The organism is Bradyrhizobium sp. WSM2793, assembly GCF_000379585.1.
Classification (GTDB): domain Bacteria; phylum Pseudomonadota; class Alphaproteobacteria; order Rhizobiales; family Xanthobacteraceae; genus Bradyrhizobium.
This window is the reverse complement of record NZ_KB902772.1, coordinates 111,855-208,106: the sequence shown is the minus strand read 5'-3', so window position 1 is coordinate 208,106 and position 96,252 is coordinate 111,855. Positions and strand designations below refer to the sequence as shown.

Here is a 96,252-nt window from a genome sequence, read left to right as displayed (position 1 = left end):
TCTGTGGCTCCGACCGAGGTGGTGACCGGGCCGCCATGATATACAGCCTGATCGTCACGGCCAAGATGAACGACCTCGATCCACAAGCTTGGCTCGCCGACGTCCTGGCGCGCATCGCTGCACATCCGGCCCACCGGCTCGACGAACTCTTGCCCTGGAATTGGCGCGACCGGAACAAGCAAGCCAATCAGGCTGCCTGAGTGACCGCTGCGCGGTACTCACCGGATGCTTACGATATAGCTCGCCCGCAAACGACCGATGCGTTGGAGCGAGAATTCCAGAACGAAGCAAATTATGTGCATCACTCTCTGCCGAGGCGCAGCGATCGGAGCGTCCGCTTCTGCTCCACCAAAGCAGCCCGCTCGTAGCGCTCTAGCCCTGGAAGCCCTTTCAGATCTGCCGGCAGTGGACCGGTCAGTAGCGCGGCCAACATTGCCTGCCGTAAGCTGCGGATCCGCAGCCGCGCGAGCTTGGACCACGCAAGCGCCATCGCCGCCTCGGGCGCGACCGCACGCCCTAGCCCGGAAGCAATCGCGACAGCAAGATTCGCCGCCTCGGCAGGATCGCTGATATCGCTGCGAGGCCCTCGGCTGATGCTGATCGCGGCGGCCGGAAGCTCGCTCCAATACATTGAAAACTCAACGGTTTTTCGATCAAATAACCGCAAATTTGCTGCAGAAAGGACTGGCATTCCCGCGCAAAAGGAGCGTTAATCATCGCAACCGGCCCGCGGGCCCTTGGCCCCGGTCTCTCCCCTCGCAGTGGCGGGGCTTTTGGTGGTGCGGCGGCAAGCCGCTTTAACCCAGGAGAGACCGGTGACCACGATTGCAACCGACGGCGCCGCGGCGCCCCGCTCTGTCATCACATTCAACCGCCACGACCGCCGCGACTTCATCGGCGGCTCGGACGCCCGCATCATCATGGGCGACGATCAGGACGCGCTCTTGCGCCTGTGGCACGAAAAACGCGGCGAGATCGCGCCGCAAGATTTGTCCCGCAATCTAATCGTCCAACTCGGCAATGCCACCGAGGCGCTCAACCGCGCCTGGTACCAGAGCGCCACCGGACAAGTGATCACCGACGTCCAAAAGCGGGTGCGGCATCCCGTCCATTCCTGGATGACGGCCACGCTGGACGGCATCGTCGCCCCGACCGGCGCGGTGTTCGAGGCCAAGTTCATGCTGCCTTGGGCCTTTACCGAAGAGGCGGCGGCGGACAAGCACATGGCGCAGCTGCAGCACAACATGTGGGTGGTGGCGGCGCGCGCGGCCGTGCTCTCGATCATCACCGGCGGCGGCAAATGGGTCGAGATCACCGTGCATGCCGACCCGCTCTATCAGCACCTGCTGCTGACGGCCGAGAAGAAGTTTTGGCGCTGCGTGCAGAGCGGCGAGCCGCCGCTGCTGTTTGGCATCGAGACCCCACGGCCGCGGCTTGCCGCAGTCAAGGTCGTCGACATGAGCGCCTCCAACGTCTGGGCCGAATGTGCCGCGATCTATCTGCGCACCCGCGACGCCCATGCCGAGCACGAACTGGCCAAGGCCGAGCTCAAGAAGCTCGTGCCAGAGGATGCCAAGGAGGCGTTTGGCCACGGCGTGCGCGCCAAGCGCTCCAAGGCCGGCGCCGTCAGCTTTGATCCGGTTGAGATGGAGGCCGTCCATGCACCAGGCCAGTGAGCACATCGGGGCGATCGCCGCGGCGCTGGCCCGCGCGCAAGCCGAGCTGACCAACCCGGAAAAGACACTGACGGCTCAGATCCGCTCGCCGTTCCTGCGCGATGACGACCGCACCTTCCGCTACGCCTCGCTGGCGAGCGGCCTCGACATCGTGCGCAAGACCCTGAGCCAGCAGGAGATCGCCACCATCCAGACCACCCGGGTCGAACAGACCACCGGCCACATCCACCTCACCACCCTGCTCGCCCATTCCTCCGGCGAGTGGATCTCCTCGGACTGGCCGGTCTGCGCCGCACGGGACATCGAGGCGCCGCATCGCATGGGTGCGGCGCTCACCTACGCCCGACGCTATGCCCTGTTCGCGCTGGTTGGGATTGCCGGCGAGGATGATCTGGATGCCCCGGATACGGCCGCCGGTTCCTCCGCACCGCCTAACCTCAAGGCCTCGCCCGGCAAGGGCGCTCTCAACCGGGCCCCGGTGCTGCGGCCGGGGGAGTCCGCCGCGCTCCGGGAGCAGCTGTTGCGCCAGCTCGAAGCGCTGCCTGCCAGCACCGATCTGCTCAGCTGGGCCATGGCGAGCCTCCCGCTCAAGAATAGCCTGCAGGAGCCGGATGCCCGGCACGTCGAGGCAGCTTATCAGGCCAAGCTTGAGGACGCTGGCCGTGCTCAAGCCGAGCAGACCGCCGACTTGAACGGCACGCCAAGCCTGCCAGCAGCGCCTGCTGCTGACGCCGAGGCCGCGCTGCAGCCAGCGCTCCCCGAGGCCGGGCTCGCCTATCCCAAGGAGCCGTCCCGCAAACGCAGCAAGACGCACCTGTCGTTTGTTAGGGGGCAGCCCTGCCTGGTGTGCCGGCAAACCCCGTGCGATGCCCATCATCTGAAATTCGCTCAAGCCCGGGCGCTCGGCCGCAAGGTCAGCGATGAGTTCACTGTCCCCCTGTGCCGCGAGCATCACCAGGAGCTGCATCAGCATGGCAATGAACGGGCGTGGTGGGCGAACCTGCAGATCGCGCCGCTGCCGGTAGCGCAGGAGCTATGGACGGCGAGCCCCGTCCACGACCCCGCCAACGTCGCCGTCGGCGCCGCGTCGCTTGCGGCAAACTTGGATTCGGAGGCCGCCGGATGAACGGTCTGTTCCAAACCGCGCGCGAGCTCACCGCCACGGCGCTGCCGGTCGAGTTTGCGTCCTTGGCGCCGCCGCCCCTGCTGCTGCCGGGCGAACAGCTCGAACACTACCAGGCGCTCCAGCAAACGATCTTTGCCGACCTCGCGCCGCGGTCCGCCATCGAGTGGCTGCTCGCCATCGACGTCGCGGAGCTGTCCTGGGACATCCAGCGCTACCGCATGTTGCGGCATAAATTGCTCGAGAGCTATCGCCAAAAGGCGGTTGAGGCGGCGCTGCGGCGCATCGATATATTCGGAATCGATCCCAACTTCGAAGATCAAGCCGAATACTACACCCAGCAAAACGCCTTGAGTTGGCGCATTGATCCGGTCGCCGCGACCGAGATCGACGCCCGCCTTGCTGCCTATGGCTTCGATCAAGACGCGATCACTACCGAAGTCTACGTTCAGGCGCGTGAGGTCTTGGCTCTGTTCGAGGGCTTGCTCAATGCCGCACAAACCAAAAGAATGTTGCTGCTTCGTGAGATCAGGAATCAGCGCTTCTTAAGTGGACCGATGCGCCGGCTGCGCTGAACGATTCATCAGCCTAAGGGGCCCGCCGTCGGTCGGCATCCGCCTGGCAGGTGTTCGACAGCGGCTATGTCGTTATTGGCGTGGCATACGGACAGCATAAAAACAGAACGCGTTTGCCGCTTAGCAGCACTGACGTTTCCCGATATCAACAAGTCAGGCAGGTTCCCAACCGATCTTGTGTCCGCAACGCCGGCGGGAGAAAACGTTGCCCAACACTACAAAGCTACCACCCGATCAGGATTTCAGCCACTAAACTAGAGCGGCTGTCACAAAACAATTTTTTGCTCTGATCAATATGAACTGCGGGGGTGAGACATGTTTGATGTCTATTGCAACGGTAAGCGGGACTTTCTCGTCATAAGCAATGGCTCCCCAATGCCCCAGCCCTACTCTTCCAAAAAATGGCGGAGGAGCAGAAGCAGAGTTCACAAGGTCAGCGACGAAATCAAGAAGGCCGTTCAGAGGCAGGGCTATTATCTTCGCAGCTTCGGAAGACTGAGAAGACTCAGGCGAATACGCATCGCTGATCTGGAGCTCCTCTAGAATAACGCGCCTCCGGAAGCAGCAGCCGTCAGATGAGATCCCATCATCAGGCCGAGCCACTTTAACTTCAAGAGAGCGATCGGATCGGGGCAATGCCAGCAAGATCGACGCGGCGAAGTGTCATCTCGCCGGCCTTTTTGCGATAGGTGCTCAGGGGCCTATGCCGCAGAACCCGGTGGCGTTGCATCTCCCAGGAGAGTTCTACAACGTCTATAGCGAGCAGCCATTCGATGGCAGACTGGGGATCGGGGTCGCGGAAGATGACAGCCTGAAGAGTCTGATAGTTGTCGATGTTCTCTCCGGGAAGAAGTTGCGGCGGAGGACACAACGCCTCGAACCGAGGCGGCAAGACGCTGACCGACTGTGGTTGAGGAAGGTTGACAGGTCCATTCATTGACCTTGCGGGCGCGAAGGCGGTGCAGCAACTGTTGCTCCGTTCGCCAGATCGACGGGGCTGCCATCCCAACGCTGCTTTGCGATTGGCCTCGGCGAAATTTGCAGGTTGGTCCACCAGGCTCTTTCGTCTCCGTGTCGGTGCAGGGATTGATGATGCGATCGGCAGAGCGGCTCCGTGCACTCGTCGCTGACTTTGCGACCCAAGGTGCGTGGTTGAGCGAACTTCAGGTGATGCGCATCAGCAGGTGTCTTCTGACAAACCAGACAGACTTGGCTGCGTATAAAAGGGAGATGATCCTTGCTCCATCGTCGCGGCCGCTCTTTGGGGAAGGTAAGACTCGTCTGCTCTCCAGGAGAGGCGTTGGCAGGCGCGTGAACATCGCAGGAGATCTGCGAAGGACGTTGACAAGTGGAAACCGTCCAATCGCTGACACAGGCTGCTATACTGATATCATCACCGATTTCCATCCAGGAAGTGCCATTGATCATGACGAAGTCAAGCTGGATGGCTTTAGCTTCACTTCGTTTGGCGAAATCACGGCAGCAATGGCAGGTCGGATCCGACGTCGAAGTTGACGTCTTGTAAGATACTGGTCTTCGGGACAGCGATCTCCGATTTCGTGAGTGATAATTTCCACCTTCCAGGAGCTCTGCCCGACCAGCAGCACCGCTCTCAGATATTGGAGTGGCACCGCCGCTGATCAGTACGTCGCCATGAACGACAATCTCAAGGCGGGCGGGACGGGTAACACCCTTGTCGGCGGCGCCGGGGACGACAGCTATGTCGTCGGTGCTGCAAGTACCGCTATCATGGGGAAGGAGGCGACGATTGGTTGTTTGGAGGCGGAGGAAACGACACCTTCGTCTGTGGCAAGGGAAGCAGACACGATACGATCGCTGACTTCCCCATGTGTATCCAACTTCAACAGCTGAGCACGCCAAGTTGCTTTTCAAGGGTTATGGCGCAAGCGCGTATCTGACGATTAAGGCAGACGATTGGTCCGTCCACTATGCCGGCGGAGTCGATAAGCTTACGATCGAGAGTGTGACACATGCCTGGATTATTCATTTGTTGCATGGCTTTGACCTCAATTGGGCTTAACGAGGAAGCCTGAAGGTTAGCGGCAAGGGCGCACGCTCGACGACTAGGCGGGTCAGTTGTCAGGGCTTTTGTCGAAATGTCGTTCTTCGGTTTGTCGGCCCCCGAGTGGGATCGCTCGAGCAGGCCGAATTGGCAGCGTGCCGCCTCACTTGGTCGATTGTTGTTTGGAAATAGATCCAGTTGAATCGGATGGCGGATGAGTAAGACAGCCATGACAGATCACCAACTTCCTGCTGAGCTGCCGATCGTTTTCCCCTTCAATCTCGTCGTGTACGGCCCACCACGCCTCTGAATATGGACGAAGGGCAAGTAATACTCTCTCTCGTTCCTTGTTGTGTTCGTATGCAATCGGCGAACTGGTCACGCGCCTCGTCGTGTGAGGTAGATTGGGATTGCGGCCCAATCCATCCCAGGCAATCGCACAGCTCGGCGCTAATGGCGCAGTTGCGCAGCCTGTGAGCAAACAGGCGGCACTTATGGCTGTCATGAGAAATCGTCGAGACATTCGGGGTCCCAATGCAAGCGGCACAAGGCACCCGGTTCCGCTGGGGGAACTTGATGGAAATTGGTTAATGGATGGTTAAATCAACGGGTGATCAGCACCAAAACTCCGTGCTGGCTGCGATCCGATGTATCCCCGTAGTCCCGCCAGCACATCCCGAGGATCGCAGCTGTGCAATGGTCGGCCGTCCGGCTTGATGTCATCCGAAGTTTTGCTGAACTCGTTTCGTTCGTGGCGGCACGCCTTATTGAAAGTCCGCAACGTTCCGCGTCCAACGACGCAAATCTGCTCCAGACTGCGCACGCAGGACAGTATATCAGTCTAAGGCGTCCGTCAGTGACATGACGACTGGGCTCAGGTAGCTCTTGCCTCGCGCACCAGGAGTACAAGGTGGTGCTCTGCAGTCGATCGGATGACGACTTCCGCCAGGAGCAAAGCTGAGCTGGGCCAACCGGCCCGGAGCAACAGATGGTGTTTGGTAACAGCATAATCGCCGCAGTTGCCGTCGTAAGGAAATATCTCCCATTGCAGGTCTCGTTGACTTGCGGGCGGACTTTTGGCGACGATACCGAAGTTGACCGTCGAATTAATGAGGACCCAGCTCGAAACGTTCAAACGAAATGTAACGCTCTTGCCAACCAGCGGGATTTTAATCGTCCCAAATACGGTCGCCGCATTCGCATTCGAATGAGCGTACGGTTTTTTCCCGATCTGGGAAATGCACTACCTTCAGTAGGCGGAGCGTTCTTCCGCAAAATCTACACTTTCTATTTGGCCGGCTTTCGATCTCGCCAATCTTTTCGGCTCTAAACAACTCCATCGTGCCCCCCCGAGGTGTTTATGAGTAAGAGTTAGGCAAATATCTGAGCTCTGTCACTTTAAAAATCAACTTGGCCCAGAGCAGCCCTCCAAACTGCGACGTTCACTGTAAAACGCGGGCGTCCCCGCCGGGTCAGCCGTGTCTACCGTCGTCGCGATCGACTACGAAGGCCACGGCGGCCCGCAAACGGCGCTCAGCCGGAATCTGCTTAGGGACTGCCTCGGACCGCTCGAACTGCTCTGTTCGAGTCACCTACATGAAGCAGACTTCGTGGCGCTCTGCGCTAAGGCCGGGCACGGGCCATAAAGGACCGAGCCTTTGAACTTCAAGGGACTGCCGACGAAGCAGCATGACTTGACGAACGTTCGCCGCGGACCGGCACTCTGTCACTTCCCCTTCCACTTCCAACAAACGGGAGGTCGGAGGCCAAACCCGGCGATTAGCGCATCCCTAATTGCGCCCTAGGATTCGAGTGGGACTTTCCGCGCCAACTTTCAACAACTTCTCATACGTGTCGCGCAGTCTCGCGGTCATGGAAAAGCGCAAAGTACGCCGGCGGCGCGTCTTCAAAGCCGCTATGATCGAATTTCCCGGCGGCGCGTTCAGCTGCGTCGTACGTGATCTGTCGGAGAGCGGGGCACATTTGGAGGTGCCGAGCCAGATTGGAATTCCGCACGAGTTCATGCTGAGCATTCCGACGGCGGAATTGCAGCGGCCGTGCCGAGCGGTGTGGCGCTCCAACAGACGGATTGGGATCGCTTTTGGGTCAGCTTGAGACGTTGTCGTAAAGTTCAGTCTGACTTCTCGCGCACCAGAGGCGTAACTCTGTGTGGACCCTGCCACACCTCAACTAAAGTGTACGCTTCAGAAAAACTTCGGCGCGTACCTCAGTCTTCGTAGTCGGGAAATCAATCTCGTAAGCTGCGCGTTAGACGCCCGGCTAACGGGCGAAGATCGACAATCGTATTCTATCAGGCGCCGTTTCGGTTCGAATGAAATGCTACTCCCGAACCTCGATGACCCCAGGCATTCGGCCACTTGCCAGTTCTCACGCCTACATCGCTGAATCTCTGGCTATGAACACGGACGGCGCGGTCGCCGGTTCGAGACAAAGGTAACAGGATGCATCCAGGATAAAGCCAGTGGGTGCGCCTCTTCGTAATATTTTGGCAGGGTCGGTCAGGTAGGATGTAGTTTTACTTTACCGACAGATCATCAGGCCCTGGGATTACTGTGACCTCAGACTGTAACCATGAACTAGCAGTTATTTCACGCGAAATTGCGGCGAAGCAACTAAGCGTTGAAAACCAAGCGATCTTGATTGAGGTGCTTGAACGTGATGGACACGACATGAATGAGCAAAGAAGACTCCTGGCCAGAGAGCGATCAGCTTTGGCAACGCAGATCGCTCGACAATTTCAGTTGCTAGACAAAAGATGCACGTCGGGCGAATGAGCTTCATTGGCGTGCAACATAAACGACAGAACGTCGGAAGCTTGAGCGCATTGATGTTGACGAGATCGCCTACATGCTTGGCAACGGCGCCAGTTCACGCTGCCGCGTGGTCAACAAGGGGCGGCAATCGAGCTTCCATGGAAGCGTTTCGTGAATCCCACATTCAAATTAATGCTCGAAAAGATCGCGCCGTATATAGTTGCCGACTAATTTGGGCGAATGACAATCGCATTAGGTATCGTTCGAACAGTCTTGACGACAAACTAATCAAGAATGGTTTTCACGGTGCTATCCCCGGCATGGGATCGACGATGTCCAACAATAGACTTGAAACACGCCCGTGGTCACCCGAGGAAGAAGCGCAGCTTCTGAAGCTCATCGAAAGTGGCATGACCGCAAGCGAGGTTGGCCAGGAACTGGGACGCACTCGCTTGGCGGTCTACGGTCGATTGCTGCGCTTCCGCAAACAGCAAGGCCGAGTAAGCCGCACTAGCGGACGTTTGTTCCCGCAATGGGCCGATTAGCTAATTTCATGGCGATCTAACTCCCGTCCGCGTCGCACCATGCTCTTTCGATGGAGGAGCTGCCTGGGATGGTGGGAGCGATCCATGGCGGCGCCTTAGATGAGGCCAACGGCTCGGGGCTTGAACAGCAATGAGCGAAAGAATTCATTAGCTTAGCTAACGGCAGCGTGCCGATTACCGCTGATTACGGCACATGGAATGGGAATGTCGGCCCCGGCTGTTCTCCCAACGTGCGACTGCGGCCGTTTTGAACCTTTCGCTGTATCGTTCAACCCGGTCCACAGCCATGCCTCGAGGCCTTGCCGTCGCGCTATTTGGAATGGGCATCTTTTCGCAGCTCGATCGAGCGTTTTTCTATGGCCGCAATACCGACGCGGCGTTCAGGCTTGCTCGAGAGATTGGCCGCGGATTTGGGCTGTAGAACGGCGCCCTACGTTCATGGGGCTGGCGCATACTCCGCGGCAGCTACTTCTTCAGCAGTATCCCGACGGTCCGCGACGTTCGTCTGACGAACTTTCGGCTGCGATCCTCGATACACCAGCTCCCTTGCGGGCGAGTTTGATCAATCGACACTTTGAGTAGCACAGCGCAACTGGATCGGTATTTAACCAACGATCGGTACATTGAGGCCCCCCGCGGATATGCTGTGGCAAATCATGCACCCATTTGTTCTAGCCCCCTTTGACAAACTTCTGAGGTCGCGTGATGGAAGGCACCTCCTGGGCTGATCTCGACGCAGAGGAGCAACGCGCGATTGCAATACTGGGAGCCGGACTTTCTATCAAGCTTTGTGGACTTTCAGGATGTCGCCGAAATCTAAACGCCTTGCACTGGGAACGGGACGCTTCTGCTGCGCTCGATATTGAAGCCCGCCTTCGCTCGCACGTTCGATCAACACGCCATCAGTATGAAAGTGTACGTTCAAGCACGCGAGATTCCCGTCCTGTTTGAATCGCTCCTGAACGGAGCACAGCTTCGACCCTGACGCTACTCAAGGAGATCAGCAACGTCCGATGTTCAAGAGCTGGCAATATTGCTGGGCGCACAAATCGGCCAAGCGACAGTCATCTTTCCGCGAACAGTCTTGGGGAATAGATCTCGCAAAAACTAAAGGCCACGGAGACTCAAGCGGCCCATCGAGATCGAACGTATCCCTGCTCCACGATTGTGCATCGATTGCCTCACAATCATCATGGCACTTCCATTGCATCGCAATATACTTCGCTTAACAATCAAGAAATTTCAGGCGAACTTTCGATGATCAGGCATGCGGCCCGCATGCTGGCCATGTTGTATTGCGTTTGCGGCCAGCCCGCCTATTCGAACTACGAATCCCAAGCGGTGACGCCACCGCTGTCATTTTCACAGTTCTGCATTCAGTATCCTGAGGATTGCCAGCATCGCGATGATCGCAGGATCCGAGATTTCCGCTCCTCAATTCAACGTTGGCGAGAACTTGCTCATATCAATTCAATGGTCAATTTCGGCATAGCGCCGAAAGATCCGGTCGCAAGCCGGCGTGACACGGAGTGGCAGATATTCCCTTACGAAGGCAATTGCGGCGACTACGGCGTCACCAAGCGCCATCTGCTGCTACGGTCCGGCTGGCCCAGCTCGGCCCTCCTTCTTTCAGAAGTCATCATCCGAGCAACCGGAGAACACCACCTTGTGCTGCTTGTGCGGGAGGGCAGGGCGGTTCTCGTGCTCGACAATCTGAGCCCGGTGGTGGCATCGCTTGTCGATGCCTTGGATCGATTCAGAATCGTGCGGGCGGAGTCAGGCACGGATCCGCAGCGGTGGACGCGGGAAGTCACCGCCTTTTAGCTCTGAGTGCATGCTCATCGGCAGTTGATTGGGTAAAGATACCCGCGGGTGTGATGCGGCGCCTGCGGACACGAAATTCAACAAAATCAGCTAGTTAAAGCTCGATTGCCGCGCTATTGTTAATTCTCTATACCGCTCAACTTGAGGCGCCAGACCGGCAAGTCCAGGAACGGCGAAGGACTTTTTATTCCCATTCTGAGGCCAAATTGACAAGCCATCGACTTAAGCAGCGGATCGCCCTGATAACGGGCGTAACGGGCCAGGACGGAGCTTATCTGGCCGAGCATTTGCTTTCGCTTGGCTACATCGTTCACGGGATCAAGCGGCGCTCGTCCTCGTTCAACACCGCGCGTGTCGATCATCTGTACCAGGACCCGCATCTCGGGAACGTGCCGTTCCTGATGCACTATGGCGACATGACGGATTCGACCAACCTGATCCGCCTAGTGCAGCAGATCCGACCGACGGAGATCTATAATCTCGCCGCTCAAAGCCATGTCGCGGTCAGCTTCGAGAGCCCGGAATACACCGCCAACGCCGACGCGATCGGCGTGCTGCGCCTCCTGGAAGCAATCCGAGTTCTCGGCATGGAGAAGGAGACGCGGTTCTACCAAGCCTCGACATCCGAGCTCTACGGACTGGTGCAGGAGATCCCGCAAAAGGAGACCACGCCGTTCTACCCTCGCTCGCCCTACGGCGTCGCCAAGCTCTACGGCTATTGGATCACGGTAAACTATCGCGAAGCCTACGGCATGTTCGCGAGCAACGGCATCCTTTTCAACCATGAGAGTCCGATCCGCGGCGAGACCTTTGTAACTCGCAAGATCACCCGTGGCGTCGCTCGCATCGAGGTCGGGCTTGAGGATACGCTCTATCTCGGCAATCTTTCGGCGAAACGCGACTGGGGCCACGCCCGGGACTACGTTGAGGGTATGCACATGATCCTCCAGGCGGACAAGCCTGGCGATTTCGTGCTCGCCACCGGCGAGACCCGCTCGGTCCGAGAGATGGTCGAACTCGCCTTCGCGCAAGTTGGGAGACGCATCGAATGGCGCGGCCAAGGAGTCGACGAAACGGGCGTTGATAGCAAAAACGGCAAGACTCTGGTGCGGATCGACCCCACCTATTTTCGGCCAACCGAGGTCGATTTGCTAATCGGCGACGCCAGCAAGGCACGGCAGGTGCTAGGCTGGAGGCCAAAGCGAACCTTTGCCCAGCTCGTAGAAGAAATGGTAGCGAGCGATCTAGCTGAAGCAATGCGGGACGCCGGAAGTGGCAAGCATACCGTTTGAACTCAAAGGTAAGAGCGTTTATGTCGCTGGCCATCATGGCATGGTTGGCAGCGCGATCATACGCCGCTTGGCGCGTGAGGACGTGAAGATCGTCACGGTGGAGCGGAATCAGGTCGATCTCTGCAACCAGGCCGCCGTATTCGACTGGTTCTCCAGAACACGACCGCAAGTCGTATTTCTCGCCGCTGCAAAAGTCGGCGGCATCGTCGCGAACAACACGTTGCGCGCTGAGTTCATCTACGACAACATCGCGATAGCCAGTAATGTGATCCATGCTGCGCACCTAAGCGGCGCAGAGAAACTGATGTTTCTAGGCTCCTCCTGCATCTATCCGAAGCTGGCGCCTCAGCCGCTCCGCGAGGATGCAGTGTTATCTGGTCCGCTGGAACCCACCAATGAGCCGTACGCGATCGCCAAGATCGCGGGCATCAAGATGGCGGAGGCCTATCGCAGCCAGCACGGATGCGACTTCATCAGCGTGATGCCGACCAATCTCTACGGCCCGGGCGACAACTATCATCCCGAGCACAGTCATGTGGTTGCCGCCCTAATCCGCCGCTTCCACGAGGCGAAGATCACAGGCGCAACGAGCGTGGCGGTTTGGGGCACCGGCGCACCGCGGCGCGAATTCCTTTATGTCGACGACATGGCGGATGCTTGCGTGCATCTGATGAGGACATATTCAAGTTCGGAACTGATCAACATCGGAACCGGCGAGGACATCACTATTGCCGAATTTGCACAGCTTGTGGCCGACATCGTCGGATACGTTGGAAGAATCACTTTCGACACTTCCCGTCCGGATGGAACGCCCCGCAAGCTGCTCGACGTCAGCCGACTTGCTCGACTGGGCTGGCGCGCGGCAACGCCACTCAGCGATGGAATGAGGTTAGCCTATAAGAGTTACTTAGCAGGCGCATGAGACGTGAAAAATACAGGCCGCTCCTGGCCAAAGATAAGCCTGATGGGCGAGAAGCCTACGAAAGCAGCAGCCTCCAGCAACGCGATGCGAACCCTCCTCAGCGAGGATATATTGAGTACGTTTGCACTTATAGAGCAGTCGCATAAACCGCACGACCGTCCCAGGAAGTTTCGAAGAAACGACTATCGACGGCAGCTCAGTACGCGCGGCGCAGGACCGGGCCGACAGGCGCGCAAACCCGGTCCATGTACCAGCCATAGGGCGTCTCGACCCGCACCAACGGGCAGCGGCGCCACGGCACATACCGGTAGGGATACGACTGCGCCCAGAACGTAACAGGCGTCACTTGGCTCTGGCCCGTGAGCAGGGCGGCCGGCGCTGGCATTTGCATCGCAGCGCTTGCTCCGCTCGCTGCGCATAGGGAAACGGTCGCGGCCAATAGTCCAGCTCGCATCGATGTCTTAAGCATCCCAAAAGCTCCTCGCCCCGGCAGATTTCAGCCGTCGCCAAATCCCACAGCCCCAACGTCACGGAGCCACGCCGCGACTGGCCGAAAGAGTGAACCAGATGTACCAAGGCCACGGGCCGAAAAGCAACCGATGCCCGGGGGGGAAGCCCATTCTTAGTCAATATGGCGCAGAAGTGTGGCTTCTCGGTCCTATTTCTCAACGCCCAAGACGCCGGGGGCGGCTAGGTCAGGTGAACGGCGGTACGCATCCCGCAAGAACCGGTAGTTGACCGTCTGAGCCATAGGCACATCTTCCTCGCCGAGCTTCGCAAAAATGAGGATATCCCGCAGCGTCCGCCAGCGACTTTCGTCGTAATCGCCAATGCGGCCGCCCGTCGGCAACACTAGCTCGCGCTGCAGCTGTAGGTCGTATCTCAGCCGCTCGGAGTTCAGGCCGGCCGGGCCGGTGCCAGCGAGAACGGGCACGCTCTTTGCATAGTCGGCATAAACGAATTGCCAACCTCGAATGAGGCCCTGGAGGACATCGGCAATCACGGACGGCTGGTCGAGGATGAGATCATTGCTCGCGAAATAGACTTGGCCGGGGACATGGATGCCGTAGTCCTGCGGTTTGATGACGTTCAGCTTCACGAAGGTCGAGCTGGAGGGATCGGGCTGCTCGTCAATAGCAGCAACGATCGCGTCCACCTCCCCGGCCCGCAGTGCTTCGAAGCTATCGCGGTCTCGGACCTCGGTTATATGGCTTCGGGGAAGCCCGAGCTGCGCCAGCATGGCGTCGAAAACGACGCCACCCTCACTCGCTCTACGGTATCCAATTCTTTTTCCGATCAGATCCCCCGGCTGCCGCAAGCCTGAGCTTTCGAGCGTGAAGATCGCGGCCGAGGTATCAAGCAAGCTTGCAGCGAAGGCAGTTACGGGCACGCCGCGCCAGCTTGCCAGTAGGAAGTTCTGACCGCTCGTCACGCCGATGGCACTTTGGCGTGCAATGGTTTGGACGAAGTCAGGGTCTTCGGGCTGAGCCAAGACCTCAACGCGGGAGGAAAAATAGCCCCCCCTCGATGCAGCGAGTTCGCCGGCAAACCGAGCACTATATCGCCCGTCAAGGAGGAGCTTGACTGGCACAGCTTTAGAAGCTGTCGGCGTTCGTATGGGGGTCGCTTCAGGACGAAGAAGGAGAAGCAGGATACCCACCAAAGCGATGGCCGCAAGACCAGTAGCAAGGTACCGCCTCCCTCTCCGTCGGGTCCGCTTCCGGTCCTGGGTTGGCAACAAGAACTCCTAACGGTCTATAAATTTGACATATCACTTGAGGCGAGATGAGCTACAATCCGCCTTGGGGGTAAGGTTAATTTTTCCTTCACCTTGTTTTAACAGCGCTTTTGACCGATAGCACGGCTTATTCGGGTAATAAATTTCGCGTCAATGGATTTCGCAGGATGACAATTATTACTACTCGACCACTGCCCGTTCCTGATTCTGCGACGGGAATTCCCGTGGCCGAGCAAGCTGCTTCAACATCTACAAGCTTTTCGCCAAGCTGGCTGCGCCCTGAGGTTGTTGAACGCTCAATGGCCGTAGTTGATGCAGCGTTGATCGTGGTCAGTGGGATTGGCTGCGCGGTCGGCTATCTGTTGTCGACCGCGGGCCTCGTCGGCAAAGCAGACGTGTATGCGGCGGCTAGTGTCTTGGTTGCAGTCAATTTTGTTCTTCTGAACGTAGTGCAGCAGGGCTATCGACTCCGAACCATCACGGACCTGCCACGCACATTGCGAATGACAACCGCGACGTGGACCGCTCTGTTCGGTGCGCTGCTAGCGATCGCCTTCACAATGAAGGTCAGCGAGGAGTTCTCCCGAGGAAGCACGATCTCGTTCTACCTGGTCGGCCTTGCCGCCCTGGTCGCCTGGAAGACCGTGGCGGCGCGGTGGACTGCGAATTCCTTGCGCACCGGCGCCTTCGCCAACGGGAGGGCGATTATGATCGCCGAGTTCGGCCTTGCCACCTCGTCCAACGCGATCGACGACCTCGGCCAGCACGGCTATCGCTTGATGCGAATCATGGAGATTCCTGCAAGGCAGCTGGCGTCGCCGCTATTGCTCTCCTCGCTCGCACCGCGCTTCGAAGAGCTCATCGCCTATGCGCGTGAGAACCGGATCGAGCACATCTTCCTGCTGATGAACTGGAGCCGGCAGCATGCGATCGACAGCATTCTGGACGCACTGAAGATCCTGCCGCTCCCGGTGCATCTGGTGCCGGACGCGACCACGGCGCGCTTTTTGCGCTATCCGCTCTTCGGCACCGGCAACACCTTCACCGCTGAACTGCGTCGCGCCCCGCTGGCCCCTAGCGAGCGCGCGCTCAAGCGCACGCTCGACGTCATCGGCGCGAGCCTTGGGTTGCTGGTGTTCGCGCCGGTGATGCTGGTGACCGCGATCTTGATCAAGCTGACCTCGAAGGGCTCCGTGTTCTTCCGCCAGACCCGCCACGGCTTCGGCGGGCGCGCGTTCAGGATATTCAAATTCCGCACCATGCGCGTGCTCGAGGACGGCCCGACCATCACGCAGGCGCAGAAGAACGACCCTCGTGTCACGCTGATTGGCAAATGGCTACGTAAGACCTCGATCGATGAGCTGCCGCAGCTCTTCAACGTGCTCAAGGGCGACATGTCGCTGGTCGGCCCCCGCCCGCACGCGGCCGCCCACAACACCGAATATGAGCAGATCATCGGCAACTACGCCTTCCGCCACCACGTCAAGCCTGGCATCACCGGTTGGGCGCAAGTTAATGGTTACCGCGGAGAAATCCGCGCGATCGAGCTTATGCAGAAGAGAGTCGAGCTCGACATCTGGTATATCAATAACTGGACCGTCAGACTTGATCTTAAGATCCTACTTCTGACTGTAGCCACAAGTTTGCGCGATCCGAATGCATATTGAAAACAAGAGATTTCGAGGCTGAGGGACTAATGGAAAAAAGCATTTTGATCTTTGGCGGCTCCGGTTTCGTCGGAACCCATCTGCTGCGTCGGTTACGACAGACCTCCACAGCCACAATTGTGAGCGTCGACTTGCGAGCGCCTGCTGCGCCTGTCTCTGGCGTCGAGTACAAGATCGGCGATGTACGCAACCTCAGCAACTTTGACACGTCCGGCGAGATAACAACCATCTACAACCTTGCCGCAATACACCGTACGCCTGGGCACCCCGACCACGAATATTATGAGACAAACGTCGGCGGAGCTGTAGAGATCGCTGCACTGGCCAGACGCAATCACGTGCCGCAGATCGTCTTCACAAGTTCGATCTCCGTGTACGGCCCTGGTGAAGATACCAAGCTGGAAGACACTCCCCCTGCGCCGAGCTCCAGTTACGGCAGGTCGAAATTCCTAGCTGAACAGGTGTTTCGAGGATGGATGACAGAACGCGATGATCGAAAGCTAGTCATCACTCGACCAGCAGTCGTTTTCGGAGTAGGAGAAAACGGGAATTTTACTCGGCTCGCTACTCTACTGCAGAAGGGCTTTTTTGTTTATCCGGGCCGGCGCGACACAATCAAGGGCTGCTTCTATGTCGAAGACCTGATCAATGCCATCGAATTTGCTCGTTCGTGCCCGGAGCGTTTCGTCTTGTTCAATGCGTGCTACCCAGATCGCTATACGATTGAGGACATCGTTACAGCATTCCGGACTACTCACTTTCCGAATGCGCGAGAGCTTCTGCTTCCCGAAGCTGCGGTGAAAGCTGCGGCGGCGATTCTCAAGCCGTTCTCGGCGGTCGGCGTTGGCATTCATCCTGATCGCGTGATAAAGCTCGTCAAGTCTACCAATGTCGTTCCTGGTTGGCTGCAATCCAAGGGTCAAGCGCCACTCGGGCAACTCCAATCAGCCCTCTTGCGTTGGCGAAACGATTCGTCTGGATGCTTCACCTAGTGCCGCGACATGGGTCTGTGTGAATTGTTCGGACAGGTGAACAGCGCGGTCAAGCTTTTGATGATCGAGAGGTCGGTTGATGGGGGGCGCATCTTTTGTGTTTAGCGCGTTCGGTGTTTACGTTTGCGACTAGTAATTTGACAGAGGCAGGTGTTTGAGCGTTGCTGACGCACTCTCGTCGTTACGCGCAGCGGCTCTTTGAAAGCGGCGCGGGAGCAAGCTATTCATGGATGAATTGCGGTCGGTCGACCCGGAATTCACTTATCCATGGGCCGAAGGCCATGCTTCACGATGACAAAAACATTCACTCTGCCACTTCACATGCTTGGAACATCGCAACACAAAGAGCAAAGACACTTAGCCTGCGAAACCCGATTATACGGTGAGTTGCGCCTCTGATATCGACCGAAGGTTACCGCTTCCTCTCTTCTCGCATGAGTAACGAAGCATGAGTAACGAGCTTTGTTCAGACGAGCGAATTCATCACGGTCCAACTTGTTTGAGGCGAGCCGCAGCGATGGCCTCCTCCGGCTGCTGTAGAACAAAAAACTCGGGTAATCATTTGCAAATCGACGACAGTTTTTTTGCGGACGTTGTCCAGGCCGGCGGGTGGGACTGCTCATCTGTTTGTTGCCACGACGAGCATCTCACTCGTTTCGAACGTCTGCTTGCCCAGGCAGATTCTATCAAACCGAAGATCGTGCGATCTGCCTTGGCCGAGAGTGCGCGCGCAGCCAGAGCAAGGAGCGACCCCGTCACTTCGCAACAACGTACTATTGCCGAAGTATCCGCGGGTGTTAGCGCCGTGATGCTTCTCGCATACGTGGTTTGGATATTAGCGCGTGCACAAGCGAGCGGCGTCAAAAGACTGTATTTTCTTGCGCGTGACGGCCAGATCTTACTGAAGATGGCTCGTAAGATCATAAGACACTCTGGATTGGACCTAGACGCAAGATATTTGTTTGTTTCTCGTCAAAGCTTGCACCTTCCCGGAATCCAGGACCTTTCCGAGGACGACATCAAGTCACTGGGGTTTCACACCGATCAAACCGTCGGCGAAATTTTATCGAGGCTTGGTCTGAGCGGTGATCCTTCTGCTCTGAAGCTGCTGGCCGATGCTGGCTTCAAATCTCCCTTGGCCAAGCTAACGGCTCAACAAATCTCCGATCTTGCATCCACATTGCGATCCGGCCATCTGGAACATGTGATCAGGAACGCAACACGTCAACGAGCGGTGCTCGTCGATTATCTAAGGCAGGAAGGATTCTTCACCGAGGAAAAGATCGGCATCGTCGATTTGGGCTGGAAAGGCGGTCTACAGCGGTCTCTATACGCTGCAGTACAGTCGCATGATCCAACTTTCGTCAACCGCGTTCACGGGTTTTATTTCCGGCTGCTCAGCCGCCCCGCCGGCGTGGGCACTCTTGAGTCCTATGTCAACGAGGGGCGCGCAGCATCGCTGGCTCCCTTTATACGCGCCTCACTGTTCGAAGCGATCTGCGCCGCGCAGCACGGGACGACCATTTCCCATGAGAGAGAAGCAAATGGCACCGCCCGGCCAGTCCGTGCTCCGTACGCGGAGAATGATCCGGCGAGCGTCTGGGGAGTTGGGCTACAGCACGATATCATTAAGGCATTCACAGACGAAGTATTGGCTAATTTGGGCATAGCGGGTCAGAACATCTTGGAATTGGGCTCAGACCTGACAGAAGCCTCCTTTCTCGTTCTTCGTGCCTTCATTAGTCACCCGACTCGGAAAGAAGCTGAGGCGATGGGCTCGTTCCCCCACGCACCCAGCCAGTTTCATCGTGAGTTTTCGGAAATCGCTCCTCGCCTTCGACTCGACCAGTTGCCCTTGGCCCTCACAAGCAAGAATAACACAGTTGTATCTGAGTGGATCGAAGGATCGATAGCCCGCAGCTTTCCGGGCCCGATTGCTTCGCTTCTACTTGCGGTTCTTGCACCGATCAGGCGATCGCCCCTTTATCCAAGCAACAAACGCCTTTGAACGAACCTAGCAGTCCCTCAGCCAAAAATGTTAGCTCTGAAGAGTAGATGGCCTTGGCTTGGCCTCCGTTCGCCCCACCAGATCTAGCCGTTGGCGCACCGCCGATCACCGAAAGCGTCAGATGAAGCTGAAGTCGGACGCATGAAGGTTCGACAGCGCGACGTGATTCAAGGTCAGGACGTCCGACTTGTCGATGGTAATGACCACGCTGCTTCCCACCTGTTGGGCGTCGGCTAGCAAGTGGGCGAAATCCGGAACCATCGCGCGGCTGATGTCGATGTGGTCACCCTGCATTGTGGCGGTGCTTGGAGTGAAGTCGTTGATAACCTGCTTACCAAAACCCGGGTTGAAGACGAAAGTGTCTGCCCCGGCGCCGCCGGTCAGTTTGTCCCCGCCACGGCCGATTAGCACGTCGGCGCCCGCTCCGCCAGTTAGAGTCTGGTTGGCCTGGTTAGAGTAAAGAGTAACGCCAGGAGCGCTCCCTGTGTTTCCGGCTGCGTCTGTCGCGGTCTCTGTCAAGCTGTGTACAGCCGACTTGGACAGCTGGCTTGTCAAGCTCCACGAGCCATTCGAGGAGAAGGTCGTCCCTATCAGCTTCCCGTTGTCGTACAGCGAAATGGTCGAGTCGGTTGTGCTGATGCCGCTGATCGTGACCGAGTTTGACCCGGTCGGCACAACGTTGACGATACCCGGGACCGGTGCAATGGTGTCAACTATGAAGTTGAGAGCGGCGCTGGCCGCGCTCATTTGGCCGGATCCATTCGAGGCGACGGCCGTCATTTGGTGAGAACCGTCCGGCAATGCGCCCAAGACAAAGCTCCAGGCACCATTGGCATCCGCAGCGATAGAACCCATGGCGAGCGAATTGTCGTAAACTGTCACCACGGCGCCAGCTTGGGCGATCCCGGTAATAGCCTGTTGCGCCGTGTTGTGCACCGCATTGACGTATCCGTTCACGATGCTGGCATCACTCAGAGCCTCGGGCGCAGCCGGCGGAGCGGGCGGTACCGTGGTAGATTGCTCGATCTCGATGATGATCGGATCGGCCGATAAGCCAACGGTTATGCTGCTCACGTTGGAAACGGTCTGAATGGCGGTAGTCCCTTTAATGGGGTCGAAAATCTTGATGCTTGAGACCGCGCTAGGCAAGCTGATCGTTACTTCCGATGTTGGCGGCGTCACGACGCTGGTGCCGTTGTAAAGTGTGGCATTGCCATTCCAGAGAACGATGTCGAAAGCACCGCTCGACTTTTCCAACAGCATCGACGACGCAGTGCTCGGCAGACCGTAGATGTTATAGGCAAGAGTTCCAGGCGATGTGAGCGGCGGACCTTTGTCTTCGAGAATATGCGTCAGGTTGCTAATGTCTACGGCGGCGGGTTTCGGAGTCCCGTCAGCGTTGAAGAGGCCGAAGTGCTGCTCTTGGTCACTCGACGCGTTAGGCTCATCCATTAGCTCATACAGGAAGGTGATGGCGGCTCCCGCCTTGTAACCGTCCAGCAGCGCGTTGGTGTCGATGATGCCCTGGGTGTAGGCATCAGCCACGCCTCCGCCCCAGGTCGATGTGTTGAAGCCCGAACTGGAGACGCCGGTTTCAGTGATGTAGACGGGTTTGCCGGGATTGGACGCCTGAGCGGCTGCGACCCAGGCATTGATACCGTCCTGCAACTGCTGGCCGATGCCTCCATAGACATGGACGTTGGAGGCGTCTGCAAATGTCCCAAAGGAAGGGATCGCGAGTGTGCTGCACTCGGAGGCGGCGATCACGCTGACGCCGGCCATCAGCGGATCTGCTCGCATCGCCGCCTGCAACGCGGCGTCGTCGGCCGCGCCCCAGCTCAGATTCCCGTGAGAGGAAATTCCGTTGAGATAGTAGGTGTTGGTCGTGTATTCATTCGACCCTTCCAGCGCAATGATGCTGCCGGGCACGGCCATTTCGAGAGCATCTGCGCGTACAAGGTCGGCTGCCGCATTCACCTGGCTCGCCTGATCCGCGTAGAAGGAATTTGACTCGAGAAGAACAAAACGGACTCCGGTCTCGGCCAGCGCGATATACGTCGAAAGCGCGGTGGCGGGCGGGATGCCGTCACGGACATTCGAAATGCCAAGATAGGATAACTCGCTCAGGATGTGAGTCGGATCGTACGACGCAAGGTGAGTGGCGATGCCGATCGAATCGATAAAGCTTGTCACGCTCGTTGCGGAATTGACTGCATAATCCGCAGTGGAAGCTGAACTGGACATCTCTGGCGCTCCTCAAACTGGACGCGCCCACCGTAGATGGCCGAAGCGCATTTTAGTTTAAGGAAACCGAGCGCTCTTTAACTGATGTGCTTAATGGACGTTTCGCAATCATTCGCCCGCGGCTTCTCGATTTGCTCTGCTCGCGCGCGCCGGCTCGCTCCTTAATGAAATCAGAAGGCATTGCGCGCTCGCAAGGGTCCGGAGTTTTTTCGTTAACCTTGCTCTGGGCTTAATCCAGTTTGAGGTTCGGTCTGCGTCGGACGAGTAGCGCGGCCTGGGCGCGCGCGAGCTTGAGCTTTCTACGGGCTGCGGTCCGTTCCATCGAGGGAGCGATGCAGGATGCTTCCCGAGCCTTCTGCCTTACTTCGAGATGTAGTCACGGCTTCTTGCGAGTAAAAATCACGAGCTCCCAGGAGATCCAAATAGAGTTGCTTTGTCCGGTCAGCCATTGATCTGGCCGTGTAGTGCATTCTAAACCGATGATGAGCGTTTTGAGCGAAGCTTCGCAATTCCTCAGCACTAGTGGCACGTATCGCATTCGCGATATCCAGCGGTCGCAAGCTCTTCAGGAGCCGTCCGGTCGCTCCATCCTCAACAAGCTCCGGAAGTCCTCCTACTGAGGAGGAGAATATCGGAAGGCCCGCTCGCATCGCTTCGATCGCGATCATGGGCAATCCCTCCCAGCGAGAAGGCATCAGGAGCAGGTCAGCCGTTGCCAAACTCTCCTCGACCTGTGACCGAGTTCTCCAACCGAGGAGTTCGACATTCTCGGGAATTTCTAGAACGGTAGTGGCATCGGTAACAAAGTCACCGATCGCAAAGCCCTGAGCCAAGTTGCCAAGCTCGGACATGACGTCGAGAAACACGTCAAATCCCTTTTGTCGATCGAAACGACCCACGAAAAGAATTTTGACCGGCCTCTCAAGGCCTGACGCCGAGTTCGCTGACGGCATCGCCTCGTCCGCGATGCCATTTAGAATCACAACACATTTTGAAACAGGAATGCCGGCTGAAGCAGCCGCTTCGCGCTCGGAGGAAGATACGCATACGACACCGTCGCACAAGCGCGACAATGCCGCCTCAAGCCACGCATATAGCCGGTTCGCCTTTGTGTCCCGCAGGAACGCCCAACCATGAGGACAATACACAATGATTGGACGGCGCTTCGGCAGGAAAGCAACTGGACGCACAAGAAGTCCAGCAAACGTAGAGTGGACATGAACGACATCGGGCTTAAAGCGTTGGATCAGCGCCCCGGCGGCAAAGGGGACTCTGATCAGAGACCGTATCGATCGCCCAACGTATGGATACGACTTGATGACAAGCTTTGGATGAGCCAGCTTTGATAGAGCCTCGTCATTTATATCGGGACCGAAGACCACAATTTGAGAGATTGCAGAATCTCTGATTTGCTCCGCAATCAATTCCTGCAAATGCGCAAGAACCCCTCCCAACGGCGCTTCGGTGAAGTGCGCGACCTTCAAGTTAAGATTGTCTGATTTTGACACTTTAACCGCCTTTACGCCGTTGCATCCTGAGAAGGTCGCGCGCGATAACAAAAGAAGCAGGAACTATAAAGAAGGCACACAGGCCGAAGCTATTTCCCCAGAACAGCCCAACTCCCCCCAACGTTTTTGCCAAAGCGACCTTAGCTACAAAACAGCTTATCCCAGACAAACTCGCCAGTTTCAGTTGCATAGGCAGCAGCGATGGCACGCTCATGAGTGACGTGAGCACCGCGTTAACGGCGAAAACCGGAATCCAGATCGCAACACCAATGATCAGGTCATTTGGAAGCGATATCCTGCCACGCGTCCAAAAACGCGTGACATCATCTCCAAACAGGAGGGTCACCGTCGAGACAGAACCCGCTATAAGCAAGGCCAATGAAAAAGCGGAGACCAAAAGTCCACACGCGCCGCGCGCATTTTGCTCCGCGGTTGCAGCTCGGAACTGAGGCCAAAACGGAGTCAGGCCAATCGAAAGCAACGTCTGGACCGCGATCGCCATTTTCTGCGCAACCCCGAATCGCGCCGCCTGTTCGGCATCCAAGAGATGTAATGCCAAGACAGAATCGAAGGAAAAGCTGATGGCGTTGATCGCGTTTACGAGCAGGAACGGAGCGCCGGATTTCAGCACTGTTGCCAGCTTCCCCGCACTTGCCAGCGAAAGACGCGGCTTCAGGTCGGGGCGCCGCCGAAGCAATAGAGTGCCGTTAAGGCAATGAACGACTAGAGGCACCGCGCAGAAAGAAGCCACTACGGCGACGATACCTGCATTGAACTGGAGGCTGACAACGATCGCGCAAAACGTGGCAAGGGAGGCAAATGCGTCCCAAATGCTTTGAATTGCGGTTTCACCTAGACCAAGTCTGGTTTTCCAAACAAGGCTCAGCGGCGACACGATACAAAGTGTCAGACACGTCACAAAGAATGCTTCCCAAGCTCCAGTACCTTGAAAATGAACGAAGCTACTACCCGTCCGATTCGAAAAGAACGTCAGACATACCACCGTCGTACTGACGACTGAGAACAACGTAAGAGCCACAAGCGCATTTGAAAGGTATGTTCGCGCGGTATTGTAGGCTCCCTTCGAGACTGCGATGTGATTGACTAGACCCGATCCAATTCCCAAATCGATAAAGGAAAAAGCGCCCATCAAGGAACTCGCGGCGAGCCACACGGCGAATTGCTCGGAGCCCAGGTGACTCAGCAGGATCGGCACGAGAGCCAGCGTGGATCCCATTTGAATGACCCGCGCTGCCAACCCAGCCGCGGCGCCAAACAATGGATGCGATCGCAATCTGCTCCAAACTTCCGCGCGCTCATTCACGGGAGTTGCAACCGAATACAAGGCATAATCCGACTACTGCCCTGAGCCAGCTTACCCGCATCAGGTTCAGACCATGCGTCAGCCAATGAGTCTCAGATCCTCTACGGAATCGGTTACTGTGATAGGCTAGTGCCATCCCATTTTCCCGATCAGCTGCGCGAGGACGTGAGATAGGTCTGGCTCGGAATTGGACGTGTGGATGGTCGGAGGGGGGCGCCAGCAAGTTGCCCCACCCGTGCACTAAAGGCTGCGCCTGCGCCCAGGGTGATCCAGATCATCGGGGTTCGAAAGGTATCCGTGGTGAGCCCGGTTACGATAACATCGGCACAGCTCATGATGATCGGGTATGCAACCACCGGCACATTCCGACCCAAATTCGCGTAGATCAACCCCGCCCCGCGCACCGAAACGATGAGCGCGATCCAGATTGACATCCATCCGAAAAGGCCGATCAAGCCGAGTTCAGCGGCAAGCCTGGCGTAAAGCGAGTACGTGTTAGGCCAGGGCGCGTCGGTAAATCGGAGGGACGCCTTGACCTCGGAACTTAGGAACCCCCAGTCCGGCATATACGAGCTAGCCTTGAAGGCGAACTGACCCAACCCAACCCCCAATATCGGGTACTCAGAAAACATTCTAATCGACGTAACTTGATAGGCCAAACGCGACAGATCGGAAACAGAAGTCCCCACAACGGCCTCGCGAATCACCTCGTCGAAGCTCGCCGCGTAAAATATGATCACTGCAACCACTGCAAACAGCAGTAGTGCCCCAATGAAGGTCGCCGACTTCGGTACGCGTCCATCCGGGGGCAGGAACAGAAATTTCAGGAGACCGAAAGCGACAACGTTGGTTGCCAAGAGCAACCATCCCGTCCGGGCCTGAGAACCAACAATCAAGGCTGTGAAAGCCAAGAGCAAGAAAATATGGAGGGCCTTCCTAATGCCCCGAGTTATGAATATTGCAGCGAAAAGCCAAGGCCATGCAAGTCCGGAAAAGTTCCCGAATGATGGAGGCTCGAACGAAACGGTACGAAGGCGTTTATCCCATCCCTCGATAAGCCTCAAATTCAAGGTGCCGTCCCACGATTGAACAGTATGATCCGAGCCCGCGTGGAGCAAGGAGTTCACAGTTTGATAGAGTGGAAGACTCATCCCAACTCGATCGAGAGCCTCGAGCAAGCCGAAGCCGACGCATAGTGCCGCGCTGATACAAATGGGCAGTATCAGGCGCACATACCATCGCCCCAAAACCACTGCACGAGTCAACAATGCGAGGGCTAAGCCGTAGATTACCACGGTCGCGGAGGTGACCAATTTCGCAAGCCCATCGCGACCATGAAACCTCGCCGCGCTGATTTCAGTCGCATTCCAGAGGGCCGAAATCGCTATTACGATTACGATGGCGGCACCGGTTCGCCAGAAAAGGGGCCCGCCTGGCCGCTCGACAAGCTCACCAGCTACGCTAGCGCCGGCAGCGTTGATCCCATACAGCCCCATGGCCAACGCAAAGAAATAGAAAGAACTCTCGTTGCCGAGTTCTCCGAAGGATTTAAATCCTGCGATCGCGTCGAAGGGAATCGCGATCACGGCCAACGCGAATATCGAGTCAGCCAGTTTAACGCGCATGACCATGTCCGTCATCTTCGGCCCGGTCGCCAGGGACGATCACAGGGTAGTTGCTTAGGACGACCGCCTTTCCGGCTATTTTGGCAACGGCGGTTCGAGCAGAGTCGGACCTTAGCCAGGCAACGATCTGACTTGTTTTCCCTTCCTCGAACAAAAGGAGCTGCACCTGAGGGTCCACGGCTTGCAGTCGGCGAACGAACCTCATACTCGTTAATCGCCGAACTAATCCGTCATCCGGCTCAACCTTGAAAATACCCTGCGCCGTCTGAAGTCCAAAATGAGACTCGGGATTGGCAGGGTCGTCCCTTGAGTCCTTCCATTCGTACCATACGGTTGCCTGAACGCCACTGGCGACGTTCGCAAGATAGGCGCGAGCCAAATATGCTCGCTGGGTTGCACGGCCAACGGCCGAAGCGGGATAACCCCATTCAGTGCACAGCATGGGCACGTCACGCCATCGACCGGACAGGCGCTCAAGTAGTGCGCGACTGGCCAGGTTCTCAGCTTCCACGCTCTCCGGATCCGGCCGTCGCCCGCCGCTTATGCGATAACTATGCATACTCAAGCCATCGAGACACCCTGCCGCCTCGGTCTTCGCCAGAGTCCCATAGAGTGCGGGCGCCCGGATCGGCAGGCTGGCAGTTGCCGGCGCAAGCACCATTGCCTTTGGAGCAGCCATCTTGATTGCGCTGCAAGTCATTGCGGCGAGTTGCGCGTAGGCATCTGGCTTTGGTTTGGGCGGCCAGAATACGGGCAAGTCCGGCTCATTCCAGACCTCCCACGTAACCGACTCGTCAGCGTACCGCTTCGCGGCAGCGGCAGCGAAGCGGCTGAAGGCCGCCATCGCAGCCTCACTCTCTGGTGGTGCCGCAACTTTCCTCTCTCGCACGCCCGGATCTGCCGGCAGTTCTAGCCAGCGGCTATAAAAATGGTTTCCAGTCGCCAGAATCACAATGGAGGAAAGACCCGAGTGTCTGACCTTCTTGAAAAATGCGTCTGTCGTTGCCCAGTCGAACTCTCCTGGATCTTTCTCGATTGCTTCCCACGACATACCCCATCGTACAAAGCTGAAACCAAAATTTCGGATTCGTTCCAAGTCGGCAGTGTCAATCTGCCATACCTGCACGTGAACACCCAAGCCTGAGGGAAGGCCATTGGCCATCACACCCCGATTCGACGCCACTAACTGAACGAGCAGCAGAAAAAGCTGCAGCAGCCATCTGCTTCTGCGCAACAACCTCTTGCGCGGGGCGAAGCGGCTTTTGTGAGGAGTTTCGACCATTATCGGATGCTCGGCTAGCGACGAATGCTGACAACCTCAAACGATCGACATCCAACGACTGTCTGTTCGGATCAAGCCGCTGTCAACCAACTCGCGACTTGAGGTGTAACGAACACTTTCCGGGCCTAGGAGCGACAAATTAGGATTTGCTGCCAGGAGTTCACCGTACCGGCGGTATTCTATTGCGCCGCCGTAGTGTTCTCCGTGTGCAAGAGAATCTTCGATGCGTTTGCCGAAGTCCTGAAAATACTTGAAGTGCAGCAGAGCGCCTGTAACGGGCGAAAGCTTAACGGCGTTAAGCCGATGGCTATTAACAAACGCGTTTCCGCTTCGCCATTTGACCAACGGAACCTTATATGCCTGCGTTGCGACGACCTGAGCTCGTTTTTGACGGAAAAATCCAGCCTTGTGCGCGATCGCTAAGGCTCGCCTCGCCAATTTTGGCTTCAGACGAGGCCAGATCGCAGGCGTATTCTGATCTCCAAAACAAAGGCGCAGACGCGGCCCACCAATGTGCTCGAAGGGCGGGAAAGCAGACGCGAAGCCGTATCGGCGCACGACAACATAGCTGCTGTCATGGTAAGGGCATGTCGCTCTAAAGTCTTCGCTTTGCCGATAGTTGACCTCTCGGATAGGGAGCGAGCTGTACATGTCGAGGAGAAGTGCGTACACCGCCTCATAACCGAGCTGATCCAGCCAGTTGCAAAATTTCGGCAGTTCTACATTTTCACAAGCGGGAAAGACAAACAATTCGTCGGCGTCAGCGAGAAGAATCCAGTGTGATGTGCCATAAGCATCCAGCAACGAGTTCAGCCAATTAACACCTGCGCGACTCTTTCCGTACGACCCTTCCGTGAAAAACACGTGACAATCTGATTGATCGAGCAAAAACTGCCCCGACCCATCGTTGGATCCATTGTCGATTACAAAGAATCGGGATACCCCGAGTTGGCGATAATAGTTTAGAAAGTAGGGCAGGCGTAACATTTCATCGCGCAGCACCGCGAAGAGGCGGATTTCACTTCTATCGTCGGGGATGTCTCTTCGATCTTGCCGAACGAGTTCAGGATGGAGCTTATTCATATGATCCCGTTAAAATCGGTAAACTGTAGGCGTGAGGGCCCGCTAGGCAAATTATCTGCTGGCCAATTACGATTTTACAAGCACTACCCGACGGTTGAGCACGCGCTCAGGGTGACGAGAATACCCGAACTTCCCTCTGATCACGAAGCATGTGATATCAATTGACCTTCCAGTATTCGCCGCGTTGCCTATCCCGCCTCGCCGGTAGTTGTCCATAGGTCGACCTAGGTGCATTCGTTTAATCATTAATGCTGGCGCACTGGACCAGACCATTCGGCAAGTGCGCGTGAATGAATGTCGCAACGCACTGATCCTTAGCGCAAGTATCTCTCGTCCTGCTCAATCCCAGGTATACTCACCCTCACTCCGTCGCGCGCCAATCTCTTGGCGAAGATTTCGCGTGACGCAACATCCAATTTCTTCAGGTTCTCCAACAAGCGCTCGCGTTCAACCCAACCTACGCCGGTCAAATTGATGGCGGCTTCCTCAATGAAACCGCTATTGATGAGAGCTGCAAATTCAGCGACGACCTCTTGTTGACGAGATTTGCTTAGCACCGAGAAGACCGCAAGCGCCAACTGATTGCGCCGGAGCACGACCCAGCCTTCGTTCGGTCCCGACGCATAGGACCGTTCCAGATACCTGATGTTGTCAAAGTCGAATCCACTGCGCCTCGTCACAACCGAATAGAGCATCAGCCAAAGAAATGAGTCAGTTGGGGTGACCTGTAGCGCCGACCGCAATTCGCCCTCGCTCGCTTCCATTGCGCGATCGCCCTCGTCGGGTTTCTTTCGGTGCATCGCTTCTTCGGCGGTTCGCAGCGTTACCAGTGCGAGTGCAGATCGAAGCTCAGGTTGCACTACAACCGGTCGGGAATTCGCATTCAAGCGGATCAGCATGTCCGCCAAAACACCAGGCCTGAACCGGCCGTCGGCCATGATCTGTAGCGACGCCTCGCGGATAGGTGCCGTCAACCAGAAGGAAGGAACGGCTGCCATCGGCCAGAGCGTACCGAAAAGCGCCACAAACAGCAGCATCACACGCACGAATGCCTTCGGCACTGCGCGACAGTTAGTCCACGTACCCATACCTTGCGTAGTATTTCTGGTAGTATTGGCGACCATAATAGGCTTCGTAGCGCGCAAGTAGCCTTGTCTCGGCCTTGTTCAGGACGGCTCCCAACAGCTTGCCGTGGATTTCCGGCGCCGCGCGCAGATTGTGGCGCGCCACGTCTGTATTCGTCTTTCCCCACTCTACCACATATAAGTAAGAATCGACGAAGGTCGAGGTGACACGCGCGTCGACCACAGGCGCCATTGGCGGCATGTCCAGCACAACGTACTCGAATTTCGAGCGCAACAACGTGACAAGATTGTGCATCGCTTTAGACGCGAGGATCTCGTTTGTGTGTAGGAGCTTCGAGGGCGTAGCCGCCGGCAGTATCGAGAGCTTGGTCTCAGGATCGATTACTAACGTATCCTCCAGCCGCGCACTCTGCGCGACAACATCGACCAAGCCGACGCGCGCGTACGGCACCAGCGCGCGCGACAGTGAGGGGTTGCGCAGGTCAGCATCGATCAGAATCACTCGGGCGCCACCGTGTGCCATGAGCTGGGCGAGGTTCGCGGAAAGCGTGCTCTTTCCCTCGTTCGGAAGAGTTGAGGTGACTGCCAGCACACGATTCTCTCGCAACATTGAGTTGAGATCCATGGCTACCTTGAGGGTTCGCACGGCCTCGGAGTAGCGGGACAGAGGATTTTCGACGACATAGCGCAAGAGGTCCGGATCGGGGCTGCCTGACTTGTCGGTAAACCTGTCCGCAAGCGAGCCAGGAAGCAGCGACAGCGGCCGTGCGGCGGAGCTGCCCACCGTGGGGAGGATCGCGAGGCAGCTTGTGCCCAGGATTTCTTCGACTTGCTGGGTCGTACGGAAGACGCGGTCGGTGAGCTCGCGAGCCATGGCGACGCCAAAGCTCAGCATGAGGCCACTGAAGAGCCCTACCGCCAAAACGACCAGAGGCTTCGGATAGCTCTTCTTCAACGGCATCGTCGCCGCGCTGATAACACGCGCTTCAGTGATCGGGAAGGACTGCTGCTGCACGCTTTCCATATAGCGCTGCAGAAAATTGTCGTACATCGCTTGGTAGGATTGGGCGGTGCTCTCGAGCTCGCGCAACTGGATCTGCGCCTGGTTAGTGAGCTGTGATTCAGAGACAGCCGCATTCAGGCTCGTCTTGATGCTCTCCTCACGGGTGGCTGCGATATCATAGTCGCTCTTGTACGATTCCTGGATGCGCTTGAGCTCGTCGGTGATGTTCTTTCTGATCTCGTCCATCTGCCGCCGAAGGTTTACAGCGGCGAGATGGTCGTAGCCATACTTCGACGCCCAAATGGCCTCTTTGGAGGCCATGTCGACATATTGAGCGCGCAACTTTACGATCGTCTCGTTCTTCAGCGCATCGGCAACAGAGGCATCCGGGATCTCCTGCTTGAGGATGCTGGTCATGCGGTCAAGCCGCGCCTTAGTTTCTGCGGTCGCCGCATGCGCCAGCACGAGCTGGCTGTTCACTTCGGCGAGTTGCTGCTCGTTCATCAGTCGTCCGCCGGTATTGACGATGTGGTTCGCAATCTTGAAATCGACCACCGCCTTCTGCGCACCGGTCGCCTGGGCACGCAGCTCCTTTATGCGATCCTGCAGCCAGACACTGGCGCGGCGGGTCGCCTGGTACTTCGCCTCGAGCTGGTCCACGATATAGGCGTCCGCGATAGCATTGGCGATCCTCGCCGCTTTCGCTGGATCGCGCGAGGTGAAGCCAATCTCCATCACGTAGGTGGTGCCAAGACGCTTGATGACTCGATTCCTAGCGAACTCCTCCAGTGCCTTTCGGGTCAATTCGAATTCGGAAGCTGGGCTGCTCGAGGAAACCAGCCTAGCAACGGCGCCAAGCAGGGCGCCACCAGTACCGGTGAATTCGGGATCGTCGATCAGGTGAAGGTCGCGGATGACCGCAAGGCTGATGTTTTCGGATTTCAGGATTTCGACCTGCGTTTCCACGGTCGCGGAATCGACTGCGACGTCCCCAAGCACCGACTGCTGCTGGAACAGCTGCACCTTCCGCGTGTCGATCACCATCGACGCGGTCGAGGTGTATTGCGGGGCAGCAGTAAAGAGATACAACAGCGCAACGATCACGCAGGCCGACAGGATTGCGATTATCGTCGGGAACTGCCGGCGGATAATGCTGAGATACGAGGCGAGCGATTCGGACTGTGAACCTTGCATCTCAACGAATTCGCGATTGATCTCCGCGGCCGGCTTGTTCACCTGTAACATCTATAGATTCCTGAAAATGGATCGAATGTGTGTTCTTGGGATCAATGCTGGCCAAAAGCCTAATGGCATCCGGAGCAAACCCGATGCCAAAACCCGCGCTGCCCTGAAAACTAACACAAACCCGCCTGCAATTGAACGCAGTGAATGCCGTGCACAGCGCGCCTTGCGCGACTTTTTGCAGAAAGCTTAACGGCGCAAACGCAAAGCGGCGCCCGGTGGCGCCGCTGCCGTGAGGCCTCATGGGCCCGGCCGAAGGGCCGATTTCGGTCAGCGCGCGCTGACGCTGTTGCCGGCGCTGCCGACGCCGGCGTTGCCGCCGTTGGGCGCGTTGTTGTTCGTGGTGTTGTTGCCGAACCTGACGGCCCCCCCGCCACCGCCGCCGTTGGCAAAGCCGCTATTACTCGTCGGCCCGCCTGCGCCGGTGCCGCCGCCACCCGCGCCGCCGCCGGTCGCGGCGATTGCGACGTCGCCGGTGGCGGCCTGATAGGCGACGATCACATCGGGATTGCCGGTGCCGGCGATCGCGCTCTGGATCTCATTGCCATAGGCCTGATCCTGCTGCGCGGCCATGCGAGCGACTTGGGCGAGGCCGGCGACGATGGCGCGCATCTGGTCCTTCGTGGTCGCGGGATCCTTTAGAAGCGCGATCAGGCCGGGAAGCGTGGTCGGGTCGGAGGCGCCGAGATCGCGCACGCGCGAGATCAGCTGCGGGCCGCCGGTCGGGTATTGCTGCAGCAGACTGTTGGGCGCCGCCTTGAACTCGGAAATGACGGTGGCCGGCAGCTGGCGCTGCGGCGGGTAAATGGCGGCGCTGGCAACCGACGAGATCGTCGCGGCGAGGGCCGCGGCGGCAGCCAAGCGAAGCGCAATCCTGATAACGTTCATAAATCAACCTCCAAAAAATCAGCTGCCCCGATGTGCTTCCTCGCCGGGCAAATGGCTGTGCAGTGCAGGAACCTATCCGAAGTGAAAAGGGCTGTCCATTTATTCTAAAGACTTCGTAAACGGCGCAACTGCTTCAAATCTAGATACTTTTGTGAAGCTGCGGCACCCGGTCCGGGGCCGCGTCAGCAGTTGTCGGACGCCCTCGGCTCGCCGCCTGGTAGCGCCCGTCTCCGCCTCCCGCCGAGCCTCCTTGGTGCGGAAGGATTGCGCCAGGCCGGCGCCGAAAAGCGCAAAGAATGGAATGCTGTAGCCGGGCACCTGCAGCGTGAAGTCGAGGCACGAATGCAGCAGCGACAGCGTCGCGGTCGCCACCGCCGCCAGTGGGATGATGGCATCGCGCCGGCGGGTGAACACGCCCCTGGCCAAAACGAGCAGCATGATGGCCCAGCCGAGCGCCACCAGCAGCGCCATGGGAATGCCCACCTCGGAGGCAAGCTCCAGTGGCGTCGAATGCGCGGCGTCCCAGATTCCGCGAATCGAAATGTTAGGACTTCGATACGGCGGGAAGGCCCATTGGAAGGTGCCCATGCCGGTGCCGAACCAGGGATTGTCGCCGATGATCCGCAGCGTCGATTTCCAGGCCTCGATGCGGCCTTCGTCAACGAGGCCCTGACTGTCGAAGCGACTGGAGACGCGGCCGCCGAGCAGCTGTAAGAGGCCAAGCGCGACAGCAAGGCCCGAGCCGAGCGAGATCCAGACGCCGGTGCGCGGCGGCAGGTCTTTCCTGAGAAAGAGCGTGAACGCGACGATCATCGCGAGCAGCGACAGCCCGACGCCGGCACGCGAGGTCGTCATGAACATCGCCATCAGGCAGATCAGCAGACATGTGAGCTGCGGCAGGATCTCTTTGGGAGGGATCGTACGCACGTCGAGCGACAGCCGTTTCCATTCGATGTGCCGTTCAGGGAGCCGGCGGCGGACATCCTCCAGAATCAGCAGCATCCAGATCACCGCGCAGGAGCCGAAATAGGCCGCCGCCGTGTTGCGGTTGATGAAGGTACCGGTGACGCTGCCGAGATAGGCCGTCTTGTCCCGCCACAGGATCATGGTGGGCTCGATCAGGAACGAGAGCACGCCGTAGAGGGCGTAGGCCGCACCGGAGATCGCGATCACCCACAGTAGGCGGCGGGCGCGGTCGCGGTTCGCTCCGACGGTGATGCCGAGAACGATGGCGAGGATGTTGGCGAGCGGCGCGCCGAGCGCGAAGAACGCTTCGTTCTTCACGATGGAAGCCGAAGGAGCGACCGGCACGCCCAGCAGATCCGAGGCCTGCTTCCAGATCGGCTGGAATGGCGCAATCCAGGGATGGTCGGAGAGCTGCTCATGCAGCACGAACGCGTAGGCCGCAACGATCACCCCGAGGCCGGCGAGCAGCCAAAGATGCGGCCGACGCAGATCGCGCGTCGGCGCGAAGATCACCGCTACCCCGAGGCACAGGCACCAGAATGCGATCGACAGATCATTGGTCGAGCCGAACGGAAACGGCGCGCCGGCTACCACAAAGAGCAGGATGAAGGTCGCGGGCAGGCTCCATGACCAACGAATCCTGAACCAGCTCATATTGGGAGGCCAAAGGCGCATCGTGCTTTCTTAAGGCGAGCTTTGCTTTAGGCTTAGAGGAAGCAATCGATCGGATAGATCTTCAGATCCACATTGAGGCGGCTGTTCCGGGTCTGCGCCCGGAACGCCAAGAATACTCCAAAGCTATCACTGCCCGGATCGAGTTTTATTCCAGGGGTTAATTCGTCGGGCGGGACCAGGACGCCGATGTGCCGGTTGATAGCCGAAATCTCGATCCGCCCCTCCCCCTCGCCGAAATGCCCGCCGAGTTGCGTCACCGTGACTTTGGGCAGGCCGCGGCGCTGATGACAGACCTCCTCCTCCCATAGCTTGGTCTGCTGGACCAGCGGTTTGCCCGCGCTATCGGGGACGAGGATATCCGGGAAGGACGGGCGCAGCATTCCGAAGAACTTGCTCTCCTTGGAGTTCGCCGACAGCCGGACCGTGAACGACAGCTCGCCCTTGGCGCCCTTGAGGCGCGACAGGACCGGAGCATCAGGCTCCGCGGAGACCATCACGTCGATGCGGTGGCGGACGCCTAGCTCTGCAGCAGCGCCGAGAGCTTGCCCGAGCGGTGCAAGCCCGAAGCCGACGGGGACGAGAGCCAAAAGACGGCAAAGTGTCCGAAAGCGCATGAAGCCCCTTGCAACAGTGCGGGGTGCCCGATGACCGGCGCCCTGCCCAGTGGCGCCTTGATCTTTCCCGAACTCGTAGCCGCAGCAGAACCGCTTCGATCTAAACGAAAATGGCACCGGGACAAAGCCCCGGTGCCATCGGTTTCGCTGGATCAAGTTGGCGTCTTACGGCGCCAGCTTGACGTTGTTGCGGAAGATCAGGGCGTCGTTGGAGAGATTCACCGCATCCGAGCCGGTGGCCATGATCACGCGCAGGAACTGCAGGAATTTCGTAACTTCGACGTTGCGGGAGTTCGAGACGTAGATCACGTCGCCGTTCTTCATCATGACCTTGGTGGTAAGGAAGAAGCCACCGGGATCGCGGAGGTTCACGTTGAAGATGACCGGAACGGTCTCTGAAGTGTACTTGCTGACGTCGATGCCGAGCTGGGCCGCAACCTCGCGCGGCTCGCGGCGATAGAGATAGACGGCGGCCGGATCGGCCTGACCATCGAGGAGACCACCAGCCTTGCCGACGGCTTCGCCGAGATTGATGCGCCAGGCATCGAAGTTGAACTCGCCGCTCTGGCCGCTGGCGCCGAACGCCAGGAACTTCTGCTGCTCGCGATAGACGTAGATGCTGTCGTCGGGGCGAACATAGACGTTGTTCTCGGGCGCCATCACGAGATTTTCGAACGGCACGGTGGCCCGCCGTCCGCCACGCTCCAGCATGACCCAGGTCTCGAAGCCCTGGCCCTTGATGCCGCCCGCGCGGGTGATCGCATCGAGCACGCGATCCTTGGCGCCCGCCGCGCTGGCGGGATAACGCGCCGGCGAATTGACCTCGCCGAGCACGCTGATGAGCTGGGTGCGTTGCGAGGACATCGCCACGACCGCCTGCGGCTCGATCGCACGGTTGCCGATCTTGTCGACGATCGCGCGCTGAATTTGGACCGCCGTAAGCCCCGCAGCCTTGATCTGGCCGGCATAGGGCACGGTGATGAAGCCGTCATTGTCGACCGACTGATCGGGGATCGTCACATAGTTACCCGGACGGACGCCGGCTTCCGCCGGGATGAACAGACCGCCTGCCGCGGCTTCGAAGATGGTGACGCTGACGACGTCGCCGATGCCGAATACGATGCTGGCCGGCGGCCGCCGATCAGTGAACACGCCGGCGAGCCCTTTGGGCTCATGGGTGTGCAGGATCTTCACCGTCGCGGGATTGAGTGGCACCAGCTCGTAGGCCGGAGCGTTTTCAGTCTGAATCTTGTTGTTGACGTCGTCCGTCAGCGGTCCCGAGCCGGGATTGGTCGAGCACGCTCCGAGCGCCAAAGCGGCGGCCAGCAACGCTGGCTTCAACATATAGGTCTTGGCAATAGATGACATGAATCGCGCCCGAGGCTCCCCAAGTGACGTAAATTGGTACGGCCTAGGGGGTGGTGCGACAAGTGTTCCCGGTGGTTAACGGTGCGATCGGTCGGCTACTGTGGCGCCCGGGCCACTCTTTGGGGCTTGGTTTAACCCTTTGTGACTATTTGTTGTATTTCGTGTGCTCCGTTGGCGCGCAAACCGCCCAAGCCGAGGACTCAGTGTGTCGAGCGTGAGGCTTCTTGACCTCGCCGCCCTCTGCTAAGGCTGGAACCATTAAGATAGGATTCCCCGTGTCTGGCCTCCTTTTGATCACGCTGCTGGCAGGTTCGCTCCTTGGCGGCGTGGATCTCCCCTCGCAATGGACGAGCCCCTGCCCGGACAACACAACGTGTCGCGGGAGGCCTATCGTTGAAGCCGCCAACCCCGCCCCCTCCTCCGTCTGGAAGTTCAGCCGCACGCAAGGGGGTAAGGACGGCGAAAGCTTCGCGGCCATCACGAAGACCGCGGATACCACCCAATCCGACCCGGACTTTGCCGGCCTCATCGTTCGCTGCGCGCCGAAGGGCAAGGTTGACGTGCTGGTGGCCCTGATCAGGCCCTTTCCGCCGCGGAGCCACCCCAAGGTCACCATCGCCGCGAGCGGCGGTGGCACCCTGACCTTTGACGCCAGCATGGCGGCCGCAGGCGCCGCGGTGCTGCTGCCCGACGAGGTCTCGGCCTTTGCCGCCGGCAAGTGGCAGTCAACGGCCTCGCTGTCGGTGGTGGTCAGGGAAAGCGACAGCGAGATCAAGGGCGTGGTGGCCCTGAACGGCTTGCGTGAGGCCTATCATTCGCTGCTGGCAAATTGCAGCCAATAGGCCAAATTTAGCCATACAGATTAAGGGTCTTTTTAGGGTGGGGAACCTAGGGTCCGAAGCACGGAGAGTGTTTCGGATGACCGCGTTTTTGATTTTCAGCTTTTTGGTAGGTGCCGTGCTGGGCCAACGCTTTCGCGTCCTGGTCCTGCTGCCGTTGACCTTCGTCATGGTGCTCGCCGCCATCCCGGTCGGCTTGGTGCTCGATCTCACCGTGCTCGAGAGCCTGAAAGGCGTGGCACTCGCGGCCATCGCCCTCCAGGGCGGCTATCTGTTCGGCTCGGCCGCGCGATTTGGCCTTGCCGCCGCACGTGCCGCCCGCGTCTTCGGCCGTCCGATCAAGGCCACCCGCTGATCGCGCGCCGATCAACGCTGCGACGAGCCCGCGCGCAAACGGCCCGAGGTTTAAACGTTGGACCGAGGCAGGCCTCTGTTTGAAAACCACCCGCCCGCTTGTATGGTGACCTGACCGTTTCAGGATTCCCTTCGAGCGCGCCGTTTGTCCCTCGCTTATTTTGCCCTCATCGTTTCCATCGTCTCCGCTTCCACTCTCGAAATCGCCGGCGCCAAGTTCGGTGCGCAGCTCGGGATGATGGCCGCCGCGCTTAGCCTGCTGGCGGCCACCGCGAGCGCGCGAAAAGCCGATTACGACCACTATGTTCGCGCGACCTCCTGGGGCCGCTGGATCCCGATCGCCCTTCCGCTGTTCATCGCGGCTCAGCTCGTCCCGCTTCCGCTAAGCGCTGCCCATCCGATCTGGGCCAGCACGCGCGATGCCATAGGTGGCCTGCCGTTCGGACCGATCACGGCCGATATCGGCTTGACCGTCAGCGCGCTGCTGCTGGCGCTTGCGGCGATCTCGTTGCTCGGCGTCACCATCCTGGTGGTCCGCAATCGCAGCCGGGCCGAGCTGGTTCTCTTTGTGCTGAGCGGCGTAACCGCGGTCTCCGCCTTGATGCTGGACCTGCATCGGCTGTCGCCGGCGCTTGCTGGAGCCGCGCCCTCAGATTTCACGACGACTTTGGCCGGCCTCGGTCTCATGCTCAATCTGGCGGTGATGCAGTTCGCGGCCGAACGGGCCGAGACGCATCATTCGATGCTTCGCTCGGTGGCGATCGGTCTTTGCGGACTCATGGGCGCGCTGGCAAGCGCGCTTGCGGTGCTCGGCCTGTCGGGCACGAACAGCGCGATCGCCGCGGCCTTTGGCATTGTGCTGATCCTGCTGATCCTCGTCATTCGCAGGCTCGATCTATCGCCATTGGCAGCGGGCGCCTTGTCGGCCGCCGCCTTGATCGGCGCGGCGATCGTGCTGTCCTTCCTGTTCGAAAAAGGCACCGGACCGGTCCTCTTGCGGCTCGTCCCGGATATGGGGGCTGAAACGCGGGCCGCGCTGGAGCGGATGTTGACCGACACGCGCTGGTTCGGCGCGGGCGCCGGGACCTTTGCTGCGGTGGGCCGGATCTATCAGAGCGATGTCGGAGCCGCTTTGACGGCGCCGTCGACCGCGACGGCGGTCTTTGCGGGCATGGGATGGATTGGCCTGGCGGCCGCGCTGGCGGTGAGTTCGATCGTTCTGGTACGCCTGTTCTTCGGCGCCTTGCAGCGCGGACGCGACTCGTTCTTCCCTGCGGCCGCCGCGGCCTGTGTTTTGTTTGCGCTGATTCAGAGCTTGGCCGGGCCCGGGCTGCTGCGCCCGGCGGCCATCCTGTGCCTTTCGGTGATCGTGGGACTGGGGCTGTCGCAGAGCATCAGCCAATCTGGATCACGATAGAGCGCCGGTGATCAGACCGCGCGATCGCCGAGGGAGGCCCAGTAGTTCGGGTTCTTGGGCGACTGAATGCGGACCCAGCGATAGGGCTTCTTCGACCACGGCAGAATGTGGCCGGAGAGATTGTCCAGCACGAGATCGCCGGCGAAGGTGCGCACCACAACCACGAGATGATGCTCGCCCCAGGTGGTCACGACCTCGCTGAGCAGCACCGAGCGCGCCGGAAAGCCCTTGGCGATCAGTTCGTGGCGTTTTGTCACAGCGTAATCGTTGCAGTCGCCGCTGGTCGGATGCAGCAGCCACTTCTCGCCGCGCAGCCCTTCCAGATTGGCCTCGGGACGGATGGCGGTATTGACCTGCTGGTTGACCTCTTGCATCTGCGCCAGCCGCTCCGCGGTAAGCTTCAGGCGCCCGCCCCTGAACACGATGTGCTGGGGCCGCGGCTTGCACTCGTCCTTGTACTTCAGGCAAAACAGCGTGAATGCCATTGGCGCCAGCGTCGGCTGGTCGAACTTGATGTACTGGATGGCCCCGCGCAGCCCCAAGGGCGCACCGACGAATGCGGCTTCAGCGCGCTGCTGCACCCCTGCAGCAACGACGATGGCGGCCACGGCCGTCAGGAACTTTACAACTTTGCGCATGTCGCGCTCCCCGTTTTTGTTGGGGAGACGCTACGCGAGATGTCTTGAAATACGGCTCAAAGGCCGCGCGATCCTTTAATCAAAATGCGGGGGCCCTGGTCGGAAACAATTAAGAATACCGATGTGTGACTTGTTCTGCTAAGAGCCATCGCGACGTTCCGCTCGCGACGCTGGAAGCGATTCGACCGACCTGATGGGCCTTTCCTCACGCTTTCGAAAGAAGACCAAGCCTCGGCTTCCCGACGGCGTTCGCGTCTATGCCATCGGCGACGTGCACGGCCGCGCCGATCTGCTTCAATCGCTGTTAACCGTCATCGACGTCGATCTGGCCCGCTCGGCCCCCGAACGGGCCATCCAGGTCTTTCTCGGCGACTATGTCGACCGCGGCCCGGACTCGCGCGGCGTGCTTGATCTGTTGATCGAACGCTCGAAAACACACGAGACGGTTTGCCTCAAGGGCAACCACGAGATCTTCCTGCTCGAGGTCCTCAAGGACCCCGCCCGCCTGCAGGAGTGGCGCCACTATGGCGGCCTGCTGACGCTGGTCTCCTACGGCATCACGCCGACCATGAATCCGTCCGCGGAGCAGCAGGTCGAGCTGATCGAAGGATTGCAGCGCGCGCTGCCGCCCGAGCACTTGGCTTTCCTCCAGCAATTGCCCTCGTCCTTTACTTGCGGGGACTTCTTCTTCGTCCATGCCGGCGTCAAGCCCGGCGTGCCGCTCGAGCGCCAGAAGGATGAGGACCTGCTCTGGATCCGCGAGGAATTCCTCGCGTCGGAGGAGCGCTTCGGCAAATATATCGTCCACGGTCACACGCCGGTCAGCGCGCCCGATATTCGCCCGAACCGCATCAACATCGACACGGGCGCCTATGCGACCGGAAACTTGACGCTGCTGACCATCCAAGGTGATAGTCTGCTCGCAATTTAAGAGCCCGGCCGTCCTATCGGTCCCGTCTTCGGTTCGCCCTCACAGGACTCGTCGATTTCACCATGAACCGCATGTTCCTGCTTCGCGTCATCGGCATCTGCACTGCGTTCGTGCTGCTGCTTCACGCCGGCATAACGTTCTTTGGCGATCTCGTACGGCCGAACTTTCGCGCGAGCGACTTGTTCTCGGGTGAGATTCCGCCCGAGAAGGCCAAGCTGGCGGCCGGCGGCGTCTTGGCATCAATTTCGCTGGATGGCGACCTGCTCGCGAACTACGCGGCGGCAATGGCAGCTGACGTTCTTCACCGTCCTTCAACCGATGCGGCCGGACGGACCGGCGAGAACAAGGCCGCCCAAAGCGCCGTCGTCGCTGCCTTGAAGGTCTCACCAATCAGGCCCGCGCTCTGGCACACGCTCGGCACGCTGCAGGCCCAGGCCGGCGAAGCGGCAACGCCTGCGGTGAAGATGTCCTACTTGACGGGATCGGTGCCGATCGACGTCGCCTTGGCTCGCGTCCGGACCGTGACCTCGGGCGCGGCTGCAACGGACGAGGAGATCAAGCTGCTGGCGCAATCCGACATCCGCTCGGCGCTTGCCAATCGCTCGCGTTACGAGCCGCTGCTGATCGCGGCCTATGTGCAGGCAACGCCGCAAGGCAAGGCGCTGCTGCTCGACACCACGAAAGTGACCGATCCCAAATTCAACGAGATCTTGCGGCGTTACTGAATTTCAGCGCACCGATTTCGGGTTGACCGGCACGAAGTCCTGATCGCGACGCGGTTGGTCGGATCGCCCCTGATAGACGAACATGCCCTTCTTGGTCGTGACGATATCGCCTCGCTGCAGGCTATCGTCGCGGAGAAGGCGTTCGGTCGCGACAAGGTCCGGATCTTCCGGAATCGGCTTGTAGAGCTCGGGATGCTCCCGCCGCTCGCGCGAAGCTTCCTTGGCGCGGCGCCGAGCGTCCTCGATCCGCTGCCGCCATTCGTCGCGCGTTACTTCTGGCTCGCTTGGTGGAAGATAGTCGCTGAGCGAGGGCTCCGGATCGGCCTGAGCAAGACAGAAGCAAGGGTAGGCGAGACCAAGGCCGAGGGCAGCGGCAAGGGAAACGACAGCCCGAGACAGCGTCCCCAACCGCCTTCCGTCATCTAGCGAATGGTCACGTCGAGCGGTTCGCACGCTGATAACTCCAAAGACAGAGCATAAGGACAACCATTGGCCGGAAACTCCTTATGCCCGGCTCATCAATCTATACCTTTGCCAATTGCAAGAAAGCGAATTCGCAGGCAAGCTTTGCGCTTTAGCTTGCAACCTCGTCTGGCACGAAGTTGACGAGCACCTGGCGAGCCCGAGGAGTCGAAGACCTCGTTAGCTCGCTGATATTCTCTTCGGGAATTGCGCGTGGAGCTGCCGTCGCATGCCTCAAAAACCCTTGTTGCTGCTAGCTGCCTGCATCGCAGCTTCCGCTGCGCTAGTCATGGCGGCTCACGCCAGTCCGCTCTGCATCAAGGAACGGACGCCGTTCGAACTGTCGGGAGACACAGTGACGTGGACGCTGACCATCCAGCCTGGATCCGACTGCATCCAGGGCCTGCGTTGGTCGTACATGCAGATCTTCAAGGTATCGGTCGTGAGCGGACCATCAAGGGGACAATTGACCGTGGTCGGGTCCGGCTTCCGCTATCTGGCAGCAGCCGACAAGCAAGGTCCCGATAAATTCACCCTTCTGATCTCGGGTAAAAAGCTTCACGGTGCAGGGACATCGACCCTAGAGGTCGAGGTCAATCCTCAATAGCTCGCCGAGACGCCGCTCTCTTAGGGGACAGGAGCGTTCCGTTATTTACCGAAAATCGGGCACGGCGGCCGAACGGCTGATGTTCGCGATGTTCTCTTAGGCCAGCCGGCGGCACACCTACCGCCTACTTGAGGCACTGCCCCGGGTTCTGTTTCCGTAATAGGGTATAGCTCGCCCGCCGCGGGTCAGGGGCGCCTGGATCCGGCTCGGGTAATTCGGCGTGGCCGTGCTGCCCGACGGCTGCGACGGATTGACAATGATCACGTTGCGGTTGGGCGTCGAAGGGTCGTTGACGCCCTGGGCCCAGGCAGCGGCGGGCACAAGCAACGCAATGGCGATCAGAACTGGTCGTTTCATACGATATCTCCCAAGCATGAACGTCAGGGAGGCGATCACCGTTCCTTCACGCTTCGTTGGGTCGCAGCCTCAGCGGGGAACGGCAACCAGCTTGCCATCGCGCCAGACGCCTTGAGCCGACTTTCCAGCAGGCAGCCTGCCCGAGAGGTTCCGAACGGCGGTCGGCCGCGAGGCCGTCTGATTGGTTTGCGCCTTCTTCGTCGGCGTGGTGATGATGCTGGAGCTCGTGGTGTTGGCCTGATCCTTGATCCCTTGTGCAACGGCAGGCGAAGCCAGGAACGTCAAAACCGAAAGGACTGCTAGAACGCCGCGCATGGCCGAACACCAGAATGAGGAGCTTGGCGAAATGTCACAGGTTTTCCTCTAAAAGCAAGCACCTTCGAAACACCGCGGGGCTTTGCCAGGCCCGGCAATGACAGGGGAAGCTGCCTCGGTGGAGACGTTTCAAGCGGAAAGACCTAGCGAAATAGCCCTAACCGGGCTACTTGATCGGCCTTGATGACCGACTCCGGTGAAATTGCGGCCAACGCTCCTTCGACGCAACAGATCAAAGCCGGGTTTATCCGTCTCCTGTCGAGCCGAATCCGCGCCGTATCCGACGATCCCCGGCAGATGCGGGAGATCGTTTATGAGCTGGCGCGCGTCAAGCTTCTGGAGCAATTCACCCACGCCGAGGCGCGGGAATCCCGGGAGCTTCAGCAGGTCCTCGAAAGTGCCATCAAGGAGGTCGAGCGTTCCTTCGAGCGCAGTGATGCGTCGGAACCGCAAAATGTTGTACCCCCGCCGATCCCGGCCCCCGCTCCGGTTTCGGCTTCGCCGCCTGCTGCGAAGGACGCGGGAGCACCGCGCCGTCCCGTGGTTTCGCCGCGATCGCCGGATCAAACTAAACGCAGCGGCGCCTTCACCTTTCTGGTTCGACTGGCCGGCATTCTCCTGCTCATGGCCGGCGCCAGCACCACGGTGATCTATTGGCCGCGTTTGAGGACCCAAGTGTCCGCACTGTCACAATTGGTGCTGCCATCCGAGCGCGCGCCGGGCAACCCAGAGCCCCGGCCGGCCACCGCCCCGCCCCCGTCGGAGAGCATGAGTGTTGAACGAGCGCCCGACAGCGCAAAGGAGCCGGCGCCACCTGCACACCCCTCCATGCCTTTGCCGACGACCTTCGGCGTCTACGCGCTGAACGAGGGGCAGCTCCAGGAACTGAAGCCGGTCCCCGGAAAGATTCCAGACCGCCGCGTTGCGATCTCGGCGGCCATCAACACGCCGAGTGCAACGACCCTGACAAGCGGAGATGTCAACTTCATCGTGTTCAGACCGGACGGAAGCATTGAGGCAAGCGTGACCGAGGTTCGAGTCGTCGCGAAGGTGTCCCGGTCAATGGGCGTCGATGCCTCCGGCAAGGCCGCCATAGTCAACGCGGGCGATTCCTGGGTCATTCGCAGCATGTCCTACCCCTACAAAGTGGGGCCGGTCGAGGATCAGCAGAGGATGCTGTTGCTGCAACCGGAACAGGACGGCTTCACGCTGTCGCCGGGCCGCTACATTGTCGTCGTCAAAGGCATCGGCTACGATTTCACCGTGGCAGGGACGATCACCGATCCCAACCAATGCGTCGAACGTATCAACGCGGCAAACGGCGCGTTCTATTCTCCCTGCCCGCCGCCGCGTTAGATCGACGGCCGCTACTTACTGGGCTTGCTGTCCTTGGCCGCCTCCGCCGGCGCGTCGTCGACCTTACCGTTGTTCGCGACGCATTTTTGGAAGTATGCGCGCTGATCCTTGGCCGTTCCCTTGGCGCTCCCCGCCGCCGGGTTGCCGATTTGCCTGGGCGGAAACGCCTTGGCCACCGCCGCTTCGCATGCGCGCGCCACTTCGGCGGTGATGGCCGACGCCGTCGCCGGCGCAGCCAACGTCAACACGCATGCCAATCCAACCAACCTTCGCATATTCCTGACCGGCACCTTGCTGCTCCCTCGAAGCGTGAATGCTTGCCGGGACCATAGCAAAAAGGATCGACGCGCCAAACCGCAAAGCGGCGCCGAATTGTCACGCGGTGTGGCCTGGGAGTCTCGAAGGATGGCCGAGCGCGCGGCAAGAGCTCCAATACTAGCTGTTGAGCTGCGGCGGCTTGAAATTCGGAAAACGCGTGAGCATTGCGGTCTTGACGAACTTCAGGTGCCCGATGCTGCTCGCCAATTCCTTGAGCCGGCGCTGGCCATTGGAGATATCAGCCGCAAAGAGATCCTGGTGATGATTGTCGAGCGCCTCTCGCTCGAGGTACTCGTCGGTACCGTTTCCGAAGGTGACGGAAGCGCGCGCAACTGCGTCATCGACACGCCGGTTGAGGCCGGCCTGCTCCCTCTCCGCTTCCTGCAATGCCGTTTCGATCGCCGCCAGGACGGCACCGATCCGCGTGCGGTCGGTCTCCGCATCACGCTCCGCGGAGCGGGCCTTAAAACCTTTGTCCTCGCGGCGGGAGCCGAGAAGATTATGCGCGCGTGCTCTCAGGAACAGCTGAAACATGTGGGCCATCCCCATTTTCGAGATCTAAGCCGCTACCATCGGTCAGGCATAGTTAACAAAGCCTAAATCCTGCGTCCGCCCCGCCTGGCTTTGTGCGATCCAGGCCCGCCAGGCTCCTTCGTGCTTGGAATAGAGCTCCAGCCACCGAACGTCGTCAACCGCGGCCGCTCTCGTGCCTGCGCGGGTTTCGGCCACGATTTGCACCCTCTCCTTCGGTGCAAGATCCAGCGCCTCGAATTCCGCCGTCTCCTCCAGCGAAAGGCCTATCAGAACACGATGCCCTTGCGCGTCAACAAAATATCTGCGCGGCGCGTTCTGCCGTTGATCAATCATTTGAATGACCCTCGCTCATGATCCAGGGACCTGGAAGATCTCTCAGATGCCGGCCATAGCTACAAACAAACGCAATCAAAATAAGAGCGCAAGTCGTCGCGCCCAGCAACGCAATCAGCCACGTCATCTACGCCTACCCGCACGCCCTCCGGAAATAGAGGGCCCGAACTCGCAATGAACTGATCCGTCTTAGGTTGCCTTGCCTGGGCGCTCAAGGACGGCGGCAGATTAACCTAACCGCACATGGTTATTTCGACTCCGCCACGACGACCATTCACCCGGGTCAGCACGCGCGCGGCCCCGCGGTTACGATGGCCGCTGGGTGCGACCGGCTTCCATCGAAGTGGGGGTATAGGGTGCATAAAGACGATATCGTGCCGATCGCTTCCGCGAGCGCCACGCCCGTACGGCATAGCCGCAGCCAAAACCCGCTGCGAAAATCGAAATCAAAACCAAAGCAGCTAACATTGGAATATTCCCACGTTTGCCGGAACGCTCCTCCCGCGCTCATTTTCATCTTTTCGTTGTGTCGACTTCAAGTTCGTCACCGCTGAAACTTTTGTCAGACGAAGATGAAGTTTGTGCAACGTGATGCTCGAAGATTGGTCGGCACGCGAGGGCACAGAGCGCGGAGAAGAGGCTCCAGTTCTTTTTACCAGAACTCGCCACGCCGACACCATGAACCCTCGTTCATCTTGGTGCTTCAAACGTCGACCGGCACGGATGAGACCGCCGTCGGAGGGCGCGCATCGGATTCGCCAGCGAAACACCGTGGTTATACGGAGCGTCGCGCATCGATTTCATCGCAGTAAGGTTGAGCAGTTAGCTTAATCCGCGTTGTTTGTTGCGAAGTCTCACCGATCGCATATCCATCTCGCACCGGGCTCCCCCAAGCCCGGCCCCACCCAAGCAAAGCCGTCGAGCGAACATGGGTCGCTTGGCGGCTTTGTCGTTGTGTCGACAAGAGGATGATTTCGGTTATGGCGCGCAAGCCCTGGTCGTTCAAAGAAGACCGCCGGCTCATGGAGCTGGCCAAGTCTTCGGCTTCGCTGGAAGAGGCCGCGAAAGTTCTCGGACGCTCGCCTGATGCGATCAAGCGCATGGCCTTGCGGCTTGGTCTTTCGCTGAAGCCGAAGACGGGCAAAAAGAGCTAGCCTCGGAAAGGCGACGGTGCTCGCCTTGAGCCCCGCAGCACGACCTCCCGCGCTGCGTGAAGACGACCGACCTCACTGATGGGGCCAGCAGGTCACTGTAAAAGACTCAGAGGTCACGCTCTGCAGATGCGGGCGTCAGCCTACAGTCGAAACAGAGTAATCATGGCTTGTCTCGCCGGGACGGAACCAGACCTACGTTTGGGTGTTAGTTCGAATCTCACAGCGAGGTCTGGCAGTGCTCCACTTTGCCATTTCCGCGGTTTTGGTTTGGCTGGCGATCAACATCGCCTTCGTGGTGCTTCGGCTGCGGGCCGCCCGTGATCCCGCAGCGCCCCACACCGACAGGTCAGGCAGAGCTTATCCAGAGGCCGTCTCCCCGCGCCCCCGATGAGCGCGACCAAGCTGACCTGACCTAGTTGCGCGTCTTCTTCTGGGACCCCATCCCAGGGCTCGTTCCATAGTTGGGTGTCCCCGTCCCCTTGAAGGCTCCGCCCATGCTGTCCGAACCGGAATTCGTCGCCGTGCCGCTGCGGGAGGTGGGCTGAGTGCCCGATGGCTGGTCTTTGGTTCCCTGCGCCCAAGCCGCGGAGCTTCCGACGACGAACGACAGGAGGAGGAGGCTTAACGTCCTGATCATACTGCTCAACTTTCCATGCTCGGGCCGCACGACATCAGTCAGCCAACCCCTCGGTAGCCCTTCCGGACCGGTCCGCCCGTTAAACCCTATCTTAGCCCCCGCTGGCTAGAATCAATTCCCAAAATCAGTTCCAAAATCAATTCCAAGATCAGTCACCAAGCCTCTCCTGAATTTCGCCTGGACCGGATGAGATTACAGCGGCCGAACCTCTCGTTTGCGGCGCTCGTTGTTGCGAGCACGATGGCGTTCGGGCTGGCGGGCCATTTTGCGGCAGACGGCGTCATTCGCCACCAGCAGGCGCATCAACTGAACGAGCTGACCGAGGTCGTTCTGCGCCGCTCCGAATTTGCGGTCGATTTCGCCGCGGCCAGCCTCGACGAACTCGCCAAGCGAGATCTTGCCAGCTGCGCACCGGCGGCGCTGCAAGCCATCCGGCTCCACGTCTACCAGCGCTCGGCGATCAAGGACGTCCGTCTCGTCAACCCGGACGGATCGGTGATCTGCTCGGCCTATTCCGAGACGCTCGAGTTCGACAAGGGCTGGGCGGATCGGCGCGACATGCTGCCCTCACACGACAAGAGGCTCTCGCTGTTCCGCGTGGAGCAGTTCGGCGGCGACGCATTGGGCGTGCTCAGGGACGTCAATCGCAGCTCCGCGCTGGTCGCCATCGTCGGCATCAACGCCGGCCTGTTCGATCTCATGCCCGCCGAGCTGCGCGCGCACAGCGAGGTGATCCTCGCCTTGAGCAATGGCGAGAAGCTCGGCGAATTCCGGCTCGATGCCGACAGGCCCCTGCCAGGGCCGATCAGCTTCGACAGGCATTCCACGCGCTTCCCGCTTCACGCCACGATCCGGCTCGAGCACGCCGTGCTTTCGAGCTGGAACAGCGAGGCGTATTGGCCGGCGCTCGCAGTCGCACTTGGGCTTGGTGCACTGTTCGGCATCCTGCTGGCACGCAGCCGCCGGATGGAAGGGCCGGTCGCCGATCTCGATCGCGGCCTCGCAACCGGCGAATTCAAGCCATACTACCAACCCATCTTCGAGCTCAGGACGGGCCAGATCACCGGCTGCGAGATTCTGGCGCGCTGGGTTCGTCGGGACGGCTCGGTGGTGCCGCCGATGAACTTCATTCCGCTGGCCGAATCCAGCGGGCGCATCCAGGTGATGACCTGGCAGATCCTGAAATCGGCGCTCGCCGACCTGCAGGGCGTGCTGAAGGCGGACAAGACCTTCAAGATGTCCGTGAATGTCGTGCCCAAACACCTGCTGAGTGCCGGCTTCGTCGAGACGCTGCGTCGCACGGTCCTGGCAGCGAGAATCTCCGCACGCCAGATCGTGGTCGAGGTCACCGAACGCGACGAGCTCGACGATCTCGCGCACGCCGCGACCGTCGTGGCCGAGTTACGCGACCACGGCTTCCGCGTCGCAATCGACGACGTCGGCGTGGGTCACAGCGGTCTGTCGCGACTGAAGGGACTTGGCGCCAACACGATCAAGATCGACAAGTTCTTCGTCGACACCATCACCGTGGATGCATCGACCACGACGATCGTCGAGATGTTGGTCGCGCTCGCCAAGGACTTCCGCATGACGGTCGTCGCCGAAGGAATCGAGACCGAGGAGCAGCGCCGCGCCCTGATCGCCTCCGGCGTCGAGGAAGGGCAGGGCTATCTCGTCGCCGCACCGCTGCCCTTTGCGAAATTCAGCGAGCTCGTCGATTCACGCCGCCACTCCGCATCTGCAGCGCAGGCCGGCGACGTCCTGGTGGCCTGACCATCTTCGCCGGACTGCCCCCGGGCCGGCGATAGCGGCCAGGTTTTAGGCAGCCCGCGCCGCCCGAAGAGCGACCTTTAACGATGTTCTCGTCTTTCGGAGCGGAATGGCCCTCGCGCGGTTATGGTAGGCCATGCGTCGAAATCACCTCATCGCAGCCGCGGGAATCTGCCTCGCCCTCATCGCCTATGCCACCCTGGCAAGGCTGGCGGGGCGGCCGGCGCTGATGGGGCATCACGAGGCTTACTGGATCGTCGTCATCGAGCGCTTCAGCGCCTATGGCCTGTTGGGCTTCCTGCTCGCTTTCCTGTTGCCCGGCCGACTCGCTTTGGCCTGCTCGCTCGTCATCGCAGTTGCGATGGGGCTGGAAGTCCTGCAAACGCTGACCCCCGATCGTGATCCGGGTTTCCTGGACGTGCTGCAAAAGGCGGCAGGAGGCACCGTCGGTGTCATCCTCGCCCAGACGATCCTGGCCTTCTTGCCTCGGCCGCCAGCCTGAAGCCCACGGCGCTGACACATTCTTCAGCGCCACGGCGACATCCCCCTACTTCATCATCTGCCCGCGCAATTCGCCGCCTGGGTTCGCGGCCGTATGGATGTTCGCGTACCATTTGCCGGCCAATAGATCCGCCGCCTGGGCATCCGTGAGCGTGGCGCTGCCCTGGATAGGACTCTGGACCGTCTTGAAGGGCAAAGCGATGCCGGCGTTTTTGCCCGCATCACTGGGGCCATGAAAATGGGCCCCCATCGCCGGCCCAGTCAGATTGGCAAACGTAATCGTATAGGTCAGGACTTTGGTCTGGGTGTCGAACGCGGCCTCCGCCTTGCCTGAACCGGACGAGCCGTTCGGAGGCACTTCATTGCTGCCCTTGAGGTCGGCCTGCAGCTTGACGACCTCCGCACGTGACGGCGCGGTTGTGACGATCAGCAGCCCAACGAACAGCACCGTTCCCAACAGCGTCACGCCGACCCGATACTTGGCTTTCCTCATGGCATTCTCCTACAGGCTCTACGGCCCGATGCGGTTGAAACCCCGGCCCCGGCTCGAAATTCCGGAGACGAGTCTATGCCTGATTCGCGAAAAGCTGGCGGCGATCCACCGGTGGCACGTGGAACGATCTGCGGGGCCTGACGCCAAGCGAGCTAGGCTGCCCCGCGCTCGCGGAACCCGGTCGGGGCCAGGAGTTCGGCCATCTGCCTGTGCGTGCTTTGCAGCGCCTCGATGGCGCCGTCGAGATCGAAATCCGCTTCGCGGATTGAGGCGAAGAACTTGGCCGTCAGCGCCAGGTCGAGCTTGACGCGCGTTGCGCCGTCGCGGCTCTTGCGACGGTCGAGCGACAGATGGATGGCCCGCATTCTGGCTTCTGCGGCTGTACAGCCGCTGAGTGTCGCCAGTTCGTCGTATGTCATCCAGATCTGAGGCATGGTCTCGTCCGTCCTTTATTGCCGCCTCATTCCTAACTTTCTGCGCCTGAATGCATCGTTGCCGCAGCGCGGTCGCAGCCCGCTTCGCTGCGATAGCGTCAACGCAAGACTAAGATGCGGGCGGCGGCCTGGAAGGCGCAGGAAATTGGCGCGGCCGCGAACGGCGGTCGAGGCCCTTGGGCAATTTGTCATTGAGCTTCACGACGGCGCCTCGCGCCTCCACAGCCGGCGCATCTTCCTGGCTGTAGATCAGCGTCACCTCGAACATCACGTCGGGCGCTTCCCTGGCCGTTCCGGAGCAGGTCGCCATCGCACCGCTGCACACGCCGGCGAGGCTGACCTCGACCTCGTCCAGACCGAACACGGTCGGCGGCCCCTCGGCATAGCGCCGCGTGGTCAGCACGGCCGTGAAGCGCTGATCGTCATCGAACTGATAGGAGCCGCCATAGGTGAAGAAGCTGTCGCTGCCGGAGATCCGTCCGTCCGCCAGATGCACGATACCCGTGCCCTGGCCGCGCGGCGTCCTGAACCAGGCCGCGTATTTGCCGTCTCGCATCATGGAAATGTCCGCCGTAAAATTCACTGATATTTGCAACCAACTCTGGGGCGCGACAATGACCGACGCGGCGAGTATTCCGCGACGGTTAACGCCCTGCAAAGCCGACTCGTCAAATTGCCGCCGCATCACGTGGCGACGCAATCAAAACAATTCTATGCCGTCATTCGCAGTCTCGACCGCCTCGACCCGGCGCATGGCGGCGATCGATGCCAGTCCCAGCGCTTGCAGGAACTCCCGATGAACGTCCCGCTCGCGCTCCATCGTGTAGCGCGCGAAGAGATCGTCGAGGATCGCCTGATCCTGCAGCTCCGGCTGTAGCCGCTGCGCGCTTGCGCTCGCAGTCTCGAGCCGCGTGGCGACCGCAGGCAAGGCTGCGGAGCTTTCGCCGAGCCTTGTCATCAGGCCCTGGGCCGAATTCATCAGCCGCTCGAATTCCGCGCCTTCGTCGACGAGCCGGCTCATCAGCTTGCCGAGCCGTTCATTGCCAGCCTCGACCTCGCGCAGTGCCTGAAGGATTTGCGGCTCGAGCTTGGCAAGCTGGGTGGGATCACCCTGCACGCGGAGCTCCTTCAGCTCATTGGCCGAGCGCTCGATCCCGTCGAGCACGGGCCTCAGGCGCGCGGCCCCCGCGGAGACCTGGTCGGCGGTCGCCTTGAGCTCGTTGGCGATGACGACAAAGGCGCTGCCGCGGCTGCCGAGATGGCTCGCCTTGAGGCCGGCATTCATTCCGATCAGCGTGATGTCGACAGTCGCTTCGGCAAGCCCTGCGATCGCCTGGCGAAATTTTGCCAGCGTGTCCTCGACGATCGCCAGTGCCTCGTCGACCGAGCGGCCGGCACTCTCGCAGGTAGCGATCAGGGTCGATGCGTGCGCCAGCGTCTGTTTGATGCGCGTCAGGAACGACGACGAGCCGCCCTCCTCGCCGCCGAACAGCGTGCGGCCGTGGCCGACGACGCTGCCCGCATCGTGCAGGATGGCCGTCAGCGCGCCGACGATCTGGCCGACGTCGCCGCCGAACTCGCGCTGGGCATCCCTGAGCTGGGCCGCCTGCAGCCGGCAAATCGCACGCACGCCGTCATCGCTCGGCACCGTTTCAGGAACGAGGCTCGGCGCGGCTTCCGACGCAAGGCCGAGGCCATGGGACACGTGCTCGAGACGCTGACGCGTGCTGTCGCCCGCCTGCAGCGAGATGATCGCGCTGCCGACCGCCTCGGCGATCTTCCTGGTGCTGGAACTGGCGCGGTCGGCCAGATGGCTGCTCTTGCTGCGCTGGTCGCGTAATCCGGAATAGGCCGCGCCGAGTTCGGCGCTCTCCGACATCAGCTGGGCCCGGTAGCGGCTCTCGAATTCCTTCTGCCGGCCGGAGGCCGTGGCAACCGCCTCGGACAGCCCCTGCTGGTCGCGCGCGCAGCCTTCGATCGAGCGCTGCACGGCCCTGCCGAGATCGTAGGCTTCCTGGGTGAAGGCGAGAAAGCCCTCGCGGTCGCCGTCGAGCGAGGCCGCCTCGATCCGCGCGCTGCGCGCGATGATGGTGATCATCTGGATGTGCTTGAACAGCGGCTTGAGCAGCGAGGACGCCTCCGCCGTGCTCTTGCCGATCGTCTCCAGCAGGGCGCTCTCCGCCGGCAGCGCCTGCGCCAGCTCGCTCAGCTGCGCGGCGATCTCCTGCAGCGCCGTTGCGGCGCCCTCGATCTCGGCGCCGGAGAGCTCACCCGAGAGCGTAGCTAAGCCCTGGTTCAGCTCCTTGAAGATGAGGTGGCCGCAGCCGAGCTCGTGACCGACGCGCGCGAAGACGTCCTCGATGCGCGAGGAGACGTCCTCGATCGCGATGGTTGCCTCGGCGAGCGTGTTGGCCGGAACGGGCGACATGGCCATCAACCCGCCACCGCGGCGTGCCCGGCCTGATACCAGAGCATGATCTCGCGCGGGATGTGATGCAGCGAAACGACCTTCTCGACACCGCCATGGGCGATGGCTTCCTTGGGCATGCCGAACACCACGCAGCTCTCTTCGTCCTGCGCCCGCGTCGAGGCGCCGAGCTTGCGCATCTCCAGCATTCCGCGCGCGCCGTCGTCGCCCATGCCGGTCATGATGACGCCGAGCGCGTTGGCGCCGGCATGCTGGGCCGCCGAGCGGAACAACACGTCGACTGAGGGGCGATGCCGCGACACCGGCGGGCCGTCCTTGATCGCGATCTGGTAGCGCAGGCCGATGCGCTGGAGCAGCATGTGGCGGGCGCCGGGCGCGATATAGCCGCAGCCCGGCAGCACCGGCTCGCCGTCCTCGGCTTCCTTGACCCTGATCTGGCAGACGCCGTCGAGACGCTTGGCAAAGGCCGCGGTGAAGCCTGCCGGCATGTGCTGGACGATGACGATCGGCGGACAGTGCGGCGGCAGCATCTCGAGGACGTCGTTGAGCGCCTCGGTCCCACCGGTCGATGCTCCGATGCAGACGATGCGCTCCGTCGTCGGACGGACCCTGCCCCGCACCGGCGGCGGGATGATGGCGTCGGCGGTCAGCTTCTTCTCGATAGCCCGGCGTTCCGCACGCGGCCGCACCCGCGCGCGCGCAGCCGACTTCACCGCCTCGCGCAGCCGCGTCGAGCATTCGAGCAGCGCCAGGCGCGTGTCGATCTTCGGCTTCGGCACGATGTCGACCGCGCCCGCCTCGAACGCCTCGAACATCACGTTCGAGCCCTCTTCGGTCAGCGAGGAGCAGATGATCACCGGGATCGGGCGTTGCGCCATGATCTTGCGCAGGAACGTCATGCCGTCCATCCGCGGCATTTCCAGGTCGAGGATCATGACGTCGGGGATCTCGTCCTGAAGACGCTTTGCAGCCACGAACGGATCGGAGGCCGTTGCCATCACCTCGATATCAGGATCGTCGTTGAGGATCGTCTGCAGGATTTGGCGCACCGACGCCGAATCGTCCACGATCAGCACGCGAACCTTCTCCCTCGGCATCTTGGTTGCGCTCCGGCTAGACCTGGAAAATGGTTGGCTGAACCTGCTTCAGCCCGGGCACGGCACTGTGAATCATCGATTCCGAATGTCCGACCAGCAAATAGCCGCCGGGACGCAAATGGCTGCACAATTGCTCGACCACCTTGCGCTGGGTCTCGCGCTCGAAATAGATCAGGACGTTGCGGCAGAAGATGATGTCGACGTCACGATCGACTGGATAGGACTTGTCCATGAGATTCATTCTCATGAAATGTGTCGCCCGCCGCAGCTCGGGTACGACCCGCACCTCACCGCGCGACTTGTCCCGCGACGTCGAGAAATATCGTTTCACGAAATGCTCGGGCACCGGGCCGAGCACGTCGCGCGTGTAGATCGCCGTCTTGGCGAGGCGCAGCACCGCGGTCGAGATGTCGGTCCCGAGGATGCGGTACTGGAAGCGCGAGCCGTTCCGCGTCATGTCGTCCAGCACCATCGCGGTGGTGTAGGCCTCCATGCCGGTGGAGCTCGCCGAGCTCCAGATCTTCAAGTTCGCGTTCTTGCGTCCATGCGACTTGAGCAGGCCGGGAATCGCGACGTCGCGCATGAAGGTGAAGTGCTGCGGCTCGCGGAAGAAGTCGGTCTTGTTGGTCGTCACCACATCGATGAGATGGGTGAGCTCGGTATCGAAATGATCCGCCTCGAACAGGTTCTCGACATATTCGTTGAGACCGGTGAAGTTGAGCGCGCGCACACGCTTGTGCAGCCGCCCCTCCAGCATCAGCCGCTTGCCCTGCGGCAGCTTGATGCCGACCTGACCCTCGATCAGTTCGGCGATGGTGCGGAAGTGGCGGTCCGACAGATGCACGGCCGTATCCTGTACGGCGGGCATCATGGCCGCCGGCCCCGGTCCACGACGGCCACCTGCACTGAATGTCGGGCCGTACGGGCCATCTCGAATCCTACGCGTTTAAACAACCGATGAAAGACCGGTCCACCGTCCCAGGGCAGACCGGCCTGCAAAAATCCTAGCGCTGAAAATCGGCGTCCCGATCATCCTCGCCGTCATGCATGTCGAACGCAAAGCCGCCGCCACCGGCAACCTTCACGGCGCGCGCCGGCCTGGCCTGCACGACCTTTTTCGCCGGACGCTCGGCAGCCGCCATGGTGGCCGCCTTGGCGCGCAACTGGCTCACCGCCCGGTCGATCGGCGCCGACGCCTGGCTCTTGGCGCCGTGCTCGATGCGGAAATAGGCGATGGTGGACTGAAGCTGTTCGGCCTGCGAAGCGAGCTCCTCCGAGGTCGAGGACACCTGCTCGGACGCGCTGGCGTTCTGCTGACCGACCTTGTCGAGCTGCTGGATCGCCTGGTTGATCTGGGCCGATCCGACGTCCTGCTCGCGGCAGGCCGCGGTGATCTCCTCGACGAGCTCGGCGGTCCTCTTGATGTCAGGGACGAGCTTGGAGAGCATCGCGCCGGCCTCCTGTGCCACCTTGACGGTGTCGGCCGAGAGCGTGCCGATCTCGGCCGCGGCAGCCTGGCTGCGCTCGGCGAGCTTGCGCACTTCGGAGGCGACCACCGCAAAGCCCTTGCCGTGCTCGCCGGCGCGCGCGGCCTCGACCGCGGCGTTGAGCGCGAGCAGATCGGTCTGCCGCGCGATCTCCTGAACGATCGTGATCTTCTCGGCGATGGTCTGCATCGCGTTGACGGCGCGGCCGACCGCGGCACCGCTGGCTTCGGCGTCCTTGGCCGACTGCGCGGCGATCTTCTCGGTCTGGTTGGCGTTGTCGGCATTCTGCTTCACGTTGGACGCCATCTCCTCCATCGAGGAGGAGGCTTCCTCCGCGGACGAAGCCTGCTCGGTCGCGCCCTGCGACAGCTGCTCGGCGCTCGCGGAGAGCTCCTGGCTGCCGGCGGAGACGTTCTGCGCCGCCGTCAGCGCTTCGGACACGATCTGGCGAAGCTTCTCCACCATGCGCTCGAGCGCAAGGCCCAGCGTGTCCTTGTCCGACAGCGGCTTGGCTTCGATCGTGAGGTTGCCCTGCGCGATCTCGTTGGCGACGGCCGCGGTGGCGTTCAGATTGGCGGTCATCGCGTTCAGGGATTTCACGAGATCGCCGATCTCGTCGTTGCTGGAAGCATCGATCTTGTGGCTGAGATCGCCGATCGCGACGGCATCCGCCAGCCCGACCGCCTTGGCGAGGGACCGGCTGATATTGATCGAGATCCAGACTGCGCCAATCGCGGCAACGATGAGCGAGACGATGACGAGGACGATCAGAACCAACTGGGCACGGCGGCTGTCTTCGTTGGACTGCACAGCCTGCTCGGCCATCTGCCTCTTCGTATTGGCGACATAGGCTCCCATCGCCTCCGTCGCATCCGCAACCACCTTGCGCCCGTCACCCATTGAGCGCTCGGTTGCCTTGGTCTTATCGGTCTTTGCCAGCCTGATCGTCTCTTCCTGAAAGACGTTCATTCTGGCGTAGGCGCTGGCGAAGTTGTCGAGCAGCTTCTTGCCGCCTTCGCTGGCCATCGCATAGACCTCGTCCCTGATCTTCATGGCCTCATCGCGGAGCTTGGCCGCGTTCACCGCGAATTCCTCGGCCTCGCTTGCCGTTCCAAGAATTGCGTTCTTTTCCGCCCTGACCTGTTGCCAGATGATCTTTTCGACCTCGGCTGCTTTCTCCATCCGCTTGGCGCGAAGCACCATGGAATCTGCGGTCGCGGCCATGTCGGACAGCTTCATGTAGCTCACGGCGCCTGCTACCATGAACAGAAGAATGACGACGCCAAACGCGCTGGCGAGCTTGGCTTTGACGGTGAATCTCATTTTCAGTCTCGTTGGTTCGAATTGGGGGGCTTACGCGTGACCACGCTTCACTCTCGCAAACTCAGGCGGCGCGCGGCGCATCTGTAGCCGTGTCGCGGCCTTCCGGAACTTCGTCATTGGCCATCAGCTTGGCGAGATCGAAGATCACGACGAACTTCTCGCCCTTGCGGCCGATGCCGGCGGCATAGTCCGATTGCCATTTCCCGCCGACCTCTGGCACGGGCTCGATCGCCTGCTCGTCGATGTCCGTGACCTCGAACACGCAGTCGGCGACGAAGCCGACGCCGACCAGACGGTCCTTCATCGGCACATCGAGGATGATGATGCGGGTCGCCTCGGTGGCGGCCACGCTGGGCAGGCCGAGCTTGTTCCTGAGATCGACGATCGGATAGCCGCTGCCGCGCACGTCGATCATGCCGAGCAGGAAGGTCGGCGCGTGCGGAAGCCGCGAGATCGGCCGCATGTCGAGGATTTCGCGCACGTTGCGGATGCTGATGCCGAACGTCTCGCCGGCGAGCCCGAGCGTCAGATATTGCGAGGTTGCGGCCATGATGCAGTCCAGGATTCCCGGTTGGAAATGGGTACGGTCCGGCACAAGGCCGGACCGGTTGATCAGCGTTGGAACTCGGCGTCGCGATCGTCTTCGCCGTCATTCATGTCGAAGGCGAAGCCGCCGCCACCGGCGACCTTCATCGCACGTGCCGGCTTGCGGGCAGGCACCGGCTTCTTCATGCCGCGGTCGGCGGCCGCCATGTGCGCAGCCTTGGCCCGGAGCTGACCGACGGCGCGGTCGATCGGCTCGGCCGCGGCCTCCTCCTTGCGCGTGGCATGCTCGATCCGGAAGAACGAGATGGTGGACTGCAGCTGCTCGGCTTGCGAAGCGAGCTCCTCCGAGGTCGAGGACACCTGCTCGGAGGCGCTGGCGTTCTGCTGGCCGACCTTGTCGAGCTGCTGGATCGCCTGGTTGATCTGGGCCGAGCCGACGTCCTGCTCACGGCAGGCCGCGGTGATCTCCTGCACCAGCTCGGCGGTCTTCTTGATGTCGGGCACGAGCTTGGACAGCATCTGGCCGGCCTCCTGGGCGACCTTCACGCTCTCCGTGGACAGCGTCCCGATGTCGGCCGCGGCGGCCTGGCTGCGCTCGGCAAGCTTGCGCACTTCGGAGGCGACCACAGCAAAGCCCTTGCCGTGCTCGCCTGCGCGAGCGGCTTCCACGGCCGCGTTGAGCGCGAGCAGGTCGGTCTGGCGTGCGATCTCCTGCACGATCGTGATCTTCTCGGCGATGGTCTGCATCGCCTCGACGGCACGGCCCACGGCGACACCGCTGGCTTCAGCGTCCTTGGCCGACTGCCCCGCAATCTTCTCGGTCTGGTTGGCGTTGTCGGCATTCTGTTTCACGTTCGAGGCCATCTCCTCCATCGAGGAGGAGGCTTCCTCGGCCGACGAAGCCTGCTCGGTCGCGCCTTGCGAGAGCTGCTCGGCGCTGGCGGACAGCTCCTGGCTTCCGGCGGAGACGTTCTGCGCCGCAGTGATCGCCTCGGCGACGATCTGCCGGAGCTTTTCGACCATTCCGTTCAGCGACCTGACGAGATCTCCGATCTCGTCGTTGCTCGCCGAGGGAATGGTCTGGCTGAGATCGCCCTCCGCGACCGCACCTGCAAGGCCAACCGCTCTTCCGAGCGAGCGGCTGATCGAGATGGAAATCCAGAGCGCAGCCCCGATCGCAACCGCCAGCGAGATGCCGATCAGCGTCATCAGTAGGAACTGGGCCTGGTGCCCCTCTGCCTTGGACTGGACGGCCTGCTCGGCCATCTGCTTCTTCGTATTGGCGACATAGGCGCCCATGGATTCCATCGCGTCTGCGACGACCTTGCGGCCGTCACCCATCGAGCGCTCCATGGCCTTCGGCTTGTCGGTCTTCGCCAGCCGGATCGTTTCTTCCTGGTAGGTATTCATCTTGGCGTATGTGGCTGCAAAGCTGTCGAGCAGCTTCCTGCCGTTCTCGCTCGCCAGCGCGTAGACCTCATCCCTGGTCTTCATCGCTTCCTCGCGAAGCCTGGCGGCATCGGCGGCAAACTGTTCGGCCTGAGCCTCCGTACCGAGCACCGAGTTCTTCTCGGCACGTAGCTGAAGCAAAATGTCCTTTTCGATCTGCGTCGCCTTTTCCATGCGGTTTGCGCGCAGAACCATGCTGTCAGCGGTCGCCATCATGTCGCCGAGCTTCAGGTAAGCCACGCCGCCCGCAATCCCGGACAGGACGATGATCACGCCGAACGCACTGGCAAGCTTTGCCTTGACGGTAAATCTCATTTCCAGCCCCTACCCCGGTCTCGCCCGAGACCTCATCTCAATTTAGAATGCGTTCCATGTTCGGAACGATGACGAACTCTTCGCGCCACTTGGCAATGAAGCGAATGAACTCCGGCTTCCAGTGCATGCCGACGCGCGGCGTCTGCTGCACGTCGGTCTGGGAGATCTCCGTGACCTCGTAGACCTTGTCGGCGGTGACGCCGACCAGAACCGGCTCGCCGTCGAGCTCGAGCTCGATCACCACGATGCGCGTATCGGCCGAATCCTCGAGCTGCGGCATGCCGAAGCGGATGCGCAGGTCGGCGAGCGGAATGACGTTGCCGCGCACGTTGATCACGCTGGGAACGAAGGCGCGCGCGCCTGCCACCTTGGTGACGGGGACGGGATCGATGATCTCGCGCACGAGGCCGGCGTCGAGCGCGAACTTCTCCTCGCCAAGGCCGATCATCACGACCTGCATCGCGTCAGCCTGCCGTTCGCCGGCCAAACCATCGTTCATCACGCCGCCTCGCTGATATGCTGCTTCTCGACCTTCGACTGCGCCAACGCGACGAGCTGCGCGACGTCGAGGATCAATGCCGCCGTGCCATCGCCCAGGATGGTCGCGCCCGAGAACATCGTGACATCCGAATGCAGCTTTGAGAGCGACTTGATCACGGTCTGGTGGTTGCCGATGATCTGGTCGGCGACGAGACCGACGTGAGTCTCGCCGGTCGAGATGATGATCGTCTTCTGATGACGGTCGGGCGTGCCCGATGCCGTCATGATCTCGCGCAGCCGGAGGAAGGGCACCAGATTGCCGCGCACGTTGAGGAAATTGCGACCGCGCGAGCGCTCGTCCTCGGCGGTCAGCTCGATGCATTCCTCGACCGCGGACAGCGGAATGATGTAGCGGCCTTCGCCGACGCGGATCAGAAGACCTTCGATGATCGCCAGAGTCAGCGGCAGGCGCAGCGTCACCGTGGTGCCCTGGCCCGGCCGGGTCGACAGGTCGATCGAGCCACGCATGTTCTCGATGGTACGCTTGACCACGTCCATGCCGACGCCGCGACCTGATAGCGCCGAGATGGTCTGCGCAGTCGAGAAGCCGGGATGGAACAGGAACTGATGGACCTCGTGATCGGTGAGCACGGCGCCAGTCGCGATCAGCCCCTGCTCTTCGGCTTTCGCACGGATGCGCGCGGTGTTGAGGCCACCGCCATTGTCCTTCACGGTGACGAGCACCTGCGCACCGGAATGGACGGCGGCGAGCTCGATACGGCCCTGCTCGGTCTTGCCATTGGCCGAGCGGGTCGCGGTATCCTCGATGCCGTGATCGATGGCGTTGCGGATCAGATGCACCAGCGGATCCGCCAGGCACTCGATCATGGTCTTGTCGAGCTCGGTATCTTCGCCCGAGGTGACGAATTCGACGGGCTTGGACAGATCCCGCGACAGATCATGCACGAGGCGGCGGAAGCGGCCGAACAGCGATCCGATCGGCACCATGCGCGCACCCATCGTGGTATCGCGCAAGGAGGAGGCGAGGCGCTCGATCTCCTCGGCGATCATCTTGATCGAGAGGTCGGAGCCGGAGGCGGCGAGCTGGGTCAGCCGCGCCTGGGCGATGACGAGCTCGCCAACGCGGTCCATCAGCTCGTCGAGACGCTCGGCCTGGACGCGAACGGTGGCGATGCCGCGATCGTCGCGCTTGGCCTCGAGCTTCGGTTCAGGCTTTGATTCCGATTTCGGCTCTGCTTTTGCGACGGGCTGCTCGGCGACGGGCGCGGCAGCAGCCTCGACCGGCGGCGCAGGCATTTCGACCGCCGGGGCCAGCTCCTCGTCGAGCAGCTGGAACAGCGGTGCCGGCGCAGGCGCTTCGACATGCTCCAAAGGCGACAGCGTCAGCTTCATCTCGTCCTGGACGAACATGAAGACGTCGTCGATCGCATCCTTGTCGCAGGCCGCGTGCAGCTTGACGTCCCACTTCAGATAGCAGTCTTCCGGCTCCATCTCGTCGAGGAACGGGACGCCGTCGGTAACGGGCACGACGAAGCAGGGGCCGAGCTTGCAGAGATCTTCCAGCAGGTCGAGCGGGTTCGAACCGTTGCGCAGGATATGGGTTTCGAATTCCAGATAAAGGTGCCAGCCGGCCTGCTTGGTCCCGGCGGGAGCCAGCGGCGGGGCTTCGGCAATCTCCATCACCGCTGCAACAGGCTGGTCGGCCGAGACGAAGCGCTTGAGGTCGTCGAGGATGGCCTCGCCGATGATGTCGTCGGTCGACTGGGGATCTTCGATCAACGCGCGGATGTAGTCCTTGGCGGCGAGCGCGACCGAGATCAGCTCCTGGGTCGGCTTGATCTCGCCCTTTCGGACGCGGTCGAAGGCGGTCTCGAATTCGTGGGTGAAGGAGGCGACCTTGTCGAAGCCGAACATGGCGCCCGAGCCTTTGATCGTATGCAGGGCGCGGAAGGCGGAATCGACCAGTTCGCGGTCGTCGGGACGCTGGCCGAGATCGAGCAAGGCCCCTTCAAGAACTTCGAAGAGCTCGCTGGCTTCCTGACGAAAGACCTCGGTCGGGTCCATTGCGCTCATGCGCGCACCAGCTTGCCGACCACGGCGAGCAACTGCTCAGGCTTGAACGGTTTGGTGATCCAGCCGGTGGCGCCGGCGCTCTTGGCTTCCTGCTTCACCGTGTCGTTGGATTCGGTCGTCAGGAACACGATGGGCATGCCGACCGCACTCGGCAGCTTGCGCAGCGCCCGGATCAGTTCCAGCCCGTTCATGACGGGCATGTTGAGGTCGGTGATCACGAGATCGAGCTTGCCGGCCTGCGCCTTGGCGAGGCCTTGCGCACCGTCGCCGGCCTCGATCACGCTGTGACCGGCCGGCTCGAGCACCACCTTGATCATTTGCCGGATGCTGGGGGAATCGTCGACGGTCAGAATCGTGGCCATTAGGTGCCATCTTTCTTTTGCGGGAAATGCTGATCGATCATCGCCTCGCTGGTGAAGCCGGCGCGGCGAAGGGTGTTGCGAAGAGACTGTGAGAATGAGGTCAGCACCACCGGGCGGCCCTGAGCCTGGCCCGTCTTGGCTGTCGACAGCAGAAGCTGGATCGAGGTCACGTCGGCCTTGTCGACGCTCGAACAGTCGATCTCGAGCCGCTCCTGGCGGCCGAACGCCTCGCGAATGAGCTCATAGACATTGCGAATGGCCGCGATGCTGCAATCGGCGGGCAACCGCAACGACCACTTTGGCTCCGTGGGATTGAGCGCCATCGCTGCCCCGCCTTTGCTAAAATTCCACTACTCGTTTGACGCGAATCCGGTGAGCAAACTCCTAACGCGGGCATCCGTACAACTACGGGTCACATTCTCGCGGAATTCGCGCAACTGCATGCAGACGTGTACAACCTCCTGAAATCTTTCATGCGCGGCGCGCATATCCGGGGCGCGGATGCTCCCGTACGGCGCATTTGCTTCGCGTTAAATTCGCTCGGGCTATGGCTTGGGTTCGTGTCTTTGCCAGCGAAGAGAGCCCCGGCCGCCGATGCTGACCCAAGCGCTTCTGGTTGACGACAGCCGTTCCGTCCTCAACTTCCTGAAACGTCACATCGAGGCCGAAGGCCTGGTCGAGGCCACGAGCTTCCTCGATCCCGTGGAAGCGTTGACTTGCGCGCGCGAACGCGGCTTCGATCTCGTGCTGGTCGACTACGAGATGCCGCACATGGATGGCATCAGCTTCATCCGCACCTTCCGTGCCCTGCCCGGCTGTGCCGACATCCCGATCGCGATGATCACGTCGCGGCAGACCGATGACGTCAAGATGGAAGCATTGCAGGCCGGTGCAACCGATTTCCTGCCCAAGCAGCCGCAAAGCGTCGAGATGACGGTGCGCCTGCGGAATTTGATTCAGCTTGGTGCAGCCGTACGCAAGCTCAACGACCGTGCGGCGCATCTGGCCAGCGAAGTCGCAGCCGCGACGCAAAAGCTCGGCGAACGCGAGGAGGAGATCATCCTGCGGCTCGCACTCGCGGTCGAATATCGTGACAACGACACCGGCGAACACACGCTGCGAGTTGCCCGGTACAGCCGCATCATCGCCGAGCAGCTCGGACTGCCGGCCCGGCTTTGTCGCGACATTTATCTGGCCGCGCCCCTGCATGACGTCGGCAAGGTCGCCATTCCCGACAACATTCTGCTCAAGCCCGGCAGGCTGACCGACGATGAGATGGCGGTGATCCGCACCCATGCAACGATCGGCGAGCGGATCCTGGCGAACTCCGGCTGCGAGCTGATCCAGCTCGGTGCGCAAATTGCCGCAGGCCATCACGAACGCTGGGACGGTGCGGGCTATCCAAACGGTCTGAGGGCAGACGAGATCCCGGTCGCCGCGCGCGTGGTCGCGGTCGCCGACGTCTTCGACGCGCTGACGACGCGACGACCATATAAAGAGCCGATGCCGATCGAGCTGGCTCGCGGCTATTTGGTCGAGAACCAGGGCCGCCAGTTCGATCCGGCCTGCGTCGAGGCTTTCTTGTCGCGCTGGGACGAGGTGGTCGAGATCGCCGCCGGTGAGCGGGCAACGCCATTTCACAAGGCCGAGGCTCCGCTCACTCCGGCCATGGAGGCACCTGCCGAGGGCCGTTCGCCTGAGGTTGTCCCGGCCAGCTGATTTCGCCGTCCGGCCAACAGCTTGGCATCTTCCTTCGTCGGCGATGGCCGGCTTGAACCACTTCCTGCTAGAGTGCACCAATAATCAAAGAGTGATTCTGGTCACACTTGCCTGGGCGCCCCGATGCTAAAAATCGCGCCGGGACGGGGACCAGCAAAGTATCGGTCGAATTGAATGAGAATAGTCATGAGAAGCCTGATCGGCGCTGTTGTCGGCGCGTTCTGTACTGCGGCCCCTGCCTTGGCAGAGACGCCGGCCGCGATCGTCGAGGATGTGCAAGGCAAGGTCGATGGCGTCGAGTTCATGGACTATGTCTCCGCGGGCAAGATCATCAAGCTCGGGCCCAAGGCCAGCATTACGCTCAGCTATCTCAAATCCTGCCTGCGCGAGACCATCAGCGAGGGCGTCGTGATGGTTGGCGCCGAGCAGAGCACCGTGCAGCTCGGCGACGTGCAGCGTGCCAAGGTGCTCTGTGACACCAAGGCGGCGCAGCTCTCCGAACGCGAGGCGAACCAGAGTGCGGCGACCACGTTCCGGACCATGCGGTCCGATGCCAAGAGCGCACCGTCCAAGCTGCCGACGATTTACGGCGTCGCGCCCCTGATCCAGGCCAAGAGCGGCAGCACGCTGGTGATCGAGCGCACCGACGGCAAGGAACCCACGATCAGCGTGCCGCTCAAGAACGACATCATGATCCGCGGCAAGTTCTACGACTTTGCAAAGGCCGGGAAGTCGCTGACCCCGGGCGGCAGCTATCTCGCAAGCCTCGGGGCCAAGCGTTACACCTTCCAGGTCGATGCCAGCGCGACCGCCTCGCCAACCCCGATCATCGGCCGCCTGCTGCGGCTCGAATAAGCAGATCTAGCGACCGGGCGATGCGGCGGATCGGGGGACGGGACATCGTTGCGGCGACCCTGATTGCGCTCGTGACGGGCGCGATCTTCACGTCGCCGCCGCTTCAGACCCTGCAAGGCCTTTCGCTCGACATCCTCACGGCGATGCGCGGGAGGCTTCTCGGCGACAGCCGCGACATCGCGACATCGCCGGTCGTCGTCGTGGCGATCGACAGTGAAACCTACGACACGCCGCCGTTCAAGGGATCGCCGACGCAGACCTGGACGCGCGAGATCGGCCGGGTGCTCGGCAGCGTCACCGAAGGCGGCGCCAAAGTGATCGGCTTCGACGTCATCTTTCCGAGCTCGATCGAGCAATCGGAGATTCCTTTTGGCGACACCGCCGTTGGCGGCCGCATGAAGGGATTCGATCGGGATTACTTGATCGCGCTCCGGCAAATCTCCGACAGCGGCAAATTGGTGCTCGGCGAAATCCTGAGCAATGACCATCCGGAAGTGCCCTATCGCGCCCAGCAAGTCGCCGTGCGCAACACCGTGCGGGCACTCAATGTCCACACCGACCACGACGACGTCATCCGACGGATGCCGCTGAGCTTTGCCATCGAGGGGCGGCCGGTCCCCGCGATGGCGGTCGAGCTCACTGCGCGCGCGACGGGCGCAAAGCCCGAGATTGCGCCCTCTGGCGCGACCGAATTGTCCGGCTATGCGATCCCAAGTGCCGTGCCGAATACAATGACGCTCAACTTCCGAGGGCTGGGACGCGACATCCCGACCTTCTCCTTCGTCGATCTGCGTGCCTGCGTCGAAAAGGGTGACCGCGACTTTTTTCGCCGCGCTTTCGACGGCAAGGTCGTGCTGCTCGGTACGGTCCTGAATTTCGAGGACCGCAAGCTCACCTCGATGCGCCTCTCCGGCGGGTATGACGGCACGCCGGCGGCACGATGTGCCCTGCCCACGCCGGCAAGCACTGTGCAAAAGTCTCGCAGCGACGTCGCCGGTGTGTTCGTGCACGCCACCGCGGTCCGAAATCTGATCGAGCGCGATGCCGTGACCGAGCTCGGCTTCCCAATGCGGACCATTCTCACGATCGCGTTCGCGGCGATCATCGCCTGTGCGGCCTGCCTGCTCGCACCGAGTGGCGCGCTGCTCACGTGGTCCGCTCTCACCGTCGTTTATGCAGCCATAGCCGTCAGCGCGTTCGTCCATGCCTTGGCGCTGCCGCTGACGGAGCCGGCACTCGCCAGCCTTGCCGCGCTCGCGATCATGATCGGCTACCGATTCATGCTGGCCGATCGCGACGAACGCTTCCTGCGCAAGAGCTTTGCCTTCTACCTCGCGCCCGAGGTCATCGAGACCATGGTCACCTCCGGCAAGATGCCGGCGCTCGGCGGCGAGATGCGCAACGTCACCATGTTCTTCTCCGACCTCAGCGGTTTCTCGTCCATTGCCGAGACCATGACGCCGGGAGAACTGGTGACGCTGATGAACGAATATCTGTCCGCCATGACGGATATCATCGAAGGCCATGGCGGTTACGTCGACAAATATATCGGCGATTCCATCGTCGCGATGTTCGGCGCGCCGGCCGACGATCCCGCACACGCCGCCAACGCCGTTCGCGCTGCGCTGAAGTGCCATGAGAAGCTCGCGGAGCTCAATGCGGGCAATCCCGTCTTCGCCGGTCACGGCCTGTCGCATCGCATCGGGCTCAACAGCGGCGAAGCCGTGGTCGGCAATATCGGTTCGCGCCGCCGCTTCAACTACACCGTGATGAGCGACACCGTGAACGTCGCCTCGCGGCTCGAGGGCGCCAACAAATATTACGGTACCGCGATCATGGCCTCGGAGACGACCATGACGCAGAGCGGCGACGCCTTTGCCTGGCGTGAGCTGGATGCGATCAGGGTGCTGGGGCGCGGCGAAGCCATCAGGGTGTTCGAGCCGCTGGCGGAGAAGGGCGCGGAAGGCGCCCAGCAGGCGAAGGTCGCCGCAGCTTATGCTGAAGGACTGGCGCGCTGGCGCGCGCGGCATTTCGCGAAGGCGGCTGATGCCTTCGGGCAGATGGCGGAGACTGATCCGGCGTCAGCGCTGTTTGCGAAGCGCGCGACGGCATTCACCGCGAATCCACCGCCGCCAGATTGGACCCCGGTCAATACGCTGGAAGGGAAGTAGCGACGTCAGCGCCAGACGCGCCGCGCCTAAAACGGCAGTCCCACGTAATTCTCCGCGAGCAGGCGCTGCGCCGTCTCGGACGAGAGCAGATAGTCCAATTCCGTCTGCTGAAGCCGGTCCTCGTATTCGAGCCGGTCGGGGAAGCGGTGCAAGAGCATCGTCATCCACCAGGAGAAGCGCTGCGCCTTCCAGATCCGCGCGAGCGCCTTGGCGGAATAGCCGGCAAGCCCGGAATCATCGCCGCGCTGATAATGCGCGAGCAGGGCGTGATAGAGATAGTAGATGTCGGACGCCGCGCTATTCAGCCCGCGCGCGCCCGTCGGCGGCACGATGTGAGCGGCATCGCCGGCGAGGAACAGGCGGCCATAGCTCATCGGCTCGGCGACGAAGCTGCGCAAGGGCGCGATGCTCTTCTCGATCGACGGCCCCGTGATCAGCTTGCCGGCGACCTCCTCCGGCAAGCGGCGCTTCAGCTCGGCCCAGAACGCATCGTCACTCCAATCCTCGACCTTATCGGTCAGCGGCACCTGGACGTAGTAGCGGCTCAGCACCTGCGAGCGGAGCGAACAGAGCGCAAAGCCGCGCTCGTGCTTCACATAGATCAGCTCGGGCGACACCGGCTTGGTGCGCGACAGCACCCCCAGCCAGCCGAACGGATAGACCTTCTCATATTCGCGCAGCACATCCTTCGGGATCGACTTGCGGCTGACGCCGTGGAAGCCGTCGGCTCCGACGATATAGTCGCAATCGACGCGGACGGTCTCACCGTTCGATCGATAGGTCACGTAGGGGCGGTCCGATGTCAGATCATGCGGCGTCACGTCCTGCGCATTGTGCACGACCTTGCCGCCGAGGCGGTCCCGCGCCTCATAGAGATCGCGCGTCAGCTCGGTCTGGCCGTAGACCAGCACCGAACTGCCGCCGGAATGCTTGTGCAGATCGATCTTGGACAGCACGCCGTCATGGGCGATCTCGAAACCGGTGTGGATCTCGCCCTCGCGATCCATCCGCTCGCCGCACTGTGCCTCGCGCATCAGCTCGGCGAAGCCATGTTCGAGCACGCCGGCGCGGATGCGGGCGAGCACATGGTCGCGGCTGTATTTCTCGAGCACGACCGCGTCGATGCCCTTGAGGTGCAGCAGCTGGGATAACAACAACCCGGACGGCCCGCCGCCGATGATACAGACCTGAACCTTCATTTTCGCGTCCTCCCGTCGGCACTTTTTTGCAGATTTGGCGGCGCAGACCGATGGAGGGTTTCGCCATTGTCTTGTACTATTCGAACATGAGAAGCGCGCTCCCGGCCCCGGCGATCCGGGTCTACAATTTGTTCGGCGAGTCCGGCGATCTGCCTGATGTCGTGCATTGCGAGACCATCGCGTCCCGCTCGGTGCTGCACGACTGGACCCTGGCCGTGCACCGCCATGCCCGGCTGCACCAGGTGCTGCTGATCGAGCGCGGCGGCGGCGAGGCGACGCTTGACGGGCGCGTGGTGCAGCTGAAGCCGATGCAGATCGTCAACGTGCCGGTCGGTCACGTCCACGGCTTCCGCTTCGTGCCTGATACGCAAGGGTGGGTGCTGACCATCGCCGCGGAAATTCTGGACGAGGCGCTGCTTGCCGCCGAGGGCCTGCGCGGTCCGCTGTCGCGCTCAGCCGTGGTGCGCGGAACGCCGCAGATCCGCGCCACCATGAAGCAGATCTTCGCCGAACACGCCGCGCGCGATTTCGGCCGCGCGCATGTGCTGCGGGCGTTGTCGTCGGCCATGATCGGGCTGGTGGCCCGCGCGCTCATGAGCGAGAGCGGCGGCAACGGCACGGTCGAATCCAGCCTGTTCCGGCGATTCGAGGCGCTGCTGGAGCAGCATCACCTGGAACGCTGGAGCGTCGCGGACTATGCCGAGGCGCTGGCGGTGACGCCGACACATCTCAACCGGATCACGCGGGCGGCGACCGGCGATACCGCCTCGCACCTCATCCTCAACCGGCTGATCCGCGAGGCGCGGCGCAACCTCGTCTACACCAATTTGCCGATCTCGACGATTGCCTACACGCTCGGCTTCGAGGATCCCGCCTATTTCAGCCGGGTCTATGCCGCAGCCACGGGAGTGTCGCCGCGCGCCTTCCGCGCGCAGCTGCATGGCGATGAAGGTTGACACGTCGGACGAAAGACCGAGCGCGCCCATGGATGAAGGCGACATTGCCGCAATGGCCGCCTTTGCTGCCGGTGCAGCCACTTACCTTCGTATATCGGGTCCTATCCTTTGCATAGAAGCCCCTTACCTCAGTACAATTGAGTAGGGCCTGCTCGCGCCTTAGCGTGGCTGCATTCGGCGCCCTGGCGCTGGTGGCATGGAACCTCCCTTACCTTGGCGCAAGACGGCCACCCCTGTCCGGTCGTCTGCGCCGCTTTTTCAGCAAGCCATCGGCGCCTTCAGTATTTTCCGGCCGACATACCGTACCCTGACAGCTGATCGGCCAGCTTTCGCGTGGACTGGAGATTTGAGCACAATGTCTTCGATTGAGAAGATCGCACTCTTTATCGATGGCTCCAATCTCCATGCCACCTCCAAGGCGCTCGGCTTCGACATCGATTACAGGCGTCTGCTCGGCGAATTCCAAAGCCGGGGTGTGCTATTGCGGGCCTTCTACTACACGACCCTCATCGAAAATCAGGAGTATTCGTCGATCCGCCCGTTGATCGATTGGCTCGACTATAACGGATACACCGTCGTCACCAAGCTCACCAAGGAGTTCGTCGACGCCACCACGGGCCGCCGCAAGGTGAAGGGCAGCATGGACGTCGATCTCGCCGTAAGTGCGATGGAGCTCGCCAAGCACGTCGATCAGATCGTGCTGTTCTCGGGCGACGGGGATTTTCGTTCGCTGGTGGAAGCCCTGCAACGCCGCGGCGTCCGCGTGACGGTCGTCTCCACACTCTCCACTCAGCCACCCATGGTCGCCGACGACCTGCGCCGGCAGGCCGATGTATTCATTGACCTGGCAGAACTGAGACAAAAAGTGGGGCGCGATCCGGTCGACCGGCCGGGATCGCGCGAAATGCGTCAGTCGCCGCAATTCCTCGCCCGCGGAGCGATCAATCGCGGCGATCCGGTGGAGTGATCCTGCCGGACGGCTGCCGGATTCTCACACATCGAAGAACACCGTCTCCTCCGGCCCCTGCAGATGGATCGTGAAGGAATACACGACCTTGCCGCCGCGCTCGCTGCGCTTGGCGACCAGCGTCGAGCGCCGGGACGGCTGTTCGATCAGGTTGAGCACGGGGTCGGCGGCGTTGGCGGTCTCTTCGTCCGAGAAATAGAGCCGCGTGTTGAGGCCGATGTTGATGCCGCGCGCGACGATCCAGACATTGATGTGCGGCGCGCATTTCCGGCCCGCCTTGTCGAGGATCGCGCCCGGCTTGATGGTCTCGAAGGTCACGAGGCCGCTCTCGAAGTCGGAGCCGGCGCGGCCCCAGCCGCGAAACTCCTGCTCCAGCGCGCCGGCCGAGCGATCGGCCGGATGGTTGTAGCGGCCGCTCGCATTGGCCTGCCAGATCTCCAGCAGCACGTCGCGCAGCGGCGTACCGGTGCCGTCGAGCACCTTGCCTTCCAGCGTGATGCGCTCGCCTTCCGTATTTGGCGTTGTCAGGACATTCGAGAAGTTCTTCTCGAAGATGTCGAAGCCGGCCATCGCCGGGATCAAGCCGATATGGACGTAGGGCCCGGCCGTCTGCGAGGCGGTTTCCTTGAGATAGTTGAGCGGCTGCGGCATGACTCAGTTCCCCGCGGTGCGGTTTTCAAAATAAGTGGAGCGCTGGCCGCGCAGGACGATGTCGAAGCGGTAGGCCAGCGAGTCGAACGGCGCCGAGGCGTTGAGGTCGAGCGGCGCCACGAGGCGGTCGAGCGCATCCTGGTCCGGAATCGTCGTCAGGATCGGACAGACAGGGATCAGCGGATCGCCCTCGAAATACATCTGCGTGATCAGCCGCTGCGCAAAGCCCGAACCGAACACCGAGAAATGGATGTGGGCGGGACGCCAGCTGTTGACGTAGTTGCGCCAGGGATAGGGCCCCGGCTTCACGGTGCGGAAATAATAGTAACCGGTGTCGTCGGTGAGCGCGCGGCCGCAGCCGCCGAAATTCGGGTCGACCGGCGCCAGATAGGTGTCCTTCTTGTGCCGGTAGCGGCCGCCGGCGTTGGCCTGCCAGAACTCGACCAGGGTGTTCGGAACGCCGCGGCCGGTCTCGTCCAGCACGCGGCCGTGGACGATGATGCGCTCGCCGACGGGATCGCCGTCCTTGGCGTAGTTACGGATCAGATCATTGTCGAGCGGACCGAGATCGTTGTGGCCGAACACCGGCCCCGTGATCTCCGAGACCGAGCCCTCCAGCGACAGCAGCGACTGCCGCGGCGAGCGAAGCACCGAGGATTTGTAACCGGGCGCATGCGCGGGCGGATGGATCGAACGATCGCGCTGGAAGAAGCCGCCATCACCAAGCGGCGGCGTCAGGGGCTCGGGGCGGTTGAGGCGGGGATCCCGCAAGGCTGGCGCCTGGGCATTCATCGTGTCTCTCTCCCTGGGGCGCCCGGGGTCCGGACGCGCGGCTTATCGGGAGATCATGGGCCGGTCTATTCCGCAGATAAATAGATTGATTATAATATATTGCATGAAAGAAATCGATCATTTGGCCCTCGACGGCCACGCCCTCGAGCTGTTCCTTGCGGTGCTGGAGGAAGGCTCGGTCACGGCGGCCGCCACCCGGCTCGGCCTGACGCAGTCCGCCGTCAGCCACGCCCTGAACAAGCTGCGGCGGATCGCGGGCGATCCCCTGTTCGCCAAGTCCGGCCGCGGCATCGTCGCAACCGCGCATGCGCAAGCGTTGGCCGCAAAGGCGCGCGCACTGATCGACGAGATGCGAAGCTTTGCCGGCGGCGTCAGTTTCGAGCCGCCGCGCGCGCAGCTTTCGTTGACGATCGCGGCCAATGACTTCCAGCGCGATCTGCTGCTGCCCCGGTTCTTCGATCATGTCGCCGGCCAGGTGAAGAGCCTGAATTTGCGCGTGATCCCCTCGCAGTCGCCCTCCCCCGCGATGCTGCGTGAGAACCGCTGCGATCTCCTGATCACGCCGCTGCCGCCGTCCGGCATCGACATCGTGCAGAAGCGCCTGCTGAGGGATCATTACGTCTGTTATTTCGATGCCAAGGCGCGTACTGCGCCGGCCAGCCGCAGCACCTATCTCGCCGCGCGCCACATCACCGTCGTCTATACCGACAATGAGAGGCTCGATTTCGACCGCCGGCTGGCGGCCAACGGTCTTCACCGCGACATCGCGATCTCGGTCCCGAGCTTTTCCGGCGTGCCGTCCTTCCTGCGTGGCTCGCAAATGCTGGCGAGCATGCCGAGCCTGCTCGCATCCGGCGTGATGCGCGGCTTCGCGCAAACGCGGATACCGCTGGCGTCCCGCACGCGGACGCTGGCCGAGCTGCCGATGTTCATGGTCTGGCACCAGCGCTATCAGAAAGATCCGGCTCATCGTTGGGTCAGGAGCCAGCTCGAGACGGTCGCAGCGACGGCCGCCAAGGCTTGATAAGGCCTGATCGCCGATACCGCCTTTCGGAAGACCACCCTTCGCCAAACCCACTGGTTGCGCGCGGGCCGCCGCGCTAAAATCCCCCCATGACAGTGACCGATATTGCGAGCCGGACCTACAATCACAGCTGGCGGCTGGACCCCATCATCCGCAGCCTGCTTGATACCGACTTCTACAAGCTATTGATGTTGCAAATGATTCGGGAAGACTACCCGGATCAGCAGGTGACCTTCTCGGTCATCAACCGCTCGCGCCATGTCCGGCTTGCCGAGATCATCGACGAAGGCGAGCTGCGCGCCCAGCTCGACCATGCCCGCACCATCCGCTTCACCAAGAAGGAGCTGATCTGGCTGGCGGGTAACACCTTCTACGGCAAGACCCACATGTTCTCGGCGGACTTCATCCGCTGGCTGGCCGAATTCCGCCTCCCCGAGTATGAGCTGCGCAAGGTCGAGGGCCAGTACGAATTGCATTTCCACGGACCGTGGACCCACACCACGATGTGGGAGATCCCGGCGCTCGCGATCCTCAACGAGCTGCGCTCGCGCGCGGCGACGAAGGGCCGCGGCCGCTTCGAGCTGGACGTGCTCTATGCCCGCGCCAAGGCCAAGCTGTGGACCAAGGTGGAGCGGCTGCGCAAGCTGGAGAATCTGCGCCTGTCCGACTTCGGCACACGTCGGCGTCACGGCTTCCTCTGGCAGCGCTGGTGCGTGGAGGCGGTGAAGGAAGGCCTGGGTCCGTCCTTCATCGGCACCTCCAACGTGCTGCTCGCGATGGACAACGATCTCGAAGCCATCGGCACCAATGCGCATGAGCTGCCGATGGTCGCCGCGGCACTCGCCAGGGACGACGAGGAGTTGCGCTGGGCGCCCTATCGCATTCTCGACCAGTGGCGCCAGACTTACGGCGGCAATTTGCTGATCGCGCTGCCCGACGCCTTCGGCACCAAGGCCTTCCTGCGCGATGCGCCGGAATGGGTCGCGGACTGGACCGGCTTCCGCCCCGACAGCGCGCCGCCGATCCAGGCCGGCGAGGAGATCGTCGCCTGGTGGGAAAGGAAGGGGCGCAATCCCAAGGACAAGCTGCTCGTCTTTTCGGATGCCATGGATGTCGGCTCGATCGAGGAGACCTATCACCACTTCGCCGGCCGGGTGCGGCTCTCCTTCGGCTGGGGCACCAACCTCACCAACGACTTCGTCGGCTGCCCGCCGGACGGCTCGTTCAATCTCGATCCGATCTCGCTGGTCTGCAAGGTGTCGTCGGTCGATGGCCATCCGGCCGTCAAGCTCTCCGACAATCCGGAGAAGGCGACCGGCATGCCCTCGGAGATCGAGCGTTATTTGCGCGTGTTCGGCGACGCCGGCCGCGTCCGCAAGCCGGTGCTGGTCTAACGGCACCGACGAAACTCTCTCGATCGGGTAAACCGCGCACGACGAATGCGAGGCATTCGTTCGTCGATGCGGCGCCTTGTCCTATTTACCGGCATTTGAAGCGATTTGCGCATATCGGCTTCACAGCGGTTTCACCCTGCGATGCAGTCTCCCGCGCCTTTCAGGCCGAGTTAAGCAACCATATCCTCTACTTGGCGTTGCAGGCGCAGCGCTCCGCTGGGGGTCATTGCGCGATTTGGGGAACGCAGGGTGTTTCGCAGAACAGCGACGTCGACGAAGGGACACAGCTTCCTTCATGTCATCAAGCTCGTATCGCCTTTCGTGATGGTCGTCGTGCTCCAGGCGGCGATCGCGGGATTCAGTCTCGAGGTGATGTCGTCGGTCCGCGCCTATATCGCGGGCGAAGCGATGTGGTCGCGCTCGCAGAAGAACGCCGTCTATTTCCTCAATCTCTATTTGCATTCGGGCGATGCCAGCCAGTTCACGCAATACCAGGCCTCGCTTGCCGTTCCCATCGGTGACGAGTTCGCGCGCTGGGCACTCGAGCGTGATCCGGTCGACGTCGAGGCCGCCCGCATCGGCTTCCTGCAAGGCGGCAACCATCCCGACGACGTGCCGGGACTGATCTGGCTGTTCCGCTACTTCAACCGCGTCAGCTTCCTTCAGGACGCGATCCGCGAGTGGGCTGCCACCGATCCGATGCTGCTGGAGCTGAGCGTGTTCGGCGAGGTCATCCGGTCCGAGCTCGCGAAGGGACCCATTCAGGACGAGGACCGCCTGCAAGTCCTGTCATCGCGGCTCTCCGAGCTCAACGCCCAATTCACGGTGCATGCCAAACGGTTCTCCACGGTGCTCGGCGAAGGCTCCCGCGCCATTAAGCTGGCGCTGACCGGCATCAACATCGCCACCGCCGCGGCGCTGATCCTGCTCCTGATCTGGCACACCAGGCGCTTGGTGCTGCAGCGACAGTCCTTCGAAGACGCTCTGCATGCCGAGAAGGAACGCCTGGCGTGGCAGGCATCGCACGACTGGCTGACTGGCCTTTCCAACCGCCGCGCCTTCGAGGCTCGTCTGCAAGCCGAACTCGACAACATCGCGGCGGGATCGCTCGGCCTCATCCTGCTCGACCTCGACCAGTTCAAGAGCATCAACGACAGCTGCGGTCATCTCGCCGGCGACCGCCTGCTCTGCCAGATCTCAAACCTGCTGCAACGGGATCGGCGGCCGCATGACCTGGTGGCCCGGCTCGGCGGCGACGAATTCGGCCTGATCCTGCCGCAGTGCTCGCCTGCGAACGCGGTCGACATCGCCGAACGGCTGCGGCGATCGCTCGAGCTGTTCAACTTCGCCTGGGACGATCGCTGCTTTGCGGTGACCGCCAGCGTCGGCGTCGCCTGCATCGCGGATCGCAACATCACGCTCGAGGATGCAATGCGGCGCGCCGATGCGGCCTGCTACCGCGCCAAAGAAAAGGGACGCAACCGCGTTCAGGTCGATCGCGGGCGACCGGACGTCGTCGTGGTCGCGCCTTGGCACCGCGAAGCCGCCGCCGCGCAAGGCTGATTGCCGCCCGCGCATCATTTCAATTCGACGGTCGGCCGACATTGCGATCGGGTTGAGTTCGCCTCAGACCGACCCGATGACGTCTCGGTCCACTCTGGCGCGCCGGACAGTGCAGTGATACGGCGCAGTTGTGACGTCGCGGCCACATGGCTTTGAAAAAGCGGCGCTCTTCGCATTCGGACACATCACATTGCGCGCCGGGCCACGATGGCCCGCGCCTCCTTCTCTAAGCATGGCACTGCCCAATGTTTGCGGCGCGATTCCACGGGTTGCGCCGCAGGAGGAGTTTTGGAAGTGCCTTGGAATCGTTTGCTGGCCCCGCGCAATATCGTCCGCTCGAACACGCCCCGGCGGCGCATGCTACTTCTGAGCACCGCGATCGGCGCCCTCGCCGCAAGCGGTCCGCTACCGTGGTTCATCACGCCGGCGCAAGCGGTGTGTGTGGTGACCGGAGCCGGCACGCTGACGACGCTTCAGTCGGGTGATTCAATCACCTGCGTCGGGAATAACACCCAGATCAAGACATTCCCCGTAGTCAACGGCGTCACCATCAACATCGGCGACGGCACCACCGCGACCACGGTGAACGACCCCACTTTTGCGAGCATTGTGCTTCAAACAGCATCCAACAGCTCGATCAGGGTCTTCAACAACGCCTCGGTCGGGTCAGCCAACAGCGACGGCATCATCGTGTCAGGCGGAGCCAACAATGCAATCACCGTGGATGCGGGTGCCGCAGTTGGGTCACCGGTCCTCGGCTCGACGGCGCTCAGTCTGTCCGGTTCGAGCAACAACACCATCGTGATCGGAGGGACGGTTGGAAGCGGGACTGCCGGAAGCGCCGGCATCGGCATATTCGCCGGCTCGGCGAGCAATCAGGTGACCATCCTGTCGAGCGGCCTCGTCCAGGGCAACGGCCCGGCGGCCTTCGAGCTCAACGGCGCGGCAGACGGCAACACCATCAACAACGCCGGCACGATATCGAATGCCTCGGGCACCGCGATCATCGGCTCGAACAGTCAGGACATCATCATCAACGCCGGCACGATCGTCCACAACATCGTCAGCACGGCCGTCGACCTCAAGGGCGGCAACGACGTCTTCGAGCTGCGCGCGGGATCGAACATCACGGGCTGGGTCGTGGGTGGCAACGGAATGGACACGTTGCGCCTGGGCGGAACCGCCAACGCGGCGTTCGACCTCGGCACATTCGGCGCGGCCGACCAGTTCAAGGACTTCGAGATGATGCAGAAAACCGGCAGCTCCACCTGGACGCTGACGGGCTCGACGACGGACGCAGCGACCATGAATGTCCAGGCCGGCAGCCTCGTCGTCGATGGCGGGATGCCCAACGTTGCGATGACGATCAGCGGCGGCACCCTCGCCGGAAACGGCGCCATCGGCGATCTCACCGTGCTCTCGGGCGGCACGGTCGCACCCGGCAATCTCGGTTCCCTCACGAGCTACGGCAATACCACGTTCAACGCGGGCTCGACCTACGCGATCTCCGTCAACGGGGCCGGACAATCCGACAAGATTGCTGCCTCGACCGCGACGCTGAACGGCGGCACCGTCGCTGTCACCACGCTTGCGGGCGCCTACGGCCCCTCGACGAAATATACCATCCTCAGCGCGCCGAACGGCCTGACCGGGACGTTTTCCGGTGTGACGATTAGCGGATACAATCCGCAGTTCTTCTCCTCTGCCCTTGGCTATGACGGATTCTCTGTCTTCCTGACACTCAACTACAACGCGGCAGCCTTCTCTACCGTCGCCCAGACGCAGAACCAGAAGGCCGTGGCCGGCGCGCTGAGCTCGTTCGGCGCCAATTTGCCTTTCCTGTCCTCGTTCGCGGGCCAGAGCGATGCACAGCTCCGTTACAATCTGGATCAGCTCTCGGGCGAGGCTGCGACCGGCGCGCAACAGGGCGCCTTCCAGTTCACGGGCCAATTCCTCGGCCTCATGCTCGATCCGTTCGTGAGCGGACGCGGCGGCCCGGCTACGGGTGCAGGCGATACGGCATTCGGCTTCAGCCCCGAACGTGCCGCGCTGCCTGCGGATATCGCCCTCGCCTACAACAAGCTTTTGGGTGCGCCGTCTGCGAAAGCAGTGCCCTTTGCGGAGCGCTGGACGGCCTGGGGCACGGCATTCGGCGGCACCAACCGGACCAGCGGCGACCCGGTCGTGATCGGCAGCCATGATTTGGGCGCGCGCGCGGGCGGCTTTGCTGCCGGCGCCGATTATCATGTCAGCCGCGATGCACTGGTCGGCTTCGCGCTTTCGGGCGGCGCTACCAAATGGGACCTCGCGCAGGCAATCGGCGGCGGCAGGAGTGATGCCATGCAGGCCGGTGTCTACACCGCCGCGCGTACGGGGCCAGCCTATTTCGCCGCATCCCTCGCCGTGGCCAATCACTGGATGTCGACGGATCGCTTCGCCCCCTTTGGCAACCGGCTGACCGCGAAGTTCGACGCACAAACCGTCGGCGGCCGCATCGAGGGCGGCTACCGCTTCGCAACGCCGCTCGGCGGCATCACGCCATACGCAGCGGCGCAGGCACAGGTCTTCCGCATGCCGACCTACACCGAGACCGACCTCGGCGCCGGCGGCTTCGGCCTGACCTATCGGGGGCGTACGGCCTCCGACACGCGCAGCGAACTCGGCGCGCGCTTCGATCGCGCCACACTGGTCGCACCGAACGCGGTCCTGACGTTGCGCGGCCGCGCGGCCTGGGCCCATGATTGGGTGAGCGATCCGACGCTCGTCGCCGCATTCCAGGCGCTGCCCGGCGCGAGCTTCATCGTGCAAGGCGCGACGCCGGCAAAGGATGCCGCGCTTGCATCGGCCGGGGCCGAGCTGAAGTTTACGAACGGTGTTGCGTTGTCGGCCAAGTTCGACGGCGAGTTCGCGGCCCGCAGCACCACCTATTCCGGCACCGCGAGCCTGCGATACGCCTGGTAGCACCGGCGCCCGATCAAGACTTCCGCGCGCCGACCGGCAGAATGCCGAGGCCGGCGAGATGGGCGTCGACGAACTGTTCGATCTGCTGACGCAGCATCTGCGGCGGCACGGCCACCATGCGCTCCTCGAGACCGAGCGAGATGATTCCGTGCACGGCAGAAAACAAGGTGCGCGACAACAGCGCGATCTTCACGTCATCCGCATCCGGTAGCAGCCGCACCAGGGGTGGGTGCATCAGCGCAAAAGCGTCCATCACCATCTGCAGGATGTCGTCGGGATAGGGACGGTCGTCCTCCATTCGATGCTCGAACAGCGAGCGCAGCAGATTGGCGTGCTCCGCGAAGAATTCGAGATAGGTCTCGGCAAGCCCGTAGAGCTGGCGAACGGGATCTTCGGCCGGAACCCCGCGAAGCCGGGCCGTGAGCGCCTGAACGGTCTCCCGATTGACGGTCAGGATGACCCCGTCGAAGTCGCCGAACTCGTTGTAGACGCTGCCAACGGAGCAGCCGGCGGCCTCGGCAACGTCCCGAACCTTCAACGATCTCAATCCTTTAGTCGCGATAATCCCCCGCGCGATCTCCAGGATCTGGAGCCGCCGCCGATTTTTTTTCTGATCCCGCAACGATTCTTCTTGAACATTGTTCATTTTCGAACTACTCATGTGAACATTGTTCAAATTAACCTGGAGACGACCAAAATGCAAACCCTCGCTATTGATATCGCCGCTACCTTCGTCGACGACGCCACCGCCCTGGTGACCGGCCTTGGCCGCGCCCTGCTGCGGTTCGCCATGACGCCGATCGATCGCATCGCAAATGCCTGCGACATTGCCGGCGTGCTGACAGAACGCCGGGCGACCTTGCGGATGTGGCGGGCGAGCCGCGCGCGTGCCCGTCAGGACGGCCGCCGGATCAGCCTGCTCCGCCGCCTCTCGCCCTTTCGTCACCTCGCCCATCTCACCTGAGGCGCACCCGACCTGCACACGCAGGTCGTCTCGAATGCAAGAACTGGTTGCAAGGAAGGACTTACCATGTCCCGATGTTCGCGGCCGATCTCGCCAGACTTCAGTGACGCGGTTCAGCTTTTCCTCATCGCTCGGCGCATACCCGGTAAGGCGCGCCCAGATATTTTGCGAACCTAACGACGCCGCTTGGAGACCAACAGGATCAGAGGGATCGAGGGGACAAGGCAGGCAGGCCATCAGCGCCCGCAATCGTTCGTCCCCTCCCCTTCCGGTCGTGACGCTTCAAAGACAACGTAACGAACCTCATTCTGCCTTTCCAAAACAGGACTAGTCATGATCAGGGAATTGATGTCGTCACGCCGCTTTGCCCCACTGTTCTGGGCGCAATTCTTCTCGGCGCTCAATGACAACGTGCTCAAGAACGCACTCGTCATCATCCTGCTTTACAGTGCCGCAACCGGCCACGGCGATGCGCTGGTGACGGTGGCAGGCGCGGTCTTCATCTTCCCCTATTTCATCCTGTCCGGGCTCGGCGGCCAGCTCGCCGACAAATACGTCAAATCCGTCGTCGCAAGGCGGCTCAAGTTCGCCGAGATCTTCGCTGCTTGCTTTGCCGCCGCCGGCTTCTTCCTGCACTCGGTGCCGCTCCTGTTCGCAGCGCTCGCCCTGTTCGGCACCATCGCCGCGCTGTTCGGACCCGTGAAATACGCCATGCTTCCGGATCAGCTCGAGCTCGGCGAGCTCGCGACCGGCAACGCGCTGGTCGAAGGCGCGACCTTCATGGCGATCCTGCTCGGCACCGTCGCCGGCGGCCAGTTCGTGGCGGGATCCGCGCATATGGGCTGGGTCGCATCGGCCGTGGTCGTGCTGGCCTTGCTGTCATGGGCCTTCGCCTCCCGCATTCCGCAGACGACGCCCTCTGCGCCCGATCTGCCTGTCGACGCCAATCCCTGGACCTCGACGGTGAGCCTGCTCAGGACGCTCCATGCCGACCATCGCCTCTGGGATGGTACCGTGATCGTCTCCTGGTTCTGGCTGGTCGGCGCCATCGTGCTGTCGCTGCTGCCGGCGCTGATCAAGGAGGTCGTCGGTGGCTCGGAGGGCGTGGTAACGCTGTGCCTTGCGATCTTCGCGATCGGCATCGCCATCGGCTCGCTGTTTGCCGCCAGCCTCAGCCACGTTCGCCCGAACCTCGCGTTGGTGCCGATCGGCGCCATCATCATGGGCTTTGCGGGCCTCGACCTCGCCTGGGCGATCGGCGTGACCGCCAAGGGGCAGGACATCACCGCACTCGGCTTCGCCACCTCGTTCGCCGGCTTGCGTATGCTCGTCGACTTCGTCGCCTTCGCATTCGGCGGCGGCTTGTTCGTCGTTCCCTCCTTTGCCGCGGTCCAGGCCTGGTCGGCACCGTCCGAGCGTGCCCGCATCATCGCCGCCGGCAACGTGCTGCAGGCCGCCTTCATGGTGGTCGGCTCGCTGTTCGTCGCGCTGCTGCAGGCGGCTGGCCTTCACATCGGCTGGATCTTCTTCGGGCTCGGCGTCGCCAGCTTCGGCGCAGTCTGGTTCGTGCTGACGAAATGGGGCAAGGAAGGCGTGCGCGATTTCGGCGGACTGCTGTTCCGCGCACTGTTCCGCACCGAGGTTCGCGGCCTCGAGAACCTGCCGCCTGCCGGCACGCGCATGCTGATCGCGCCCAACCATGTCAGCCTGATCGATGGCCCGCTGCTCCATGCCGTGCTGCCGATCGACGCGAGCTTCGCGGTCGACACCGGCATCGCCAAGGCCTGGTGGGCCAAGCCGTTCTTGCGCGTCGTCAAGCACTACACCATGGATCCGAGCAAGCCGCTGGCTGCGCGGGACCTGATCAAGCTGGTCGCCGCCGGCGAGCCGGTGGTGATCTTTCCGGAAGGACGCATCACCGTCTCGGGCTCGCTGATGAAGGTCTATGACGGCACCGCGATGATCGCGGACAAGGCCGATGCGGTGGTCGTACCCGTTCGCATCGAAGGCGCGCAGCGCTCGCATCTCAGCTACCTCAACTCCAGCCAGATCAAGCGCTCGTGGTTCCCGCGTGTGACGGTCACCATCCTGCCGCCGATCAAGCTGCCGGTCGACCCGGCGCTGAAGGGCAAGGCGCGCCGCAACGCCGCCGGCGCCGCACTCCAGGACGTGATGATCGATGCGATGGTCAAGAACGCCATGCTCGATCACACCCTGTTCGAGGCGCTCGGACACGCCTATCGCGACCGTGACACCGGCAAGGTCATCATCGAGGACGCGCTCGGTACCAAGCTGACCTATCGCAAGCTGATCCTTGGCGCGCAGGTCTTGAGTCGGAAACTCGAGACCGGCACCGCCGTGGGCGAGAATGTCGGCGTGCTGTTGCCGAATTCCGCAGGCGTCGCCGTGGTCTTCATGGCGCTGCAGAACATCGGCCGGGTCCCGGCGATGCTCAACTTCTCGGCCGGCCCGGTCAACGTCCTCGCGGCCATGAAGGCCGCGCAGGTCAAGACCGTGCTGACATCGAAGGCCTTCATCGAGAAAGGCAAGCTCGACAAGCTGATGGCTGCGATCTCCGCGGAAGCCCGAGTCGTCTATCTCGAGGACGTCCGCGCCTCGATCGGGACGGCCGACAAGATCAAGGGCCTGCTCGCAGGCACCGCGCCGCGCGTCGCCCGCCAGGCCAGCGACCCCGCCGTCGTGCTGTTCACGTCGGGTTCGGAAGGCACGCCCAAGGGCGTGGTGCTGTCCCACCGCAACATCCTCGCCAACGCGGCGCAGGCGCTGGCGCGGGTCGATGCCAACGCCAATGACAAGGTGTTCAACGTGCTGCCGGTGTTCCATTCGTTCGGGCTGACCGGCGGGATGATGATGCCGCTGCTCGGGGGCATTCCAATCTACATGTACCCCTCGCCGCTGCACTACCGCATCGTGCCCGAGCTGATCTACCAGACCGGCGCCACGATCCTGTTCGGCACCGATACGTTCCTGACCGGCTACGCCCGCTCGGCGCACGCCTACGACTTCCGCACCCTGCGGCTCGTGATCGCCGGCGCCGAAGCGGTCAAGGACCGCACACGGCAGGTGTTCATGGAGCGCTACGGCATCCGCATCCTCGAAGGCTACGGCGTCACCGAGACGGCGCCGGTGCTGGCGATGAACACGCCGATGGCCAACCGCCCCGGCACCGTCGGCCGCCTCTCGCCGCTGATGGAAAGCCGCCTCGATCCGGTCCCCGGCATCGAGGAAGGTGGGCGCCTCTCGGTGCGCGGGCCGAACGTGATGCTGGGTTACCTCAGGGCCGAAAATCCGGGCGTACTCGAAAAGCTTCCCGAGGGCTGGCACGACACCGGCGACATCGTGGCGATCGACGCCGCCGGCTTCATCACCATCAAGGGCCGTGCCAAGCGCTTTGCCAAGATTGCCGGCGAAATGGTCTCGCTGTCCGCGGTCGAGAGCATCGCCGCGACGTTGTGGCCGCAGGCCGCATCGGTCGCCGTCTCGATCCCCGACCCGCGCAAGGGCGAGCGCATCGTGCTGCTGACGACGGAGAAGAATGCCGAGCGCAGCGCGATGCAGGGCCAGGCCAAGACGATCGGCGCGTCCGAGCTGACCGTTCCCGCGGCGATCTTGGTGGTCGACAAGGTGCCGCTGCTCGGCACCGGCAAGACCGACTACGTCACCGCGACGACGATGGCGCGCGAGCAGGCGTCCGCGCCGGAGCGCGAGGTGGCGTAAGACAGATGCACGAGGCGCCTCATTCAGGCGACGCGCGATGCCCGGGAGTGGTTCTGCTTCACGGCATCGCGCGGACCTCGGCATCTCTGATGAAGCTGGAACGGGCGCTTCGTGCGGCCGGCTTCGCAACGCTCAACATCGACTATCCCAGCCGCAGCAAGCCGATCGCCGCGCTTGCGGAGGATATCCACCCGGCGATCACCCGTTTCGCCGAGCGCGACGCACCGCTGCATTTCGTCGCGCATTCGATGGGCGGGCTCGTCGCGCGCGCTTATATCGCGAAACACCGGCCGGCCCGGCTTGGCCGCGTCGTGATGCTGGGCACGCCGAACAGCGGCAGCGAGGTCGCCGATCTCCTGCGGGGATCTTTGCCCTATCGCAAATTCTACGGGCCAGCCGGGCTCGAGCTCACCACCACGCCTGCGACCGCGCCGAATGCCCTCCCCGCCATCGACTATCCGGTCGGCGTGATCGCCGGAAGCCGCTTCATCGATCCCGTCGCCGGCCTGCTCGTTCTGCCGAAGCCAAATGACGGACGGGTCTCTGTGCAAAGCGCGGGGCTGGCCGGCATGGCCGACCATATCGTCGTGAAGACGTCGCATACCGGGCTTCCGCGCCACGCCGCCGCGATCGCGCAGACCATCGCCTTCCTGCGCGAGGGCCGCTTTCAACCGAGATAGCGGGTCACGCTGCAGTCCGCCGCTCCTGCGCATAGCGCACCAGCGCGGCGAAACGGTAGATGCCGTGCACGAACTTGCCATAGGGCATGGTGACGAACAGCGCGAACACTGCGCCGAGATGCAGCGCCAGCAATGGCCCCATTGCGGCGGTCTCACGCAGGACCAGAAGCGCCATGCCGGTGAGCCCGGTCAGGAACAGCATGGCGATGAAGCCGACATCCATGCCGTAGCTAAACTCGTCGAGCAGCGCCGGATCGCGTCGCATCTTGGCCGTGAACAGGCCGATCGGGCCGATGATCAGGCCGATGCCGCCGAGCGAGCCGAGCACGACGGGCAGGTCCCACCACGGATACGGCGCCTCGCGGCCGAGCAGATAGTGATACAGCGTGGCGACCGAGGTGGCGGCGAAGCACAGCAGAAAGCCGTAGAAGGTCAGGTGGTGATACAGCTTGCGCCGGTCGGTCGGCTTGTCGTCCTCGTTGTAGCAGCCGACGCCGCCGCCATGGAGATAGCGCAGCTCGCCGGCATCGCGGATCGCCTGGAAGATCGAGCCCCCGTCGGCGTGGCCACCGATCGGCGGCCCGATGTCGCGCCAGAAAGCGCGCACGCTCATGACGAGCGCCAGGATCGCAAAGAGGAATGCGGCGCTGAACAGCGCGGCCATCGCGTTGTGCGGCATCAGCTTGTAGAACGCACCAGGACCGCTGTGCACGCCGAACAGAACGCTGCGGTCATTCAAAGCGGCAAAGCCGAGGATGAAAACTGCCATGCTGAGCGCAGCGACGATGCTGATGACCAGACCGTTGCGCGCGAAGGCGCCGGACAGCGCCCTCGGCCAGGCATAAGCGGCATAGGATTCCGCGCGCGCAATCGCTAGCGTCTGGGGAACGTTGACGTTGAACTCGTGCGGCGGCGAAAACTGGCAATCGACGTAGCAGGCGCCGCAGGAATGGCAGAGATTGGCGAGATAGTTGAGGTCGCCGTCCGAGAAGGCGCGGCGCATTTCCATGGCCGGAAATACCGCGCACAGCCCCTCGCAGTAGCGGCAGGAATTGCAGACCGTCATCAGGCGGTCGGCTTCGTTCAGGATCCTAGTTCCGTGCATGTTTTGCCGCTTCCCGTCCCGCGATCCGCCCGAACACGCTGCCGATCGTCATGCCCATGCCAGCTGCGTAGCCTTTGCCGAGCACGTTGCCGGCCATGATCTCGCCGGCGGCGAACATGTTGCCTGACGGCTTGCCGTCAGCCATCAGCATCCGCGCCTCCTTGGTCACGCGCGTGCCGAGATAGGTGAAGGTGATGCCGGGCCGCACCGGATAGGCGAGATAAGGCGGCGTTTCGATCTTGCGCGCCCAGTGCGTCTTGGGCGGCGTGATGCCTTCGGTGCGGCAATCATCCAGAATCGTGTGGTCGAAGGTGCCTGATAGCACCGCGGCGTTGAACTCGGCGATCGTCTTTTCCAGCGCTGCCGGGTCGAGCTCCAGTTTGCCGGCGAGCTCGGCCACGGTCTGTCCGGCGATCGGCGGAAACAGCGTCGGCATGAAGCTCGTGACCACGGTGGAGTCGAAGATGATGTAGGCGATCTGGTCGGGCTGCGCCGCGACCAACCGGCCCCAGATCGCGTAGCGCTTCGGCCAGAGGTCCTCGCCTTCGTCGTAGAAGCGCTGGGCGTGCTTGTTGACGACGATGCCGAACACCACGGAGTCGTGACGTGTGATGATGCCGCCGTCGAATTTCGGCGCGCGGGCGTCGATCGCGACCGCATGGCACTGGGTGGGATCGCCGACCTCCTGCACGCCCCTGTCGAGCAACATCTTCAGGATCGAACCGCGATTATAGGGCGTGCCGCGGATCAGGAAATTGTCGGCGGCCTCGCCCCAATATTGCTTGAGCCATTCGATGTTTGCCTCGAACCCGCCGGCCGCGGCGACCAGCGAGGTCGCGCGGATCTCGGTCTCGCCCTTGATCGGCCGTTTCAGGCGCGCGGCGAGGAACATGCCGTCTTCGATCAAGAGGTCGGTGACCTCGGCGTCGTATTCGACCTCGACGCCGAGCCGCTCGGCGGTGAGATAGAGCGCATTCAGCATCGCCCGGCCGCCGCCGAGGAAGAAGGAATTGGTACGGCCGAGGCTCAGCGTGCCGCCGAGCGAGGGCTGCCAGCGCACGCCCTGCTCCACGATCCAGTTCAGGATGTCCTTGGATTCGCGGATCATGTGGCGCGCGAGCACCTCGTCGGTCTGCCCGCCGGTGACGCGCAGCAGGTCCTCCCAGAACTCGTCCTCAGTGTAGGGACCGGTCAGGATTTCGGTTGCGGCGTCATGGGCGCAACGCATGTTGCGGGTGTGGCGGGTGTTGCCGCCGCGATAGAACTTCGGCGCGCCTTCGAGCACCAGCACCGAGGCACCACCGCGCCGCGCCGCGATCGCCGCGCACAGCGCCGCGTTGCCGCCGCCGATCACCAGCACGTCGTATTTGCTGCTCATGCCGTCCGTCCGATACGACGAAGTGGAAACATTCTATCCACCGGCGGCACCGGTCACCCGCACCGCCATTGCGTACTTTTGTATACAAAGATATACATAAGCTGTGCAAGCGACATCTCTGCGTGGGCAGGATGCGCCTTGCGTCGAGGGAACATGGCAAGGCGCCCGGCAAAGACAGGCGGATCAATCGCGCGCGGCGGCGGCGTTGCGCTCGGCGAGGCCGTGTTCCGCTCGCTCTGTGAAGCACTCCAGGCCGGCAACTACCGCGCCGGAGATCGCCTGCGCGAGGAAGAGGTCGCACAGCGGCTCAAGGTCAGCCGCACCCCGGTGCGCGAAGCGCTCGGCCGGCTCGCCGCGCGCGGCTTCGTCGAGCCCGCCGGCGGCCGCGGGCTGATCGTGCGCAATCTCGACATCTCCGAGGTTCTCGAGCTTTACGCCATGCGCGAGATCATGGAAGGCGCCGCGGCGCGCCTTGCCGCTGAACACGCTTCGGCGCCCGAGGTCGATGCGCTCCGGGATATCGCGCAGGCTTTTGTCGAAGCTCCCGCAGCGGACGCGGCCGAGATGGCAAGACTCAATCGCAGCTTCCACGAGGCCATATGCCGGGCAGCGCGCAACCGCTATCTCGACAACGCTTCGCGGGAATTGCAGGACTGGATCGCCCTGCTCGGCCCGACCACCTTCTCCGTATCGGGCCGCCCCTCGTCCAGCCATGGCGAGCACCAGGCCATCATCAACGCCATCGCCGCGCGCAACGGCGACAAAGCAGAGCAGCTTGCCCGCGCACACATCCGCGAGGCGCTGCGCTGCCGGCTGAAGCTGTTACAGAAGCAGTAGGCCGGCCCGATCACGCCTCGAGCACGCGCGTCAGCAGCCAATATCCACCGAGCAGCCCAATCGCCGCGGACACCGAGTAGACCAGTCTCGTCGCGCGTGCCGGCTCATCCGGCCCGACCACAGTCACACGGTCCAACAGGCCAAGTATCGGCACCATCAGCGCGACGATCGCGATCTGCCCGATCTCGACGCCCATGTTGAAGGCGGCCAGCGCCGGGACGATCGCATCCGGCGGCAGGCCGATCTCGTGAAGAGCGCCGGCGAAGCCAAAGCCGTGGATCAGACCAAACAAAAGAGCCACGCGCCAGCGCTTGTCGACGTCCCGCGAGAAGAAGTTCTCGGCCGCCACGAACACGATCGAGGCCGCGATCGCCGGCTCCACGATGCGGCTCGGGATGACCAGGACATTCAGCGCCGCGAGCGACAATGTCAGGGAGTGGGCGATGGTGAAAGCGGTCACGATCTTGACGACCGGCAAGAGCCGTCGCGCCCACAAGACGATCGCGACCAGAAATGCGATGTGATCGTAACCGAGAAAGATGTGCTCGATGCCGGTGAGCAAATAGCGTTGCATGATCGAGAACGGCGATGGCGGCGCCGTCGAGAGCGTCACCGTCGTATTGTCGGCATCGAGCAAGGCCTGCGCCTCGGACCTGCCCTGCGCGATCAGCACCACCTGTCGCGCGGTCTTGTCTTTCGCCGTCAGCACGGTGGAGCGATAGACGATGTCGCCGGCCGCGTCCGCGCAAGCAAAGCTGTTGCGATAGACGATGCCGTCACCATCAGGCAGGATCGCGGCATCGCCCGCCGAACAAGCCGTACCGCCGCCTGTCACGGCCAGGTGCCTGCGGAGATAATCGACGATTGCGGACTTGGCCGCTTTGACCGCGACCGGGTCGACCGCGTCCTGCCCTGCATCATGGATCTGCGTGCCGATCAGGCGATCGACATCGCTGCCCTTCAATCCCATCTCGACGTTCACAATGCGATCGGCGGTGAGGGCCACGCGCGCGGTCACAAGATTGATCTGATGCGCCTCAGCCGGCGGGCAGACCACAAGCAAGATCGCGAACCACAGTAGCAGTGGCCGCCTCATGATCGCGCTCCATTGCCGTCACGCCAGCACATCCGCGACGACCGCTTTCACGACGTCCCTCACATCACCCGGCTTGAGCCGCACCTGCAACCCGCGTTGGCCGCCATTGAGATAGACGAGATCATGCGCGAGCGCGCTCTGCTCGATCACGGCGCGAATGGGCTTGCGCTGCCCGAACGGGCTGATGCCGCCAACCTTGTAGCCGGTGACGCGCTCGGCCTCCGGCGGCTTCATCATCTGCGCCGACTTGCCGCCCGCGGCTGCGGCGAGCTTCTTCATCGAGACCTCCTGGTCGGACGGCACGACCACACAGACCGGCTTGCCGTCCACCAGCGCCATCAGCGTCTTGAGGACACGTGCCGGGTCTTCACCGAGCGCGGCGGCCGCCTGCAGCCCGATGCTCTCGGCGTCAGGATCATAGTCGTAGGCATGGACGGTGAAGGCAACACCGGCGGCCGTGAGGGCCCGGGTGGCGGGGGTGACCTTGGACATGGGCCACGTTTAGCACCGTCATTGCGAGGAACGAAGCGATGACGATGTAGGGGTACAATTCCCCGCCACGCTCTCCGTTGTCGTCCCCGCGTACGCGGGGACCCATAACCCCAGGGAAGAGTTTGGCTAAGGCTCGCAGTCCGGTACTGCGACCGTCTGCAATCGATGGATCACGCGGTATGGGTCCTGGCTTTCGCCAGGACGACACCGGTAAATTGGCGGCACTGAGCCGCCAACTAACGCCAGTGCCCTACTCCGCCGCGTCCCGCATTTCCACGCGCTCGGCCCGGGCCGCGCAGAACTTGAACTCCGGGATCTTGCCGAACGGATCGAGCGCCGGATTGGTCAGCAGGTTCGCCGCCGCCTCCGCATAGCAGAACGGCATGAACACCATGTTCTCCGGCACGTCGCGGTCCGAGCGGACCTTGACCTCGACCGCGCCGCGGCGGGTCTCCAGACGAATGAAATCGCCCGGTGTGAGGTTCTTCTTGCGCATGTCCTTCGGCGACATGAAGGCGACCGCCTCCGGCTCGATCTGGTCGAGCACCTGGGCGCGGCGGGTCATCGAACCCGTGTGCCAGTGCTCCAGCACGCGACCGGTCGACAGCACCATCGGATACTCGGCGTCGGGAATCTCGTCCGGCGGGATGACCTTGGCCGGCACGATCTTGCCGCGGCCGCTGGCGGTCGGGAAGCCCGTGGTGAAGATGATCTCATTGCCGGGCTTGTTGGGATCGTCGACCGGATAGGTCACCGCGCCTTCGCGCACCAGCCGCTCCCAGGTGATGTTCTTCAGCGACGGCATCAGCTCTGCCATCTCGGTGAAGACGTCGCCCGGGCCGGCGTAATTCCAGGGCAGGCCCATGCGCTTGCCGATCTCCTGAATGATCCAGAGATCCTGCCGCGCATCGCCCGGAGGCTTGATCACCTGGCGGGCCAGCTGCACGCGGCGATCGGTATTGGTGAAGGAGCCGTCCTTCTCCGCGAACGCCGAAGCCGGCAGGATGACGTCGGCATGGAACGCGGTCTCGGTGACGAAGAGATCCTGCACCACGAGATGATCGAGCATGGCGAGCGCATGGCGCGCGTGCTGCAGATCCGGATCGGACATCGCGGGGTTCTCACCCTCGATATACATGCCCGTGATCTCGCCAGCGTGGATCGCATTCATGATCTCGACCACGGTCAGGCCGCGGACGGGATCAAGGTCCTGCTGCCAAAGCTTTTCGAAGCTGCCGCGCAGATCGTCGCGACCAACCGGCTGATAGTCCGGCAGGAACATCGGGATCAGGCCGGCGTCGGAGGCGCCCTGCACGTTGTTCTGGCCGCGCAGCGGATGCAGGCCGGTGCCGGGACGGCCGACCTGGCCGGTGATCAGCGCCAGCGCAATCAGGCAGCGCGCATTGTCGGTGCCGTGGACATGCTGGCTGATGCCCATGCCCCAGAAGATGATCGACGATTTTGCGCGGGCATATGTCCGGGCAACCTCGCGCAAGGTTTGCGCCGGGATGCCGCAGATCGCTTCCATCTTCTCCGGCGCGAATTCCTTGATCTTCTCCTTGAGGTCCTCGAAGCCTTCGGTGTAGCCGGCGATGTACTGGTCGTCGGTCAGGCCTTCGGTGATGATCGTGTGGATCATCGCGTTCAGCATCGCGACGTCGGAGCCGGGCTTGAACTGCAGGTGTTTGGTCGCGTGGCGCGACAGCGTCTGCCGGCGCGGATCCATCACGAACAGCTTTGCGCCGTTCTGCTTGACCGCATTCTTGATGAAGGTCGCGGCGACCGGATGGTTCACGGTCGGGTTGGCGCCGATCACGATGATCACTTCGGCATCCATCGCAGCCGAGAATGGCGCCGATACCGCGCCCGAGCTCAAGCCTTCGAACAGCGCCGCCACCGACGAGGCGTGGCACAGTCGGGTGCAATGGTCGACGTTGTTGGAGCCGAAGCCGGTACGCACCAGCTTCTGGAACAGATAGGCCTCTTCGTTCGAGCCCTTGGCCGAGCCGAAGCCCGCCAGCGCCTTCACGCCCTTCTCGTCGCGGATCTTGACGAGGCCCTTGGCGGCGATGTCGAGCGCTTCCTCCCAGCTCGCTTCACGGAAATGGGTGAAGGGATTGGCGGGATCGACCTGGTCGTTGGCATCCTTCTTCGCGTTCGGCAGCCGCACCAGCGGCTTGGTCAGGCGATGCGGATGGTGGATGTAGTCGAAGCCGAAACGGCCCTTCACACAGAGACGGTTGCGATTGGCGGGGCCGTCGCGGCCCTCCGCATAGATCACCTTCTCGTCCTTGACCTCATAGGTCACCTGACAGCCGACGCCGCAGAACGGGCAGAGCGAATCCACCTTCTTGTCGGCGTAGGTGACACGGGTCTGCTTCTCGTCGAGCATCACGGCCGGCATCAACGCGCCGGTCGGGCAAGCCTGCACGCATTCGCCGCAGGCGACGCAGGTGGACTCGCCCATGGGATCGTCGAAGTCGAACACGATCTTCGAGCCATGGTTGCGATAGGCCATGCCGATGACGTCGTTGACCTGGACCTCGCGGCAGGCGCGTACGCACAAGCCGCACTGGATGCAGGCGTCGAGGTTGACGCGCATCGCCGGATGGCTGGCGTCGGTTGCCCAGCGCTCGGCGGCGGGGAAGCGGCTCTCGGTGACGCCTGTCGTCTCGGCCCAGTGCCAGAATTTCGAATCCGGATCGTGGCTGGTCTCGCGCGCCGGCTGGTCGGCGACGAGCAGCTCCATCACCATCTTCTGCGCCGACACCGCGCGCGCGGACTCCGACTTCACCTTCATGCCGACCGACGGCGTCCGCTTGCAGGACGCAGCCAGCACGCGCTCGCCCTCGATCTCGACCATGCAGGCGCGGCAATTGCCGTCGGGCCGATAATCGGGCGCGGGCGAATAGCACAGATGCGGGATCTCGCGGCCCTGGCGTTTTGCGACTTGCCAGATCGTCTCGCCGGGATTGGCTTCGACCTGCTTGCCGTCGAGCTCGAAGGTAATCTTGGTCATTCGGCCGCTTCCTTGAACTCGTCAGGGAAATATTTGATCACGGTGGCCAGCGGATTCGATGCCGCCTGTCCAAGCCCGCAAATCGAGGCATCGCGCATCGCCTGGCTCAATTCTTCCAGAAGAGCGCGGTTCCAGACCGGCTTCTGCATCAGCAGGGCCGCCTTCTGGGTTCCGACGCGGCACGGCGTGCACTGGCCGCAGCTCTCGTCCTCGAAGAATTTCATCAGGTTCAACGCCGCCGCGCGCACGCTGTCCTTTTGCGACAGGATCACGATCGCGGCAGAGCCGATGAAGCAGCCGTATTTTTCCAGCGTGCCGAAATCGAGCGGGATATCGTCCATCGACGCCGGCAGGATACCGCCGGATGCGCCGCCCGGCAGGTACGCATAGAACTGATGGCCATCGGCCATGCCGCCGCAATATTCGTCGATCAGCTCGCGCACGGTGATGCCCGCGGGTGCGAGCTTCATGCCGGGATTCTTGACTCGGCCCGAGACAGAGAAGCTGCGCAGGCCATGACGCTCGTGGCGGCCATTGCCCTTCCACCAATCAGCGCCCTTCTCGACGATGTCGCGGACCCACCACAGCGTCTCGATGTTGTTGATCAACGTCGGCAGGCCGAACAGGCCGACCTGGAACGGATAAGGCGGCTTGTGCCGGGGCAGGCCACGCTTGCCCTCGATGCTTTCGAGCAGTGAGGATTCCTCACCGCAGATATAGGCGCCGGCGCCGCGGCGCATGTGCAGCGTTGGACCGCCCGGCGGAAGCTTTGCGATCTCGCGCTCCAGAATCTCGCGCGAGGCCGGATATTCGTCGCGCAGGTAGATGTAGACATCGGAGGCCTGCACCACATGCGCGCCGATCAGCATGCCCTCGATGAAGCGATGCGGATCGCTTTCGAGATAGACGCGGTCCTTGAAGGTGCCGGGCTCGCCCTCGTCGCCGTTGATCGCCATCAGCCGCGGACCGGGCTCGCCGAGCACGGCGCGCCATTTCCGTCCCGTCGGGAAGCCGGCGCCGCCAAGGCCGCGCAGCGAAGCATCGTCGAGCCCCTTCAGCAGATCGTCCTTCGACAACTCGCCGGAGCGCACGCGATTGAGCAGCTTGTAGCCGCCGCCGGCGACATAGGCGTCGTAGTCGACATAGTTGGGCAGATGCGCGTGAGTGTCGCCGACCTTCGCCGCCGCCATCACATTGGCGACGGTCGCATGATCGACGAAATTGTGCCCGACCTCGGCTGCCGGCGCAGTATCACAACGACCGACGCAGGGCGCGCGCACCACACGGATGCCAGGGCCGCTTGCGCTTTGCAGATCCTCGAGCAGCTTCTCACCGCCGAGCATCGCACAGGTCAGGGAGTCACAGACGCGGATCGTCAGTGGGGCGATATCCGGCTCGCCCTCCTTCACCACGTCGAAATGCGCGTAGAACGTCGCGGTCTCGAACACCTCGGCGAAGGCGAGCTTCATCTCGTCGGCGAGCGCGGCCAGATGCGCGGCCGAGATCTGATGATATCTGTCCTGGATCAGGTGCAGATATTCGATCAGGAGATCACGCCGCCGCGGCCTGTCGCCGAGCAGCTGCTCGATCTCGTGCGCGGCGGTGGGATCGACCTGCCGCCCCTTGGGCGTGGCTTTGGCGCGCTTGCGTCCCTCACCGGGATGCTCGAACGGGCGGACCTTGTGCACGTCGTCGTGGCTCATCGATTCGTCTCGATCTCGTCTTTTAGAACGACTCCAGTTCTAGCTCCTGGCATGCCAGATGCCAAGCAAATTATCATGCTCACGGAAGCAGTTAAGCGCAGCCCAAGGGCAACCCAGGATCGCTGCCCGGACACGGCCTTGCGTTCGTCCAACGCGCCAATCGATAGAACGAAGCCTGAATTGGTCTGGAGATCAATAAAGGCTTCCTATGCTGCGATAGCGAAATCGTATCGAGCTCCGCTCCGAGGCTGCAGGTGACCTCTCCGTGCCCCAATGCTGACGGGTCAGCTCTTGCCCATGCACTCCTCGATATAGAACCAGCGATCGTCGCCCGCGAGGCCCTTGGCCTTCACGTCCTTGCGGCACTCCCTAAGCTTCGACTTGTTGGCGCTCCACTTGGCCTTCATGTCCTTGAGCTTCTGCGCGGTCAGCTTGATCTTGCCGGGCTTGGCCTCGGTCGCGGCGGGCGGCGTTACAGCTGGTGCCGCGGCGGTCTGTGCCGATGCGGATTGCAGGGCGCCGGCGACGAGCAGCACGGCGGCTGCACAAACGAGCTTACGAACCATCGAATTCCCCCAGGGAAGTTTTGAAACAATCGAATGAGCGGCGGGAGCGCGCATGGTGCGCTCCCGCCGCGATGAACGTGCGATCAGAAGATCTTGACCGCGCTCTCCAGCGTCTTCCAGACACCCCAGGCCAGCGGCACGCCGACAAAGGCCCAGAACAGCGCCGCATTGGCATCCAGACCGCCCTTGCCGATGCCGAACGAGCCGTGCTGGATCGACGCTTCGCTCTTCGCACTGGCCGCCTGCAGGCGGGCCACCTCCTCGTGGCTCATGTTCCACTTCGGATCGACCGGCTTGATCAGGTAGTTGCAGATCAAACCGGCGATCAGCATGGCACACAGGATGTACATCGTCGTGTTGTAGAGCTGATCACGCGGCACGCCGGCCGCGAGCTGGAACTCGCGGATGTAGTTGACCACGACCGGACCGATGATGCCGGCAGTCGACCATGCCGTCAGCAACCGGCCGTGGATGGCGCCGACGAACTGGGTGCCGAACATGTCGGCAAGATAGGCCGGCACCGTCGCGAAGCCGCCGCCATACATCGACAGGATGATGCCGAACCCGAGCACGAACAGCAGTTTCGAGCCCATCGCCGCGAAGGTGGGCGCCAGCGCGTAGAGCACGATGCCGAGGATGAAGAACGTGTAGTAGGTGTTCTTGCGCCCCATGAGGTCCGACATCGACGCCCAGAAGAACCGGCCGCCGATATTGAACAGCGACAGCAGGCCGGCGAAGCCGGCGGCGATCGCCGCGATCGATGCCTTCTGTTCGACCGAAAGCTGGCTGAACGTCAGCTCCGGATGCCCGATCAACTTGCCGGCGAAGATTTCCTGGAGCATGGGCGAGGCCATGCCGATCACACCGATACCCGCCGAGACGTTCAAGCAGAGCACCCACCAGATCAGCCAGAATTGCGGCGTCTTGTGCGCGTTGTTGAGGTGCACATGGTGCTCGGTGATCATCGACTTCTTCTCGCTTGGCGGCGTCCAGCCATCAGGCTGCCAGCCGGGCGGCGTCACCCGATACGAAAAGGCACCGATCGTCATGAAGATGAAATAGATCACGCCCATCACGACGAAGGTCTGCCAGACGCCGACATCCGTTGCGGTCTTGAAGTAGTTGATCAGCAGATTGGCGAGCGGCGCACCAATCATCGCACCACCGCCAAAACCCATAATGGCCATGCCCGTCGCCATGCCGCGACGATCGGGGAACCATTTGATCAGCGTCGACACCGGCGAGATATAGCCGAGGCCGAGCCCGACGCCGCCGATGACGCCGGCCCCGAGCCACATGATCCAGAGTTGATGGACGTAGACGCCGAAGGCGCCGATCAACAGGCCGCCGCCCCAGCAAAGCGCGGCAACGAAACCTGCCTTGCGGGGGCCGGCACGCTCGAGCCAACCGCCCCAAATCGCGGCAGAGACGCCGAGCAGGACGAAGAACAGCGTGTACATCCAGCCGAGGCTCGCGACCTTCCAATCGCAGGTCGTGGTGAACAGCTCCTGCCACAGCGAGATGTCCGGGCAAGCCTTGCTCTGCGCGATGCCGATCGAGCGCGACAGCGGCAGCCAGAACACCGAGAAGCCGTAGGCCATGCCGATGCAGAGATGGATGCACAGCGCGGCCGGCGGCACCAGCCAGCGATTGAACCCGGCCTTCGCGATCGTGCGTTCACGATCGAGGAAGCCGGAAGCACCAACCGGTGCAAGAACGGTATCGGCAGTTGTCATAAGCATTCCCTCCCAAGCGCGGCCTTGCCGGCACATCGGTTTGAGACCGGTCGTGTGCGTGCTTTCAGCCGCGCATGACAGGTCGGACTTCATTCATGCCGAAGTGGAATCGTCTGGTGCGCATCCGTCTTGTGCGCCGAGCAAGCAACTGATCGCGGGCGATGTCCCTTCGCCTCGCAAGCAGCGTTGCCTTGACGGCTATCGCGCCCTCATCCCCCTCAACACCCTGTCTTGAGAAGAGCAACGCGCGTGCCAGAAGTCGCATCGTGACGATTCAACGACTTCCCGCAGCGCAGCGCGCCGCTCCGGACAGAATGTCCTGACTCCAAGGACAAAATGTCCAATCAGGTCGCCTCGGGCAGCCACATCGTGAAGGTGCTCCCGGAACCGAGGTGGCTTTCCGCCGTGATCTGTCCGCCCTGGCGCTTGATCAGCGTCTGGCTGATGGAGAGGCCCAGTCCGGTGCCCTGCCGCCGTTTGGTGGTGTAGAAGGGGTCGAATATCTTTTCGATCACGTCTGCGCTCATGCCGATGCCGGTATCAGTGACCTCGATGGCGACGCCTTGATGGCCGTCGCGCTCGGCATCGAAGGAGCGGAGCGTCAGGGTCCCGCCGTCCGGCATGGCGTGGATCGCGTTGACGATGAGATTGACCAGGACCTGCTGCAGCTCGTTCCGGTTCATCAGCACGAGCCGGCTGGCGCGGTCGTCCCTGACCACGGCGATCTCGGTCTTGTTCAGAAGATGCTGCACCAGCGGCAGACAATCGGAGATGACGCTTGTCGGCGCATGGCGCTCGACATAGCCGGCATATTCCTCCGGCCTTGCAAACTGCAGCAGCTTGGTCACGATCTGGCTGATGCGG

The 96,252-nt window shown here is 61.8% G+C and carries 84 protein-coding genes (1 of these 84 cut by a window edge); 35 read left to right on the top strand and 49 right to left on the bottom strand.

Going from position 1 to position 96,252, the window contains the following annotated elements:
* Positions 1 to 200: transposase domain-containing protein (locus A3AS_RS44840; RefSeq protein WP_198293685.1), on the top strand; the 200-nt coding region annotated here is incomplete at its 5' end.
* 101 nt (positions 201 to 301) lie between these two features.
* On the opposite strand, the gene A3AS_RS0108125 is transcribed toward A3AS_RS44840, so the two are convergent.
* On the bottom strand, positions 302 to 691 hold the full coding sequence (locus A3AS_RS0108125; RefSeq protein ID WP_157644227.1) for a hypothetical protein: 390 nt from the start codon (positions 689 to 691) through the stop codon (positions 302 to 304).
* A gap of 133 nt (positions 692 to 824) precedes the next feature.
* Between A3AS_RS0108125 and A3AS_RS0108120 the strand changes: the two genes are divergently transcribed.
* From A3AS_RS0108120 to A3AS_RS0108110, 3 genes are read left to right on the top strand one after another with little or no spacing between them, the layout of a single operon-like run.
* A complete protein-coding gene (locus A3AS_RS0108120; protein ID WP_371260663.1) occupies positions 825 to 1,676 on the top strand; it encodes a YqaJ viral recombinase family protein in 852 nt (283 codons plus the stop codon).
* The gene (locus A3AS_RS0108115; protein WP_018317101.1) at positions 1,660 to 2,802 is read left to right on the top strand and encodes an ERF family protein; all 1,143 of its coding nucleotides are present in this window, start codon (positions 1,660 to 1,662) and stop codon (positions 2,800 to 2,802) included. The genes A3AS_RS0108120 and A3AS_RS0108115 overlap by 17 nt, the downstream gene beginning before the upstream one ends.
* Entirely contained in the window at positions 2,799 to 3,374 is a 576-nt protein-coding gene (locus A3AS_RS0108110) for a hypothetical protein (protein WP_018317100.1), read from the top strand. The genes A3AS_RS0108115 and A3AS_RS0108110 overlap by 4 nt, the downstream gene beginning before the upstream one ends.
* A 610-nt stretch (positions 3,375 to 3,984) precedes the next feature.
* On the opposite strand, the gene A3AS_RS44835 is transcribed toward A3AS_RS0108110, so the two are convergent.
* Positions 3,985 to 4,311, bottom strand: a complete 327-nt coding sequence (locus A3AS_RS44835; protein ID WP_198293684.1) for a hypothetical protein — start codon at positions 4,309 to 4,311, stop codon at positions 3,985 to 3,987.
* A gap of 716 nt (positions 4,312 to 5,027) precedes the next feature.
* On the opposite strand from A3AS_RS44835, the gene A3AS_RS0108095 reads away from it, so the two are divergent.
* Positions 5,028 to 5,246: a hypothetical protein gene (locus A3AS_RS0108095; RefSeq protein WP_157644226.1), complete on the top strand. Its 219-nt coding sequence runs from the start codon at positions 5,028 to 5,030 to the stop codon at positions 5,244 to 5,246.
* On the opposite strand, the gene A3AS_RS47075 is transcribed toward A3AS_RS0108095, so the two are convergent.
* Both A3AS_RS47075 and A3AS_RS48905 read right to left on the bottom strand, forming a co-directional pair.
* Positions 5,236 to 5,628, bottom strand: a complete 393-nt coding sequence (locus A3AS_RS47075; protein ID WP_157644225.1) for a hypothetical protein — start codon at positions 5,626 to 5,628, stop codon at positions 5,236 to 5,238. The genes A3AS_RS0108095 and A3AS_RS47075 overlap by 11 nt on opposite strands.
* Before the next feature lie 643 nt (positions 5,629 to 6,271).
* Complete coding sequence (locus A3AS_RS48905) at positions 6,272 to 6,532, bottom strand: transglutaminase-like cysteine peptidase (protein ID WP_371260662.1); 261 nt, start codon at positions 6,530 to 6,532, stop codon at positions 6,272 to 6,274.
* 737 nt (positions 6,533 to 7,269) lie between these two features.
* On the opposite strand from A3AS_RS48905, the gene A3AS_RS0108090 reads away from it, so the two are divergent.
* From A3AS_RS0108090 to A3AS_RS0108060, 5 genes are all read left to right on the top strand, one after another.
* Entirely contained in the window at positions 7,270 to 7,512 is a 243-nt protein-coding gene (locus A3AS_RS0108090) for a PilZ domain-containing protein (protein WP_049814819.1), read from the top strand.
* A gap of 817 nt (positions 7,513 to 8,329) precedes the next feature.
* Positions 8,330 to 8,716, top strand: a complete 387-nt coding sequence (locus tag A3AS_RS48900; protein WP_245283162.1) for a hypothetical protein — start codon at positions 8,330 to 8,332, stop codon at positions 8,714 to 8,716.
* A gap of 1,257 nt (positions 8,717 to 9,973) precedes the next feature.
* On the top strand, positions 9,974 to 10,540 hold the full coding sequence (locus A3AS_RS0108070) for a transglutaminase-like cysteine peptidase (RefSeq protein WP_026201784.1): 567 nt from the start codon (positions 9,974 to 9,976) through the stop codon (positions 10,538 to 10,540).
* 206 nt (positions 10,541 to 10,746) lie between these two features.
* Positions 10,747 to 11,832, top strand: coding sequence for a GDP-mannose 4,6-dehydratase (gene gmd, locus A3AS_RS0108065; protein WP_018317091.1), 1,086 nt, complete (start codon positions 10,747 to 10,749; stop codon positions 11,830 to 11,832).
* The gene (locus A3AS_RS0108060) at positions 11,813 to 12,754 is read left to right on the top strand and encodes a GDP-L-fucose synthase (protein ID WP_018317090.1); all 942 of its coding nucleotides are present in this window, start codon (positions 11,813 to 11,815) and stop codon (positions 12,752 to 12,754) included. Before gmd ends, A3AS_RS0108060 begins: the two co-directional genes overlap by 20 nt.
* Positions 12,755 to 13,412: 658 nt before the next feature.
* Here A3AS_RS0108060 and A3AS_RS0108050 read toward each other — a convergent pair.
* A complete protein-coding gene (locus A3AS_RS0108050; protein WP_020508640.1) occupies positions 13,413 to 14,345 on the bottom strand; it encodes an ABC transporter substrate-binding protein in 933 nt (310 codons plus the stop codon).
* 371 nt (positions 14,346 to 14,716) lie between these two features.
* Between A3AS_RS0108050 and A3AS_RS0108045 the strand changes: the two genes are divergently transcribed.
* The 3 genes from A3AS_RS0108045 to A3AS_RS43300 all read left to right on the top strand — a co-directional run bounded on the left by A3AS_RS0108045 (position 14,717) and on the right by A3AS_RS43300 (position 19,159).
* Complete coding sequence (locus tag A3AS_RS0108045; protein WP_245283161.1) at positions 14,717 to 16,159, top strand: undecaprenyl-phosphate glucose phosphotransferase; 1,443 nt, start codon at positions 14,717 to 14,719, stop codon at positions 16,157 to 16,159.
* A 29-nt stretch (positions 16,160 to 16,188) separates the two neighbouring features.
* Positions 16,189 to 17,151, top strand: a complete 963-nt coding sequence (locus tag A3AS_RS0108040) for an NAD(P)-dependent oxidoreductase (protein WP_018317086.1) — start codon at positions 16,189 to 16,191, stop codon at positions 17,149 to 17,151.
* A 448-nt stretch (positions 17,152 to 17,599) separates the two neighbouring features.
* Positions 17,600 to 19,159 (top strand): hypothetical protein, encoded by a 1,560-nt coding sequence (locus A3AS_RS43300; protein ID WP_157644224.1) that lies wholly within the window; start codon positions 17,600 to 17,602, stop codon positions 19,157 to 19,159.
* A 117-nt stretch (positions 19,160 to 19,276) separates the two neighbouring features.
* On the opposite strand, the gene A3AS_RS0108030 is transcribed toward A3AS_RS43300, so the two are convergent.
* The 12 genes from A3AS_RS0108030 to A3AS_RS0107975 all read right to left on the bottom strand — a co-directional run bounded on the left by A3AS_RS0108030 (position 19,277) and on the right by A3AS_RS0107975 (position 36,066).
* Positions 19,277 to 21,403 carry an Ig-like domain-containing protein gene (locus tag A3AS_RS0108030; RefSeq protein WP_157644223.1) on the bottom strand — a complete coding sequence of 709 codons (2,127 nt, stop codon included), beginning with the start codon at positions 21,401 to 21,403 and terminating at the stop codon, positions 19,277 to 19,279.
* A gap of 299 nt (positions 21,404 to 21,702) precedes the next feature.
* Positions 21,703 to 22,911 carry a glycosyltransferase gene (locus A3AS_RS44805; protein WP_157644222.1) on the bottom strand — a complete coding sequence of 403 codons (1,209 nt, stop codon included), beginning with the start codon at positions 22,909 to 22,911 and terminating at the stop codon, positions 21,703 to 21,705.
* A gap of 1 nt (position 22,912) precedes the next feature.
* The gene (locus A3AS_RS0108020; RefSeq protein WP_157644221.1) at positions 22,913 to 24,256 is read right to left on the bottom strand and encodes a lipopolysaccharide biosynthesis protein; all 1,344 of its coding nucleotides are present in this window, start codon (positions 24,254 to 24,256) and stop codon (positions 22,913 to 22,915) included.
* 128 nt (positions 24,257 to 24,384) lie between these two features.
* Complete coding sequence (locus tag A3AS_RS0108015; RefSeq protein WP_157644220.1) at positions 24,385 to 25,860, bottom strand: O-antigen ligase; 1,476 nt, start codon at positions 25,858 to 25,860, stop codon at positions 24,385 to 24,387.
* Positions 25,850 to 27,142 carry a cellulase family glycosylhydrolase gene (locus tag A3AS_RS0108010; RefSeq protein WP_018317079.1) on the bottom strand — a complete coding sequence of 431 codons (1,293 nt, stop codon included), beginning with the start codon at positions 27,140 to 27,142 and terminating at the stop codon, positions 25,850 to 25,852. Before A3AS_RS0108010 ends, A3AS_RS0108015 begins: the two co-directional genes overlap by 11 nt.
* 36 nt (positions 27,143 to 27,178) lie before the next feature.
* Positions 27,179 to 28,225, bottom strand: coding sequence for a glycosyltransferase family 2 protein (locus A3AS_RS0108005; RefSeq protein WP_018317078.1), 1,047 nt, complete (start codon positions 28,223 to 28,225; stop codon positions 27,179 to 27,181).
* A 314-nt stretch (positions 28,226 to 28,539) separates the two neighbouring features.
* A complete protein-coding gene (locus A3AS_RS0108000; protein WP_157644219.1) occupies positions 28,540 to 29,271 on the bottom strand; it encodes a hypothetical protein in 732 nt (243 codons plus the stop codon).
* A 25-nt stretch (positions 29,272 to 29,296) separates the two neighbouring features.
* Positions 29,297 to 31,558 (bottom strand): Wzz/FepE/Etk N-terminal domain-containing protein, encoded by a 2,262-nt coding sequence (locus A3AS_RS0107995; protein WP_018317076.1) that lies wholly within the window; start codon positions 31,556 to 31,558, stop codon positions 29,297 to 29,299.
* 267 nt (positions 31,559 to 31,825) lie between these two features.
* Positions 31,826 to 32,443: a hypothetical protein gene (locus tag A3AS_RS0107990; protein WP_018317075.1), complete on the bottom strand. Its 618-nt coding sequence runs from the start codon at positions 32,441 to 32,443 to the stop codon at positions 31,826 to 31,828.
* Positions 32,444 to 32,542: 99 nt separating this feature from the next.
* Positions 32,543 to 34,084, bottom strand: a complete 1,542-nt coding sequence (locus A3AS_RS0107985) for an O-antigen ligase (protein WP_245283160.1) — start codon at positions 34,082 to 34,084, stop codon at positions 32,543 to 32,545.
* 32 nt (positions 34,085 to 34,116) lie between these two features.
* The gene (locus tag A3AS_RS0107980) at positions 34,117 to 34,854 is read right to left on the bottom strand and encodes a hypothetical protein (protein ID WP_245283159.1); all 738 of its coding nucleotides are present in this window, start codon (positions 34,852 to 34,854) and stop codon (positions 34,117 to 34,119) included.
* Between the two features lie 9 nt (positions 34,855 to 34,863).
* Entirely contained in the window at positions 34,864 to 36,066 is a 1,203-nt protein-coding gene (locus A3AS_RS0107975; protein ID WP_018317072.1) for a polysaccharide biosynthesis/export family protein, read from the bottom strand.
* 290 nt (positions 36,067 to 36,356) lie between these two features.
* Between A3AS_RS0107975 and A3AS_RS0107970 the strand changes: the two genes are divergently transcribed.
* From A3AS_RS0107970 to A3AS_RS0107960, 3 genes are all read left to right on the top strand, one after another.
* On the top strand, positions 36,357 to 36,908 hold the full coding sequence (locus A3AS_RS0107970) for a hypothetical protein (protein ID WP_018317071.1): 552 nt from the start codon (positions 36,357 to 36,359) through the stop codon (positions 36,906 to 36,908).
* Between the two features lie 76 nt (positions 36,909 to 36,984).
* Positions 36,985 to 37,260 carry a hypothetical protein gene (locus A3AS_RS0107965; RefSeq protein WP_018317070.1) on the top strand — a complete coding sequence of 92 codons (276 nt, stop codon included), beginning with the start codon at positions 36,985 to 36,987 and terminating at the stop codon, positions 37,258 to 37,260.
* 234 nt (positions 37,261 to 37,494) lie between these two features.
* Complete coding sequence (locus tag A3AS_RS0107960) at positions 37,495 to 38,676, top strand: hypothetical protein (protein ID WP_245283158.1); 1,182 nt, start codon at positions 37,495 to 37,497, stop codon at positions 38,674 to 38,676.
* An 11-nt stretch (positions 38,677 to 38,687) separates the two neighbouring features.
* On the opposite strand, the gene A3AS_RS0107955 is transcribed toward A3AS_RS0107960, so the two are convergent.
* Positions 38,688 to 39,314 (bottom strand): transglutaminase-like cysteine peptidase, encoded by a 627-nt coding sequence (locus A3AS_RS0107955; protein ID WP_018317068.1) that lies wholly within the window; start codon positions 39,312 to 39,314, stop codon positions 38,688 to 38,690.
* A gap of 193 nt (positions 39,315 to 39,507) precedes the next feature.
* Here A3AS_RS0107955 and A3AS_RS0107950 point away from each other — a divergent pair, with 193 nt between their 5' ends.
* Positions 39,508 to 40,245 carry a metallophosphoesterase family protein gene (locus A3AS_RS0107950; RefSeq protein ID WP_018317067.1) on the top strand — a complete coding sequence of 246 codons (738 nt, stop codon included), beginning with the start codon at positions 39,508 to 39,510 and terminating at the stop codon, positions 40,243 to 40,245.
* Positions 40,246 to 40,307: 62 nt separating this feature from the next.
* Positions 40,308 to 40,970, top strand: a complete 663-nt coding sequence (locus A3AS_RS0107945) for a hypothetical protein (protein ID WP_018317066.1) — start codon at positions 40,308 to 40,310, stop codon at positions 40,968 to 40,970.
* A 3-nt stretch (positions 40,971 to 40,973) separates the two neighbouring features.
* Here A3AS_RS0107945 and A3AS_RS0107940 read toward each other — a convergent pair whose 3' ends face one another.
* Positions 40,974 to 41,378: a hypothetical protein gene (locus A3AS_RS0107940; RefSeq protein ID WP_018317065.1), complete on the bottom strand. Its 405-nt coding sequence runs from the start codon at positions 41,376 to 41,378 to the stop codon at positions 40,974 to 40,976.
* Positions 41,379 to 41,661: 283 nt separating this feature from the next.
* Here A3AS_RS0107940 and A3AS_RS0107935 point away from each other — a divergent pair, with 283 nt between their 5' ends.
* Positions 41,662 to 42,039, top strand: coding sequence for an Ig-like domain-containing protein (locus A3AS_RS0107935; protein ID WP_018317064.1), 378 nt, complete (start codon positions 41,662 to 41,664; stop codon positions 42,037 to 42,039).
* Positions 42,040 to 42,465: 426 nt separating this feature from the next.
* Here the strand turns inward: A3AS_RS0107935 and A3AS_RS0107930 are convergent, their stop codons facing one another.
* Positions 42,466 to 42,711: a hypothetical protein gene (locus tag A3AS_RS0107930; protein ID WP_018317063.1), complete on the bottom strand. Its 246-nt coding sequence runs from the start codon at positions 42,709 to 42,711 to the stop codon at positions 42,466 to 42,468.
* Positions 42,712 to 42,894: 183 nt separating this feature from the next.
* On the opposite strand from A3AS_RS0107930, the gene A3AS_RS0107925 reads away from it, so the two are divergent.
* Complete coding sequence (locus tag A3AS_RS0107925) at positions 42,895 to 44,067, top strand: hypothetical protein (RefSeq protein WP_018317062.1); 1,173 nt, start codon at positions 42,895 to 42,897, stop codon at positions 44,065 to 44,067.
* Between the two features lie 11 nt (positions 44,068 to 44,078).
* Here the strand turns inward: A3AS_RS0107925 and A3AS_RS0107920 are convergent, their stop codons facing one another.
* The 3 genes from A3AS_RS0107920 to A3AS_RS0107910 all read right to left on the bottom strand — a co-directional run bounded on the left by A3AS_RS0107920 (position 44,079) and on the right by A3AS_RS0107910 (position 45,252).
* Positions 44,079 to 44,315, bottom strand: a complete 237-nt coding sequence (locus A3AS_RS0107920; RefSeq protein WP_244550789.1) for a hypothetical protein — start codon at positions 44,313 to 44,315, stop codon at positions 44,079 to 44,081.
* A gap of 187 nt (positions 44,316 to 44,502) precedes the next feature.
* Entirely contained in the window at positions 44,503 to 44,919 is a 417-nt protein-coding gene (locus A3AS_RS0107915; RefSeq protein ID WP_026201779.1) for a hypothetical protein, read from the bottom strand.
* Between the two features lie 42 nt (positions 44,920 to 44,961).
* The gene (locus A3AS_RS0107910) at positions 44,962 to 45,252 is read right to left on the bottom strand and encodes a hypothetical protein (RefSeq protein WP_018317059.1); all 291 of its coding nucleotides are present in this window, start codon (positions 45,250 to 45,252) and stop codon (positions 44,962 to 44,964) included.
* A 980-nt stretch (positions 45,253 to 46,232) separates the two neighbouring features.
* Here A3AS_RS0107910 and A3AS_RS48195 point away from each other — a divergent pair.
* The 3 genes from A3AS_RS48195 to A3AS_RS0107890 all read left to right on the top strand — a co-directional run bounded on the left by A3AS_RS48195 (position 46,233) and on the right by A3AS_RS0107890 (position 49,315).
* On the top strand, positions 46,233 to 46,406 hold the full coding sequence (locus A3AS_RS48195) for a hypothetical protein (RefSeq protein WP_018317058.1): 174 nt from the start codon (positions 46,233 to 46,235) through the stop codon (positions 46,404 to 46,406).
* An 823-nt stretch (positions 46,407 to 47,229) separates the two neighbouring features.
* Entirely contained in the window at positions 47,230 to 48,816 is a 1,587-nt protein-coding gene (locus tag A3AS_RS0107895) for an EAL domain-containing protein (RefSeq protein WP_018317056.1), read from the top strand.
* Between the two features lie 133 nt (positions 48,817 to 48,949).
* Positions 48,950 to 49,315 carry an antibiotic resistance protein VanZ gene (locus A3AS_RS0107890; RefSeq protein ID WP_018317055.1) on the top strand — a complete coding sequence of 122 codons (366 nt, stop codon included), beginning with the start codon at positions 48,950 to 48,952 and terminating at the stop codon, positions 49,313 to 49,315.
* 45 nt (positions 49,316 to 49,360) lie between these two features.
* On the opposite strand, the gene A3AS_RS0107885 is transcribed toward A3AS_RS0107890, so the two are convergent.
* The 13 genes from A3AS_RS0107885 to A3AS_RS0107825 all read right to left on the bottom strand — a co-directional run bounded on the left by A3AS_RS0107885 (position 49,361) and on the right by A3AS_RS0107825 (position 62,145).
* On the bottom strand, positions 49,361 to 49,807 hold the full coding sequence (locus tag A3AS_RS0107885; RefSeq protein ID WP_018317054.1) for a CHRD domain-containing protein: 447 nt from the start codon (positions 49,805 to 49,807) through the stop codon (positions 49,361 to 49,363).
* A gap of 152 nt (positions 49,808 to 49,959) precedes the next feature.
* Positions 49,960 to 50,241: a hypothetical protein gene (locus tag A3AS_RS0107880; protein WP_018317053.1), complete on the bottom strand. Its 282-nt coding sequence runs from the start codon at positions 50,239 to 50,241 to the stop codon at positions 49,960 to 49,962.
* A gap of 109 nt (positions 50,242 to 50,350) precedes the next feature.
* Complete coding sequence (locus A3AS_RS0107875) at positions 50,351 to 50,800, bottom strand: hypothetical protein (protein WP_018317052.1); 450 nt, start codon at positions 50,798 to 50,800, stop codon at positions 50,351 to 50,353.
* A gap of 141 nt (positions 50,801 to 50,941) precedes the next feature.
* A complete protein-coding gene (locus tag A3AS_RS0107870; RefSeq protein ID WP_026201777.1) occupies positions 50,942 to 52,669 on the bottom strand; it encodes a chemotaxis protein in 1,728 nt (575 codons plus the stop codon).
* Positions 52,670 to 52,674: 5 nt separating this feature from the next.
* On the bottom strand, positions 52,675 to 53,766 hold the full coding sequence (locus A3AS_RS0107865; RefSeq protein ID WP_018317050.1) for a chemotaxis response regulator protein-glutamate methylesterase: 1,092 nt from the start codon (positions 53,764 to 53,766) through the stop codon (positions 52,675 to 52,677).
* 16 nt (positions 53,767 to 53,782) lie between these two features.
* Entirely contained in the window at positions 53,783 to 54,637 is an 855-nt protein-coding gene (locus tag A3AS_RS0107860; protein WP_018317049.1) for a protein-glutamate O-methyltransferase CheR, read from the bottom strand.
* A 133-nt stretch (positions 54,638 to 54,770) separates the two neighbouring features.
* On the bottom strand, positions 54,771 to 56,576 hold the full coding sequence (locus tag A3AS_RS0107855; protein ID WP_018317048.1) for a methyl-accepting chemotaxis protein: 1,806 nt from the start codon (positions 56,574 to 56,576) through the stop codon (positions 54,771 to 54,773).
* A 61-nt stretch (positions 56,577 to 56,637) separates the two neighbouring features.
* Positions 56,638 to 57,126 carry a chemotaxis protein CheW gene (locus A3AS_RS0107850; protein WP_026201776.1) on the bottom strand — a complete coding sequence of 163 codons (489 nt, stop codon included), beginning with the start codon at positions 57,124 to 57,126 and terminating at the stop codon, positions 56,638 to 56,640.
* Between the two features lie 62 nt (positions 57,127 to 57,188).
* On the bottom strand, positions 57,189 to 58,886 hold the full coding sequence (locus A3AS_RS0107845) for a methyl-accepting chemotaxis protein (RefSeq protein WP_018317046.1): 1,698 nt from the start codon (positions 58,884 to 58,886) through the stop codon (positions 57,189 to 57,191).
* A gap of 37 nt (positions 58,887 to 58,923) precedes the next feature.
* Positions 58,924 to 59,385 (bottom strand): chemotaxis protein CheW, encoded by a 462-nt coding sequence (locus A3AS_RS0107840; protein ID WP_198293683.1) that lies wholly within the window; start codon positions 59,383 to 59,385, stop codon positions 58,924 to 58,926.
* Positions 59,385 to 61,460 carry a chemotaxis protein CheA gene (locus A3AS_RS0107835; protein ID WP_018317044.1) on the bottom strand — a complete coding sequence of 692 codons (2,076 nt, stop codon included), beginning with the start codon at positions 61,458 to 61,460 and terminating at the stop codon, positions 59,385 to 59,387. Before A3AS_RS0107835 ends, A3AS_RS0107840 begins: the two co-directional genes overlap by 1 nt.
* Positions 61,457 to 61,822 (bottom strand): response regulator, encoded by a 366-nt coding sequence (locus A3AS_RS0107830; protein ID WP_018317043.1) that lies wholly within the window; start codon positions 61,820 to 61,822, stop codon positions 61,457 to 61,459. The genes A3AS_RS0107835 and A3AS_RS0107830 overlap by 4 nt, the downstream gene beginning before the upstream one ends.
* Positions 61,822 to 62,145 carry a lipid asymmetry maintenance protein MlaB gene (locus A3AS_RS0107825; RefSeq protein WP_018317042.1) on the bottom strand — a complete coding sequence of 108 codons (324 nt, stop codon included), beginning with the start codon at positions 62,143 to 62,145 and terminating at the stop codon, positions 61,822 to 61,824. Before A3AS_RS0107825 ends, A3AS_RS0107830 begins: the two co-directional genes overlap by 1 nt.
* A 271-nt stretch (positions 62,146 to 62,416) precedes the next feature.
* On the opposite strand from A3AS_RS0107825, the gene A3AS_RS0107820 reads away from it, so the two are divergent.
* From A3AS_RS0107820 to A3AS_RS0107810, 3 genes are all read left to right on the top strand, one after another.
* Positions 62,417 to 63,541, top strand: a complete 1,125-nt coding sequence (locus A3AS_RS0107820; protein ID WP_018317041.1) for an HD domain-containing phosphohydrolase — start codon at positions 62,417 to 62,419, stop codon at positions 63,539 to 63,541.
* Positions 63,542 to 63,727: 186 nt separating this feature from the next.
* On the top strand, positions 63,728 to 64,396 hold the full coding sequence (locus tag A3AS_RS0107815; protein ID WP_018317040.1) for a hypothetical protein: 669 nt from the start codon (positions 63,728 to 63,730) through the stop codon (positions 64,394 to 64,396).
* A gap of 20 nt (positions 64,397 to 64,416) precedes the next feature.
* On the top strand, positions 64,417 to 66,567 hold the full coding sequence (locus A3AS_RS0107810; protein ID WP_018317039.1) for an adenylate/guanylate cyclase domain-containing protein: 2,151 nt from the start codon (positions 64,417 to 64,419) through the stop codon (positions 66,565 to 66,567).
* 26 nt (positions 66,568 to 66,593) lie between these two features.
* On the opposite strand, the gene pobA is transcribed toward A3AS_RS0107810, so the two are convergent.
* On the bottom strand, positions 66,594 to 67,766 hold the full coding sequence (gene pobA, locus A3AS_RS0107805) for a 4-hydroxybenzoate 3-monooxygenase (RefSeq protein WP_018317038.1): 1,173 nt from the start codon (positions 67,764 to 67,766) through the stop codon (positions 66,594 to 66,596).
* A gap of 50 nt (positions 67,767 to 67,816) precedes the next feature.
* Here pobA and A3AS_RS0107800 point away from each other — a divergent pair, with 50 nt between their 5' ends.
* Both A3AS_RS0107800 and A3AS_RS0107795 read left to right on the top strand, forming a co-directional pair.
* Entirely contained in the window at positions 67,817 to 68,722 is a 906-nt protein-coding gene (locus A3AS_RS0107800) for a helix-turn-helix domain-containing protein (RefSeq protein WP_018317037.1), read from the top strand.
* A gap of 355 nt (positions 68,723 to 69,077) precedes the next feature.
* Entirely contained in the window at positions 69,078 to 69,689 is a 612-nt protein-coding gene (locus A3AS_RS0107795; protein ID WP_018317036.1) for an NYN domain-containing protein, read from the top strand.
* 24 nt (positions 69,690 to 69,713) lie between these two features.
* On the opposite strand, the gene pcaG is transcribed toward A3AS_RS0107795, so the two are convergent.
* Both pcaG and pcaH read right to left on the bottom strand, forming a co-directional pair.
* A complete protein-coding gene (gene pcaG, locus A3AS_RS0107790; protein WP_018317035.1) occupies positions 69,714 to 70,340 on the bottom strand; it encodes a protocatechuate 3,4-dioxygenase subunit alpha in 627 nt (208 codons plus the stop codon).
* Between the two features lie 3 nt (positions 70,341 to 70,343).
* Entirely contained in the window at positions 70,344 to 71,132 is a 789-nt protein-coding gene (gene pcaH / locus A3AS_RS0107785) for a protocatechuate 3,4-dioxygenase subunit beta (RefSeq protein ID WP_018317034.1), read from the bottom strand.
* Positions 71,133 to 71,235: 103 nt separating this feature from the next.
* Between pcaH and A3AS_RS0107780 the strand changes: the two genes are divergently transcribed.
* From A3AS_RS0107780 to A3AS_RS0107765, 4 genes are all read left to right on the top strand, one after another.
* Positions 71,236 to 72,156 carry a LysR family transcriptional regulator gene (locus A3AS_RS0107780; RefSeq protein WP_018317033.1) on the top strand — a complete coding sequence of 307 codons (921 nt, stop codon included), beginning with the start codon at positions 71,236 to 71,238 and terminating at the stop codon, positions 72,154 to 72,156.
* 89 nt (positions 72,157 to 72,245) lie between these two features.
* Complete coding sequence (gene pncB, locus A3AS_RS0107775; protein WP_018317032.1) at positions 72,246 to 73,550, top strand: nicotinate phosphoribosyltransferase; 1,305 nt, start codon at positions 72,246 to 72,248, stop codon at positions 73,548 to 73,550.
* 249 nt (positions 73,551 to 73,799) lie between these two features.
* Positions 73,800 to 75,113, top strand: coding sequence for a GGDEF domain-containing protein (locus A3AS_RS0107770; protein WP_018317031.1), 1,314 nt, complete (start codon positions 73,800 to 73,802; stop codon positions 75,111 to 75,113).
* Between the two features lie 357 nt (positions 75,114 to 75,470).
* Positions 75,471 to 78,074 carry an autotransporter domain-containing protein gene (locus tag A3AS_RS0107765; RefSeq protein ID WP_245283157.1) on the top strand — a complete coding sequence of 868 codons (2,604 nt, stop codon included), beginning with the start codon at positions 75,471 to 75,473 and terminating at the stop codon, positions 78,072 to 78,074.
* A gap of 13 nt (positions 78,075 to 78,087) precedes the next feature.
* On the opposite strand, the gene A3AS_RS0107760 is transcribed toward A3AS_RS0107765, so the two are convergent.
* Complete coding sequence (locus A3AS_RS0107760) at positions 78,088 to 78,720, bottom strand: TetR/AcrR family transcriptional regulator (protein ID WP_026201775.1); 633 nt, start codon at positions 78,718 to 78,720, stop codon at positions 78,088 to 78,090.
* A gap of 651 nt (positions 78,721 to 79,371) precedes the next feature.
* On the opposite strand from A3AS_RS0107760, the gene A3AS_RS0107750 reads away from it, so the two are divergent.
* Both A3AS_RS0107750 and A3AS_RS0107745 read left to right on the top strand, forming a co-directional pair.
* Positions 79,372 to 82,776 (top strand): acyl-[ACP]--phospholipid O-acyltransferase, encoded by a 3,405-nt coding sequence (locus A3AS_RS0107750; RefSeq protein WP_018317027.1) that lies wholly within the window; start codon positions 79,372 to 79,374, stop codon positions 82,774 to 82,776.
* 5 nt (positions 82,777 to 82,781) lie between these two features.
* The gene (locus A3AS_RS0107745) at positions 82,782 to 83,456 is read left to right on the top strand and encodes a triacylglycerol lipase (protein ID WP_018317026.1); all 675 of its coding nucleotides are present in this window, start codon (positions 82,782 to 82,784) and stop codon (positions 83,454 to 83,456) included.
* A gap of 4 nt (positions 83,457 to 83,460) precedes the next feature.
* On the opposite strand, the gene tcuB is transcribed toward A3AS_RS0107745, so the two are convergent.
* Positions 83,461 to 84,561 (bottom strand): tricarballylate utilization 4Fe-4S protein TcuB, encoded by a 1,101-nt coding sequence (tcuB, locus tag A3AS_RS0107740; protein ID WP_018317025.1) that lies wholly within the window; start codon positions 84,559 to 84,561, stop codon positions 83,461 to 83,463.
* Positions 84,548 to 85,939, bottom strand: coding sequence for an FAD-dependent tricarballylate dehydrogenase TcuA (tcuA, locus tag A3AS_RS0107735; protein WP_018317024.1), 1,392 nt, complete (start codon positions 85,937 to 85,939; stop codon positions 84,548 to 84,550). The genes tcuB and tcuA overlap by 14 nt, the downstream gene beginning before the upstream one ends.
* Positions 85,940 to 86,092: 153 nt before the next feature.
* On the opposite strand from tcuA, the gene A3AS_RS0107730 reads away from it, so the two are divergent.
* Entirely contained in the window at positions 86,093 to 86,776 is a 684-nt protein-coding gene (locus tag A3AS_RS0107730) for a GntR family transcriptional regulator (RefSeq protein WP_018317023.1), read from the top strand.
* Between the two features lie 10 nt (positions 86,777 to 86,786).
* Here the strand turns inward: A3AS_RS0107730 and A3AS_RS0107725 are convergent, their stop codons facing one another.
* The 7 genes from A3AS_RS0107725 to A3AS_RS0107695 form a co-directional block, all read right to left on the bottom strand.
* Positions 86,787 to 87,872, bottom strand: a complete 1,086-nt coding sequence (locus A3AS_RS0107725; protein ID WP_049814809.1) for a HupE/UreJ family protein — start codon at positions 87,870 to 87,872, stop codon at positions 86,787 to 86,789.
* 18 nt (positions 87,873 to 87,890) lie between these two features.
* Positions 87,891 to 88,364, bottom strand: coding sequence for a Cys-tRNA(Pro) deacylase (gene ybaK / locus A3AS_RS0107720; RefSeq protein WP_018317021.1), 474 nt, complete (start codon positions 88,362 to 88,364; stop codon positions 87,891 to 87,893).
* Positions 88,365 to 88,614: 250 nt separating this feature from the next.
* A complete protein-coding gene (gene fdhF, locus A3AS_RS0107715; protein WP_018317020.1) occupies positions 88,615 to 91,383 on the bottom strand; it encodes a formate dehydrogenase subunit alpha in 2,769 nt (922 codons plus the stop codon).
* Positions 91,380 to 93,086, bottom strand: coding sequence for an NADH-ubiquinone oxidoreductase-F iron-sulfur binding region domain-containing protein (locus A3AS_RS0107710; protein WP_018317019.1), 1,707 nt, complete (start codon positions 93,084 to 93,086; stop codon positions 91,380 to 91,382). Before A3AS_RS0107710 ends, fdhF begins: the two co-directional genes overlap by 4 nt.
* Positions 93,087 to 93,370: 284 nt before the next feature.
* Positions 93,371 to 93,652 (bottom strand): hypothetical protein, encoded by a 282-nt coding sequence (locus tag A3AS_RS0107705; RefSeq protein ID WP_018317018.1) that lies wholly within the window; start codon positions 93,650 to 93,652, stop codon positions 93,371 to 93,373.
* A gap of 83 nt (positions 93,653 to 93,735) precedes the next feature.
* Positions 93,736 to 95,388, bottom strand: coding sequence for an OFA family MFS transporter (locus A3AS_RS0107700; protein WP_018317017.1), 1,653 nt, complete (start codon positions 95,386 to 95,388; stop codon positions 93,736 to 93,738).
* Positions 95,389 to 95,732: 344 nt separating this feature from the next.
* Positions 95,733 to 96,252: the 3' portion of a cache domain-containing protein gene (locus A3AS_RS0107695; protein WP_026201773.1), read on the bottom strand. It continues 1,505 nt past the right edge of the window; the window shows 520 of its 2,025 coding nt (coding positions 1,506-2,025); its start codon lies beyond the right edge, outside the window; its stop codon occupies positions 95,733 to 95,735.

Excerpts from the sequence above, each read along its gene's own strand:
- A3AS_RS0108125 (WP_157644227.1), bottom strand. The coding sequence starts at position 691 with ATGCCAGTCCTTTCTGCAGCAAATTTGCGGTTATTTGATCGAAAAACC.
- A3AS_RS0108115 (WP_018317101.1), top strand. The coding sequence starts at position 1,660 with ATGCACCAGGCCAGTGAGCACATCGGGGCGATCGCCGCGGCGCTGGCC.
- A3AS_RS0108110 (WP_018317100.1), top strand. The coding sequence starts at position 2,799 with ATGAACGGTCTGTTCCAAACCGCGCGCGAGCTCACCGCCACGGCGCTG.
- A3AS_RS44835 (WP_198293684.1), bottom strand. The coding sequence starts at position 4,311 with ATGAATGGACCTGTCAACCTTCCTCAACCACAGTCGGTCAGCGTCTTG.
- A3AS_RS0108095 (WP_157644226.1), top strand. The coding sequence starts at position 5,028 with ATGAACGACAATCTCAAGGCGGGCGGGACGGGTAACACCCTTGTCGGC.
- A3AS_RS47075 (WP_157644225.1), bottom strand. The coding sequence starts at position 5,628 with ATGGCTGTCTTACTCATCCGCCATCCGATTCAACTGGATCTATTTCCA.
- A3AS_RS0108090 (WP_049814819.1), top strand. The coding sequence starts at position 7,270 with ATGGAAAAGCGCAAAGTACGCCGGCGGCGCGTCTTCAAAGCCGCTATG.
- A3AS_RS48900 (WP_245283162.1), top strand. The coding sequence starts at position 8,330 with ATGGAAGCGTTTCGTGAATCCCACATTCAAATTAATGCTCGAAAAGAT.
- A3AS_RS0108070 (WP_026201784.1), top strand. The coding sequence starts at position 9,974 with ATGATCAGGCATGCGGCCCGCATGCTGGCCATGTTGTATTGCGTTTGC.
- A3AS_RS0108040 (WP_018317086.1), top strand. The coding sequence starts at position 16,189 with ATGGAAAAAAGCATTTTGATCTTTGGCGGCTCCGGTTTCGTCGGAACC.
- A3AS_RS43300 (WP_157644224.1), top strand. The coding sequence starts at position 17,600 with ATGAGTAACGAGCTTTGTTCAGACGAGCGAATTCATCACGGTCCAACT.
- A3AS_RS0108030 (WP_157644223.1), bottom strand. The coding sequence starts at position 21,403 with ATGTCCAGTTCAGCTTCCACTGCGGATTATGCAGTCAATTCCGCAACG.
- A3AS_RS0108015 (WP_157644220.1), bottom strand. The coding sequence starts at position 25,860 with ATGCGCGTTAAACTGGCTGACTCGATATTCGCGTTGGCCGTGATCGCG.
- A3AS_RS0108010 (WP_018317079.1), bottom strand. The coding sequence starts at position 27,142 with ATGGTCGAAACTCCTCACAAAAGCCGCTTCGCCCCGCGCAAGAGGTTG.
- A3AS_RS0108005 (WP_018317078.1), bottom strand. The coding sequence starts at position 28,225 with ATGAATAAGCTCCATCCTGAACTCGTTCGGCAAGATCGAAGAGACATC.
- A3AS_RS0107995 (WP_018317076.1), bottom strand. The coding sequence starts at position 31,558 with ATGTTACAGGTGAACAAGCCGGCCGCGGAGATCAATCGCGAATTCGTT.
- A3AS_RS0107990 (WP_018317075.1), bottom strand. The coding sequence starts at position 32,443 with ATGAACGTTATCAGGATTGCGCTTCGCTTGGCTGCCGCCGCGGCCCTC.
- A3AS_RS0107985 (WP_245283160.1), bottom strand. The coding sequence starts at position 34,084 with ATGCGCCTTTGGCCTCCCAATATGAGCTGGTTCAGGATTCGTTGGTCA.
- A3AS_RS0107975 (WP_018317072.1), bottom strand. The coding sequence starts at position 36,066 with ATGTCATCTATTGCCAAGACCTATATGTTGAAGCCAGCGTTGCTGGCC.
- A3AS_RS0107965 (WP_018317070.1), top strand. The coding sequence starts at position 36,985 with ATGACCGCGTTTTTGATTTTCAGCTTTTTGGTAGGTGCCGTGCTGGGC.
- A3AS_RS0107960 (WP_245283158.1), top strand. The coding sequence starts at position 37,495 with ATGATGGCCGCCGCGCTTAGCCTGCTGGCGGCCACCGCGAGCGCGCGA.
- A3AS_RS0107955 (WP_018317068.1), bottom strand. The coding sequence starts at position 39,314 with ATGCGCAAAGTTGTAAAGTTCCTGACGGCCGTGGCCGCCATCGTCGTT.
- A3AS_RS0107950 (WP_018317067.1), top strand. The coding sequence starts at position 39,508 with ATGGGCCTTTCCTCACGCTTTCGAAAGAAGACCAAGCCTCGGCTTCCC.
- A3AS_RS0107945 (WP_018317066.1), top strand. The coding sequence starts at position 40,308 with ATGAACCGCATGTTCCTGCTTCGCGTCATCGGCATCTGCACTGCGTTC.
- A3AS_RS0107935 (WP_018317064.1), top strand. The coding sequence starts at position 41,662 with ATGCCTCAAAAACCCTTGTTGCTGCTAGCTGCCTGCATCGCAGCTTCC.
- A3AS_RS0107930 (WP_018317063.1), bottom strand. The coding sequence starts at position 42,711 with ATGCGCGGCGTTCTAGCAGTCCTTTCGGTTTTGACGTTCCTGGCTTCG.
- A3AS_RS0107925 (WP_018317062.1), top strand. The coding sequence starts at position 42,895 with ATGACCGACTCCGGTGAAATTGCGGCCAACGCTCCTTCGACGCAACAG.
- A3AS_RS0107915 (WP_026201779.1), bottom strand. The coding sequence starts at position 44,919 with ATGTTTCAGCTGTTCCTGAGAGCACGCGCGCATAATCTTCTCGGCTCC.
- A3AS_RS0107910 (WP_018317059.1), bottom strand. The coding sequence starts at position 45,252 with ATGATTGATCAACGGCAGAACGCGCCGCGCAGATATTTTGTTGACGCG.
- A3AS_RS48195 (WP_018317058.1), top strand. The coding sequence starts at position 46,233 with ATGGCGCGCAAGCCCTGGTCGTTCAAAGAAGACCGCCGGCTCATGGAG.
- A3AS_RS0107895 (WP_018317056.1), top strand. The coding sequence starts at position 47,230 with ATGAGATTACAGCGGCCGAACCTCTCGTTTGCGGCGCTCGTTGTTGCG.
- A3AS_RS0107890 (WP_018317055.1), top strand. The coding sequence starts at position 48,950 with ATGCGTCGAAATCACCTCATCGCAGCCGCGGGAATCTGCCTCGCCCTC.
- A3AS_RS0107885 (WP_018317054.1), bottom strand. The coding sequence starts at position 49,807 with ATGAGGAAAGCCAAGTATCGGGTCGGCGTGACGCTGTTGGGAACGGTG.
- A3AS_RS0107880 (WP_018317053.1), bottom strand. The coding sequence starts at position 50,241 with ATGCCTCAGATCTGGATGACATACGACGAACTGGCGACACTCAGCGGC.
- A3AS_RS0107875 (WP_018317052.1), bottom strand. The coding sequence starts at position 50,800 with ATGATGCGAGACGGCAAATACGCGGCCTGGTTCAGGACGCCGCGCGGC.
- A3AS_RS0107870 (WP_026201777.1), bottom strand. The coding sequence starts at position 52,669 with ATGTCGCCCGTTCCGGCCAACACGCTCGCCGAGGCAACCATCGCGATC.
- A3AS_RS0107865 (WP_018317050.1), bottom strand. The coding sequence starts at position 53,766 with ATGCCGAGGGAGAAGGTTCGCGTGCTGATCGTGGACGATTCGGCGTCG.
- A3AS_RS0107860 (WP_018317049.1), bottom strand. The coding sequence starts at position 54,637 with ATGATGCCCGCCGTACAGGATACGGCCGTGCATCTGTCGGACCGCCAC.
- A3AS_RS0107855 (WP_018317048.1), bottom strand. The coding sequence starts at position 56,576 with ATGAGATTCACCGTCAAAGCCAAGCTCGCCAGCGCGTTTGGCGTCGTC.
- A3AS_RS0107850 (WP_026201776.1), bottom strand. The coding sequence starts at position 57,126 with ATGGCCGCAACCTCGCAATATCTGACGCTCGGGCTCGCCGGCGAGACG.
- A3AS_RS0107845 (WP_018317046.1), bottom strand. The coding sequence starts at position 58,886 with ATGAGATTTACCGTCAAGGCAAAGCTTGCCAGTGCGTTCGGCGTGATC.
- A3AS_RS0107840 (WP_198293683.1), bottom strand. The coding sequence starts at position 59,385 with ATGAACGATGGTTTGGCCGGCGAACGGCAGGCTGACGCGATGCAGGTC.
- A3AS_RS0107835 (WP_018317044.1), bottom strand. The coding sequence starts at position 61,460 with ATGAGCGCAATGGACCCGACCGAGGTCTTTCGTCAGGAAGCCAGCGAG.
- A3AS_RS0107830 (WP_018317043.1), bottom strand. The coding sequence starts at position 61,822 with ATGGCCACGATTCTGACCGTCGACGATTCCCCCAGCATCCGGCAAATG.
- A3AS_RS0107825 (WP_018317042.1), bottom strand. The coding sequence starts at position 62,145 with ATGGCGCTCAATCCCACGGAGCCAAAGTGGTCGTTGCGGTTGCCCGCC.
- A3AS_RS0107820 (WP_018317041.1), top strand. The coding sequence starts at position 62,417 with ATGCTGACCCAAGCGCTTCTGGTTGACGACAGCCGTTCCGTCCTCAAC.
- A3AS_RS0107815 (WP_018317040.1), top strand. The coding sequence starts at position 63,728 with ATGAGAAGCCTGATCGGCGCTGTTGTCGGCGCGTTCTGTACTGCGGCC.
- A3AS_RS0107810 (WP_018317039.1), top strand. The coding sequence starts at position 64,417 with ATGCGGCGGATCGGGGGACGGGACATCGTTGCGGCGACCCTGATTGCG.
- pobA (WP_018317038.1), bottom strand. The coding sequence starts at position 67,766 with ATGAAGGTTCAGGTCTGTATCATCGGCGGCGGGCCGTCCGGGTTGTTG.
- A3AS_RS0107800 (WP_018317037.1), top strand. The coding sequence starts at position 67,817 with ATGGAGGGTTTCGCCATTGTCTTGTACTATTCGAACATGAGAAGCGCG.
- A3AS_RS0107795 (WP_018317036.1), top strand. The coding sequence starts at position 69,078 with ATGTCTTCGATTGAGAAGATCGCACTCTTTATCGATGGCTCCAATCTC.
- pcaG (WP_018317035.1), bottom strand. The coding sequence starts at position 70,340 with ATGCCGCAGCCGCTCAACTATCTCAAGGAAACCGCCTCGCAGACGGCC.
- pcaH (WP_018317034.1), bottom strand. The coding sequence starts at position 71,132 with ATGAATGCCCAGGCGCCAGCCTTGCGGGATCCCCGCCTCAACCGCCCC.
- A3AS_RS0107780 (WP_018317033.1), top strand. The coding sequence starts at position 71,236 with ATGAAAGAAATCGATCATTTGGCCCTCGACGGCCACGCCCTCGAGCTG.
- pncB (WP_018317032.1), top strand. The coding sequence starts at position 72,246 with ATGACAGTGACCGATATTGCGAGCCGGACCTACAATCACAGCTGGCGG.
- A3AS_RS0107765 (WP_245283157.1), top strand. The coding sequence starts at position 75,471 with ATGCTACTTCTGAGCACCGCGATCGGCGCCCTCGCCGCAAGCGGTCCG.
- A3AS_RS0107760 (WP_026201775.1), bottom strand. The coding sequence starts at position 78,720 with ATGAACAATGTTCAAGAAGAATCGTTGCGGGATCAGAAAAAAAATCGG.
- A3AS_RS0107750 (WP_018317027.1), top strand. The coding sequence starts at position 79,372 with ATGATCAGGGAATTGATGTCGTCACGCCGCTTTGCCCCACTGTTCTGG.
- A3AS_RS0107745 (WP_018317026.1), top strand. The coding sequence starts at position 82,782 with ATGCACGAGGCGCCTCATTCAGGCGACGCGCGATGCCCGGGAGTGGTT.
- tcuB (WP_018317025.1), bottom strand. The coding sequence starts at position 84,561 with ATGCACGGAACTAGGATCCTGAACGAAGCCGACCGCCTGATGACGGTC.
- tcuA (WP_018317024.1), bottom strand. The coding sequence starts at position 85,939 with ATGAGCAGCAAATACGACGTGCTGGTGATCGGCGGCGGCAACGCGGCG.
- A3AS_RS0107730 (WP_018317023.1), top strand. The coding sequence starts at position 86,093 with ATGGCAAGGCGCCCGGCAAAGACAGGCGGATCAATCGCGCGCGGCGGC.
- A3AS_RS0107725 (WP_049814809.1), bottom strand. The coding sequence starts at position 87,872 with ATGAGGCGGCCACTGCTACTGTGGTTCGCGATCTTGCTTGTGGTCTGC.
- ybaK (WP_018317021.1), bottom strand. The coding sequence starts at position 88,364 with ATGTCCAAGGTCACCCCCGCCACCCGGGCCCTCACGGCCGCCGGTGTT.
- fdhF (WP_018317020.1), bottom strand. The coding sequence starts at position 91,383 with ATGACCAAGATTACCTTCGAGCTCGACGGCAAGCAGGTCGAAGCCAAT.
- A3AS_RS0107710 (WP_018317019.1), bottom strand. The coding sequence starts at position 93,086 with ATGAGCCACGACGACGTGCACAAGGTCCGCCCGTTCGAGCATCCCGGT.
- A3AS_RS0107705 (WP_018317018.1), bottom strand. The coding sequence starts at position 93,652 with ATGGTTCGTAAGCTCGTTTGTGCAGCCGCCGTGCTGCTCGTCGCCGGC.
- A3AS_RS0107700 (WP_018317017.1), bottom strand. The coding sequence starts at position 95,388 with ATGACAACTGCCGATACCGTTCTTGCACCGGTTGGTGCTTCCGGCTTC.